This window comes from Pseudomonas sp. P108, from assembly GCF_032613195.1.
Lineage (GTDB): Bacteria > Pseudomonadota > Gammaproteobacteria > Pseudomonadales > Pseudomonadaceae > Aquipseudomonas.
Genome location: NZ_CP126691.1, coordinates 5,305,777 through 5,421,119 on the forward strand (window position 1 = coordinate 5,305,777; position 115,343 = coordinate 5,421,119).

Below are 115,343 nucleotides of genomic sequence, written 5' to 3' on the forward strand. Positions count from 1 at the left end.
CAGGTGAATCCATGAACCGCACGGGCAGCGCGCTAATTGTGTTGATGTTGGTAGTCATTGGCATCGGTGCGACCTACGTCTTACAGCGCATTAACGCACCGCAGATTGCCGCCGAACAGCGCTTGATCGAAAGCCGCAAACTGCTCGACCTGCTCCCGCTCGCGGCCTACGACAATCAACCGCTGGAACAGCCGTTGGCCTTGGCAGACATAACCCTGAACCACAGCACTTTGACCGGCGGTTATCGCGCGACCCGAGGCGGCCAGACCGCAGCGATCCTGCTGCGCAGCCAAACCCGGGGTTATGCGGGCGCCATCGAACTGTTGATCGCCATCGATGCCAACGGCAAATTGTTGGGCGTGAAAACTCTCCAACAGGCCGAAACGCCTGCACTCGGCGGGCACCTGGGAGACTGGCCGAACGCCTGGCTGCAGACGTTTATCGGCAAATCGAGCAATGAACCGAGCGATGCGGGCTGGGCGTTGAAAAAGGATCAAGGCCAATTCGATCAGATAGCCGGTGCGACCATCACCTCTCGCGCCGCGATCAGCACGATCCACGATGCCCTGCGTTACTTCGATGCTCATCGGGCGGCACTGCTGGGGAGCGGAACATGAACCGCTTAGCAACCCTCTCGACCGCATTGATGCTGACCCTGCTGCTTGGCACCAGTGACTCATTGGCAGGCGCACTGGGGACATTGTTGATGTTCGCCACAGTTGTGGGTCTGTATGGCCTGTGCATGCCGGCTTTGCGGTCGAGGCTCAGTGGTACAAGCGCATTACTGGCCAGCCTGTTGCTCGCCGCGACCTTCACCAGTTGTGCAGATCTTTTGGCGCAGCGCTGGTTTCTGCCCTGGCAGCAAGCATTCGGCCTGTATACCAGCCTGATCGCCTTGCAATGCGTGGTGCTGGAACACCATGGTTTCTGGCATCAATCATTGGCCGAACGCGTCAAACTCTGCGCGACGTTCGGTGGACTCATGCTGGTACTTGCAGGACTGCGTGAACTCATCGGTCACGGTAGTCTCGGCCGGGGGCTGTCCGAATCCTGGCCAGGTCTTGTTCTGTTTAACGAAGGGCTGCACCTGATCACCTTGATCCCCGGTGCTTTTATTTTGTTGGCGCTGCTGCTGGCGGCGCGCCAGGCGGTGATTCGCCCGAACTCAATTTCCAAGGAAATACATCGTCCATGAATGCTGCAAAACGTCTGGAGATTTTCCGTCGCCTGCACGAAGACAATCCGGAGCCAAAGACCGAACTGGCCTACTCCTCGCCGTTCGAGCTGTTGATCGCCGTGATTCTTTCGGCGCAGTCGACTGACGTAGGCGTCAACAAGGCCACGGCGAAGCTGTTCCCGGTTGCCAATACGCCGGCAGCGATCCACGCGTTGGGTATCGAAGGTCTATCCGAATACATCAAGACGATCGGTCTCTACAACAGCAAGGCCAAGAACGTTATCGAAACCTGCCGCTTGCTGGTCGAGCGCCATGGCAGCGAGGTTCCGCAAACCCGTGAAGAACTCGAAGCCTTGCCGGGGGTGGGCCGCAAGACCGCCAACGTCGTGCTCAACACGGCTTTCCGGCAGCTGACCATGGCCGTCGACACCCACATCTTCCGGGTCAGCAACCGCACCGGCATTGCCCCGGGCAAAAATGTGGTCGAGGTGGAAAAGAAGCTGATGAAGTTTGTGCCCAAGGAATTCCTGCTCGACTCTCATCACTGGCTGATCCTTCATGGTCGCTACGTGTGTCTGGCCCGCAAGCCACGCTGTGGCAGTTGCCGGATCGAAGACTTGTGCGAGTACAAGGACAAAACTTCGGACGATTGACCGGCTATTGGAATAATTGATAAGTCGATTGAAAAAATCTTTTTTACCCACCGCAGGAATATCGATATAAGGGGCGCCAAAGGCATTCTTAGCCGGGAGTTAGCTGATGAGTAGCGACAAAGAGCCACTGGATGTAGATGACGAAATCGCTGCAGAAACTGATGACGCCGAACCTGTGGTCGAGGTCGCCAAGACCAACCTGAGCAAGCGCCGCACCATCGATAACCTGCTCGAGGAGCGCCGACTGCAAAAGCAATTGGCCGAATACGATTTTGATGACTGATATTTGAAAGCCTCCTGAACCGGAGGCTTTTTACTTTCTGCAGCTAGCTGGATTCGATCGGCCCATGACCCTGTCAGCTACTACAGGCATTCAGACCAGACCATTGCGCTGCGCCAACTCGATCAGATCAACCAGGGAACGTGCATTGAGCTTCAACAACAAGCGGGTCTTGTAGGTGCTTACGGTTTTGTTGCTCAAAAACATGCCATCGGCGATTTCCTTGTTGGTCTTTCCCCGTGCCAACTGCTGCAACACCATCATTTCCCGACCGGACAGACGATCTACCATGTCGGCCTCACTGGCATTACCCAAACTGGTTCGCACCGTATGCAAAGCCTGATTGGGGAAATAACTGTAGCCCGACAATACCGCCTTGATCGCACTGAGCAATTCGGTCAGGTCCTGCTGTTTACAGACATAGCCGGCCGCCCCCGACTGCATGCAGCGCATTGAAAAATGCCCGGGAGCCTGTGAAGTCAATACCAGGACTTTAATAGGCATGGCCGTCGAAGTCAGTCGCGCAATAACTTCCAGACCATCAAGTTTCGGTATCCCAATATCCAGAATAACAATATCCGGCATTTGTTCTCGAGCCAGTTGTAACGCATCCACACCGTTATCAGTCTCTGCGATGACTTCGTAGCCATGACGTTCCATTAGCATACGCACCGCAAGACGAATGACAGGGTGATCATCCACGATCAGCACTTTATTCATGGGCAAGTCCAGTTTCGCTGTTCGAATTTTTAGAACACGCACAATAGCCCAGCCACTTGCTCTATGGCATGCCAGGATAATCATGCACTTGCATCGAAAGACATGCCCTACAGTCATTGCGGATTAATCCTACAAAAAATCGCTATCCATCTAAAAATCCGACGTCATCGCCTCCTTCGCACTCGGCAATATTGGCCTATTTACATTGTTACAGGTTACTTCCAGCAGGACTGAAATCGTGCCTCGCCACTGCGATCGATAACACCTGAGCCGCGCTGAACAGGCTCGAATCGGCGGACGCTAGCGACACTGATTCAACTTAGAAACATCAGGAAATATCAGCTCGAGAACAACACACCCTCTCGGCCAGAATATAAACACCTGAAACAAGATATTTATACCTGACCCATTGTTTTTGCTATAAAAATAAACATCTCGGAAAACAACTACCAAACAAAAACTCGACACCTACTAATACAGCAACTATGAGAAAGACCAGACAGAAGAGCCAAAGCATGTTGAAAATAAAAAGCAAAATCACCAACCCAATGACAGTCATTGCCATATTTGCCGCCATTTCGGAAACATCAGCCGCGATCTCGTTACCGTTTCTTGATAATAAGGACCGGGAAATATACGTGTGGTTTTTGATCAGCTTTCCGTTTTACTTGTTATTTCTTTTCTTTATTACACTAAACTTCAACTACCGTTCCCTCTACTCACCCTCCGACTTCGGCAAAGACAAAAACTTTCTAAAAGTAATCGATAACAATGATCGCGAGAACAAACGACACGCCTCGTCCCAGGAGCCTGCCATGCAAGGTGCATTTGGCCTATCAAGTTGTATCGTGCCGAGTGAGTCAAGCACTGTCGAACGGCAAGACGCGTGCAGAATCCACAACGCACCTGACCCACCGTCGGACATCAACACAAAGCCGAACCTGATTGTTCAGCACAACATTCAGTTACCTGCATGGGTCAGTAACCTGCACCTCATTGATGCGAGGGATGTCGATGAAGCGAGGGAGCTGGCGACGATTCTGGAAAAAATCCGAAACCTTGACAGGAAAACTGCCCGGGTAGTCGTCTTCCTTTCCAATCACGTATCGGATGTTTTACTGACGAAAAACGCAGTGCAGCAAAGCAAGCAGGTAAAAAAGGGCTCAGGCAAGACGCTCTTTATCGTCTATAACCTGTGTTCACAAGCAGTGACGCTGATGGCACGGACATGAACGATGAGTCTCGGCGACAAGCGCGAAGACCAGAAACATGGCTTGAACAGATCCAGACAAAGAATCATGCAAAAAGGGCGACCTTGTCTCGATGACAAGGCCGCCCTTTTCATTGCGCGTCAGTCTGTAACACTCAGAACAGCTTGCGGCCCTTGTTGGCAGCAATGCGCATGCGCAGCGCGTTGAGCTTGATGAAGCCCGCCGCGTCGGCCTGGTTGTAAGCACCGCCGTCTTCTTCGAAGGTCGCGATGTTGGAATCGAACAGCGAATCGTCGGACTTGCGGCCAGTGACGATCACGTTGCCTTTGTACAACTTCAGGCGCACAACACCGTTCACGTTGACCTGCGAAGCGTCGATCATCTGCTGCAGCATCAGACGCTCAGGGCTCCACCAGTAACCGGTGTAGATCAGGCTGGCGTATTTCGGCATCAGCTCGTCTTTGAGGTGAGCGACTTCGCGGTCCAGGGTGATCGACTCGATGGCGCGGTGAGCGCGCAGCATGATGGTGCCGCCCGGGGTTTCGTAGCAACCACGGGACTTCATGCCGACGTAACGGTTTTCAACGATGTCGAGACGGCCAATACCGTGAGCACCACCGATCTTGTTCAGCGTCGCCAGCACGGTGGCCGGAGTCATTTCGACGCCGTCCAGTGCAACGATGTCGCCATTGCGGTAGGTCAGTTCCAGGTATTGCGCTTTGTCAGGAGCGTTCTCCGGGGAGACGGTCCATTTCCACATGTCTTCTTCGTGCTCGGTCCAGGTGTCTTCCAGCACGCCGCCTTCATAGGAGATGTGCAGCAGGTTGGCGTCCATCGAGTACGGGGACTTCTTCTTGCCGTGACGCTCGATCGGGATCGCGTGCTTCTCGGCGTAGTCCATCAGCTTCTCGCGGGACAGCAGGTCCCACTCACGCCATGGTGCAATGACTTTTACGCCTGGCTTGAGTGCGTAGGCACCCAGTTCGAAACGCACCTGGTCGTTGCCCTTGCCGGTGGCGCCATGGGAAATGGCGTCAGCGCCGGTTTCGTTGGCGATTTCGATCAGACGTTTGGCGATCAGCGGACGTGCGATGGAAGTACCCAGCAGGTACTCACCTTCGTAAACGGTGTTGGCGCGGAACATCGGGAACACGAAATCACGCACGAACTCTTCGCGCAGATCGTCGATGTAGATTTCTTTGACGCCCATGGCCTGAGCCTTGGCGCGGGCCGGCTCGACCTCTTCGCCTTGACCGAGATCAGCGGTGAAGGTCACCACTTCACAGTTATAAGTATCCTGCAGCCACTTGAGGATCACCGAAGTGTCCAGGCCGCCGGAATACGCCAGAACGACCTTGTTTACGTCCGCCATGCCATCACTCCACGGGGTTCTACGGAAAGCCGAGGAGTCTACCGCTCAAACGCGATAATTTACAGAGGCGCGACAGCTTAAGACGACAAAGCGACAGATTCTGTCGAGAGCGCGACGATGACCGGCGGGTCAGGAAGTCGCTGCAGTGCTGGCTGGTGTGCTCGCTTGAGGCGCAGGCGCGGGGCTGACCGGCGCCACGCGCGCCAGTTTCACATTGACCCGACGGTTCTTCGCGCGATTGGCCGCATTGGTGTTCGGCACAATGGGATATTGCTCGCCGTGGAAACGCACGGTGATCTGCGATTCCTGAATACCATTGGCCTTGAAGAAGTCGACGACAGCCAGCGCGCGGCGGCGCGACAGTTCGCGGTTGGTCAGGCGATTGCCGCTGTTGTCGGAATGGCCGTCGAGTTCGATGTGATTGACCGTCGGATCGGCTTTCATGAATTCGAGCATTACTTGCAGCCTGGCCTTGGCGGCGGCGTCGAGGTCAACGCCCTCGCCGGGGAAGCCGATCTGCGACTGTTTGATCTGGTCAAAATTCTGCGGCAGCAATTTCGCTACACACGTCTGGTAATCGTTGAAGGCTTTGCTGAATTTGACCGGCAGCAAGCGAACTTCCGAGACGCGGCCGTCGCCCGAGGCACGGCGTACAACCGGGCTACGGCCGTCCAGCAGGCCACTGATCAGACCACCGGCCTGAGACTGCGAGCTGTTGAACAATACGTTGCCGCTGCCGAGCCTGACGCTGCCCAGGTTGATGTCGCCACGGCCCGGCTGCCAAGGCGCCGCCGCCGCGAGCAAGGTCGCTGAACCGCCGCCAAGCATGGCGTTGTAGGCATTCAGACGAAATATCGCCTGCTCACCGGCCTTGCGCACGAACTCACCCGAGCCGAAATCAGTGATCGGCTGGGTCAGACGACATTCGAACTTGTCGCCGGCGACCGTCCACTCAATGTTCTCCAGACGGGTCTGGTACGTGAGCGCCATCGCGGGAAGGCTGGCAAACACACTGAGCAAGGCTAAATAACGCTGGCGCACGGGAGGCTCCATTGGCTTCTGAAACACAAAGACCGATTCACACTATGTTTACGGCATACCTACGGGATATCGGAAGGTTCCGGCAAAACTTGATAGCGAGTGCCTGCAAGAGTCTTTTCCGGTAGCATTCGCCTCAGTTTGACCCGCCTGGAATCCCCTCATGTCCGACCGCCTGACCCTGCTGCGTCCCGACGACTGGCACATTCATCTTCGCGATGGTGCCGTGTTGACCAATACCGTTGCCGATGTTGCGCGCACCTTTGGCCGCGCCATCATCATGCCCAACCTGGTACCTCCGGTGCGCAACGCCGCTGAAGCCGACGGCTATCGCCAGCGGATTCTCGCTGCCCGCCCGGCCGGCAGTCGCTTCGAGCCGCTGATGGTGCTGTACCTCACCGACCGCACCCAGCCCGAAGAAATCCGTGAGGCCAAGGCCAGCGGTTTTGTGCACGCCGCCAAGCTGTACCCGGCTGGCGCGACCACCAACTCCGATTCCGGGGTAACCAGCATCGACAAGATTTTTCCGGCGCTGGAAGCCATGGCCGAAGTCGGCATGCCGCTGTTGATCCACGGTGAAGTTACCCGTGGCGACGTCGACGTGTTCGACCGCGAAAAGATCTTTATCGATGAGCACATGCGCCGCGTGGTCGAGCGTTTTCCGACGCTGAAAGTGGTGTTTGAACACATCACCACCGGCGACGCCGTGCAGTTCGTCAACGAGGCTTCGGCCAACGTTGGCGCGACCATCACCGCGCATCACCTGCTCTACAACCGCAACCACATGCTGGTCGGCGGGATTCGGCCGCACTTCTATTGCCTGCCGATCCTCAAGCGCAACACGCATCAGGAAGCCCTGCTCGACGCCGCCACCAGTGGCAGCGCGAAGTTCTTCCTCGGCACCGATTCGGCGCCACACGCCCAGCATGCGAAGGAAGCCGCTTGCGGTTGCGCCGGCTGCTACACCGCGTACGCCGCCATCGAGATGTACGCCGAAGCCTTCGAACAGCGTAACGCGCTGGACAAGCTCGAAGCTTTCGCCAGCCTCAACGGCCCGCGTTTCTACGGCCTGCCGGCGAACTCCGATCGCATCACCCTGGTTCGTGAAGAATGGACCGCCCCAACCAGCCTGCCGTTTGGCGAGCTGACCGTTATCCCGCTGCGCGCCGGTGAAAAACTGCGCTGGCGCCTGCTGGAGGAACACGCGTGAGTGAAGACCATTTCGACGACGAACTGGACGGTCAAAGTGGTGGTGGCGGTTCCCGTCACCCAATGGCAGCACGCTTTCGCGGCTACCTGCCGGTAGTCGTCGACGTAGAAACCGGTGGCTTCAACTCGGCCACCGATGCGTTGCTGGAGATTGCCGCGACCACCATCGCCATGGATGAAAAGGGTTTCGTTTACCCGGATCACACCTACTTCTTCCGCGTTGAGCCGTTCGAAGGCGCCAACATTGAAGCGGCAGCGCTGGAGTTCACCGGGATCAAGCTCGATCACCCGCTGCGCATGGCCGTCAGCGAAGAAACCGCACTGACCGACATCTTCCGTGGCATTCGCAAAGCGTTGAAGGCCAATGGCTGCAAACGCGCTATTCTCGTTGGTCACAACAGCAGCTTCGACCTTGGCTTCCTCAACGCGGCCGTTGCGCGTCTGGACATGAAGCGCAACCCGTTCCACCCATTCTCCAGCTTCGACACCGCGACGCTGGCCGGTCTGGCGTACGGTCAAACCGTACTGGCAAAAGCCTGCCAGGCCGCCGACATCGATTTCGACGGTCGCGAGGCGCACTCGGCGCGTTACGACACCGAGAAAACCGCTGAGCTGTTCTGCGGCATCGTCAACCGCTGGAAACAGATGGGCGGCTGGGAAGATTTCGACGATTGATTGATGATCGTCGGGTAAATCCCGCACATGAAAAAACCGGCCACAGGGGCCGGTTTTTTTGTACCTCGACGTTGCGCCTTACAGGGCAGCAGCGTTCTCGGTCAGGTAGGCAGCAACGCCTTCTGGCGAAGCGTTCATGCCTTTGTCGCCTTTTTTCCAGTTGGCAGGGCAGACTTCGCCGTGCTCTTCGTGGAATTGCAGAGCGTCGACCAGACGGATCAGCTCTTCCATGTTACGGCCCAGCGGCAGGTCGTTGATGATCTGCGAGCGGACAACGCCTTTGTCGTCGATCAGGAACGCGCCACGGAAAGCCACGCCGCCTTCGGATTCAACGTCGTAAGCCTTGGCGATGTCGTGCTTCATGTCGGCAGCCATGGTGTATTTCACCTGGCCGATACCGCCATTGTTCACTGGAGTGTTGCGCCATGCGTTGTGAGTGAAGTGCGAGTCGATCGACACAGCGATCACTTCAACGTTGCGTGCCTTGAAGTCAGCCATGCGGTTGTCCAGAGCGATCAGCTCGGAAGGGCAGACGAAGGTGAAGTCCAGTGGGTAGAAGAACACCAGGCCGTATTTGCCTTTGATGGCCGAGGACAGGGTGAAGCTGTCAACGATCTCGCCATTGCCGAGTACGGCCGGGACGGTGAAGTCAGGGGCTTGTTTGCCTACGAGTACGCTCATTGATATCTCCTGGTGTAAAAACTTGAAGTTCAGGGTTCGCGCCAGCCTGCCACCCTCAGGCGACAGCCCTGTGACACGAACCCCCTTCGCAAGGGCCGACCATCATACACTGCGAATTTGGCCTGTCCTTAACGGTTTTTTAAAGCAGGCGCAGAACGGCGCTGCATTTACGGGGCCAGGCAAATCGCCAGTAATCACCGTTCGTCAGTCACCGCGCTCAATCGGCTAAAGCCTTCCGAAAGCACTTTGACAATCATTCTCGTTAACATTAAGATCCATCGCAATTGAGTCACAACCAGCGACGGTTCTCACTTATGTATGTTTGTCTCTGCACTGGCGTCACCGACGGACAGATCCGCGAAGCGATCTATGAAGGTTGCTGCAGCTATAAAGAAGTCCGCCAGGCCACCGGCGTCGCCAGCCAATGCGGCAAATGTGCCTGCCTTGCCAAGGAAGTCGTACGCGAAACCCTGACCAAGCTGCAAACCGCTCAGGCCGCGATCCCCTATCCGGTAGAATTTACTGCTGCGTAATAACACCCCATTTCAAAGAACCGGACTTATGTCCGGTTTTTTTATGCCTGTAAATCAATTGCTTAGGCTCCAGACGCGGAACACAAACATTCTTATTCCGATTAATTTTCATATATTATTCAATAACTTAGGTTTGACACTTATAAGTACGAAGCTCAAACTCTGCCGTATATACAGCTATTACAGGGCAGGACTCCGATCATGAAAGGCGACATTACAGTCATCCAGCATCTCAACAAGATCCTTGCCAATGAGCTGGTCGCGATCAATCAGTACTTCCTGCATGCGCGCATGTATGAAGATTGGGGTCTGAACAAGCTCGGCAAGCACGAATACAAAGAATCCATCGACGAGATGAAGCACGCGGACAAGCTGATCAAGCGCATCCTGTTCCTCGAGGGCCTGCCGAACGTGCAGGATCTGGGCAAGCTGCACATCGGCGAGCACACCAAGGAAATGCTGGAGTGCGACCTGCGTATCGAGAAGACCGGCCACGCTGACCTGAAGACCGCGATCGCGCATTGCGAGACCGTCGGTGACTTCGGTAGCCGTGAACTGCTTGAAGACATTCTCGAATCCGAAGAAGAACATATCGACTGGCTCGAAACCCAACTGGGCCTGATCGATAAAGTCGGTCTTGAGAACTATCTGCAATCGCAGATGGGCGAAGAGTAGGAGCTGCCGAAGGCTGCGATCTTTTCAGATTGCACCGGCAACTTGCAGTAACTTTTCGAACGCACTAAAAAGCCCCGCCCTCTTTCGAGTGGCGGGGCTTTTTATTGGCTGGAGATCAAAAGATCGCAGCCTCGTTTCACTCGACAGCTCCTACACCAGCAGCTGTCGCATGAAACCTGGTCAATCAGGCTTCGGACTTGTTCGCCGCTGCCGCTTCAACAGCCGACTTGATGGTGCTTTGCAGCGAACCGTCTGCAGCCATCTCGGTCATGATGTCGCTACCGCCGACCAGCTCACCGCCGACCCACAGTTGCGGGAAAGTCGGCCAGTTGGCGTATTTAGGCAGGTTGGCGCGGATTTCCGGGTTCTGCAGGATGTCCACGTACGCAAACTTTTCGCCACACGCCATCACAGCCTGTGCAGCTTTCGCAGAGAAGCCGCACTGCGGGGCATTCGGCGAGCCTTTCATGTAAAGCAGAATGGTGTTGTTGGCAATCTGCTCTTTAATCGTTTCGATGATATCCATGGAGCACCTCGGCTGAACTTTCCGACTCATGGGTCGGCACGGTGACGCATTGTAACGGAATCCCGAGCGCCATGCTCGGTCTCCCCGACAGTCATGCTCAAGCCGCCGCCACCGTCACCGGCACGCCATTCAACGCCGCATTGCCGGACAACTCGTCGAGCTGACATTCATCAGTCAGGTCGTTCGCGCTCGAGCCCGGCTGACTACTGGCAATCGCCATCTGCACGCCTGGCCGTGCATGACCCCAGCCATGCGGCAGGCTGACCACACCTCTCATCATGTCGAGGCTGCCGAGCACTTCGACTTCGATTTGCCCGACCCGCGAACTGACGCGCACCCATTGACCATCGTTGAGCCCGCGGCTGGCAAGATCGTCCGGGTGCATCAGCAACTGATGGCGCGGCTTGCCTTTCACCAGACGGTGATAGTTGTGCATCCACGAATTGTTGCTGCGTACGTGGCGACGGCCAATCATCAACAGTTCATCTGCAGCGGGCGCCTGCAACGCGGCGAAGCGTACGAGGTCAGCGAGAATCTCTGGCGGCGCAGCCTGCACATGTTGGTTCGGTGTTTTCAGGCGCGAGGCCAGATTCGCTTTCAACGCGCCCAGATCAATACCATGGGGATGATCGAACAGCGTCGCCAACGAGAGTTTCTGCTCGGAGGCGTCACCGTACAGGCCCATGCGCAAGCCCATGTCGATCATCTTCGCCGGCGGCATGGTCGGCTTCAGCTCTTTACCGGTCTTCTCGGCAAAGGCCTTGGCCAGGCCAACAAAAATCTCCCAGTCATGCAGCGCGCCTTCAGGCTTGGCGAGAATTGCACGATTGAAGCGAGTCACGTTACGTACCGCGAACAGGTTAAACGTGGTGTCGTAGTGATCATTCTCCAGCGCCGAGGTCGACGGCAGGATCAAGTCGGCGTAACGCGTGGTTTCGTTGATGTAGAGGTCAATGCTGACCATGAACTCCAGGCCGTCCAGCGCTTGTTCCAGTTGCCGCCCGTTCGGCGTCGACAACACCGGATTGCCGGCCACAGTGATCAGCGCACGGATCTGCCCCTCGCCTTCGGTGAGCATTTCTTCGGCCAGCGCCGAGACCGGCAACTCTCCGCCGTATTCAGGACGACCCGAGACACGGCTTTGCCATTTGTTGAAATGCCCGCCCGAGGTCGATGCCACCAGGTCCACGGCGGGTTCGGTGCATAACGCGCCGCCTACCCGGTCGAGATTGCCGGTGACCAGATTGATCAACTGCACCACCCAGTGGCACAGCGTGCCAAAGGCCTGGGTTGAAACCCCCATGCGGCCGTAGCAAACCGCACTCGGCGCGGCAGCGAAGTCGCGGGCCAGTTGACGGATCTGTCCGGCAGGCACGGCGCACAACGGGCTCATCGCTTCAGCGGTGAACGACGCTACCGCCCCGCGCACTTCCTCCAGCCCATCGACCGGCAAATGACTGTCGCGGGTCAGGCCTTCACTGAACAGCGTATTAAGCACACCAAACAACAACGCGGCATCCCCTCCCGGACGCACGAACAGATGCTGATCAGCCATCGCCGCCGTCTCGCTTCGCCGTGGATCGACCACCACGACCTTACCACCGCGAGCTTGAATAGCTTTTAAACGTTTTTCGACATCCGGCACGGTCATGATGCTGCCGTTGGAGGCCAGCGGATTACCACCGAGGATCAACATGAAATCGGTGTGATCGATGTCCGGAATCGGCAGCAGCAAGCCGTGGCCGTACATCAGGTAACTGCTCAGGTGATGCGGCAACTGATCGACCGAGGTCGCCGAGAAGCGATTGCGCGTCTTCAGCAAACCGAGGAAGTAATTGCTGTGGGTCATCAGCCCGTAGTTGTGCACGCTCGGGTTGCCCTGATAGACCGCCACGGCGTTCTGGCCATGACGCTCCTGAATCGCCGCCAGCTTCTCGGCAACCAGCGCAAACGCTTCGTCCCACTCGATCGGCAGCCATTCGCTACCCATGCGACGCATCGGCTGGCGCAGGCGATCCGGATCGTTCTGGATATCTTGCAGCGCCACGGCTTTGGGGCAGATGTGTCCGCGACTGAAGGTGTCGAGCGCATCGCCCTTGATCGAGGTGATCGCGACATTGCCATCGGTTTCGGTGGTCTCGATGGTCAGACCGCAAATGGCCTCACACAGGTGGCAGGCACGGTGATGGAGAGTCTTGGTCATGGCCAGTCTCTGTCTTGTTCTGGGCGGGTAATGACACCCGCGGGAACAAAACTATGGCCCGAGTGATGAAGCAGCGCCAGCGACGTTCGTCTTGTGAATCGGCGCCTATCAGGTGCACCGATAGACCGCCACGCTCAACTCGATGGAAGCTGCGGAGGTGCTGCCAGCTGGATTTCCTGGATGGTTTCGATCTGCTCGTGGGCGACGTGAACGCCGGTGAGTTCGCCGATCAGCCGCCAGTGTTCGTCGAGCCCGGCGCTAATCGTTGCCATGCGATCGATCATGTGGCGGCCGGCGCTCTTCACGACTTCGTCTTCGCTGCGCAGCAGTTCGAACGACATTGAGGTCACCGACGCGGTGAGGTGGGTCAGAGAGCGAGCCGTGTGGCCCAGCAATTCCATTAACAGTTTTTCTTTCGATTCCATGCGGAGGCTTCCTGCGTCGCTCGAAACTTATTTATAACCCAGCACTTTGCTTTAGCAAATGTTTCAACCTGAGCATCCGACCAAATGATGGCATGGCGCCACGGTCGTAAACCGACCCAAGCGACACGATCCCCGCCACGCCGCATTGCCAAGCCCCGCGAGGCCAGTGTACAAAGGGACTCGCTGCTGTCCTGAACCCGGCTTCAAATGCGCGACTGCAACATTCAGTGCGCCCTTCGATTTCCGCAAAAACTGTAGCCTATTGGAAAAACGCGACATTTAGTGTCAATATCGCGCCTTCCCCTATTTCGTCGCCCCGTGCGGCTTACGCCGCAGGTCTCGCCCGTTGTTCCGTTAAACAAGGCTTTGAGCATCTGCGGTTTGTAGCAAAAAGGTAGTCAATGATGAGCGCAAGGCACTTTCTCTCCCTGATGGATTGCACGCCCGAAGAGCTGGTCAGCGTGATCCGTCGAGGCGTTGAGCTCAAGGACCTGCGTAACCGCGGCGTACTGTTCGAGCCTCTGAAAAACCGTGTACTGGGCATGATCTTCGAGAAGTCCTCGACCCGTACCCGTATCTCCTTCGAGGCCGGCATGATCCAGCTCGGCGGCCAGGCGATCTTCCTCTCGCCGCGTGACACCCAACTGGGTCGTGGCGAGCCGATCGGCGACTGCGCCATCGTCATGTCGAGCATGCTCGATGCGGTGATGATCCGTACCTTTGCCCACAGCACCTTGACCGAATTTGCGGCCAACTCGCGCGTGCCGGTGATCAACGGCCTGTCCGATGATCTGCACCCGTGTCAGCTGCTGGCCGACATGCAGACATTCCTTGAACACCGTGGCTCGATTCAGGGCAAAACCGTGGCCTGGATCGGCGACGGCAACAACATGTGCAACAGCTATATAGAAGCAGCGATGCAGTTCGACTTCCAGTTGCGCATCGCTTGCCCGCAAGGCTACGAGCCCAACCCTGAGTTCGTCGCCAAGGCCGGCGATCGCGTGACCATCGTTCGCGATCCGCAAGACGCCGTGCGTGGCGCGCATCTGGTGAGCACCGACGTCTGGACTTCGATGGGTCAGGAAGAGGAAACTGCCAAGCGCCTCAAGCTGTTCGCCCCGTTCCAGGTGAACCGTGCTTTGCTCGACCTCGCTGCCGAGGACGTGCTGTTCATGCATTGTTTGCCTGCGCACCGTGGCGAGGAAATCAGCCTCGACCTGCTTGATGACCCGCGCTCCGTCGCCTGGGATCAGGCAGAAAACCGTCTCCACGCACAGAAGGCCCTGCTCGAGTTCCTCGTTGAACCGGCATATCACCACGCATGAGCCATGAACTACTGCTGAACCTGCGCAACCTCGCTTGCGGCTACCAAGATCAACGTGTGGTGCAGAACCTTAATCTGCACCTTAATGCCGGTGACATCGGCTGCCTGCTCGGTTCGTCCGGCTGCGGCAAGACCACGACCCTGCGCGCCATCGCCGGTTTCGAACCGGTGCACGAAGGTGAAATCACCCTCGGTGGCGAAACCATCTCCAGCGCCGGCTTCACCCTGGCGCCGGAGAAACGCCGGATCGGCATGGTGTTCCAGGACTACGCGCTGTTTCCGCACCTGAGCGTTGCCGACAACATTGCCTTCGGCATTCGCAAGCATCCGAACAAGGAACGCGTGACCGAAGAACTGCTGGAACTGGTCAACCTGAAGAACCTCGGCAAGCGCTTCCCGCACGAATTGTCCGGCGGCCAGCAACAGCGTGTCGCCCTCGCCCGTGCCTTGGCGCCGGAGCCGCAATTACTGCTGCTCGACGAGCCGTTCTCCAACCTTGATGGCGAACTGCGCCGCAAGCTCAGCCATGAGGTGCGCGACATTCTCAAGGCCCGTGGCACCAGCGCAATTCTGGTGACCCACGACCAGGAAGAAGCCTTCGCCGTCAGCGATCACGTCGGTGTATTCAAGGGAGGTCGACTGGAGCAGTGGGACACGCCGTACAACCTGTATCACGAACCGGCAACGCCGTACGTGGCCAGCTTCATCGGTCAGGGTTACTTCATTCGCGGCCAGTTGGGCAGCCCGGAATCGGTGCAGACTGAACTGGGTGAGCTGCGCGGCAATCGGGCTTATACCTGGCCGATTGGCGGGGCGGTGGATGTGTTGCTGCGTCCGGATGACATTGTTTATGCGCCGGACAGTGGGTTGAAAGCGCGGATTGTCGGCAAGACCTTCCTTGGGGCGTCGACGCTGTATCGTCTGCAATTGCCGACAGGCGCGCAGCTGGAATCGATTTTCCCTAGTCATGCTGATCACCATGTCGGTGCGGAAGTGGGGATTCGGGTTGCGGCTGAACACCTCGTATTGTTCCAGGCATCTGGCAGCACCGCTGCGCAGATCCCGGCAGTGGAAAACGGCGTCCGCCGCTACAGCACTGCCCTCTGACCAACACCGGATCCCACTGTAGGAGTGAGCCTGCTCGCGATAGCGGTGCATCAGTCAAATCATCTGTGACGGATGTATCGCTATCGCGAGCAGGCTCACTCCTACAGGGTTTTGCGTTAACCCAGGATCAAGGTGCCGCTGGCAACCAGCGTCGCATTGCCGCCAATCTTCACTCGCTCGCCTTCCAGCCGACAAAACAACTCCCCGCCCCGCGCCGAGCGCTGGCAAGCGGTCAGGCTCGATTTGCCCAGACGCTTGGACCAATACGGGATCAGGCTGCAATGCGTCGACCCGGTCACCGGATCTTCATTGATGCCAATCGCCGGCGCAAAATAGCGCGAGACGAAGTCGTGCTGATTACCCCGCGCCGTGACGATAGCGCCCAGCCACGGCAGCTTGGCCAACGCCACCATGTCCGGCTTGCAATCGAGCACGGCCTGCTCCGATTCCAGTACCACAAACAGTTCGTTGGAGCCGAGCACATCAACCGCTTCGACACCCAGCGCCCGCTCAACGTCGACAGTCACACCAATCTCAGACGGCATGATCGACGGGAAATCCAGCCACAACCGATCACCTTCCCGCGTGACGCTCAGCGGGCCGGATTGACAGGTAAAGTCGATACGCCCGGCGCTTTCCTTGTCAATTTCGAACAGCACATAAGCGCTGGCCAGCGTGGCGTGGCCGCACAGTGGCACTTCAGTAGTCGGGGTGAACCAGCGGATATGCCAGGCCGATCCCTCACGCACCAGAAACGCAGTTTCCGCCAGATTGTGCTCGGCGGCGATCTTCTGCATCAGCTCGTCCGCGAGCCAGGCATCCAGCCGATAGACCATCGCCGGATTGCCACTGAACGGCCGATCACTGAACGCATCGACCTGATGAAACTCGAGCTGCATAACCTTCTCCCTAAGTCAGTCGGCAGAGCATGCAACCACGAGGCGATCAGCGCCAGTGACAGAACCGGCCAATTTTCTGCATACAGCGATAACGGTCACGTGCGGCCGATATCGGCAAATTTCGCCTGGGTATGTTCGGCGAGCACGGCGGGTGCCAGTTCCACCTCCAGGCCTCGCCGACCGGCACTGACATAAATAGTCGCAAAACCCTGAGCCGAGTCATCAATAAAGGTACGCAGGCGCTTCTTCTGCCCCAACGGGCTGATGCCACCCAACAGATAACCGGTGGAGCGTTGTGCGGCTGCCGGGTCAGCCATCTCGGCTTTTTTCACCCCCGCGGCATGCGCCAGACCTTTGAGGTCGAGGCTTCCGACGACCGGCACCACCGCCACCAGCAACTCGCCTTTTTCGCTGGCCGCCAACAAGGTTTTAAACACCTGCGCTGGCTCCAGCGCCAGTTTTTCCGCGGCCTCCAGCCCATAGGATGCGGCCTTGGGGTCATGTTCGTAACTGTGCACGCGATGTTCGGCACGAACTTTTTTCAACAAGTCCAACGCAGGGGTCATGGCAGCTCCAGGCTCGGCAGTGACAGAAAAATGCTGCGTCGGATTCTAGGTGATCAGCCTCTAAAAGGCTCTATCCCAAGCCACGATTCCCGTGGCTTGCAGACATTCTGCAAACACCATCGCGCGTGGATGACACAGGATCATTCACGCAACGAATAGTTTTATTGTGACCAATGGTTCACTTTCGACCTTTGACAGGTTTGTTTCTTGTCTATATTTTTTCGAATCTGAATAATGTAAGAATTGTCGTCATCGCAGCACCCAGCAGTAAACCGGGAACGGAATGGGGATTCCCACCCGGTGAAAATCGCGCCTTGCCCTATCGACGAGACGCCAGACAACAACAAAAACCGAGGTTTTCAATGACAACTGCTTTACAGCAACCATCGCTATCGAGCCAATGCATGGCCGAGTTTCTGGGTACTGCACTGCTGATCTTTTTCGGCACCGGTTGTGTCGCCGCGCTCAAAGTCGCGGGCGCCAGCTTTGGCCTGTGGGAAATCAGCATCATCTGGGGCGTCGGCGTGAGCATGGCGATCTACCTCACTGCCGGGGTTTCCGGCGCGCACCTGAACCCGGCCGTGAGCATCGCCCTGGCGATCTTCGCCGACTTCGAGAAGCGCAAACTGCCGTTCTATATTCTGTCGCAGATCGCTGGCGCCTTCTGCGGCGCGCTGTTGGTTTACACGCTGTACAGCAACCTGTTCTTCGATTACGAACAAACTCACCAAATGGTTCGCGGTTCGGCCGCCAGTCTTGAACTGGCGTCGGTATTCTCGACCTTCCCGAACCCGGTGCTGTCCACCGCCCAGGCATTCCTGGTCGAGATGATCATCACCGCGATCCTGATGGGCGTGATCATGTCGCTGACCGACGACAACAACGGTCTGCCGAAAGGCCCGCTGGCGCCACTGCTGATCGGTTTGCTGATCGCCGTCATTGGCAGCTCGATGGGCCCGCTGACCGGTTTTGCGATGAACCCGGCGCGCGATTTCGGTCCAAAGCTGATGACTTTCTTCACCGGCTGGGGTGAAATTTCCTTCACTGGCGGTCGCGATGTTCCGTACTTCCTGATTCCGATTTTTGCACCGATTGTCGGTGCCTGCCTCGGCGCTGCCGGGTATCGCGGGCTCATCGCCCGTCACCTGACCGGCGCCACACCTGCTACAAAGGATGCAGAACCGGCCATTGACGGCAAACCAAGAACTTCTTGAAACAGTCGGCGCCGGCTCCTGCCCTATAGAGCCTGCGCCACGGCCCACTCTCCCTTATTTCGTCCAAGGCAATCGACATGACCGACATTCAGAATAAGAACTACATCATTGCCCTCGATCAGGGTACGACCAGCTCCCGCGCGATCATTTTCGACCGCGATGCGAACGTGGTCTGCACCGCGCAGCGCGAATTCGCCCAGCATTACCCACAGGCCGGTTGGGTCGAACATGACCCGATGGAAATCTTCGCCACCCAGAGCGCGGTGATGGTTGAAGCGCTGGCCCAGGCCGGTCTGCATCACGACCAGGTCGCCGCCATCGGTATCACCAACCAGCGCGAAACCACCGTAGTCTGGGACAAGACCACCGGCCGCCCGGTGTACAACGCCATCGTCTGGCAGTGCCGCCGCAGCACCGAGATCTGCCAGCAGCTCAAGCGCGATGGCCACGAAGAGTACATCCGCGACAACACCGGCCTGGTTACCGACCCATACTTCTCCGGCACCAAACTGAAGTGGATCCTCGACAACGTCGAAGGCAGCCGCGAGCGCGCACGCAACGGCGAACTGCTGTTCGGCACCGTCGATAGCTGGCTGATCTGGAAATTCACTGGCGGCAAGGTCCACGTCACCGACTACACCAACGCCTCGCGCACCATGCTCTTCAACATTCACTCGCTGGAGTGGGATTCGAAGATGCTGGAGATCCTCGACATCCCGCGCGAAATGCTCCCGGAAGTGAAGGCTTCTTCGGAAATCTACGGTCGCACCAAGAGCGGCATCGCCATCGGCGGTATCGCCGGCGACCAGCAAGCGGCACTGTTCGGCCAGATGTGCGTGGAACCAGGTCAGGCGAAAAATACCTACGGCACTGGCTGCTTCCTGCTGATGAACACCGGCGACAAAGCGGTGAAATCCCAGCACGGCATGCTCACCACCATCGCTTGCGGCCCGCGTGGCGAAGTCGCTTATGCGCTGGAAGGTGCGGTGTTCAACGGCGGTTCCACCGTGCAATGGCTGCGTGATGAACTGAAAATCATCAACGACGCCCACGACACCGAATACTTCGCCAATAAAGTGAAGGACAGCAACGGCGTGTACCTGGTGCCGGCGTTTACCGGTCTGGGCGCTCCGTACTGGGACCCGTATGCCCGTGGCGCGCTGTTCGGCCTGACGCGCGGTGTTCGCGTCGATCACATCATCCGCGCCGCACTGGAATCGATCGCCTACCAGACCCGCGACGTGCTCGACGCCATGCAACAGGACTCCGGCGAACGCCTTAAAGCCCTGCGTGTGGATGGCGGTGCGGTGGCGAATAACTTCCTCATGCAGTTCCAGGCTGACATTCTCGGCACGCAGGTTGAACGCCCGCAAATGCGCGAAACCACGGCGCTCGGCGCGGCTTACCTGGCCGGTCTGGCGTGCGGTTTCTGGGGCAGTCTGGAAGAATTGCGCGGCAAAGCGGTGATCGAGCGCGAGTTCGAGCCGAGCCTGGACGAAGTCGAGAAAGAGAAGCTGTACAAGGGCTGGAAAAAAGCCGTCAGCCGCACCCGTGACTGGGCGCGTGAAGACGCTGAATAAGCCAACCTGCAGAGACTGATAGGCAACTAACTGGTAGGGAGCGGATTCCTGCGTCATCATGGGCAAATTTTGCACGGCAGCCCAAAGGAAGCCCCATGAATCTGCCTCCCCGTCAGCAGCAAATCCTCGAGCTGGTCCGCGAACGCGGCTATGTGAGCATCGAGGAAATGGCCACGCTGTTCGTTGTTACCCCGCAAACCATCCGCCGCGACATCAACCAGCTCGCGGAAGCCAATCTGCTGCGTCGCTACCATGGTGGTGCCGCCTATGATTCCAGTGTCGAAAACACCGCCTATGCGATGCGCGCCGACCAGATGCGCGATGAAAAACAACGCATCGGTGAAGCCATCGCCGCACAGATCCCCGATCACGCTTCGCTGTTCATCAATATCGGCACGACCACCGAGTCGATTGCCCGCGCCCTGCTCAATCACAATCACCTGAAAATCATCACCAACAACCTGCACGTCGCGTCGATGCTCAGTGCCAAGGATGATTTCGATGTGTTGCTGACTGGCGGCAATGTGCGTCGTGACGGCGGTGTTGTCGGTCAGGCGAGTGTGGACTTCATCAATCAGTTCAAGGTTGACTTTGCGCTGGTCGGGATTAGCGGTATTGATGAAGACGGCAGCCTGCTGGATTTTGATTATCAGGAAGTGCGGGTTTCCCAGGCGATCATCGCCAATGCGCGACAGGTGATTCTGGCAGCGGACTCGAGCAAGTTCGGGCGTAACGCGATGATTCGCCTGGGGCCGATCAGTTTGATTGATTGCCTGGTCACGGATCAGCAACCGGTGCCGGCGCTGGCGCAGTTGTTGAGCCAGCACAAGATTCGCCTGGAAGTCGTTTAAAAACCCTCAAGATCAAAAGATCGTCCGATCGCGGCCCGAGCCTTCGGCAGCTCCTACATGGGTTCACTTGACCTGTAGGAGCTGCCGAAGGCTGCGATCTTTTGCTTTTAATGTTCGAAAATTTTCTTTTAACCGCCCTTCGATGAGTTTTTTCAATCGAACGTGACTGGCTGCGCGCGTCTTTATGGGCTACCATTTTCGCAAATGAACATTCATGTTCGATTTCCAATATAGAAAATCAAAAGAACCCGAGGCCAGCCGATGTCCACCTCTACCTTGCGTACGCCCCCAATCTCCGAGATCTATGACATCGCCGTTATCGGCGGCGGGATCAATGGCGTGGGGATCGCAGCGGATGCCGCCGGTCGCGGGCTTTCGGTGTTCCTTTGCGAAAAGGACGATCTGGCCAGCCACACTTCGTCGGCCAGCAGCAAGCTGATCCACGGTGGTCTGCGCTACCTCGAACATTACGAATTCCGTCTGGTGCGTGAAGCGCTGGCCGAGCGCGAAGTGCTGCTGGCCAAGGCGCCGCACATCGTCAAACCGATGCGCTTCGTGCTGCCACACCGTCCGCACCTGCGCCCGGCGTGGATGATCCGGGCTGGCCTGTTCCTCTATGACAACCTCGGCAAGCGCGAAAAGCTGCCAGGTTCGAAAAGCCTCAAGTTTGGTGCCGACAGCGCACTGAAAAGCGAAATCAAGAAAGGCTTCGAATACTCCGACTGCTGGGTCGACGACGCCCGCCTCGTGGTACTCAACGCCATGGCCGCCCGCGAAAAAGGCGCCCACGTGCACACTCAGACCCGTTGCGTCAGCGCCCGTCGCGCCAAAGGCCTGTGGCACCTGAACCTGGAACGTGCCGACGGCAGCCTGTTTTCGATCACCGCCAAAGCACTGGTGAACGCCGCTGGCCCATGGGTTGCCAAGTTCATCCGTGACGACCTGAAGATGGAATCGCCGTACGGCATCCGTCTGATTCAGGGCAGCCACATCATCGTGCCGAAACTGTACGAAGGTGATCACGCGCACATTCTGCAAAACGAAGATCAGCGCATCGTGTTCACCATTCCGTACCTCAACCACTTCACCCTGATCGGCACCACCGACCGCGAGTACACCGGTGATCCGGCGAAAGTGGCCATCACCGACGGCGAAACCGATTACCTGTTGAAAGTGGTCAACGCCCACTTCAAGCAGCAGATCAGCCGTGACGACATCCAGCACAGTTACTCGGGCGTACGCCCACTGTGCAACGACGAATCCGACAACCCGTCGGCCGTCACCCGTGATTACACCCTGGCCTTGTCGGGCAACACTGAAGAAGCACCACTGTTGTCGGTGTTCGGCGGCAAGCTGACCACCTACCGCAAACTCGCTGAATCGGCGATGGCGCAGTTGCTGCCATTCTTCACCCAGATGCGCCCGAGCTGGACGGCCACCGCCACCCTGCCCGGCGGCGAAGACATGACCACCCCGCAAGCCTTGAGCGCGCTGATCCGCGACAAGTTCGACTTCGTGCCGACCGAGATCGCTCGTCGCTGGTCCACCACTTACGGCAGCCGCACGTGGCGCATGCTCGAAGGCGTGGAAAGCCTCGCCGACATGGGCGAACACATTGGTGGCGGGCTCTACACCCGTGAAGTCGATTACCTGTGCAGCGAAGAGTGGGCAACCACAGCGCATGACATTCTGTGGCGTCGTAGCAAGCTGGGGCTGTTCACTACCCCGGTAGAGCAAGAGAAGCTTGCGGCGTATTTGGGTAAGGTCGAACAGAACCGTAGCAAGATCGAAGCGGCGTGATTTGAACATTGCTTAAACGAAAGCCCCTGAATTGAGAGATTCAGGGGCTTTTTGTTTTGTGGGTTCTGTTGGACCTGATTGTGTCAGTCAGATCTCTCCCCCTCACCCCAGCCCTCTCCCCCAAGGGGGAGAGGGGAAAGGGAGCCCATCGAGGTGCTCTGTAAATCCTGAGTTCGACTCGGTATTCCAAGTCGGCGTAACTTGCCCAAACAACGCGATCGGTCCCCTCTCCCTCTGGGAGAGGGTTAGGGTGAGGGGCTTTTCGCCGTTCGGATTTCCGAACGCGACTTGACGGTCAATTCGGTAAACCGGATCAGATACGCCAAATACCACCATCACAAAACTTTAATACTCTTCTAAATCAACAAGTTACGCTACAGCAACTGGTCTGGCACGACTCATGCTCTACACTCTCTCGACGAATGCCTGTTGCGCCAACACTTCAGGAGCCGTCAGGCATTCGAAGCACAAAAGGGCCGACGAACTGGCTCCATAAAAAAAACAATTCGAGGAAAATTTGATGCGCATCGTTCCCCATATCCTGGGCGCAGCCATTGCGGCCGCTCTGATCAGCACGCCAGTTTTCGCCGCCGAACTCACCGGCACCCTGAAGAAAATCAACGATTCGGGCACCATCACGCTCGCTCACCGCGACAGCTCTATTCCGTTTTCCTACATTGCAGACGCTTCCGGCAAACCAGTGGGCTACTCCCACGACATTCAGGTGGCTATCGTTGAAGCCCTGAAAAAAGACCTGAACAAGCCCGATCTGCAGGTCAAGTACAACCTGGTCACCTCGCAAACCCGTATCCCGCTGATCCAGAACGGCACCGCGGATATCGAGTGCGGCTCGACCACCAACAACGCCGAACGCGCCCAGCAAGTCGACTTCACCGTCAACATCTTCGAAATCGGCACCCGTCTGCTGGTCAAGAAAGACAAGGATGGCAAGCCGTCCTACGCTGACTTTGCCGACCTGAAAGGCAAAAACGTCGTGACCACCGCCGGCACCACGTCCGAGCGCATCATCAAAGCGATGAACGCCGACAAGCAGATGGGCATGAACATCATCTCCGCCAAAGACCATGGCGAATCCTTCAACATGCTGGAAAGCGGCCGCGCCGTAGCCTTCATGATGGACGACGCCCTGCTGGCCGGCGAAGAAGCCAAGGCCAAGAAACCGACTGACTGGATCATCACCGGTACGCCACAGTCCTTCGAAGCCTACGCGTGCATGGTGCGCAAAGACGACCCGGCCTTCAAGAAGGCTGTCGATGCCGCCATCGTTGGCCTGTACAAGTCGGGCGAGATCAACAAGATCTACAGCAAGTGGTTCGAGAGCCCGATTCCTCCAAAAGGCCTGAACCTGAACTTCCCGATGAGCGACAAGGTAAAAGATCTGATCGCCAACCCGAGCGACAAGCCGGCGCCTGACGTAAAAATCTGATTCCTGACTAACCTTATCTCCTGAGGGAGCCACCCTCCCTCAGGCGTCTGTTACTACCTGCTGGCTATACAGTGGAACACTCGACCTGGCGGTTTTCGAGCCGATCGCGTGTGCCTGACGTTCAACGTCGGGTGGGAAAGGATCTTCCCCAAGCGGGTGCTTGTACATCGATCGATCTCGAGGGGAGACCCTAATGAATTACAACTGGGACTGGGGCGTGTTCTTCAAGTCCACCGGCGTTGGCAGCGAGACTTATCTCGACTGGTACATCTCCGGTTTGGGCTGGACCATTGCCATCGCCATCGTGGCGTGGATCATCGCCTTGCTGCTGGGCTCCATACTGGGGGTCATGCGCACGGTGCCGAACCGCATCGTATCGGGCATCGCCACCTGCTACGTCGAGCTGTTCCGTAACGTACCGCTGCTGGTTCAGCTGTTCATCTGGTACTTCCTGGTACCCGACCTGCTGCCGCAAAACCTGCAGGACTGGTACAAACAGGACCTCAACCCGACGACCTCGGCTTACCTGAGCGTTGTCGTGTGCCTGGGCCTGTTCACCGCTGCCCGCGTCTGCGAACAAGTGCGTACCGGCATCCAGGCGCTGCCACGCGGCCAGGAATCCGCCGCCCGCGCCATGGGCTTCAAACTGCCGCAGATCTACTGGAACGTGCTGCTGCCCCAGGCCTACCGGATCATCATTCCGCCGCTTACCTCGGAGTTCCTCAACGTCTTCAAGAACTCCTCCGTGGCGTCCCTGATCGGCCTGATGGAACTGCTGGCGCAAACCAAGCAGACCGCCGAATTCTCGGCCAACCTGTTTGAAGCCTTCACCCTGGCCACGCTGATCTACTTCACCCTGAACATGAGCCTGATGTTGCTGATGCGCATGGTCGAGAAGAAAGTCGCGGTGCCCGGCCTGATCTCCGTGGGGGGTAAATAATGGACTTCGATTTCAGCGGCATCATCCCCGCTATCCCGGGCCTGTGGAACGGCATGGTCATGACCTTGCAGTTGATGGTCATGGGCGTGGTCGGCGGCATCGTGCTGGGGACGATCCTCGCGCTGATGCGCCTGTCGTCGAGCAAACTGCTGTCGCGGGTGGCCGGCGCTTATGTGAACTACTTCCGTTCGATTCCGCTGCTGTTGGTGATCACCTGGTTCTACCTGGCGGTGCCGTTCGTGCTGCGCTGGATCACCGGCGAAGACACGCCGATTGGCGCGTTCACTTCCTGCGTCGTGGCCTTCATGATGTTCGAAGCCGCGTACTTCTGCGAAATCGTCCGGGCCGGTGTGCAGTCGATCCCCAAAGGCCAGATGGCCGCCGCGCAAGCGATGGGCATGACCTATGGCCAGACCATGCGCCTGATCATCCTGCCCCAGGCGTTCCGCAAGATGACCCCGTTGCTGCTGCAACAGTCGATCATCCTGTTCCAGGACACCTCGCTGGTTTACACCGTGGGCCTGGTGGACTTCCTTAACTCCGCCCGTTCCAGCGGCGACATCATCGGTCGTTCCAACGAGTTCCTGATCTTCGCCGGTGTCGTCTACTTCATCATCAGCTTTTCCGCCTCGCTGCTGGTCAAGCGTCTGCAAAAAAGGTTTGCCGTATGATCTCTATCAAGAACATCAACAAGTGGTATGGCGACTTCCAGGTGCTGACTGATTGCAGCACCGAGGTCAAAAAAGGCGAAGTGATCGTGGTCTGCGGCCCGTCGGGTTCCGGCAAATCGACCCTGATCAAGTGCGTCAACGCGCTGGAGCCGTTCCAGAAAGGCGACATCGTCGTCGACGGCACCTCGATTGCCGACTCGAAGACCAACCTGCCGAAACTGCGTTCGCGCGTGGGCATGGTGTTCCAGCATTTCGAACTGTTCCCGCACCTGACCATCACCGAGAACCTGACCATCGCGCAGATCAAGGTGTTGGGCCGTAGCAAGGAAGAGGCGACCAAGAAAGGTCTGCAACTGCTCGAGCGCGTCGGCCTGTCGGCGCACGCCCACAAGCACCCGGGGCAACTGTCCGGTGGCCAGCAACAGCGTGTGGCGATCGCCCGTGCGCTGGCGATGGACCCGATCGTCATGCTGTTCGACGAACCGACCTCGGCGCTCGACCCGGAGATGGTCAACGAAGTGCTCGACGTGATGGTGCAACTGGCCCACGAAGGCATGACCATGATGTGCGTGACCCACGAAATGGGTTTCGCCCGTAAAGTGGCGGATCGGGTGATTTTCATGGACGCCGGCAAGATCATCGAAGACTGCCCGAAAGAGGAATTCTTCGGTGACATCAGCGCCCGCTCCGAACGCGCGCAGCACTTCCTCGAGAAAATCCTGCAGCACTAAAACCGAGTACTTGCGCCATCACCCTAATCCCTGTGGGAGCGAGCTTGCTCGCGAAAGCGGACTGGCATTCAACATTGATGTTGACTGATCCGCCCTCTTCGCGAGCAAGCTCGCTCCCACAGGGACAGCGGTGAGCCTGCAAGTGTGGTGGTTGACCCAAGGCAACTGTGATGAAATGCGACCCCAATCTCTATCGCGCCGCGCCGCCATCACTTGCCGTGAAGCCCCGTCTGATTCGTCATTTGTTCCTGCCGCCACTGATCATCGCCCTGATGATCGGGTTGGGTTTTATCGGCTTCTGGACCAGTGAGCATTTCGGCATTCGCAGCCTCGGCGAGAACGGTCAGCGCCAGCTCGAACTGCACGCCCGCGCGGTCGAAAGCGAGATCAGCAAATACACCTACCTGCCCAGCCTGCTGGAACTCGAAACGAGTGTGTCGCAGCTGCTGGCCGACCCGAGCCCGCAATACCGGGAAACGGTCAACGCTTACCTCGAAGGCCTGAACCGACGCAGTCGCAGTCGGGCCATCTACGTCATGGACACTACCGGCCGCGTCATGGCCACCAGCAACTGGCGCGATGTCGACAGTTACCTCGGTGAAGACCTGTCCTTCCGCGCTTACTTCCAGAAAGCCGTACGTGGCGAACCCGGGCGTTTCTACGGGATCGGCAGCACCAACGGCGAACCCGGTTACTACCTCGCTCATGGCCTCGAAGAGCACGGCAAGATCATTGGCGTCGCCGTGGTCAAAGTGCGCCTGGAAGCCATGGAAGAACGCTGGCAGCGCGCGCGTCTGGAAGCGTTCGTCAGCGATGAAAACGGCATCATCATTCTGTCCAGCGATCCGGCCCGGCGCCTGAAAGCAGTGATTCCCCTGAGTGAAGCCACCAAGGAAAAACTCGCCCGCAGCCTGCAGTACTACTGGTTTCCGCTCAACGAGCTGCAACCTCTGGCTCGCGAAACCTTGTCCGAGGGCGTAGAAAAACTCACCTTCCCGGCCAACAGCGAAGTGCAGTCCGGCGAGGATGACATCAGCTATCTCGCGCAGACCCGGCCACTGACCGACACGCCGTGGAATTTCACCCTGCTCACGCCGTTGCAGGACCTGCGCCGCGAAGCGATCAACCAAGGCATTCTCGTCGCGGTCGCGTTTGCGCTGGTGGCCTTCCTGTTGATTGCCTGGAACGAACGACGCAAGGTCATTGCTACTCGCCTCGCTGCCCGTGAAGCCTTGCAGGAAGCCAATAATCAACTGGAGCGTCGGATTACCGAACGCACCACCGACTTGCGCGCCAGCAACGAACGTTTGAAGAGCCAGATCCGCGAACGTCGTCAGGCCGAAGAAACGTTGCGCCGCGCTCAGGATGAACTGGTGCAGGCCGGCAAACTCGCGGCCATCGGCCAGATGTCGACCAGTATCGCCCACGAATTGAACCAGCCGCTGGCCGCGATGCGCACGCTGTCGGGCAACACCGTACGCTTTCTCGAACGCGGTCAGCTGGATATTGCCAGCACTAACCTGAAGACCATCAACGAGCTGATCGACCGCATGGGCCGGATCACCGCCAGCCTGCGTTCATTCGCCCGACGCGGTGACAATCAAGGCCAGGCGAGCCTTGGCAAAGCCGTGGAAGCGGCGCTGCAATTGCTCGGTGCGCGCCTGGAAAGTTCGGCGCTGCACATCCACCGGCAGTTTATCGACGTGCAAGTGCAGATCGACCAGACCCGCCTCGAACAGATTCTGGTCAACCTGATCGGCAACGCCCTCGACGCCATGCAGGCACAGCCCCAGCCCGAACTGTGGCTGGAGGGTGAAGAGTTCAACGCCAAGTATCGCCTGCGCGTACGCGACAACGGTCACGGCATTGACGCCGAGGCGCGCAAGCATCTGTTCGAGCCGTTCTTCACCACCAAGCCCGGCGAACAAGGCCTGGGCCTTGGCTTGACGCTTTCCGCCAGCCTCGCGGCCGCCACCGGCGGGCATCTGGGTGTTGAACACCCGGCGAGCGGTGGCACCACCTTCGTCCTCAGTTTACCGTTGGTAAGCCCTACTCCTGCCGAGCCAATATGAACCACGACCTTAGTGTGCTGATCGTCGAAGACGACCCCCATGTGCTGCTCGGCTGCCAGCAGGCGCTGACCCTGGAAGACATTCCCTGCGTCGGTGTTGGCAGTGCCGAGGAAGCGCTGGAACGTGTTGGCGACAACTTTGCCGGTATCGTCATCAGCGATATCCGCCTGCCAGGCATCGACGGCCTGGAACTGTTGACCCGCCTCAAGCAACGCGATCGTAGCCTGCCGGTGGTGTTGATCACCGGCCATGGCGACATTTCCATGGCCGTCGGCGCGATGCAGAAAGGCGCCTACGACTTCATGGAAAAACCGTTCTCGCCGGAGCGTCTGGTCGATGTCGCGCGACGGGCGCTGGAGCAACGCAGCCTCGCCCGCGAAGTGTCGTCGCTGCGCCGGCAACTGGCCGAACGTGATTCCCTTGAAGGACGCATCATCGGCCGCTCGCCAGCGATGCAGAACCTGCGCGAATTGATCGCCAACGTCGCCGACACCTCGGCCAACGTCTTGATCGAAGGTGAAACCGGCACCGGTAAAGAACTGGTCGCGCGCTGCCTGCACGACTTCAGCCGCCGGCACAGCAAGCAGTTCGTCGCGTTGAACTGCGGCGGCCTGCCGGAGAACCTCTTCGAAAGCGAAATTTTCGGCCACGAGGCCAACGCCTTTACCGGCGCGGGCAAACGCCGGATCGGCAAGATCGAACACGCCGACGGCGGCACGCTGTTCCTCGATGAAGTGGAAAGCATGCCGCTGCCATTACAGATCAAACTGCTGCGCGTGTTGCAGGAACGCACCCTCGAACGCCTCGGCTCAAACCAGAGCGTGGCGGTGGATTGCCGGGTGATCGCGGCGACCAAATCCGACCTCGACGAATCGAGCAAGGCCGGCGAGTTCCGCAGCGACTTGTACTACCGCCTCAACGTGGTAACGCTGGAACTGCCGCCACTGCGCGAACGCCGCGAAGACATCCTGCAACTGTTCGAACACTTCACCCAGCAATCAGCACTGCGCTTCGACCGCGCACTGCCGGAGCTGGACAACCAGACCCTGTCGAACCTGATGAGCCACGACTGGCCAGGCAACGTGCGTGAACTGCGCAACGTCGCCGAACGTTTTGCCCTCGGTTTGCCGGCGTTCAAGAAGTCCGGCACCAGCGCTGGCGGCCAAGGCCTGGCGTTTGCCGAAGCGGTGGAAGCCTTCGAGCGCAACCTGCTCAGCGACGCCCTGCAACGCAGCGGCGGCAACCTGACCCAAGCCAGCCTTGAACTGGGCATGGCCAAGACCACGTTGTTCGACAAAGTGAAAAAGTACGGGTTGAGCCACTGATGGATCTGTTTTTCAAAGCCCTGTTGGGCGCCGCGGTAGTACTGATCATCGCGGCGCTGTCGAAAACCAGAAACTACTACATCGCCGGATTGGTGCCGCTGTTCCCGACGTTCGCGCTGATTGCGCATTACATCGTTGGCAAGGGGCGTTCGATTGAGGATTTGAAGACCACGATCGTGTTCGGGATGTGGTCGATCATTCCGTATTTTGTGTATCTGGCGACGCTGTATGTGATGGTCGATCGGCTGCGGCTGGAGGCTTCGCTGGCGGTGGCAGCGGTGGCGTGGTTGATGGCGGCCACTGTTTTGGTGACGGTTTGGGTGCGCTTGCACAGCTGACCCTCACCCCAGCCCTCCCGAAACGTCGGACCGCCCAGAGGGAGAGGGGGCCGACCGAGGTGTCTTGCGTCTGACATTGACCTGAAAGATCCAGTTGATTATGGATTCGGTACAGCACGTTCAGGTCGGCGTACAACTCCAGCATCCCCCAATCAGTCCCCTCTCCCTCTGGGCGGTCCGACGTTTCGGGAGGGTTAGGGTGAGGGGCTTTTGGCTCCTACCGATATCAGCTGACCGTCCCGCCCTTGGACTCCGCCATAATCTGCCGAATCGCCCCGACAAACGTCTCCACCGGTTGCCCACCCGTCACCGCATACTGCCCGTTGAACACCACGGTCGGCACCGAACTCACCCCGCGCTGCAGCCACAGCTGTTCTTCTTCACGCACCTCATCGGCAAACTCGTCCGACGCCAGAATCGCCTCGGCACGCTGGCGATCCAGCCCGACGCTTTCAGCGATCTGCACCAGTTGCCGATGATCCGATGGATTACCGCCCTCACTGAAATAAGCCTTGAACAGTGCCTCTTTCAAAGCCAACTGCACACCTTCGAGCCCGGCCCAGTGCAACAGGCGATGCGCATCGAAGGTGTTGTAGATGCGGCTGTTGCCATCAGTGCGAAAGGCAAACCCCAGCTCGGCGCCACGGGCGCGGATCGCTTCGCGGTTCTTCTGCGACTGCTCCGGGGTCGAGCCGTATTTCTCTTGAATGTGCTCGGCAATGTTCTGCCCATTGGCGACCATTTTCGGATTCAGTTCAAAAGGCTGAAACCGGATCTCGGCCTGCACTTCGTTGCGCAGGATTTCCAGTGCCTGTAACAGGCCATACAAACCGACGACGCACCACGGGCAGGAGACATCGCTGACAAAATCGATTTTCAAGGCAGAACTCATCACACACCTCGCGGGGGGAATCGTGCGGGAAAGTTTGCAAGATACACCCCGGCCGGATTTTGTGGTGCCCCCTTCGCGAGCAGGCTCGCTCCCACAGGGGAACGCATTCCAAATGTGGGAGCGAGCTTGCTCGCGAAGGGCCATCACCCACACCGCCAACTGTCGGTTACAGCAGATTCCCGCCCACCACCGGTTCAATCTGCGCCCAATGCGAGGTGTCTTCACGATGCGCCTGCAGATACGGCAACACCGCCGCCAGCAATGGCTCCTTGAACGCCTCCTGAAAACGATGGGCCAACCCCGGAATCAGCTTCAACTGGCTGCCACGAATGTGCGCTGCCAGATGCACGCCGTGCATCACCGGCAGCAACGGATCCGCCGTGCCATGCACCACCAGCGTCGGCACCCGCAACTGGTTGAGCAATGCCACCCGGCTCGGTTCGGCGAGGATCGCCATGATCTGCCGTTTCACGCCTTCCGGGTTGAACGCGCGGTCATACGACAGCGCGGCCTGTTGCAGCAAGGCCTGCCGGTCATCGGTGACCGCCGGGCTGCCCAGTGCTGCCAGCAGATCAGCCTGTTGTTCGAGCGCCACCTGACGGTTTGGCGCACCGCGTCGCGACAGTAACTGCACCAGCGCCGCACTCGGTGCCGGCAGACCTTCGGCGCCAGAAGTGGTCATGATCAACGTCAGGCTCTCGACCCGCTGTGGCGCCATTGCCGCCATGTGCTGGGCAATCATCCCGCCCATGCTCGCGCCCAGCACATGAAACTGCTCCACGTGCAACGCGGCCATCAGACCCAGCGCGTCGTCAGCCATATCCGTCAGGCTGTACGGCGCCGACACTGGCAGGCCGAGCTTGTAGCGCAAGACTTCAAAGGTCAGGTTGGCCTCAACCGGGGCCTGACGCCAGGTCGACAGGCCGACATCGCGGTTGTCATAGCGGATCACCCGAAAGCCCTGCTGACACAGCGCAACCACCACTTCGTCAGGCCAGTGGATCAACTGCCCACCCAGGCCCATGACCAGCAACAACGCCGGATCCGACGCGCGCCCAATGCTCTGGTAAGCAATGCTCACCTGCTGCAGATCGACGTGCTCGGTCGGCACATTGACGTCGCAACGCGCTGCCGCCCACGTCGACGATCCGAAAAAAATCGCGGCCAACAAAGCCGCGATCGATAAAAAACCCTTAGCCATGAAAAACACCGAAACGCAGAACCCCAGTAGAGCGCGAGTCTGATGAAGTTTGTACAAGCCCGCTGCCACAGTTCCATGACAGTTTGATGAAGAGTGCCGAGCGGTCGTGCAGGGTTGTTGCAAACAATATCTATATACCGCCAACGTCCAGCGCAATTTGCCTTGAATGACGCGCACCGGAGCGGATCCACCGCTCCCCTTGCGAGTCATGCCACCATGCCTGATCAGACCACCCGCGCTTTACCCTCCGCGCCGTCACCGACGCTGAAAACCTCCACTCGGTTAGCGAAAACCACCGATGACAGCCTGGCGCTGCGAGCATCCAGACGCTGGCAGAACAGCAGCGACGGCTTGCGTGAACTGTATGCAGCCAGTCCGGGGCTGCGCGATAGCCTCAATGTGCTTTTGCAGGAAAAGTTGCAACTCGACGGTGAGAAAACTGCGCTGCGCTTTGCCGCTATCGCCGATCACCCCGAGCGCCGTGTCAGCCTCACCGAGGCCTGTGCGTTTGTCCTGCAACAGCCGACGCTGGACGTCACGCTCGATCAGCGCAGCCAGGTCAGCGGTCTGGCTGCCGGTCACCCACTGTTCGCGTTGAAACCACTGCAAGTGCTCGAAAAGCTCAAAGCACTTGATCCGCAACAGTTCCACGCCACGCGCTGGGCAAATTTCTGGGAGGCGCGAGCACCGCATGCAGCGGTGTCACGGCGAGAACGCTCCCTGCAGTTCTATCGTGAACACCTGGAAGCCACAGCCGACATGGCGCTCGCCCGTCGCACCATCACCGCGCAACAGCTCAAACCCTTGCAGCAAATCCTCGACAGCCCGTGCGGGGCGCTGCTGTTGGACGGTCAACCCATTCATACACAACAGCTGGCGCTGTTGCTGAGCAATGGCAGCAAAGTCAAACTCGCGGGGGCTTGGGTGATCAGCGTGGATGATCCGGCATCTGCCAGCCCTTTGCTCTATTTGCCCAGCCGTTCCGTGCCCGTGCAGTTTTTCAAGACGCGCAACGAGATGGAAAACTGGCTGTCCCGCCAGGGCCTGGTGCCAACGGGACTGCCTGGCGAACATCTGCGCTTTGAATACACCACGCTCTTTGATCCGCTCGTCAGCGGTTCAAGCGATCTGTTCGCGAGTCGACAACAAGCGCAGATCAGCGCGTTGTGCAACACCAACAAAGGCAGGCCCGGGCTGTGGGAGCACGGCGCACAGTCGCTGATGCAGGTCGATCTGCTCGATCGCCAGCGCAGCACCGCGAGCATTGTCGCCTCTGCGCCGTCTGCCAGCCATCAACTGCCCACTTTCGAAACCGGTCAAAAGCCGTTGTTTGGAAGCCTGTCGGCCGGGATTGCGCTGGGTGTACGCCAGGCAGCAATCAAGCGCGAGCGAGAAGCGCTCGACACACTGCTGGAAAACGACCGCAACGGAGCACACAAGAAGGCCTGTCAGGACGCGCTCAACGCCATTGAAGCCGCGGAGCAAGCCTGCGACAAAGCGGTAGACACGTTGCTTTATCAGGCGCAAGTGTCCGAGCTGAGCAACACCCACAAAGACTTCACCGCCCTTCATCAGGCGCACAAAGACGCTTTGTACGCCGAAGCCAGACTGCAGTTGGCGCTGGGCCAGCTCGATACCGATCAGCACGCACTGCTCAAAGCCGTGCTGGACAACACCGGCGCCAACGAAACAAACGCTGACGTCAGCGTGGCCAGTCTGACGCTGTCCATGACCGAAACGGTTGGCGGAACCACTTCCGTGCAAACCGAAAAACTCAAGGGCCCCTTTGTCATCACGCGGTCAGGCGCATTGTCAGACCGCGACTCGCCAGACAGTCTGCTGCTCTACTGGCCAGGCAGCGGTGGCGGTTTGCAGGCGTTTGCCAACCGCCGGCGGCTGGAACGCGAGGCATTGATGATTCAGGACAACACGCCCGAACTGACCTTGCAACTGAACGAAATTGCCACGGCCCCGTTGCATGCCTGTCTGGATGAACTGCTTGACGATTACAAGTCAAAAGCCGCCCCGATCAGCGACAAAGCCGAGCAGGCCGACGCGCTGGAAATCCTGCGCAAAAACAGCCGCGCAGCTTTGCAGGTGCCGGTGCACGCCGCCAGAAGCCTGGCGTTTGCCCATGTGCTGGAACAGGATCGCAGTGCCACACTCGCCGAGCACCTGCCGGACTGGCTGATCAACCTCAACAGTGGCGAACGTAGCGCGCTGAAAAAAAACCTCGAGGCGTACATCGCTGCGATGCGCAAGAGCCACCAGCTCATGACCCTCGCGCTGGAGCCCCGTGACGACTTTACCCGCAAACACCTGCACGCGCGGCTGCGCAAGGATTTTTCCCTGGAAGGCGATTTTTCGGTGCAAGTCGAGCTGCCCGATTCGACCCGCACTGAACCCCATTATGAATCAGGCCCCGGCGGCCATCGAAAAACCACCGTCATCGTGCCCGGCGCGACGCGCAGCAAAATGCCGCTGGAAGATCTCGCCCAGCTCAACATCGACAATGTCCAATCGGTGCTCAATGACTCGCTGTCGCAACGGTTGATTTTCCTGCGGGCGGAGGTCAGCGCAACCCACAAAACCGATCGCATCCGCCTGCTCAACGGCATCAATCTGACCTATTTGCGCAAAGCGCTGCCGGAACTGGACTTGCCCAAAGCCTATGAGCAGAAAATCCGCGACGCCTTCATCGGCACTGCGACCGAGCCAGTGTTCGTCAAGGAGCATCGCCGGGAAAGCCTGATAGAACCCTGGCGTCTGATGCTCACGATCCAGGCTGAAAGCGCACGCCTGCGCAAGCACATCAGCAACGATGAGGCCGCGACGCTGAACACCGCCATCGCGGCCTGCACCCCGCAGGCGTGGCTCGCCGACGGCAAGCGCATCGCGCTGCTGCCGGTGTCCCTGAAAGTGGGCGGCAAGGACACGCCCCGTGAAGGTCCCGTCACGCTGTCGGGAGTGACGTTCATCGAAGAACAGATCAGCGGGGTGACCCTGCTGTATCTGCCCGAAAGCCCCGACGAGCAGTTTTTGCGCCGTTACGACAACCTCGAAGCCGCGCGCAAAGGCCTGTTCAGGTTATGCGCGAGCGACAAATGGGTGACCTGGCTGGCGGGCCGAACCCTGCAAGGTGACGTCAAGGCGCATGTGGGTCGGATCCATCAGGCCGTGGAAAAGAACTTCGATGCGCTCATTGAAGTCGGCGAGCGCTGGCCACAGACCACCTCCCTGGCCGCGCATCTGCTCGACGCGCACATGGGCCGTCTGATTGAGGCCCATCGCGGCAGCTCGCGCTCCAATGACGAGCTGTTCTTCGAGCGTCATGCCTTGAAGGGCCCGCGCGCCTTCAACTACATATTGATGGCGATCGGCATGGTGCCCTTCGTCGGCACTGCGCTGGCCCTTTATCAAGCCTGGACGGCCGCCAATCAGGCGACGGCAGCGTTCTTGCGCGGCGAGGTCGGCGATGGTCTGGCGGAGATCGAATCGATGCTGCTGTCGTTGATCGACGCACTACTCGATGTGCTTCCGGGTGAAGCCATCGCCTCGACGCTATCGCGCACCAGCCGCACGCTGACACGCACTCGCCAGCTTCATCAACTGGTTGGCAATGTGGCCACCCTGCATGGCAAAACCCAGCGTCAGGCCAGGCACGTGTTGGCACGCTTCGCCGATTACGAATATGAAAAGCCACTTTCCCTGTCGAGCGTGCAGCCCGCGACTCATGGTATCTACCGCAATATCTACCGGCATGCCGACGGCGATTTCATCGAACGCCAGGGACGTCTCTACCAGGTGGAACTCAACACGGATTCACGCAGTTGGCGTTTGTCCGGCAACTCGCGAAAAACCTACAAACAACCGATTGCCCTGGATGAAAGTGGACACTGGGACACCTGGTTTGGTGTCTACGGCACCACGCTTGAAGGCGGTGCGCTGGGCGGTGGCAACGTCGCCGGACACCTGGCCGATAGGCTCGACCCTTACTGGCCACCGGTCATTCGGCAACGCTTGCCGCGCTGGTGGGCCGACCGCGCATTTCGCCGCCAACTGCAATTGACCGATGAGGTCGAACACCTTGCCGATCTGTGCGACGCAAGGATCCCGACAAGCAAGAAAGCCATCGACGCCTACGAGGAGGCCAGCCTTGCAGAGCGCCCCGCATTGCGTGCGGCCTCCGAAGCCGCCTGCCTCGAAGATATCCGTCTGGAGAGCCGGCGTTATGCGGTTCTGGAAGAACTGAAACCACTTACGCATGGCAAAAAGCTTAAATCTGTCGGTGACACTCAAAGCGAGGTCGCGATGAAATTGACCGAAAGATACTGGCAGCGCGCCTCACATGTTTCCGACAGCATTATTCCTGTGACCGATGGCATTAACGTGCAGAGCAGGGTGCTGAACGCCTTGCCGAGCCACGCGTTGCCAAAACGCTTGAAGATGCTGGAGGAAGTCCGCTTGCTGCGGGTCGAATACCTGAAAAAACTCGATCAGCAGCAGGAACTCAAAACGCTCGCCAACCAATGGTATGCGCGGGTCAAACTAAAAGCGGACAAGGCCCATCTCGTCGAGTTTGTCGAAGAAATGAACGCCCTGTACAGCGATGCCAACCTGCTCTACGTGCGAGCAACCCAACGATTTGAAATCGTCAAAAACCACGCCCGCCACCGAGAGGTTTCCTGGTTTTATCTGCTGCAACGAGCCGCTGAACTTCGCGCCCATGTGTATCGCGCGCTGGAAACCCAGTATGACCTGCCGAAAATTATCACCACGCCAGCACAACGCAGTCAGATTCTGCAGAACTGCGCCGATCTGTACACCCGCTTTCGTCTGCAAATGAAAATCTGGACAGCCAGCTATCCACAGCACTTCCATATGGATGTGGTTGAACCGTTGCTCAACGATCTGGAGCAAATGACCAGCCGTGCCCTCGCCGAAGTGAAGACACCGAGCAAAGCGAAAAGCCCGGGCGAGGCGGTCCAGCGGGTCTTCACGACCACAGATGACAATCTGATTTACGGCGTTGAGAAATGGGATTCAGTCACTCAGAGACGCCGCTATGAGCGCACACGCCGAGAGGGCAGCGTCGAAATCTGGGAAGAAGGTCCCGACGGCAAAGCCCGACTGATCACCCCGGGCAACGCTGAAACACCGGCAACCACGCCAACGGCGCTTGCCGATCTGGTGACAGACGCACAACAACGTCTGGATGCTCAAGTGACTTACCGCGCAACGGTTGAGAGCAACGCCGACCGGGGCATGCTGCCGGTCGATCTGCAACACATGATGGACAGCCAGGCCGCAGAGCTCAACACCCGGGCCGATCGCATCGCGACTGTATCGGCCGAGCACCCGATCATCGGGCAACTACGCAGCAAGGCCGACGAGCTCATCGTCACCGGTCGGTCCGTGCGCACCCAACGCACGTTTACCAGTGCGAAACCTACCGATGGCATGCTGGATGACCTTATCGCTGAAAATGCCGTGGAGATCCGCAGAACCCGGCCGATCAAACAACTGAGCAAGCGTCGTGGTGAGGAGGACTACATGCAGGAATATGAAGTCTGGAACATAACCGCAGAACCGGCACGTCTGTTGTGGTACGCGCACTTCCATTACCGCAGCGCAGCACCGGCGTTCAGGCCATTCGAGAAAGCGCACTTGAAACTCCCGGCACACCGCTACCTGACCCATGCCGATGACGCCAACCTGCCGTATTCCGATATCGGGCCGAATTCAATTGTTCTGGTGCATTTCGAGGGGATCTGAATCCACGTCGCACAGCGACCCTTCAGGAGAAGCGCTAGAATCGCCGGGCGCGCAACCGAGCTGTCGAATGCCGCGTTATGATCGACAGCCCGGCAAACATGAGACAAACTCAACGTTTATGCGTTGATCACAAGTTTTCCTCATGGAGTCCCTCGGTGCTTGAAATCCGTCACCTGAAAACCCTGCATGCCCTGCGCGAAGCCGACAGTCTGGTGGACGCCGCCGACCGCTTGCACCTGACGCAATCGGCGCTGTCGCACCAGTTCAAGGAGCTTGAGGAACGCTTGGGCATGGCGTTGTTCGTGCGCAAGACCAAACCGGTGCGTTTCACCAGCGCCGGTTTGCGCCTGCTGCAACTGGCTGACGCAACTCTGCCGCTGCTGCGCGCTGCCGAACGCGATATCGCTCGTCTGGCCGGAGGTACCGCCGGGCGTCTGCACATGGCCATCGAATGCCACAGCTGCTTCCAGTGGCTGATGCCGACCATTGACCAGTTCCGCGATGCCTGGCCGGAGGTCGAACTCGACCTCGCCTCGGGTTTCTCGTTTGCGCCGCTGCCGGCGCTGGCCCGTGGCGATCTGGATTTGGTGGTGACGTCCGACCCGCTGGAAATCGCTGGCATCACCTATGTGCCGTTGTTCACCTACGAGGCCATGCTCGCCGTGGCCAACCAGCACGCACTGGCCAGCAAACCGTACATTGTCCCGGAAGACCTGCTGACGGAAACGCTCATCACCTACCCGGTGGAACGCGATCGCCTCGACATCTTCACGCGTTTTCTCGAACCTGCCGACATCGAACCGGCGCAGGTGCGCACCTCGGAACTGACGGTGATGATGATGCAACTGGTCGCCAGTGGCCGCGGCGTCTGCGGCATGCCGCACTGGGCACTGCACGAATACAGCTCGCGCGGTTATGTGAAGGGCAAACGGCTGGGGGAAAAGGGTTTGTTTGCAACGTTGTACGCAGCGATTCGCACCGACATGCTCGATGCACCGTACATGCGCGATTTCCTGCTGACGGCCAAGGACACATCGTTCTCGACGCTGGACGGTGTCAGCGCGGTGCGCTGAGTCACTTGTGGGAGCGAGCCTGCTCGCGAAAGCGATGTATCAGACACACAAATAGTGACTGTCAGATTGCTTTCGCGAGCAGGCTCGCGCCCACAGGGATCAGCGCAATATCATAGTTGACGCCACATGTGGATCTTGTCGAAGTAGTCTTCACCCACCCGCACCGCCAATGGTTCGAGGCCGAACTGGATGAAGCCGCAGCGCTGGTAGAGATTGAACGCGGCGTCATTGCCGGCGGTGACGGTGAGCTGGAGCAGTTTCAGCGCCGGATGGTTTTGCGCTTCGGCGATGGCCGCCTGCACCAGTTCATGGCCCAGGCCATGCTGGCGAAAATCCGCCGACACGTACATGCCGAACAACGTGGCCTTGTGACGAGCCTTTTCGCGCGGTTCAAAGGCCAGGCCGACGATGCCGGCCAGCGTGCCGCCTTCAAATGCGCCAAGCACTACATCGAGTTTGCTGGTCAGACGCCCTTCCCACCAGCTCAAGGGCATCACCGCGCGTTCGCGCACGCTTGAGGTGAAGGCCTGCGGATGACGGTCATAGGCTTCGAGCATCAGTTCGCGGTAAGCCAGGGCATGACTGGCGTCCAGCCGTTCGATCCACATGTTCACGCCGACCTGCGTTGCTCAAACATCAGGCGCACGGCCAGACCTGCCAAAACGAAGCCCATGAAATAACGCTGCAGCGCCAGCCATGTCGGGTTGCGCACAAACCACGAAGCGATGCCCGCCGCGAACAGTGCGATCAGCAAATTGACAGAGAAACTCACGCTGATCTGGGTCAGGCCGAGAATGATGCTTTGGGTGAACACCGAGCCGTGTTCAGGGGTGATGAATTGCGGAAAGACCGAGAGGTAGAACACGGCGATTTTCGGGTTCAGCGCACTGGTGAGAAAGCCCATGGCAATCAGTTTTCGCGACGAATCCGGGGGCAACTGCTGCGCTTCGAACGGCGACCGCGCACCCGGCTTCAGCGCTTGCCAGGCCAGCCACAACAAATACAACGCACCGGCCCACTTCAGCACTTCATAGGCCATCGGCACCGCCAGAAACACCGCCGTCAAACCCGCAGACGCCGCGAACATATGCACAAAGAAGCCACTCACCACACCAAGCAACGACGTGACCCCGGCCTTGCGTCCCTGACAGATCGAACGCGAGATCAGGTAAATCATGTTCGGCCCCGGCGTCAGTACCATCAACAACGCGGCGGCGGCGAAGATCAGCAGGTCTTGAAGCGGGATCATGGCAATGTCCTTTGCGTGAATGATCAGGCGAGCGCCGTCAGTGAGTGGCGATAAAACGGCAGGATCAGGTCGCGTGTCAATGGCGCCAGAACGACAGCAGGATCAGTGGCCGGATCGACCCAGATCACTTCTTCGATTTCCGCCGCCGGAGTGACGTCGGCATTGATGGTCAGTTGAAAGATCTCGGCCTGAACGACACACCCCGGCTCGTTGGCCGCAGGCGCCGAGAACTGGCCGAGAAAAGACGCCTGCGCCGGATCGATCCGAAGGCCCAGCTCTTCTTCCAGCTCCCGGGCCAGCGCGTGCACCGGCAACTCCTGCGCCTCGATCTTGCCACCCGGTTGCATGAACGCGGTGGTCCCGCGCTTGCGCACCAGCAGAGTCTGCCCTTGAGGATTGAGCAACAGCGCGGCGGCGATACGAATGAGGTTTGCAGAGACAACGGATGCAGAGGTCATGGGTCAGCCACCGGCCTGGAAAAACCGCAAGGATCCCATGCCCGGCCCAATGACGTCACCTCGCCGATCATTCGCCCAGCGCCGTGAGCGTGGCTTCAACCTCCTCCGGCACCTTGACGAAAATCGTGTACTTGCCGCCCTCCATGGCTTCGAACGCAATCAGCTTTTCCACCAACAGCGCGCTGAGTACCTTGCCGGCGTTGAGCAGCAGCATGCCGTTATCGGCATTGAGGTTGCGCGCCAGAATCATCCCCGCCGCCAGATCCCGAGTGGAGAGCACCTTGACCGACGGATCGGCCAGCGTCACGTCGCTGAGAAATGCCGCACACACCTGAATGAAATCTTCGACCAGATCAGGATCGTACAAACGCCCGGCGTACTGGCGCAGGTACAGCAGCGCTTCATCGCTGTTCATCTGCCGCTCGAGGATCAGACCGCGCTGCAACTCGACGAAATCCACCGCCAGTTTCAGCAAGCGTGAACCGAACGGAATGCCCTCGCCCTTGAGCCGGTCGGGAAACCCGCTGCCATCCCAGCGCTCCTGATGATGCAGGATCAGACGCGCCGCATCTTTCATCGGGTCGAGCGTCATGAGCAACGATTCGCTCTGCTTCGGGTAACTGCGATACCGCTCGCGTTCGGTATGGCGCAGCAGATCCGAGGGCGTGATCATCATCGCGTCGGTCCAGCTCAGCTTGCCGATGTTGTACAGCGCCGCAGCCATGGTCAGATCACGGCTGGTGGCCTCGTCCAGGCCGTGCTGTCTGCAGTAGCTGCGCACCAGTTCGATGATCTGCCGGTTGGTCTGCTTGGCAGGTGGCAAGCGCAGATTGGCCAGCAGCGAAAACACTTCGGTGCCGGTGACATAGCTGTGCTTGAGCTCTTCGTACGCCAGATCGAGCATGTCGGCGGTCTGCTGCAGTTCGGCGGTGCGCGCCGCGACATGCTTTTCCAGGGTGCTGTTGAGCAGTTTGAGCTGGTCGTTCTGCACCCGGGTCAAGCGCTCCAGACGCTGGCGCTCGTGCTCGGAATGCTGGTGCTCGAGGGACTGGCGCAGAATCAGCAGCAGCTCTTCGTCGTTCCACGGCTTGCTGATGTAACGGTGAATCTGCCCGTCATTGATCGCTTTGATGATCGCCGCCGGGTCGGCATATCCCGTGAGCATGATCCGCGCAGTCGCCGGAAAACGCTCACGGACATGCGCCAACAACGACGCACCGTCCATGCCCGGCATGCGCGCATCACTCACCACCAGGTTCACCGGCTGCTGCGCGAGGATCTCCAGCGCCTGGGCGCCGCTGGTCGCCAACAGAAGATCGTAGGGTTGGCCGCGTAACAGGCGACGCAGGCTGTTGAGGATCGACTCCTCGTCATCGACCAGCAGCACTGTGGGTCGATGCGCCGACATCGGCGCGGATAGCTCTTCCATGGCATGGCCTCAAGCAAACAGGGAAATAACGACGCACCGACCCAACGCTTCGCCGGTCCGCGCCTGAGTCCAAGGCTAGATGATTTTGGCCGGCATTCACGCCGATCTTTGTCCGGGGCCGAAAGCGCAGTACCGGGGAGCCGACTATGCTGAACACAGCGCAAGACTCCATCGGCTGATACAAACAGGCAAATGGCGAGGGAAAAGGATGCCCCGGATCACCACAGCATGCCTCCCCACGGGTGGCGCGGCATGACAACGCCAACCGTGCACATCAATCGCCGCGTGCTGATCGTTGACGACAGCCCGGCGATCCATGGCGATTTCGCCAAGATTCTCAGCCCGGTCATCCCCGGCGACGATGGTTTGGGCGAAACCGAGAATCTGTTATTCGGCACCCCGTCTGCAAAACAATCCCAACATTTCGAGCTGGACTCGGCGTTTCAGGGCCGCGAAGCGCTGGACAAACTCGAAGCCGCGCTGGCGCAAAACCGCCCCTACGCCATGGCTTTCATCGACATGCGCATGCCGCCGGGCTGGGATGGTCTGGAAACCATCGAACGGCTGTGGCAGGTCGACCCCAAGCTGCAAGTTGCGCTGTGCACGGCCTATTCCGATTATTCCTGGGAGGATATCGACCAGCGTCTGGCACTGAACGACCGGTTGCTGATCCTGAAAAAGCCCTTCGACGCCATCGAGATCCGCCAGATGGCCAGCGCCCTCACAGTCAAATGGCAGATGACCGAAGACGCCGAACTGAAGATGAGCCTGCTGGAGCAAGCGGTGCAGGAACGCACCCGTGAGCTGTCGGACGCCAACGTGATCGTGCAGAACAGCCCGACCATTCTTTATCGTCTGCGCGGCGAACCCTCGTTTGCGCTGATGTACATCTCCCACAACATCACCCGTTACGGCCACGTCGCCGCCGACCTGGTGGGTTCGCCCGACTGGGCCCAGGCACTGATTCATCCGGACGATCAGGCGAACGTCGATGCGGCCATGGCCCGGGTGCTGGATCGGCATGCGTCGGGCGCGTCCATCGAATTCCGCATGCGCACCGGCCAGGGCACCTGGCGCTGGGTGGAAAACCGCTACATTCCGGTGCGCGATCAGGACGGCCGACTTCTGGAAGTCGAAGGCATCATCCTCGACATCACCGAACGCCGCCTGGCCGAGGAAAAACTGGCCTTGCTGGCGCGCTCCGACGGCCTGACGGGCCTGGCCAATCGCGCCACACTGATCGAACGCCTGCATCAGGCGTTTGCCGCCGCGCGACGGGGTGCCATGCCGTTTGCGGTGTTCTATCTGGACCTCGACCATTTCAAGCGGATCAATGACACCTTGGGCCACCCGGTGGGCGACCTGCTGCTGCAGGAAGTCGCCCGGCGCATCAAGTCCGGCGTAAGGGAAAGTGACGTGGTGGCGCGCCTGGGCGGCGACGAGTTCGCGATCCTGCAACTGGACGTCAGCGACCCGACCCAATCGGCCGCGATGGCTGCCAACATCCGCGACACGCTGCTGGCGCCCTACCTGCTGGCCGGCAATGCGCTGCATATTTCAGTGAGCATCGGCATCAGCAGTTACAGCGACCTCAGCCTCGATGCCGACACGCTGCTCGGGCAGGCCGACATGGCGCTGTACCGCGCCAAGGAAATGGGCCGCAACCAGTACCACTTCCACTCCGAGGAAATCTCTCGGGAAGTGGCCGAACGCATGACCCTCGTCAGCGAACTGATGACGGCCCTCGAGGGCAATGAACTGATGCTGCAGTATGCGCCGGAGGTCGATCTGCACAGCGGCAGGATTCTCGGCATGGAGGCACAGGTCCTCTGGCAGCATCCTCGTCACGGCCTGCTGCCGGCTGCCGACTTCGTGCCGATCGCGGAGAAAACCGGCGCGATCATTCCGCTCGGGCGCTGGGTGCTGGATCACGCTTGCCACCAGATGCACCTGTGGCGTAACGAAGGGGTCGCACCGCCAGTGATGGCGATCAAACTTTCGCTGGCCCAACTCAAGAGTGGCCCCGAGCTGATCTACAACGTGCTGCGCACCACCGCCCGCTGGGAACTGGCGCCCTGGGATCTGCGCTTCGATGTCACCGAGGCCACGCTGGCCCAGACCAAGTGGACGCACAACGATGCGCTGCCGCGCCTGCGTGAACTGGGTGTGAGCATCGCCATCGATGATTTCGGCACTGAATATTCCTCGTTCGACTACCTGAAAACCTACCGGGTCAATCACCTCAAACTGGCGCAGAGTTTCGTCGACAGTGCCGCCCACGATGTCGCCGGCGCCAATGCCCTGCGCGCGATTGTCAACTTCGCCCGCGACCTGGGCATCGGCATCATCGCTGAAGGCCAGCCGTCTTCGGATCAGCCGTGCACACCACCCGCCGCGCCCCCGCTGCCGAGCGCCCGGGGCATGTATTTCAGTGCAGCGGTCAGCGCCGAACAGGCCGGGCATTTGCTCAAGGACAGTTGCCGTCTGACGCCAAAGGAGGACGAGGCATGAAAACGCCTTTTCCCCAGACCAACCGCCGCATCCTGATCATTGACGACACGCCGGCAATCCATGAGGACTTTCGCAAGATCCTCGCCCCGCAGGTGGCGGACGCCGTCGATTTGCAGCAACTGGAACAGACACTGTTCGGCAGCCAGCAGACGCCGCACCTGAGCTTCCAGCTCGACTCCGCCTATCAGGGCCAGGAAGCCTTGGCACTGGTCAACCGCGCACTGGCCAGTGGCAATCCCTACGCCCTCGCCTTTATCGACATGCGCATGCCGCCCGGCTGGGATGGCCTGGAAACCATCGAGCAACTGTGGCGGGTCGACCCGAACCTGCAAATCGCCTTGTGCACGGCGTACAGCGACTACAGCTGGGAAGCGATGGCCGAACGGCTGGAATTCGGCGACCAACTGCTGATCCTGAAAAAGCCGTTCGACAGTCTGGAAATCCGTCAGATGGCCAACGCCCTGACGTGGAAATGGCAACTGGCACAGGACGCGGCGCTGAAGATGCTCAGCCTTGAGCGAACCATCGAAGCGCGGGTGCACGAACTGCTCAAGGTCTCGCACCTGCTGCAATACGACAGCCTCACGGAACTGCCCAACAGCACCCTGCTCGGTGATCGCCTGAGTCAGGCCATGGCGGTGTGCCGCCGGCATGACAAACAACTGGTGGTGATGTTTCTCGGCCTCGATCGCTTCAAGCGCATCAACAATGCGCTGGGCCATCCGGCGGGTGACGAGATGCTCAAACGGGTCGCCCGGCAACTGTTGTCCTGCGTACGCGATTCGGACTCGGTGTTTCGCTACGGCTCCGATGAGTTCGTGGTGATCCTCGGCGACATCAACCACCCTCAGCAAACCCACGGCATCGCGGAAAAACTCCTCGCCGCCATTCGCCTGCCGCAGACGATTGTCGGCCACGATGTCAGCGTCACCGCCAGCGTCGGCATCAGCGTCTACCCCGATGACGGCCTCGAAGCCACCGAGCTGATCAAGAAGGCCGAGACCGCGATGCGCAACGTCAAGGAACAGGGCCCCGATAACATCGGCTTCTTCATCGAAGCCATGAACCAGCACGCCCGCGAACAGCACAGCATCGAGTCGGGCATTCGCCGCGCCCTGCAAGAGCATGAATTCGTCCTGCACTATCAGCCGAAAATCGACCTGCGCAGTACCAAAGTGGTGGGTGCCGAAGCACTGGTGCGCTGGCAAAAACCGGGGCATGGCTGGGTCTATCCGGCAGATTTCATCCCGGTGGCCGAGGACAGCGGTCTGATCGTGCCGCTGAGCAAATGGGTGCTGGCTGAGGCCTGTCGGCAGACCCGCGCTTGGCAACTGGCCGGACTGCCGCCGATCCGTATGTCGGTCAACACTTCACCCATCGATTTTCGCCAGCGTGACTTCGTCGCCGGCATCGAGCGCGTACTGCAACAGACAGGTCTGGCGCCCGAGTGGCTGGAACTGGAAATCACCGAAGGCGTGCTGATGCAAAACGTCGAGGCGACGATGACTGCGCTCAATCGCCTGAAGACGCTGGGCACGCGTCTGGCCATCGATGACTTTGGCACCGGCTATTCCAGCCTGAGCTACCTGCGGCGGTTTCCCATCGATGTGCTGAAGATCGATCAATCGTTCATTCGCAACCTGTGCAACGACCGCAGCGATGCGGCGCTGGTGAGCGCGATCATCAACCTGGGCAAGAGCCTGGGCCTGAACGTCATCGCCGAGGGCATCGAAACCGCCGAACAACTGGCGTTTCTCAAGGCCCATCACTGCGAAGAAGGTCAGGGTTACTTTTTCAGCAAAGCCCTGCCGGCAGATACGTTTGCGCGTTTGCTCGCCGGCACGCAACCCGCGCCATGGACGATAGGATGATCACTGTGAAACAGGCCTTGAGTCAGGGAGACAATTGCCGATGAGCCTTTTCCACCACGCCATGGCGCTGCTGCTGTGCGGACTCTGCGCCGGGGCCAGTGCCGAGCCGCTGAACGAGCCGCTCAAACCGTTGCCCGCAATACCGCAGCAGGATGCCCGGCGCGTGGAACTCGGTCGACGGTTATTCCACGAGCCACGGTTATCGATCAACAACACGCTGTCCTGCGCCAGCTGCCACCAACTCGACAAGAACGGTGCCGACAGCCGCGCCTTGTCACTGGGCTTCGACGGCAAACCGGTGGCCGTCAACACCCCGACCGTGTTCAACGCGGCCCTCAACTTCCGCCAGTTCTGGGATGGTCGCGCCGAAACGCTCGAGGAACAAAGCAACGTCGTCATCACCAGCCCCCATGAAATGGGCAGCGACTGGAGCACGGTGATCGAGCGCATCGGCAACGACCCCGACTATCGTCGCGATTTCGCCGCCACCTACCCGGACGGCGTGACCCAGGCCAATGTCCAGCAGGCGCTGGCCAGTTTCGAACGCACCTTGCTGACGCCCAACTCACGCTTCGATCAATACCTGCTCGGCAACACCGACATCCTCACCTTGGAGGAAAAGTACGGTTACCAGCGCTTCAAGGAGTACGGCTGCATTGCCTGCCATCAGGGGGTGAACATCGGCGGCAACATGTTCCAGAAATTCGGAGTGTTCGGCGATTACATTGCCGATCGCGGCAGCCCGACCGTGGCCGATCAGGGCCGCTTCAACGTCACCGCCGACGAAGCGGACCGGGCCGTGTTCAAGGTGCCGAGCCTGCGCAATGTCGCGATCACCGCGCCGTACTTTCACGACGGTTCGGCCCCCACCCTCGAACGCGCCGTGGATGTGATGTTCCAGTACCAGTTGGGGCGCATGCCGAGCGCTGAGGACAAACGGCTGATCATGCTGTTTCTCACAACCCTGACCGGCCAAGGGGAGAGCAAGCCATGATCAACATCTCGCGGCGACGCAGTCTGTTGTTGCTGACCCTGGTCGCCCTGGCGCTGGCCTCGATCCTGCTGTTCCTGTACATCAAATCCAGCTCTGCCCAGACCATGACGTACACCGAATCGAGGGATCTGATCCGGCAGATCAAACAGCAGAACTCGCTGTGGGAAAACGAGCTCCTCAAGGCGCGAGTGGCGCTCAGCCACAACTACGATCCGTTGGTGTCACCGATGAACGAAATGAACCGGCTCTGGGCGCGCTTCGATGCGATCGAGTCCGGACATGGGCGCAACGACTCGGCGCAATGGAACGACGCTCACGAAAGTTTCCGACAGGCGATGCAGGAAAAAATCCGTCTGGTCGAACAGTTCAAATCGCACAACGCGCTGTTGCGTAATTCCCTGGCCTTTTTGCCCACCGCTGAAGACGACATCCAACAGCAACTGGCCAGCCTGTCGGACTTCGATAAATTGCAGCTGCAGAACATCACTACCGACACCTACGACCTGCTGCTCAGTGCCCTCGAATTCGCCCAGGTCACCTCTGACAACCTGGCCGCCGACATCGAGGTCGGCCTGAACAAGCTGAAGGTCAACGCGCAACGCCTGCCGCTCGCGTTTCAGACCCCGATCAGAATCATGAGCAGCCATATCTCGCTGATTGCGCGCGAGCAGCCACTGGTCAACCAGTTGCTCGAAAACATCGAAAACATCCCCGTGGCCGGAAGCCTCGACAACATCACCACTATGCTCGATCACGATCAGCAGCGCGCCGATCAGGTCGACCGGCAGTACCACTTCTACCTGCTGTTGTTTTCGGTGCTGCTGATGTTGTCGCTGGTGTGGCTGGCCATCCGTTTGATCGGCAGTTTCGCCGAGATCAACCGGGTCAATAACGCCCTGCAAACGGCCAACGACGCGCTGGAACAAAGAGTCGAAGAACGCACCCGGGAACTGAGCGACGCCCAGAGCGAACTGCTCAACGCGGCACGTCAGGCCGGCATGGCGGAAATCGCCACCAATGTGCTGCACAACGTTGGCAACGTGCTCAACAGCGTGAACATCTCCAGCGACCTGATCACGCGCAAGCTGCGCAACAGCAAGGGCCAGGGCCTGGGCAAGGCCATGCAACTGATCAACGAACACCCGGATGACCTCGGCGCGTTCCTCAGCGAAGACGCCAAAGGCAAATTGCTCCCCGGCTACCTCAACCAACTGGTGGTCGCGATTGCCCAGGAACAACAGGAAATGCTCGACGAATTGAATCAGATGAACAAAAGCGTCGATCACATCAAGGACATCGTCGCCACCCAGCAATCCTATGCCGGCGCCAACAGCATGACCGAGCCATTGTTCATCAACGAGCTACTGGAAGACGCGTTGCGCATGAACGCCGGGGCACTGACCCGGCACCACGTCACAGTGGTCAGGGAATACGCCGACGTGCCGCAGGTGATGGGCGACAAACACCGCTTGTTGCTGATTCTGATCAACCTGATCAGCAACGCCAAATACGCCATGTCCGACCTCAGCAACCGCCCCCGGACCATGACCCTGGCGGTCAGGATTGTCGATGACAGCTTCCTCGAAATCAGCGTCAAGGACGATGGCGAAGGCATCGCTGCGGAAAACATGACGCGGATCTTTGCCCACGGTTTCACCACCCGCAAGGAAGGCCACGGCTTCGGTCTGCACAGCTGCGCCCTGGCGGCCATCGAAATGAACGGCCACCTCACTGCGCACAGTGACGGCCCGGGCCAGGGTGCGTTGTTCACTTTGCAGATCCCCCTGATCAGCGTCACGGAGAACGCATGAGCGAGCTGTCGAACCGCCGCATTCTGCTGATCGACGACATGCCGTCGATCCATGAAGACTTTCGCAAGATTCTCGCGCCGCCGGCGGCGCAGTCGGTGGAACTGGACCAGATGGAAGCGGCACTGTTTGGCGCTCAGGTGCGCGCCGAACGTCCGCCGTTCGAGCTGGACTCGGCCTACGGCGGCGAGGAAGGTTTGGGCAAACTGATACAGGCCCAGGCAGAACAACGCCCCTACGCGCTGGCCTTTGTCGACATGCGCATGCCCGACGGTTGGGACGGCGCGAAAACCATTGAACATCTGTGGCAACAGGACCCGCAGTTGCAAGTGGTGGTCTGCACCGCCTACTCGGATTATTCCTGGGATGAACTGCTGGAGCGCTTGCAGGCGCATGACCGCTTGCTGATTCTGAAGAAGCCGTTCGACAACATCGAAGTGCAGCAGATGGCCAACACCCTGCTGACCAAATGGCAGATGACCGAACGCGCATCATTGCAGATGCATCACCTGGAACATCTGGTCGATCAACGCACGGCCCAATTCAAGCAGGCCAGTGAAGAACTGCAGCGGGAAATCGATGAGCGCAAGCAACTGGAAAGTCAGCTGGTGCAGTCGGAAAAACTTGCGTCACTGGGGCAAATGGCAGCGGGTGTGGCCCATGAAATCAATAACCCGATCGGCTTTATCTCCTCCAACCTCGGCACGCTGGACGGCTACTTCAAACAATTGCTCAGCGTACTTGATGCCTGGCAGACGCTTGGGCCAACGCCAGACAGCGAGTCAGTGGCGCGGCTTGAGCAATTGCGCAAAAACGCCGATCTGGATTTTCTCCTCGAAGACATCCCGGTGCTGATCCGCGAATCCAAGGAAGGCATTGGCCGCGTCGGGCAGATCGTCAAGGACCTGAAGGACTTCTCTCGGGTCGATAGCCATCAGCAATGGCAGTGGGCCAATCTGCAGCAAGGCATCGAGTCGACCCTGAACATCGTCGCCAGCGAACTCAAGTACAAGGCCGACCTGATCAAGGAGTATCAGCCGCTGCCGGACATCGAGTGCCTGCCATCACAAATCAATCAGGTGATCATGAACCTGGTGGTCAATGCGGCGCAGGCCATGGGCCCGGAACGCGGCACCATCACCTTGCGCACCGGGCAGCAACAAGACACGGCCTGGGTGGAAGTCGCGGACACCGGCGCGGGGATTGCGCCGGAGATCCTGCAGAAGATCTTCGATCCGTTTTTCACCACCAAACCGGTCGGCCAGGGCACCGGGCTTGGACTGTCCCTGTCCTACGGCATCGTCAAAAAGCACGGTGGCGATATTTCGGTACGCAGCGAACCGGGCGTGGGCACGACCTTTCGCGTCGAATTGCCGATGCGCCAGAACCGGCCCGCTGCCTGAGCCTCAAGTGGCTTCCTGAAAATCCATCTCCGGCGGCTGGCGACGGAAGCCACCGGTGAGCACGGCAAGATAAACCACGCCGATCGCCAGCCAGCTCAAGCCCAGATACACCGCCAAGTGATCAAGGCTGACCATCAGCCATAAATCCGCCACCAGACCAATGAACGGAAAGATCAAAAACAGCACCATCTCACGCAGTCCCTTTTTCTCGCCGCCGATCCAGTAATGAAAGATCACCGACAGATTGACCAGACTGAACGCCAGAAACGCGCCGAAGTTGATGAACGAGGTCGAGGTGGTCACATCAAGTTTCAGCGCCAGCAACGCCACCACGGCGCAGAGCAGGATGCTGTTGACCGGCGTACCGAAGCGCGCGTGCAAGGTGCCGAAGAATGATTTCGGCAATACACCGTCACGGCCCATGGCAAACAACAGGCGCGAACCACTGGCCTGCGCCGACAGCCCTGACGCGAACTGGCCAACAATCAGACCGATCAGGAAGATCGACACAAAAAGATCGCCGCCGATGTTGCGGGCGATTTCATAGGCGGCCGAATCGACACTGTCGAACTGGAATGACGGGTGTGCGATCTGCACGAAGTACGACACACCAACGAAGATCAGCCCGCCGATCAGTGTGATCAACATGATCGCTCGCGGAATGGTGCGGCGTGGGTCGCGGGTTTCTTCGGTCAGGGTGCTGACCGCGTCGAAGCCGAGGAACGAATAGCAGGCAATCGCCGCGCCGCTCATGATCAGCGGCATTTGCATATCGCCATTGAAGAACGGTTTGATCGACCACAATGGCGTGCTCGCATCGCCACCGATGTAGTGCACGCAGAGCGCGACGAAAGCGATCAATACGAGGAACTGCACCAGCATCAGCAAGGCGTTGATGCCGTTGGCCAGTTTCAGGCCGATGATGTTGATTGCGCTGGTGATGCCGATGAACGCCAACACCCAGATCCATTGCGGGATCGACGGGAATGCCGAGGCCAGATACGCCGCGCCGATCAGCCAGATCGCCATCGGCAGAAACAGATAATCGAGCAACACTGCCCAACCGGCGATGAAGCCGAGTTTAGGGCTGATTGCCTTGCGCACGTAGCTGTAAGCGGAACCTGCAACCGGGAACGCGGCAGCCATGCGACCGTAGCTCATGGCGGTAAAGAACATCGCCACCAGCGCCGCCAGATACGCGGCAGGGACCATGCCGGCGGTGGACTGGGCGAGGATGCCGAAGGTGCCGAGGACAATGATCGGCGTCATGTAGGCGATGCCGAACAGCACCACCGACCCTAATGAAAGGGTGCGTTGCAAACGAGCCATGGGCGACTTACTCCGAATTTTATTGGATTTATGGCAGAGCCGGGTTCGGCGAATGTTTTCGGGTGTGGCTGATCGTTCCCACGCTCTGCGTGGGAATGCCTCAATGGACGCTCTGCGTCCGCTCTTGGGACGCGGAGCGTCCCGGGCTGCATTCCCACGCAGAGCGTGGGAACGATCGGGTAAAACCTGAGTTCGACTCGGTATTTCAGGTCGGCGTACCTCGAACAATCAACTCGGTCAGTCCCCTCTCCCTCTGGGAGAGGGTTAGGGTGAGGGCAGCGGTCAACAGCGTGGAATCAACAATTCACGAACACCATCGCTGCGCTCCACCACCTCCCCCGACAACTTCAAGCGCTGATCATCCAGATAGCGGTAATCCCTGCGCGCAATCTCCAACCGTGCGAAATCCAGCTCAACGCGGAACGTCCCTTCTTCCCGCCCGGCCTCGAACAGCAGCGAGCCCAGCGGATCGACCAGTGCGCTGCCACCGGCAAACATCAAGCCGTCATCCCCCGCCGCCACGCGATTGACCATCAGCGCAAACGCCTGATTCTCCTGGGCACGGGCCATGATCGCGGTGCGGTGAGTCGGCGCGTACGGGTCCATGTTGCCGTTGGTCACGATGAGCAATTCAGCGCCGAGTTGCGCCAGGGCACGGGCCGACTCTGGAAATTCGATGTCGTAGCAAATCAGCAAGCCAACGCGCACGCCGTTCCATTCGCAGGTGGCGTAGCGGTCACCGGCTTCAAACACGCCACGATCCGACGCCCACAAATGGGTCTTGCGGTATTTCAAGGCGATGCCTGCAGAGGTGATCAACAGCGTGGTGTTGTAGAAGCGCCCGTGGTCGTTCTCGGCCATGCCGATCACCACGGCAATGTTGCGTTCGCGCGCAGCGGCGAGCACTGCACTGACAGTCGGGCCGTCCAGCGGCTCGGCCGTTTGCGCCACGGTTTCAGCGCTTGGAAAACCCATCAAGTGAGTTTCCGGGAACACGATCAGCTGCGTGTCCGGCGCACACGCGGCAATCGCTGCAAGCGCGCGTTCGAGGTTGTACGCCGTGGCATTGTCACGGCCCGCCAGTTGCGCGAGTTCGACTTTCATGGGAGTTCCTTGTGATGAGCGTCGGGTGCTGAAAGATTGCCCGGTGGCTGTCTGTGGGCCAGTATGCGCAGCAAGCAGCCGGCCAGGGAATTACGCGGCCGGGGTAACCCGATAGGGGTAGATCGATGGCACTTTCGTTTGACGACATCACCTGGCACCGCGCCGTCGGGCAATTGATCGACGCGCTGGACAAGCCGAATTTCTGGGCACAACTGGTGCGTTTGCTCGACCAGTACGTGCCGTTCGATAGCTGGGTAGCGCTGCTGTTCAGCGCCGATCAACACCCGCAGGTCTTCGCCGAATGCCCCGGCGAAGACGGCAACCCCGACCAATTGTTTCAGGATTATCTGCGCGGCCTGTATCTGCTCGACCCGTTCTACATCGCCTGCCGCGAGCAGTCGCGCACCGGTTTGTATCGCCTGTCCGAGGTGGCGCCGGAGCACTTCGAACTGACCGAGTATTACCAGCGATACTTTCGTCTGAATGTCGTGGCCGACGAAATCCAGTTCAATTGTCAGCTCGAAGGTGATCGCACACTGTGTCTCTCGCTGGGCAGTGAAAAACGTTTCACTGGCGAACATATCGCCTTGCTGTCATTGATCCAGCCTTGGGTGCTGGGCCTGCTGCGCCAACGATTACCCTATGAGATCAACGAAACCGTGGCCCTCGCCGCCGCACCCGCTCAAGCAGACTGGCGCGTGCAACTGGAAGCCTCGGTGCAACAACTCAAGGGTGCGCAACTGACGGCGCGGGAACTGGATGTCGGGCGTTTGATGCTCAGCGGTTGCTCCAGTAAAGAAATCGCCCGTAAGCTGGAAATCTCCGTAGAAACCGTGAAAGTCCATAAGAAACACATGTACAGCAAGCTGGGGATCAAATCCCAGTCCGAGCTGTTTTCGATATTTCTTCAGGCGCAAAACGCCTGATCGTTTGGTGAAGTTGCTTTTTGTGGGAGCGAGCCTGCTCGCGATGGCGTCGGGTCAGTCAAATCATTTGTAGCTGATACACCGCTATCGCGAGCAGGCTCACTCCTACAGGGGAATGTGTTTATTCCTGAATCCTCGCTGATTATTCCGAGTCCGAACCAAGGAAACCGTATGAGCCTGTCACTCCTGAGCCGCTACGCCTTCTTTGCCGTCTGCGTGATTTTCACCCTCGCCAGCCTGCCTTTTCTCGAACACGACTGGCTGTGGCCGATCACTGCCGTCACCGGCGTGCTGAGCCTGATCGGTCTGTTCGACCTGCTGCAGAGCCCGCACGCCGTGCGCCGCAATTACCCGATCCTCGGCAACATCCGCTATCTGGTTGAAGGCATCCGCCCGGAGATCCGCCAGTATTTGCTGGAGTCCGACAGCGATGCCCTGCCCTTCTCCCGCGCGCAGCGTTCGCTGGTCTATTCGCGAGCGAAAAACGAAACCGCCGACAAGCCGTTCGGCACGCTGATCGATGTCTATCAATCCGGTTTCGAATTCATCGGCCACTCGATGCGCCCGGCACCGCTGAGCGACCCGAGCAGTTTCCGCGTCACCGTCGGCGGCCCGCAGTGCTCGCAGCCGTACTCGGCCTCGGTGTTCAACATCTCGGCGATGAGCTTCGGTTCGCTCAGCGCCAACGCCATCCGCGCGTTGAACCAGGGCGCGAAACTCGGCAACTTCGCCCACGACACCGGTGAAGGCAGCATCAGTCCGTATCACCGCGAACACGGCGGCGACCTGACCTGGGAGCTGGGCAGCGGCTACTTCGGTTGCCGCACCAGCGATGGCCGTTTCGACCCGGAACGCTTCGCCACCCAGGCGCAGAATCCGCAAGTGCGGATGATCGAAATCAAGATGAGCCAGGGCGCCAAACCCGGCCACGGCGGCATACTGCCCAAGCACAAAGTCACCAGGGAAATCGCCGATACCCGTGGGATCATGATGGGTGAAGACTGCGTGTCGCCGTCGCGTCACAGCGCGTTTTCCACACCGCTGGAAATGATGCATTTCATTCAGCAATTGCGCGAACTGTCCGGCGGCAAACCGGTGGGCTTCAAGTTCTGCCTCGGCCATCCGTGGGAGTTCATGGGCATCGCCAAAGCCATGCTGGAAACCGGCATCCTGCCGGACTTCATCGTTGTCGACGGCAAGGAAGGTGGCACCGGCGCGGCACCGGTCGAGTTCACCGATCACATCGGTGTGCCGATGCGCGAAGGCTTGCTCTTCGTCCACAACACCCTGGTCGGCCTCAACCTGCGTGACAAAATCAAACTCGGCGCCAGCGGCAAGATTGTCAGCGCCTTCGACATCGCCAGCGTGCTGGCCATCGGCGCCGACTGGGCCAACTCCGCACGCGGCTTCATGTTCGCCATCGGCTGCATCCAGTCGCAAAGCTGCCACACCAACAAATGCCCGACCGGCGTGGCCACTCAGGACGCTTTGCGCCAACGTGCGCTGGTGGTGCCGGACAAGGCGCAGCGCGTGTTCAACTTCCACCGCAATACCTTGAAGGCTCTGGCGGAAATGCTTGCCGCTGCCGGGCTGGAACATCCATCACAACTGTCGGCCAAGCATCTGGTGCGGCGCATGTCGGCGACCGAGATCAAACTGTTCTCGCAGTTGCATGTGTTCCTGAAACCGGGGGAGTTGCTCACCGGGGAAGTGAATGGCGAGTTCTATTCGCGGATGTGGCAGATGGCGCGGGCGGACAGTTTTGAGCCGCAGGAAGTGGCCGTGGCTTAAGTGTGCAATAGGTGCTGGCCTGCGCTGAAGCCGGCACCGAATCGGCAGTAAACAGATACGCAGAAATGTTTCCCCCGTGAATCGTCAACACGGGAGTCCGATCCTTTGCGAACTGTGGCCTGTCAGCATGCAAATCAGCATCTGTGATCCACCAGACTCTTTGGCTGCGGCAATCCAAAACCGTTATCCCATCAATATAAATACTCGCTAAGGGATCTTTGATCAGGCTCAAAAGACCTCGACCGGTCAGCTTCAGGTAATCGTCAATCGATGAGCGCACCTCAAACCGGGGATCAATACCAGTGGTGTCGTAATAAGTGAATGTCGGGTACCAGAACGGGTTAGCAATGATCACCTCATCACCTGGAAGGGCATTCTGATTGAGCCGCTTCACCAACTGACCAAACTCGGTATCTCTGCGGTAATTCGTTCCACTCAAGCCATCTGTCTGCCGGTAAACCGCAGTCAGACCATTTAATTGCACAACAACAAAAAGCAATAAACCAACAGTCGCCAACAACGCTCGACGTCTCCAGATGCCGTCAAGTGCCAACGCTGCAATCATCGCAATGGCGGGCGCCGAAAAAACCAGATATCTAGGAACGAACAGCGGAAGGAATAAGGCAAACACATAGAGCGTTGTCAGCGGAACAAAAAAATAACCAATCGGCAAAAAACGAAAAGGTCGCTTTAGGGAGTAGTCCGCGATGACTGTTGTGGCGCAGAACAGTAAAAGCGCCAGAGGCAGGAGATGCCACGCCGATGCTTGAGAAGCCCCATTTCCCATCAGCGTGAACTGCCAGACTAGCGACAACGCCTCCTGCAGCGTCACCGGTTTGATCCAACCCAAGCCCGTCGTATTCGCAAGTTGAGCAATCAGATGAGGTACCCAAGGCAAATACAGGACCACGACAGTCAGGTTAGCAAGTAGCCATTGCCCTAGGGTAATCGCCATCCCGGGACGGTTATTCCGGCTCAGCCACCAAAACAACCAATGCACCAGTACACACAAACCTGCGAAGTAGTGAGTGTAAAAAGCAGCGCTCATCAGGAGCACGTAGATCACCGCAAAACGGCCTTGCTCCGCAACCCTCGCCCAACAAACCAACGCAACAGTTGCAGCCATCAACCAGCACCCGAGCAAGCTGTACATCCTTACTTCCTGGCTATAGCGCACCGAAATCGGGAGTAACGCCAATAGCAGCGCAGCAATCCATGTCGCCCTGCGCGTTGCAATCAGGCTCATCAACTTGATACACAGTAAAAGAGTGCCGAGATCCGCGAGTGCACTCAACGCCCGGGCAGACAACGCCGAATCTCCCCACACCGACACCCAGTAGTGCAACAGCATGTAGTAAAGCGGTGGGTGCACATCCCGTGCCGTCAGCGCCCAGATGCGCTCCGGTGTTTCGCGTGCAAGCAGCAGACTATAGGCTTCATCGTTCCAGATGGCGGGTACTGAAATAGCGTAAAACCGTACGAGTAGTGCGAGGATCAAAACGATAGCGAGCGCGAATCGATCAACGAGCACTGGCGTAAAGGCTCGTCTGACAAATGCAACGGCCGCAAAAGTCTTCATAGCCGTTGTCTGCGAAACAATACAAACCTGAAAAAGCTGTACCCCAGCAACAGATTCAGCAGTGTAAACACCGCCACCGTCAGCAATCCCGGCAGATCACGCGTATCGGCGATCGAACCGATGGCAAAACTGAGCGCGCCCATCACCACGATAAACAGCAGATAACCAAGCACCGACGTTCGGCTGTCAAAGGTGTACAGCATGTTCACGTAAAACGAGAACATGGCCGCTACGCAGAAAGCCGCGAAATTGCTGGCGGCTTGGGTCAGTTCGGCAGCCGTGCACAGGACGAAAAAGATCTGCCAATGGATCAATCCATCGGCGATTCCGATAACCGTCAATGCCGAGAATCCCTTCATGCCGGTGCCCCGCTCTTGCCACGTTTGGCGAAGCTTCAACCTAGGCCAAGGCAGGTACCAGGTCTACTGTCAGAAATTACAGGTGCGCGGCTACTTCCGACGAGTGGTCTTCAAACTGCTGCTGAGCTAGCGCAGGAGGCTCAGCTTTGGAGACGATCCGCGGCATGGGCAATAAAAAACCCCGATCTCTCGACCGGGGCTTCGTTTTTTCAGCAGCTACGACTTAAGAGGCCGAACGCGCAGCACCCTGCGTTTCACCGGTCGGTTGCAACTTGAACACATAGAACAACACGGTCAGCAGCACCAGGAACGCCGGCCCCACATACAGCGCCACGCGGGTGTCCGGGAAGTACGCCATCAGGCCGACCACCAGCACCAGAAACGCCAGGGCAAAATACGAGCTGACCGGGTACAGCCACATTTTGTATTTCAGTGCCGCACGTTCGCTGGCGCTCAGGCCTTTGCGGAATTTCAGCTGGGCCAGCAGGATCATCACCCAGGTCCAGATCGCGCCGAAGGTGGCAATCGAAGTCACCCAGACGAAGACTTTCTCCGGCACCAGATAGTTGAGCATTACGCCCAAGAGCAACACCGCAATCGACAGCAACAGCGCTCGACGCGGTACACCATTATTCGATGTTTTGGCAAAACCGGCCGGGGCCTGGCCGTTCTGCGCCAGGCTGTAAAGCATGCGCCCGGTGCTGAAGATGCCGCCGTTGCACGACGACAGCGCGGCGGTGATCACCACGAAGTTGATGATGCCGGCGGCGGTCTTGATGCCCAGACGCTCAAAGGTCATCACGAACGGACTGCCCTGAGTGCCAATCTCGTTCCACGGGTAGATCGACAGAATCACGAACAGTGCGCCGACGTAGAACAACAGGATCCGCCAGAACACCGAGCCGATCGCATCAGGAATGGTCTTTTGCGGATTCTTCGCTTCACCGGCGGTCAGGCCGATCATCTCGACACCGAGGTAGGCGAACATGACCATTTGCAGGGACATCAGCACACCGGTCACGCCATTGGGCATGAAACCGCCATGGGCCCACAGGTTGGAAATCCCCAGGGCCACGCCGTCATTGCCGAAACCGAACGCGATGATGCCGATGCCGCCGATGACCATGGCGATGATGGTGACGATCTTGATCAGCGCGAACCAGAATTCGAACTCACCGAAGGCTTTTACCGCGATCAGGTTGATCGAGCCCATGCTGATCAACGCCGCGAGGGCCCAGATCCAGCGCGGCACATCGGGAAACCAGATGCCCATGTACACGGCCACTGCGGTGATTTCCGCGACGCAAGTCACCAGCCACAGGAACCAGTAGTTCCAGCCAGTGAGAAAGCCTGCCAGCGGGCCGAGGTAGTCTTGTGCGTAACGGCTGAACGAACCGGCCACCGGGTTGTGCACGGCCATCTCGCCGAGGGCGCGCATGATCACCAGGATCGCCAGACCACCCAGAATGTACGAAAGCATGATCGCCGGGCCGGCCATTTCAATGGCCTTGGCCGAACCTAGAAACAGACCGACGCCGATGCAGGCACCGAGCGCCATCAGGCGAATATGCCGTTCACCGAGTTCGCGTTTGAGCGGACCGCCCTGAGCGGTACCGCCGTGAGGCAGGTGATTGCCAGTTGGCATAGGGGGACAACCTCGTCTTGTTATTGGATATGACCACCGAGTATCGAAGCGTCGGCCGATAAGCCTTAGCTGCTGTGAAACCGCGCCGGCCTCGTGGGCCGACACGTCTTGCAGGATGACCTGAAAGATCAGCGGGGCGTGCAGTATAAAAACCTTGCTGCAGGTCTTTTCACTCTATAAATCACAAGATTCAGCGGGAGTTGTCGCGAATTTGCCAACAGACCGAGGTGATCAACTGGCAAATGTAGGAAAACTCGCCACCAAAAAAGGCGGCGAGTATTGCACAAGGATGGTGCAGCGTCACATCAGCCTGCCGTCGCACCGACTATCGTCATCACTGGCCTGTTCACTACTTTCATCACTTTGTAGTCAGAGTACACCTCCACGACCGTCTCCGGCGGCGTTCGCCATCCAGGCACTGCTGAGGAGTGTTTACCGATTCTGGGCCCCCCCTGGACGGACTGAAAATGCAGTTTCCAGGCACTCGTCTGGCGGTCGTACTTCATAAATGCAAATCCGGTAAGTAACGAATCTGCGCTACCGTTTGCGTCCACGCGAAATCCATAATCCTGAAATTCCATGGACGTGCTAAGACCCCAACCATGCTCGCCCGCAGGAAGGCCATTGTACTGAGCGAATTCTTTTGCTCCTTCAACGTGCCTGACCCGTAGCAGATTAGTATCCAACTGGTCGACCACCAACGAACAGCCAGTGAAATCAGGTGTGAATAGATAATCCGGTTGACCCCATTCGGGATGAACCGGTATATCCACGTAGCCTCCCTGGGGCATCCAATAACCACTGACGGCATTCGCGCCCACAGGAAGTTTGTTGATTTCAAGGTCATGTATTTTCAATGCATTGAATTCCTTCCCGACCGAGTTCGCAGGCTGGATCCGCTCCATTACAAAAAAGAAATTTGCACCGCCGTCTGTTCTGGCTAACTGTGCTTTGATCGAGGCGCTATATTCAGAGGCGTTCGTCGTCAAGCTCCCCACGACCGACAATCGACTGAATTCAGTTGCTGACAGCGCCTGATGAATGCTGGTGCGTTGGATCGAATAATGCGTAGTCGACTTTTGTCCCCAATCAAAAGGCAGGTGCGCCGTTTGACGATTATTGATGGTTTCAATGACAGGCTCCCACAAACCGTTGGGCAGTCGCCCACGCGTAAACACCAAGTCGAGTCCCAGTGCATTGCGGGATGTGTGCACGAGCCGGGCTGCAAAACTCGCGCTCTCATCAACAATCGCGCCTGCCGGGATTTCCGTCGCACCTGCTGAAAGGTCGCCGCCGCGCAGAGACACCGGCTGCCATTGATCTGGCGCCACTTGCCAGAGCCGGCTGCCATGCGCCCGATTGGTTACGCGATCGACAAGGATGATATCCGTCAGATCTGCGCTCAGGGAGAAATCATTTTTGATCTGGTAAAAAGCCTCTTGGCCTGTCCCATCAATGTTACGAATGTAAAAGCTCTGCCCGTCGGTGCTTCGAAAAATACCTCTGGCATTGGCTTCAAGACCGGCAATGACCGAGGATTTGACAGTGAAACGTCCCATCTCGGCGTTGCCGAACCCGCCAGATCCGGAGGGCCGAAAGTTGCCCGGTGCGCCATACAGCCGTTGGGTCCGGGTGTTATATGGATGCCAGCTACTGCCTTTCAATACACCCACGCTCTCAATACTTTGCTCACCCACTTTAAAGGTGCCCAGCGCTGCCGGCCCGTGCTGTTTGCTGACGCCAATCAGCAAGTCGTACCCAAACACAGCATCTCGAAACTTGTCGAACTGCTGCAAGCCTTTGACCCCCACATATTTGATCCCCGCCCCCAGAAGCTTCCCACCTGCCACCAGTACACTCAGCGGGTTGAGTTCGCCAATGACAAGCACGCCAATGATTTTCGCGGCCTTGAGCGCTTGACGAAGTGCCGAGGTTGTCGTGGCCGCCACTTTTGTCAACTTTGCCGCGACACTCACGCCAGCGGTGACGAAACCCAATACGTCGAGGAACAGATCAATTGCACCATCTGCGTATTTGCCGTCGATAAAATTGCTGACGGCCGATTTGAAGGGGATCAGGTTGAGTAGAAACTGCACGCGCGAATTCAGCACCGCGAGTTCTTTGTCCCACGTGGTCTGGCCTTCAGCCGCTTTGCGAATATCTTCATTGTCGAAATCAAGATGTTCGACAAAAGCATCGGCAATGATGTGAGATCTGTTGCTGGAATAATTGCTGGGGACGGGAAAAATCCCGGACGAGGAAAATATCTGCTTCAGATGCTCGGCATGTTTATTATTGGCAGGCTGGAAAAGTCTCACACCATACGACACGCTCGGGATATGCACGTCGACCCGATCTTCAGAAATGGCAGGATCCGACGCTCGCCTGGTGATTGATGCCGCACCCAGATCGATACAATACACCGAGACTTTTTTATCAATGCCTCGCTCGACTCTCAACGTCAGAGTCTGGTTGGAGTTGGTAATTTTCCTGTTCCAGAAATCCGTAGCCAACTTGATGGTCTTGTCCTGATAGAAATCGATCTTGCCATACTCGAGGTTCTCTCGGTCTTCGAGCGGCAACTCGGATATCAGACGACGTACGCTCATCTGAGTACCCTTTTTGAGGTTATTCAGCGTCGTCTCAAACTCATGATCGAACGTCTCTGGCACACGCAAGTCCATCGTGTTGATGGTGTGAAGATGTTGCACCAGAAACGGGTCGCGGGTATCCCATTTGAACCCCCCACGCATCATTGCCGCGTCCAGCAGTGTATGCAGTTTGCCTTTCGCTACCGGGGTGCCCGATGCTGCCGCCCAATTCGCGTCGCTATCAAGGACGCGCTCTTCAATCGGAAAGCCTTTGCCGAACTTCTTCTCCAGTGCGACCCGGGCTATTTTCTCGCGATTGGGAAACTCACTGCTTAGCAGCATTGGCGTGTTGAGTCGGTCGGCCAACTCGCTATTGAACGTTTCTTTCAACTCGCGAAGTTGTGCTTCGGTATAACTTTCAACCTCTTTCCTGTTCATCAGACCATGGACGACGCTCCAATCTGCCAAGGTGATTGTCTGGGCGTACTGCGCAACCGCCGGATCGCGCAACGCCGCACTTTCGGCGTAGACCATGACCTGGGCAAACGTCATGTTTGCGACCTTTCCCGGCGACTGGGCTTCGATGGTCGCTGCGGCAACTGCCAGGTTGAACCATGCAGGGCCGCCGTACTTGACGCCGGCAGGAGTATTTTTGATCAGGAACACGGGAGCGTTTTTCGCCAGCAAAATGTAGGCGCCCAAACCGGACATTTCGGGGTTGCTGCTGAGCTCTTTGATCAGATGTTCGCGCAGTTTGTCGAACACTGCTGTAACCGGTTTTCCCCAATGTTGCTTACTGTCCAGATCGAAACCCGCGACGCTATTGCGTTTATGGATTTCAATCGACTGCGGATCAAGATGCAGTTGAACAGCGGCCAGTGCGTAGTCGTTGACGCTGACATCCGAGGCGTAACCTTTCAAGCGGGTTTGCACCGCCAGCCCCAGTGCCTGGCCGCGAGCTCCGGCAATCAGGGTTTCCACTGCCTTGGCTGGATCGCGCAATGTTTCGGGGCTGAGCGGTTGCTCTATGTTGAGAAGTTCCAGCAGTCCTTGACCCGGCCGTGGCAAGTCATCAAGACCCTCGATATAAACCCGGACAGCTTCCAGTACTTGCTTCTTTTGGTCGACACTTAAAGGAATCTGCCAGGATAAAGCGCCGGCAAAATCACCCAGTGCGGAAGGCAAAACCTTTTCGGCTTCAAGTCTTACGGACTCAATATTACTTGTCTCACTATCAGACGCCGAAACAACATTCGACACAGAGTCGTTGGACTCAGACATACACTACTCCTCGTGAATTAAAACAAGGAAAAAGTAAACATGCAAAATTCTCAAAACAACAGTCGACAAGCATTACCAATTAAGTGTTTTACCAACTGTATATAAAGTTTAACCAGCATCTCTTCAAACAACCCGCACTGATTCACAGGCCAAACTATCAACCTCAAGCGCGCGAAAGCGCAAACAGCCAGAAAACCCAAGACCATAAAACTTTATCCACTTATGTTTTTTGTAAACTTTCATACTCACCATTGAATATAAGAACACTCATGTTTTTAACCACCAGCAACCCGTCCAGATTATTGGAGCGGCAACCTCTGCAACGTCGCCACTCATCGAGGGATGGAGCCTCGTCAGCGCCTCGATGCTCAGCGCCCGCACAATTCCCTCGCCACTCGCCAACCACCGTCTAAGCTTCAGACAAGTCCGATCAATCTGCGTGAATGGATCAATCGACTATGGGCGCTTTGTGGCAAACCGATTCGAGTAAAGCCGTGGTTCCGACTGAACGAGTGGATGAAGCGCCTGTCCCTGAAAAAACCCGCCGCAATCGGCATGGGTGGAAGGCTTTCTGGTTGTTGCTGGTGATTATCGCGATCGTGGTGGGGCTGGCCGCGTCCAAGGAAATGCGCACCTCGCGCTTTCAGTCACGCGAGCTCAGCCGGTACGCGGCGTCACTGACCTACCATCTGGAACCCGGTCCCAGCGAAGCGATTCGCTATCCGGGCAACGGACCATTCGATCTGCGTCTGGGCTACAGCTCCCTTGATGAATTCCTGCCGCGCTTGCTCAAACGCAATTACGTCGTGACCGAGCAGACGCGTTTTTCGCCGGCCCTGCTCAGCTACACCGACAAAGGCCTGTTCGTACCGTATTCGGAGAAGATCCAGGCCGGGCTGTCGATCACCGATTGCCGCGCCGCGCCGCTGTACAAGTACAACTATCCGCAACAACTGTACGCCGACTTCGCCGCTATTCCGCCCGTGGTAGTCAGCAGCCTGTTGTTCATCGAAAACCGTTTCCTGCTCGACCCGAAACAACCGTTGGCCAACCCGGCGGTAGACTGGCCGCGCTTCGGCATGGCGGCGTGGTCGCAAGTGGCGAAATTGCTGCGCTTGCCCGGCCAGTCGGCGGGCGGCAGCACGCTGGCGACGCAGCTGGAAAAGTACCGCCACTCTCCGGATGGCCTGACGGTGTCCGGTGCGGAAAAACTGCGGCAGATGATGTCCGCCAGCGTGCGCGCCTATCAGCCCGGCCCGCAGACCTTGGGGGCACGGCAGAACATCGTGCGTGACTACCTCAACAGCGTGCCGCTCTCGGCGGTGCCGGGGCATGGCGAAGTGCATGGCATGGCGGAAGGGCTGCGGGTCTGGTACGGCAGCGACTTCAAGCAGGCCAACGAACAGTTGAACAGCCCGGCGACCGATCCGAAAACCATGGCCGCCAAAGGTCTGGCCCTGCGCGAGATGTTGTCGCTGATGATCGCCCAGCGCCGCCCTTCGTATTATCTGACCAAGGGCCGCGAGGAACTCGCTGATCTCACCGACAGCCATTTGCGTCTGCTCAAACAGAACGCGGTGATCGATGGCGCATTGGCCGATGCCGCCCTTGCCAGCAAGGTCAGCTACCGCGACTGGCAGACCCAGCCGACCATGCAGCCCATCGAAACCAACAAGGGCATCAGCGCCGCCCGCAGTCGTCTGGCGAGCATGCTCAACCGGCCGCTGTACGACCTCGACCGCCTCGATCTGTCAGCCACGAGTACCCTTCAGGGCGAGCTGCAAACCCAGGCCACCGCGTACCTGAAAAAACTTGCCGACCCGGCCTATGCCGCTGAAATCGGCCTGCTCGGCGAACGCTTGCTGACGCCGACCAGTACCACGCAAGTGCGCTACAGCTTCACCCTGTTTGAACTGACCCCGGACGGCTCACGGGTGCGAGTGCAGACTGACAGCACCGACCAGCCCTTCGACATCAACGAAGGCAGCAAACTCGAACTCGGCTCAACGGCGAAAATGCGTGTGCTCACCACCTACCTGCAAATCATCGCCGAACTGCACGACAAGTACGGGGCGATGAGCGTGCCGGAGTTGAAGAAAGTCGAAGTCCCCGATCAGGATCGCCTGAGCCAGTGGGTCATCGATTACCTGATTCAAAACAAGGATCACGACCTGTCGAAGCTGCTCGGCGCCGCACTCGATCGCAAATACTCGGCGAGCCCCGGCGAGGCATTCTTCACCGGCGGCGGCTTGCACACGTTCCACAACTTTCGCAAGGAAGACAACGGCCGCCTACCGACCCTGCGCGATGCCCTGCGCGAGTCGATCAACCTGCCGTTCATTCGCCTGATGCGCGATCTGGTGCGTTACACCACCTATTCCGGCCCCAACAACAGTGCCGAATTGCTCAAGGATGATCGCGACCCGCGTCGCCAGGAATACCTGGCCAGTTTCGCCGACCGCGAAGGCACCTCGTTCCAGCTCAAGTTCTGGAAAAAATACAAAAACAAAGACACCCAGGCGCGCCTCGACACCTTCCTCGACAGCATGCGTCCGACGCCGATCCGCATGGCTGCCGTGCATCGCTATTTGTTGCCCGATGCCAGTCAGGAAGACTTCAACACCTTCGTGCGCTCACACCTCAAAGGCGCCAAGCTCAGCGAAAAACTCACCGACGATCGCCTGATCCGCCTCTACGATTCCTACGGCCCCGGCAGTTACGATTTGCCCGATCAAGGCTTTATCGCCAAGGTGCACCCGCTGGACCTGTGGATGATCGGCTACCTGCTCCACCACCCTGACGCGACCTTCGGCGAGATCGTCAAGGCCAGCCATTTCGAACGTCAGGAAGTCTACAGCTGGCTGTTCAAAAGCAAGCACAAGGGCGCCCGCGACAGCCGTATTCGCACCATGCTCGAGATCGAGGCGTTCCTCGATATTCACCAGCGCTGGCAGAAAGTCGGTTATCCGTTCGATCACCTGGTGCCGTCGCTGGCCACCGCCATTGGCAGCTCCGGCGATCGCCCCGCCGCACTCGCCGAATTGATCGGCACCATCCTCAATGACGGCGTGCGCATGCCGACATTGCGCATCGACAGCCTGCACTTTGCCGCCGACACGCCGTACGAAACGCAACTGGTCAACGACCCGCATGTCGGCAAGCGAGTGATGCCGGTGGAAGTGGCCAGAGCAATGCGCGAGGCGCTGTCGCAAGTGGTCGATGCCGGTACGGCAAAACGTGTTTCCGGCAGTTTCAAACTGGCCGATGGCAGCCCGCTGGCCATGGGTGGCAAAACCGGGACCGGCGACAACCGCATCGAGGCCATTGGCTCGGGCGGACGCATCCTCAGTTCGAAGTCGATCAACCGCACGGCGACCTTCGTGTTCTACATCGGCGACCACCATTTCGGCACCCTCACCGCGTTCGTTCCGGGGCGTTCGGCGGAGAACTTCAAGTTCACCTCGGCCCTGCCTACACAGGTGCTCAAGGGCATGGCGCCGATTCTCACGCCGTATCTGCAACCGGGCAGCGACTCGCAATGCAAGCCGACGCAAACCGCCAGCGTGGCAATGCTCGAGGCACAGCGTCCTACAGCGAGGTAACAAATCGTGTCGGGACATTCGGAATCAGGGTGACGTTTTTTCTCGGCGGTGGGTGGTACTTATGTATTTTTCAGATTCGAATTTTCGTCGGGTTAGCCGCCCGCCAAGTCGTTTGCCTCCCGATCTTTGAACTTTTGTTTTGCCCTGCCGTGGGTAGGCTGATCACTCCTCAACAATCAAGGATGATTGGCCATGTCTCTCGCTCCCCTGCCTGCCGAACTCGCGGACAAAGGACGGCACTACGAATTCATCAAAGCCGCCGTCGACGACAGTTTCAAGAACGCCACCCTCGGTCGTGCCAACGCCCTGGCAGCCGCGCCACTGACGAACCCTGCCTGGTACAGCACTGCGCCCGCCGCCTACCGGAAGAAACTCGCCGCCGCCAACCTCAAGGCCTGGGGTTCGCAGAACCAGGTGGATCATCTGCTGGCGAAAACCGACCTGTATGCCTTCGCCGAACCATTGCTCAAGGCAAGAATCAAGGAGCGTCACGGCATTGAGCCGGATGTCAAAAAAACGTGGCTACGCCTGTACCTTCCCACGAACAGTGACTCCGACGGTGCCAAGACCCGCACCGTCTCGGTACTGGACGCCGCCCTGCATAATTTCGCCCGCAATGAAACGCTTGGCCATGGCTCGGACTACATCAGCGAACCCGATGAGCGCGGTTTGTTCAATGTCGTGCCGATCAAAAGCGTCATGCCCATCAACCAGTTTCAAACGCTGTGCCGGGAGCTGGACATCGGCGCGCAGTACAAAAAGCATCTAGAGAGCTACCTGCTGCCCGGCGAACCGCTGGCCGAAAGCGTTCTGCAACACAAAGTGACTCAAAGCCAGAAAGACGCTCTCGCCGTCGCGGCGCAACTGGCGCTGATCAAGGATGACGTCCCGTACGACGCCTACAAAATGGTGTTGGGTCTGGCCGAAAACAAACCGCAACTGTTACTCAATGGCCGCTCAATGCAGTGCGCGGACCTGTCGCTGCTCGGTACGCGACTGACCGGGATCCTGCTGCTGACCCATGCGCAGCCGGACAACCGCGGCATTAATCGCCTGATTGTCTACATCCCCCACGACCCCGATCATCCGCTCAAGGAATACGACTCGCTGAAAGCGTTCCGGGAAGAGTTAGCGCGCCAGTTGCGCGAAGACCGTTTCAGCGACACGACCCGACAGACCTATCGTCAGTTTTTCAGCCAGTTCGTCGATCAACAGCAGCGCGGACACTTCTTCGCTGAACTCGAACAACGCCTGTTCATCACGCGCTACCACCACCGACAGGATCCGACCGATCAGCGACCGGCATGGCGCAAGGATCCCGTGAGCAACCCCAACCTGCGATTCAGTCGGGTGAAACTGCAAGGCGATTACTGGCGCCACGCCTATCAGCAAAAACTCAACAAGATCCTCAACGACGCCCCGGAAATCGCCGTTTCCACTGCCGACGCCGACAGTAAGGCGCGCGACGCCTGGTGGGACAACTTCAAGAAAATCCTCTCGGACATCTTCAATGTCGCCCTGTTGATTGCCACGCCATTCGTTCCGGGGCTGGGCGAATTGATGCTGGCTTACACCGTCTACCAACTGACCACCGAAGTCATCGAAGGCATTGTCGATCTGGCCGAAGGTCTGTGGCAGCAAGCCGCCGATCATGTCATCGGCGTGGTGACCAGCGTTATTCAGCTGGCGGCTTTTGGTGCGGGCGCGGAAATCGCCAGTGCCTTCCAAATCAAACTGTCACCGCTGGTCGAGGGCATGAAACCGGTGCGCTTGCCCGATGGCAAACCGACGCTGTGGCACCCCGACCTCGGCCCTTATGAACACAAGAGCCTGCAACTCAATGCCGCCTCGAAACCCGACTCTCATGGCCTGCACAACCACGGCCGCGAACGCATTCTGCCGCTCGAGGGCAAGCTCTACAGTGTGGAAAAAGCCTCGACGCGTGCCGACATAAAAACCTACCGGGTCAACCATCCCGAGCGAGCCAATGCGTACAAACCGATCATTGAACACAACGAGCACGGCGCCTGGCGACATGAGGCGGAAAACCCGGCGGACTGGGAGGAGCAAGCCCTGATGCCGCGCCTGGGCCACCGCGCCGAGCGCTTCTCGCCGACGCAGCTGGAGCAGATCCGCATCAGCAGCGGCACCGGGCACGAACAGCTGCGCCGCATGCACAGCGCCAGCAGCGCACCACCACCGTTGCTGGCCGACGGTCTCAAGCGTTTTTCGGCTTACGATGACGCGAGGATTGCCAGTGCCAATATTCGCGCCGGCCGGCCGATCGCAGCCGAGTCGGACTGGTTCGAACCGATCGTCACCAGCCTGCCCGGCTGGCCGCGCCAACGGGCGATGAACGTGCTGTACGAGCATCTCGATGGCTATTCGCGCCGGTACGGCAATCCGACGGCCAGCCCGGCCGACACCCTGACGATCACCCAGTCCGAACTCAATGCCGGGCACTTGCCGGAGCGGCTGGTGAGGTTTCTGAATGACGCGCAAATGCGCGCTTTGCTGGGGCGCGAGGTGCCCTCGGCGGAGCGTGTGCAAGCGCTACGCAATGTGCTTGCCGATGCCGTCGACAAACGCCAGACGGAGGTGTCCATGCGCCTCTATCAAGCGAGCGAACGATCCAGCAAGCCTGAGGCAGGCGTCCTGCGCAAAACGTTTCCTGAACTGCCGTTGCCACTGAGTGAAAAACTTCTGGCCGAGGCCAGTGCTGCCGAGTTGCAACGCACGGTGAACGAAAAACGCCTGCCACTGCGCCTCAAGACTGAAGCACGAGAACTGGATTTTGAAGCCAGGGCCAGCCGTGCCTACGACGGTTTCTATCGCGACGATCAACTGTCTGCCGACACCGAACGGCTCGCGTTGGGGACCTTGCGCATTCACACTGACACCTTTGCCAACCTGCGCATCGAGGTACGCGACGGCACGCACGACGGGCCGTTGCGTTGCAGCGTCGGAGCGGAAGACGCCAGTACCCTCAGAAGCCTGATCAGAGATGAACACGGCCGCTACGAAGTGTTCGACGCCAACCACCGGTCGCTGCACGGCGCCGATGATTTCTATGAATCGATGCTGCATGCGGTACCGGCTGAAACGCTGTCAAGCGTGGGCTACCGGCAAGGTCAGGGCCAAGCGTTGAAATTGTGGCTGATGGAGCAGTCGGCCGCTCCCGCTGAACGCCGCAGCGTGCTGGCAGACCCGCCGATTCGCCCGGTGATCACCATCGAAACCGAAACGCTGGTACGTGGCTTGCCCCGGCCTCTCCGTGCATCGACCCGGGAGGAAAAAATCAGCGACCTGTATCCGTCAATGAACCCGAGGGAAGTGGCCTCGTTCCTTAAGGTGTTGCAGCGCCGGGGCGACCCGGATGAAGCCATCGCACGCCTGCACCAGGAGCTCAAGGAGCTGCGCAGCGAACTGGATAACTGGCGCAACAGTTTTCCTCCCGAGGTGGATCCAGAGACAGGCTACGCCGGCGTGTCATCGGACTATCTGCACAATGGCGGCGAAATGATCGAGCAACAGCTGATCGAATGCTTCCAGCGCCAAAGCACGTTTTTCGACGAGCGCAGCGTCCATCCAGAGGAAGGCTACACACTGGATTTGTCCGCCGAGCTCCAAGGCAAAAAACTCGAACCCTGGTGGAATGCGCTGCGCAAGCGCCCGAAAATGAAACAGTACTTCGATCGCATCACGGCCCTCAGCCTCGACCGGGCGCAACTTTCTGCAGATCCCAGTGCGCTGCTGAGCAGTTTCCCCAACCTTCGCCAATTGAGCGCCCGCAAGTGTGAGTTGCAGGAACTGCCTTCGATCCTCGGATTGATGCGCCCGCTGAGGGTTCTGGATCTGGCCGATAATCGAATCAGACTGAGTGCTGACTCCACGCAACAGCTCGCAGGCCTGACAGAGCTGCGAACGCTGAATCTGAACGGCAACCCTTTGACCCTGCCACCTGACGTCGGGCGTATGGAATATCTGACCGAGCTGAATCTGGCCAATACCGGCATCGAGAGCTGGCCCGAAGGCCTGTTCACGGTCAATGACCTGGACAAACAGCGGCCACGCAGTTTCATGTTGGACATGCGCGCAGCGCCCATCAAGACCTTACCCAAAGTCACTCCGGGTTCCAGTCAGGCGCACATTCTCGGTCGCGCGCGTTTCGATACCGGGCGGCTGTCCAACGAGGATCGCGTGCGCTATGGCACCTACCGCAAATCCGTAGGCATGGCGTTTGTGCAGGACTACTCAGCGGCGGCCGATGACGAGATCAGCCACTGGAAACTGTTTCCTCAGGAACAATCCCCTTTCAGCCCTTCAGCAGCGTTCAGCAAATACCGCGAAGAATCCTGGCATGACCTCATGGCCGAACCCGATTCCGGCGGTTTTTTCGCCATGATCCGCAAACTGCGAGAAAGCGCCGATTACCGCTTCGACCAGGGTCGCCGACGCTTGACTCAGCGTGTCTGGGAAATGGTCGATGCCGCAGCGCTGGACGCAAAACTGCGCGGGAAGCTGTTCAAGCAGATCGTGTCGCCGAAAGATTGCGGCGATTTCGGTGCGCAGTTGTTCAACTCGCTGGGCATGAAGGTGCTGGTGTCCAAGGCCTACGCAGAATCCACCTCAGCCGCCATGCTTGAGGACAAACTCGTGCGCCTGGCCCACAGCGCGGCGCGCTTGAATCGGGTGACCGACGAAGCGGTGTTCGAATACAAGACACAAGCAAGGCTGAACGAAGAGGACCCGCGCAATCTTGCGCCGGATGAAGTCGAAGTGCACATGGCCTACGAAACGGGGCTGGCTGAACGTCTGCAACTACCCTGGCAGACCGAAGGCATGCTGTACCGGCCTCGTTCGGGCGTGACCGACGAAAAGATCAACAACGCCTACGACAGGATCATTGCCGGTGAACGCGGCGATGGTCTGGTCAACGGCATGCTCGATCTGTATTACGGCAAGTTCTGGGAAAAGTATTTGCGCACGACTTATCCGGAGGAGATCGCACGCAATGATCTTGCGTTTCGTCCCAAGGAGGACTTGCTCGCAGAACTGAAAGAGGCAAAGGCTGAATGGGCCTTCCCGAACGAGCAAACCAATCTGCACACACTCACCGCCCGGATCGAGGACCTGGCCAGACAGCTGGGTATTCCTGACGCCCCGGAGCTGTTCGACGATGCGCCGTTGAGCGATAAACTTTATAAAGAGCTGTATGACGGTATCAGCTCGCAACGCAAGGAGTTGTTGCGGCGCTGGACCCGTGAAGCAATGGCCAGAGCCGGCCTCTGACGGCGCCGCTTGTCAACTCGGCCAGCGCCGCCGAAGGCTGGCCGGGATTGCCTAACCGGTTTCCGAATCCCAGATCACCGTGATATTGCCTTTATAGGGCCGGCCTTTGGCGTTGTTGATCAGCCAATCGGTCCAGTCTTTGCTTATTTCGAAGTGCAGTGTTCCGGGCCTGCGATCAACATAAAAACCCGGTTTAAACACCGGACTGCTGTCACGACGCAACGGGAAACGCCTAACCGCCTGACCAGCGCTGTCAGTCAAGCCGTTGGGCAAGCTGACGCTGACGTCGACGCCACCCGCGTAACCGGTCTCGCGATCCAGAATGGCACAGCCTGTCCCCGTGCCCAGTTCATGTTCGCACTCAAGCTTCATGGTGAACTGCGACGACGCGGAGATATGGAAAAGCTGATCGCGGTAAAGCCGCACCGGTTTGCGCCCGCTCTCCAGCCAGCTGCGCCAGCCGCCCTGAGGCTCCAGCACGATGTGGTTACCCCCGGGCGGAATATCCACTTTCAGGGTGTGCTGAACGTCCAGCACGAAGTCCAGAGTAAGGTTGCTGTCGTCGGCCTGCATCAATGACCCCATGTCGAAATCGCCGCCGGGCCCGAGGGTGTAAGTCAATGAGCCGACATAGCGACCGGAGGCCATGCCCAGTGGATTGGGCGTGAGCAGTTCGTAGGCGAAGTCCAGCGTATCGAAAGACATCGATGGAATGTGGTACGCCGGGATCTTCGCGCACATGGCATCAAACGGGGTTTTCCAGAAGAAGCGGAAGGTTTCCGGACCATGTTCGGCAACGCCGCTGTAGGTGCAAGGACGGGCAACACCATTCACCCAACTGTCCGTGGTCCACAGCCTGCCATGCGCTTCAAGCGGGGTGCTGCCGCCTGCCAGGCGCATTGCCGGATGGCTCAGCACATAATTGGAGCCGAGCCCGGTGATGCGCACCGCGAGCGTTTCCGTGGCTTGCGTCTGCGTATGGGTCACGGTCAGCTGGCTCCAGCGGACGGGGGCCTTGACTCCGACCGAGTCGCCGATGCCGACGTAGCGAGTCGAAGTGAAACGCGCCGGTACGCGAATACTGAACATGCGGAAGTTGGCGCACTCGGTCGGATGTGTCTGGCAATAACCGCTGTTTGGCGTCTGGTTAACGAACGCGTTGTTGTTCGGTTTGGACGAATCGGGCTGAAACAACGCCCGGATCTCCTGATTCAGTGCCAGCGCCTCGGGGACGTTCATTATCAGCAGGCACAGCAGCAAGGTGATTTTCTTCATGATTCAACTCGCCTGACGGTCACGGTTCTGACTCCCCGGCTGGCGCGGCGGCACTGAACATCAGCAACACATTGCCGCTGTAATCACCCGAACGATAGCCGCCCTGCGGCTCGATCGGCTCGATTTTCAACGCCACGCGCTTGCCGCCGGCAGCCTCCTCCTTCGAGACCACTTGCTGAGGAACAATGTGTGAACTGAGCACGACGTCATTGAACGTGACCCGCAGCATGATCACCTCATTCGGCCGGCCATTTTCCAGATAGGGCTCAAAGAGCAGGCGTGCATCGATGGCGCTGCTGTCATGGCGCACGTCAAAGTTTTTCTCCAGGCTGCCGAGGGTTGCCTTGGGGTAATCCCAGAACAGCTGTTGCGGCCGGTGAATCCAGTCCGGCTCGGCGGGAATGACATAAAAGGGCCGGCTGGGAATGGTCAGGGACACCTCGAAGGTGTGCTCTTCCCGGGCCGCCCACGCCAGCGCGCCGGTCAGCCCGGTGGCGACCATCAGCGCGGCGACGGTGCATTGCTTGATCATGTTGATTACCCGATGCGTCAATGGAAACAGACCCTAGCGACTCGCGATCTTCACGTTTTTTTTGTCGCTGCCTTCGATCAGGAAGAAGCGGTATTCGCGGCCCTTTTCCTTATCGAAAGCGAACGTCTTGCCCGCCAGCACATGGTGCTTGGTGGTCGCACCGCAGTCGGATTCCTTGCTCAGCGAGCAGCTTTTGAACTCGTCGACGACGATCACCGTATTGCCGTTGTTGCGCAGTTCGTAGCGGCTGGCGCTGTCATTGATCAGCGTGTCGAAACGCGCGTCTTTTGGCCGCACGAAAAAGATCGTGCCAAACCCGGTCATCACGTTGACCCCGGCCGACAGGGAGTTTTTATAGTCCTCGCGCTCCTCGTTGCTGACCACGAATTCGTCTTCCTTCTCCGGCACCACCGGCACGAAGCGCACGCGAAAATAGCGCTCGCGATCACGCTCGCCCATGTACAGCAGACGCGTGCCCTGCATGCCCTGCGCCGGCACGATCAGCCGCGCGGGACTGGCCATCAGGCCATTGCGCGAGGCACCGTCGGCCGCGTTTTGCACAGCAATTTCCTGCGAAGTACCGTCGGCGCCGTAGACGATTTCCAGCACGTTGACCTTGACGAACGCGGTGGCATCGCCGCTATTGAAGACACGTTTGAGGTAGGTACTTTTATCGGCGTCGAGATAGTCGTACACGGTGCCGACATTGATCTGCGGACCGGCCTGGGCGGTCAGACAAAACACGCTGAGCACGCCCAGCAGAAAACCACGGTTCATCGTTTTCAACTCCCTGAAATTTGAGTAAGGCCTCGCTCGGACGGTCATACGTCCGAGTCCCAGATAATGGTGATGTTGCCGCGCAGCCGGTCGGTCTTGCCGGGCCGCAGAAGAAAATCGATAGCGAAGGGGGTCATTTCGAACAGCAGCGAACCTGGCTTGCGGTCGACATAGATACCGGGCTGGTAGGGTCCCGCCCAATGGTTGAAACTCAGAGGCGACCGGGTGACATTGCCACCGCCTGGGCCGCTGATGCCTGGCGGTAACGTCAGGAAGACTTCGACCTCAGTGGAATCGCCCTTCGGGCTCCCCAACTTGCATGCCGTTCCGCCAGTGGAATTGCACAACATCAATACCTTGAAGCGCGATGACGCCGAGATATAGAACGGTTGATCGCGAAAAATCCGCGTTGGTTTGCGACCACTGTCCATCCAGCGCGCCCACCCGCCTTCAGGTTCCAGAGAGACGTTGTTGCCACCGGGCGGCAGGTCGATCTTGAGGGTGTGCTGTACGTCGAGGACGAAGTCGAGGGTCAGGTTGCCGTCGTCCGGTTGAAACGCAGCTCCCATATCGAAATCGCCACCGGGGCCCATGATGTAAGAGAGCGATCCGGTATAGAGACCGCTGGTCATACCCAGCGGATTAGGCGTTTTCAGCTCATAGGCGAAATCGATCTTGTCGTAGTACATCGATGGGATGGTGAACGCAGCAGTCTTGGTGCAAGACGCCTGAACGGGGGTATGCCAGAAAAAACGATACGTGGAAGGGGAATAGCCTGCCAGGCCACTACCGAGGCAAGGCGCCGGTGCATAAAGCCAACCGGAGCCGGACGTCCAGAGAATGTCATGGCCTGTGGGAGCGGGCACACCCGTCAACTTTTCCACCGAATCGCTCAAGACAAATCTGGAGCCGATGCCGGTGATGCGTACCTCGACGACCTCGGTTTCCTGAGTATCCTGGTTGGTGACCGTCAACCGCCGCCAGTCCGCAGGAACTCGCAGCGAGACATCATCACCGCGCGCGAGCTCGCGAGTTGAACTGTAACGAATGGGCAACTCGATGCTGAACATGTTGTTGGCCGCACATTGCGGGGGAAAGTTCACGCAATACCCGCTATTGGGCGTCTGGTTAACGAACAGGTTCTTGGACGGCTGCGCAGGGTCGGGCTGAAATAACGCGCGGATCTCCTGATTCACCGCCTGCGCCGGGAACACACTCAGCGCCATCGCCAGCCCGCACCCCGTTGTAATGATCTTCATGGCTCAACCCGCCTTCTGTTCAGTGGACGTGACATCGGCCAGGGTGTCCGGCGTACAGCGCAGGTCACCGATCATCAGCACGTTGTTTTCACTGCGATGGTCGGCCTCGTTGAGGCGGAACTGGCACAGCAACTGATTGCCCTGACGGACTTCCAGAGTCGGCGAGCCGGCGTTCATTTCCATCGAAAAGAACCCGTCGACCTCGGTCACGCCACGGCTGGCGTGGTTGATCACGTGATGCCCCTTGAGCGGCTGCCCCTGCGCATCGACCAGGCGGCCGAGTACGGTCAGGGTTTTCATCACGCGGACCTTGCGATACTCCACGCCGCCCTTGTTCAGGTGATAACGCGTGCGCGCCGGCTCGATCGTCGCCGCTGGCACGTTGTTGCCCTCGAAATCGAAACTCACCGAGCTGTTCTGGTAGGCGGTGATCGGTATGAAATTGCGCCCCGGCTTCAATGCCGCGCCGCCGCCGCTGTAATCATCGGCACGCAGCGCGATGTCCTCGATGTCCGACTCGACGTCGACAATCATCCCGGCGCCACGCACTTCGCTCTGGCTGGTCATGAGCATCTGCTGCCCCCCCACCACCAGCGTGCTGTCGACGTTGAGGCCGCCGGTGAAATTGCCGTTGTACGAGGAGCGCTGAACGAAGGCGTCGCCGTTGACCGCATCGGTGCGGAAATTGGCCAGGCTGGACATGCCCACGCCATAGGTGTCGGTGAGCGCAGTGACCGAAACGCTTTGCAGCACGTGATCCTTGAGATCCTTGCGCCAGCCGAGGGAGGCGTTGTTATCGCGCGCGCCGTCCCGGGCAGTGCGCGAGCCGATACTGCCGGTAATCTGCTCGCCGGGTGCACCGAGTGCCATGTTGATGCTCAGATCGACGCCGCGATTGCGCGCATCGCCACTGCTGTAACTGCCCGGCCGATCGAACAGCGACAAGCGCCAACTGGCATCGCTGCCCAGCACCACCGTGCGCTGCGTCCAGCCCAGATCCACGCCCATGCCTTCGACATTGCCCTCGCTGTGCGAGACCCGTGCGTTGACCGAACTCTTGCTGCTGATGCGATGGTTAAGCGCCAGCGACGAATTGCTGGCCTGGCCGATAAACACATTGCGCGGCCGCACGCGGGTACCGTCGGGTAACGTGTCGTAGGTATTGGTGGTGTCGAGCCAACTGCGGTTGTGGCTGACGACGATACTGCCGGCGCCATAGTTGTAGAGGCTTTGCAGATCGAGACCGGTGCCGTAATCCTCGGTCTTGTAGACGTTGGCGTAGAGGCTGACGTGATTGGCCAGGGTCCAGTCGATGGACGTGCCGTATTGCAGTTTTTCACGGATCTGCCGCGCCGACAGGCCAAGGATCACCCGTGGGTGCAGCAGATAGTTGACCGCCGCGCCCGCCGTCGGCTTGCCGCTGGCCTGGGTATCCCAGTTGCTCAGCAGTTTCTGTTCTTCGCCGGCGAATACGTTGTAGCGCCAGCGCTCGTCGAGGTTGCGCCAGTTGTTGGGCTTGTACACCAGCTCCTGGGTTGTCGACGTGATCTGGCCGTCTTCGATCAGACGCACTTCCACTTCATAGATACCGCCGGGCAGCGGCCGGGTGTCGAGGGTCTGCAACCCGGCCGGCACCGATTGCGTGTTGATCAGCAGGCCGTCGCGCCAGATCTCCACCGAACCCTGACGGTTGGCAGTGACATAGATCGGATAAACGCTGGGCATCGGGCTATTGATGGCCAGGCTGTCGGAGCTGCCATACATCACACCGACAGCGGTGTCGGGGCTGCTGCCGAACGTACGTGGCTGGCGCGTCAACCCTTCGGAATTGGGGGTGAAATAACCCAGACGGAAAAAACTGCCTTGCAGTTCGCGCTGGGTATGAAGCTCATGGACGGCGTGGTAGAGCTTGTCGTCCGGACCGCCGAGACGGGCCATTTGCAGATTGAGTGTCTGGCTCCAGTTGCCCAGGCTTGAGCTGGCCTCAAGACCGAAACGTCCACCGAGGTCCTGATCCTGACCGCCATTGATATTGAGCTGATTGCGCACCATCAGGCCGCTGCTGCCGCCATCGGGCTGCTCGTAATAGCGCTTGGCAGCTACATCGCGTTCAGCGTTTTCGGTGACGAGCGACACCAGCGAATTTTCCAGGTTGTAGTGCACCGCCAGAAACTGGTCCGGGCAGGAACCGCTGCACGCGCCCAAGGGCACGCCGGGTTTCAGATAGCTCGCCCATTTTTCCCGCTCGGCGGGGCCGAAACGGTTTTCGCTGGTATCGGTGAATTCCAGCAGGGTGATGCGATCATCACGGGACAACACCACCATGGCCTCACCCAGTGGTTGCTGATCGACTTCAACCCGTACCGCCAGCGGCACATCAAAGAAATGCTCCTCGAAATCCGCCGGCAAACCCTTGGCCTGCGCCAGCAGACTGCGGGGTGTGGTACCGGTGGAGTTGGAAGCCACAGCTGCGCTGGCACAAAACAACAGCGCAAGCGCAGCCGCGATGGGTGTCATCGGGAACATGAACGCGTACTCGGATAACAAACAATGGAAGTCCGTCGAGGCAAACAAAGCGTCAGCCCCGACGGTCAAGCGTCAACATTGAAGTTGGGCTTAGTGCCTGATCGATCGATCAAGTGACGGCTGTTATGGCGTCACGGCGTCGAAGATCATCGCCACGGCTCCGGTGTAATCACCTGGCTGGAAGTTGCTGCCCACGGCGCTGATGTTCAGCGGCGCACGGTAGTTGACGTCGGACTCGGCTTCACCCACGACCATTTGCGGAGTCAGGGTCAGTTCCTTGTTGTTGAACAGCACGCGCAGGTCGATAGAAGTACTGCCCGAGACCAGTTTTGGCAGGCTCTCCAGGCTGGCGTGTACCGAGCCATTATTGTTGCGCACATCGAAGAAGCCATTGACGTCGCGCATTTTGCCGGTGGTCGGCTGATAGCTCATGTCCTGGTCCTTGTTGACCAGATCCGGATCGGTCGGCACGACATAGAAACCGTTGGTCGGCACATGCGCGACAAGGCTGATCGAGTGCGACGCTTCACCGGCGGCGAATGCGCCAGTGGAACCCAGTGCCAGAAGAGCCAGTGGAGCGGCGATTGCGAATTTCTTGAACATCGTTATGTACCTGTTTTCTTGATAGGGGGATGAGCATTGAAAGTTCAAGACAAACACTGGCCGAATCGCTGCCCGGCTTGTTTCAGGTCAACTTGAACTTTCAATGCCGGAGCATCATCGGCTGTTAACTCTGGGAAGTAAGCAGGCAACTTCCGACAACCTCGTAGTTAAACAACCCCATGACCCGCAAGAAAAAAGAACAAAAAAACAATATTCGAAACAGTGACTGTAAGTTCCACCCTACAGACAGTTTAAGTTAAAAAACCATACAGCAACTTCGCCCTGCCAGCACGGCTCGCCTAGTGCAATTTAGAACATATGCTCTACAAAGAATAGAGTGATGACTTTAACTTTCAGGTTATTGCGCGCGCCGTTCGCCGGCAAAATCATCGCTTGCCTGGATGGCAGGTTGCCGCTCGTCAGCCCGGATCACGGCTCGGGGAAAAAAATCTTGCACCCGCCTTAAGATATATCTTAAGTTGTATCTAAACACGACGAGAGAAGACTGAAATGAGAGACCATCATTCCCCCCACCGCGAACACGGCGACGGCCGTGACGGCTTTGAGAAGCGCCCCGGACGTGAGCGCGGCGGCCGTGGCCCACGGGTATTCGCCCCCGGTGACCTGAAATTGCTGCTGCTCGCGCTGGTCGCCGAGCAGCCATGCCACGGCTACGACCTGATCCGCCAGATCGAAGGCATGTTCGACGGCGCGTATAGCCCAAGCCCCGGCGTGATCTACCCGACCCTGACCTTTCTCGAAGAGAGCGAACTGATCACCGGCGACGCCGAGGGCGGCAAAAAACGCTACAGCGTCACCGAGGCCGGTCGTTTGTCTTTGAGCGAACAAGCCGTTGCCCTCGACGGCGTGCGCATGCGCATCGATGTGAGCAAACGCTCCCTGCGCGGCCATGATCGGCCGCCGGAAATCCACGAGGCGGTGCACAACCTGCGCCATGCTTTGCAAATGCACCACGGCCGCTGGAGCGCGGCAGAAATCCTGCGTGTGCGTGACCTGCTCAACGACACCGCCAAAGCCATCGTCGACGGCCCTGCCGTTCAACCTGTTTCGGAGAAAAGCGAATGACTGCAGTCGATACCCAAACCATTCACCGCGTGATGCACGAAATCAAACGCCGCAAGCTTGAGGTGTTGCGCGTGGTCGACCTGACGCCACGCATGCGCCGCATCACCCTTGGCGGGCCGGAACTGGCCGGGTTTATCAGTCTGGGCACTGACGATCACGTCAAGCTGTTGTTCCCGCAGAACGCCGAGCAGGTGGCCGCACTCGAAACGATGGTGCTTGGCGCCGGCAAGGACGATGGGCCGAAGCCCGAAATGCGCGACTACACCCCGCGTCGTTACGACCTCGATGCGCTGGAACTGGACATCGATTTTGTTCTGCACGGTGACGGCCCTGCGTCGACCTGGGCCGAGCAAGCCAAACCGGGGCAATTCCTGCACATCGGCGGCCCGCGCGGTTCGATGATCGTGCCGGACATTTTCGACAGCTACTTGCTGATCGGCGATGAAACCGCCCTGCCCGCCATCGCCCGCCGCCTCGAAGGCCTGGCGGCCAATCGCAAGGCGCTGGTGGTGATCGAAGTGGAGAACGGCGCCGAGCAGCAAGTGCTGGAGAGTCCGGCGCAGGTCAATGTGATCTGGGTGTTGCGCGAAGGCAGCAAGGACAACCTGCTGGCGACGGTGAAGCAATTGCAGGTGCCCAAGGGCAATCTGTATGCGTGGGTCGCGACCGAAACGAAAGTCTCACGGCAGATTCGCCGGGTACTGATCGATGAGCATGGGCTCGATGAGCAACTGATCAAAGCGGTCGGCTACTGGCGCGCCGAAGGCACTCCTGAAGAAGAGTGATATCCCTTGTAGGAGTGAGCCTGCTCGCGATAGCGGAGTGTCAGTCAATAAATTTGTAACTGTTCCACCGCCATCGCGAGCAGGCTCACTCCTACAAGTGCTTTAACTTCGTGCAAATCTCCAGCGGTCGAGACCAATGACCACCAAGCCAATCCCCACAAACCCCAGCAATATCCCCCCGGCATTGGCCAGCACCTGTGGATAACCCAACACCGCCACGTCAATAAACGGATATGCATACGCGCCGAGCAAATGCCCGCGCAGCAAGGCGTAGATGAAATACACCAGCGGATAAATCAGCCACACCGGCAGATGCCACCAGCGCAAAGTGCCCTTGGGTACGCACGCCCACCAATAGCCCAGAAACAGCAGCGGCATCACGTCGTGCAGCAGTTCATCGGCGACAAATTGCCAACCTTCGGGATGCCACAAATGCCGCAGCAAAATGCTGTAGGCCAGTCCGACCACAGCAATGCTCACGGCAATCCCACTGCTGACCCACGGCTGCAAAAACCAGCGGCGCGCAGCGGATTCGCGCGCAGTCACGACACAGGTCAGCACCGTCGCCACCAGCGTATTGGTCAGAATCGTGAAGTAACTGAAAAAACTCACCAACCCGCCCAACAGGCTGGCGCCGACACTCAAGCGTGCGAAGAAAATCAGGTACAACTGAATGCCCAACCCCGCCCAGCCCAGTACGGCTGCGCAGGTGATCAGGCGACGACGCCAACAACCGGCGTCCATGTCAGAGCGGTCGCTTGGTGCGCATCAACTTAACGTACAGACGCTCGACCTTTTCCCGCGCCCACGGGGTTTTGCGCAGAAACGTGAGGCTCGACTTGATGCTCGGGTCGCTCTTGAAGCAGCGAATATCGATGCGCTCGGCCAGCCCCGACCATTCGTAATGGCTCACCAGCGCATTGAGGATCTGTTCGAGGGTCACGCCGTGCAGCGGATCGGGGGTTTGTTCGTTCATGCCAGGCCTTTGGGCGAAGTGAAAATGCAGAAGCCGCGCACCTTAGCCGAGGGGGTGATCGGGTGGAAGGCCTACCTTCAAATGTAGGCCAACCTGAAAAGATCGCAGGCATCCAACCGGCCGACAATGCGCCCGTTTGCCGCACTGTTACCGAATCCGAAACGCTGCATGTTCACAAAAGGCCTTTGTCTTTTTGTAACAGATCATTATCCTGCCGCCCTTCAGCTGAATCGCTTCACTGCCTGCGACTTATTGAAGCACTCAGCTCGCACCCCGAAAACACCAAAAAAAGACTTATCCATGCCCGATTTTTCCTTCTCCCGAGACAGCGCTATCTCAATCCTGCGCACCCTTGGCGGCTGCACCGCTCTTGGCCTCGCCACTTGCGCTCAAGCGGCGCCCGCGTTCGACAGTGAATCACCGTACATGCTCGGTGACTGGAACGGCACGCGCACCGAACTCTCGGAAAAAGGCTACGACTTCAAACTCGATTACACCGGTGAAATGGGCAGCAACCTGCACGGTGGCTACGACCATGACCGCACCGCGCGTTACAGCGATCAGTTCGGCCTCGGCACCCACCTCGACCTGCAAAAGATCCTCGGCTGGGACGACGCCGAGTTTCAACTGACCATCACCAAACGCAGCGGCAACAACATCAGCAACGACCGCATCAACGATCCGCGCGTTGGCGGTTTCACCTCGGCCCAGGAAGTCTGGGGCCGTGGCCAGACCACACGCCTGACGCAGATGTGGTACCAGCAGAAATTCTTCGATCAGAAACTCGACATCAAGGTCGGCCGTTTCGGCGAAGGCGAAGACTTCAACAGCTTCCCGTGCGACTTCCAGAACCTCGCGTTCTGCGGTTCGCAGGTCGGCAACTGGGTCGGCGGCATCTGGTACAACTGGCCGGTCAGCCAATGGGCGCTGCGCGTCAAATATCACCTGACCCCGGAGCTGTACGCACAGGTCGGCGCCTACGAGCAGAACCCGTCGAACCTCGATCGCGGCAACGGCTTCAAACTCAGCGGCAGCGGCACCCAGGGCGCGATCCTGCCGATCGAACTGGTGTGGACGCCGAAGCTCAACGGCCTGCCGGGCGAATACCGCGCGGGTTACTACTACAGCAACGCCAAGGCCAGCGACGTCTATAAAGACAGCCACGGCCAACCGGCGGCTCTCAGCGGCGAAGCCTACCGCAGCGCGTCGAGCAAACACGGCGTGTGGCTGGGTATTCAGCAGCAAATCACCAGCGTCGCCAGCGATAACAGTCGCGGCTTGAGCGTGTTCGCCAACGGCACGATGCACGACAAGAAAACCAACGCGATCGACAACTACGTGCAGGCCGGCATCACCTACAAAGGCCCGTTCGACGCGCGCGCCAAGGATGACATCGGTTTCGCCCTCGCCCGCGTGCACGTCAACCCGGCCTTCCGCAAAAACGCCGAAGCGAGCAACCGTGCCAATGCGGTCTACGACTATGACGATCCGTCCTTCCTGCCGCCGCAAGACACCGAATACAGCGCCGAGCTGTATTACGGCGTGCATATAACGAACTGGCTGACCGTACGCCCGAACCTGCAATACATCCGCCACCCCGGTGGCGTGAACAACGTAGACGACGCCCTGATCGGCGGGATCAAGATCCAGTCCTCGTTCTAGAAAACCGCTGAGATCCAATGTGGGAGCGAGCCTGCTCGCGAAAGCAATTTCAACTTCACCAACGAAGTCGTCTGACACACCGCTTTCGCGAGCAGGCTCGCTCCCACAGGAAATTTCGTTAGCTAGACAAGTTTTTATCTGAACCATGCCTGTGCCAAATCGTCATCTAAAGTGACTACAGCGCGGGACTACATAAAACGTCACGGAGAATCACACTATGAGCACCGAAAGTGCTTCGAGTCGGGGCCGTTTGCTACCGAGCCTGCTCGGCATTCTGCTTCTACTGATGGGCCTGGCCATGTTGGCCGGTGGGGTCAAGCTGAGCATGCTCGGCGGCTCGCTGTACTACCTGCTGGCCGGTATCGGCATCGCGCTGTCCGGCATTCTGATGCTGATGCGCCGTCGCGCGGCGCTGGGCCTGTACGCCATCGTTCTGTTCGCCAGCACCGTCTGGGCGCTGTGGGAAGTCGGTCTGGACTGGTGGCAACTGGTGCCACGTCTGGCCCTGTGGTTCGTCCTCGGCTTCGTGATGTTGCTGCCGTGGTTCCGTCGTCCGCTGCTGCTTGACGGCCCGGCGCCGATGGGCACTGGCGGTCTGACCGTCGCCGTGGTGCTGGCCGGCGTTACCGCTCTGGCCAGCCTGTTCACCCACCCGGGCGAAACCTTCGGCGAACTGGGCCGCGACACTGCGGACACCACCAGCACCGCGCCAGCCATGCCCGATGGCGACTGGCAGGCTTATGGCCGCACCGAGTTCGGTGACCGTTACTCGCCGCTGAAGCAGATCACCCCGGCCAACGTCGGCAAGCTGCAAGAAGCCTGGCGCATCCAGACCGGCGACCTGCCGACCGCCGATGACCCGGTCGAGCTGACCAACGAAAACACCCCGCTGAAAGCCAACGGCATGATCTACGCCTGCACCGCGCACAGCAAAGTGCTCGCGCTGGATCCGGACACCGGTAAAGAACTGTGGCGCTTCGACCCACAGATCAAGAGCCCGGTCGGCTTCAAAGGCTTCGCGCACATGACCTGCCGTGGCGTGTCGTACTACGACGAAGCCGCGTACGCGAAAACTGAAAACGCAGCTTCGGCGGTGATTTCCGAAGCCGGCAAAGCCGTTGCTCAGGCCTGCCCGCGTCGTCTGTACCTGCCAACTGCTGATGCCCGTCTGATCGCCCTGAACGCCGACACCGGCAAGATCTGCGAAGGCTTCGGCAACAAAGGCGTGGTTGATCTGACCCAAGGCATCGGCCCGTTCACCGCTGGCGGCTACTACTCCACCTCGCCAGCGGCGATTACCCGTGATCTGGTGATCATGGGCGGTCACGTGACCGACAACGAATCGACCAACGAGCCATCGGGCGTGATCCGCGCCTTCGACGTGCGCGACGGTCACCTCGTATGGAACTGGGACAGCGACAAGCCAGACGCCACCGAGCCATTGGCACCGGGCGAAACCTACAGCCGCAACTCGGCCAACATGTGGTCGCTGGCCAGCGTCGACGAAAAACTCGGCATGGTCTACCTGCCACTGGGCAACCAGACCCCAGACCAGTGGGGCGCTGACCGCACCCCGGGCGCCGAGAAATTCAGCGCCGGCGTCGTAGCCCTCGACCTGGCCACCGGTAAAGTGCGCTGGAACTACCAGTTCACCCACCACGACCTGTGGGACATGGACGTTGGCAGCCAGCCAACCCTGCTCGACATGAAAACCGCCGACGGCGTGAAACCGGCGCTGATCGCCCCGACCAAACAGGGCAGCCTGTACGTCCTCGACCGTCGTGACGGCACACCGATCATCCCGATCAAGGAAATCCCGGTACCGCAAGGCGCCGTGAAAGGCGACCACACTGCACCGACCCAGGCCCGTTCGGACCTCAACCTGCTGGCCCCGGAACTCACCGAAAAAGCCATGTGGGGCGCGAGCCCGTTCGACCAGATGCTGTGCCGCATCCAGTTCAAGGAACTGCGTTATGAAGGCCAGTACACCCCGCCGTCGGAACAGGGCAGCCTGATCTACCCGGGTAACGTCGGCGTGTTCAACTGGGGCGGCGTCTCGGTCGATCCGGTTCGCCAAATGCTGTTCACCAGCCCGAACTACATGGCCTTCGTGTCGAAAATGGTGCCACGCGAGCAAGTCGCCGCCGGCAGCAAACGCGAAAGCGAAACCGCTGGCGTGCAACCAAACACCGGCGCGCCATACGCGGTGATCATGCACCCGTTCATGTCGCCATTCGGCGTACCGTGCCAGGCCCCGGCCTGGGGCTACGTCGCCGGTATCGACCTGACCACCAGCAAAGTCGTGTGGAAACGCAAGAACGGCACCAGCCGCGACAGCTCGCCAATCCCGATCGGCTTCACCTTGGGCGTCCCAAGCATGGGCGGCTCGATGGTGACTGCTGGCGGCGTCGGCTTCCTCAGCGGCACCCTCGACCAGTACCTGCGTGCGTACGACGTGAACAGCGGTAAAGAGTTGTGGAAATCGCGTCTGCCAGCAGGTGGCCAAGCGACTCCGATGACCTACACCGGCAAGGACGGCAAGCAATACGTGCTGCTGGTTGTCGGCGGTCACGGTTCGCTGGGCACCAAAATGGGTGACTACGTGATTGCGTACAAACTGCCGGAATAAGTTTTAGCGGCGGTAAATGAAAAGGCGATGTCTCGTGAGGGACATCGCCTTTTTTTTAACCAATCCACTGCCTGCATACGCTCTACCTGAGCAGATGTAACGGAGGTATTGATAATGATCTGGCCTCTTGCGATTGGCGCTCTAACTTGAGATCGATTTCCCGCTGGGCGGCTATCAGTGTCGGGAAAAAACCACCCAGCAAGCCCCAGGGATAAACAAGCTGATAACGCGTGGTATGCGGCAGGTTTTCGAGGTGTTCGCGAATACCCCATCCTTTGTACTTTATGTCTTCACCGGTCATGAGTTCATCTCCTTGAATTCACAGATTGCGCCAACGGCCAAAACGAAGAGCGCCCTTGAAGCATGGGCGTTCCAGGAAAATTGTCTACTGTCAGAAATCACAGGTTTTGCAACGTTTTCGAAGTAACTCCCAGCATGATCAGGAATAAGTGGGCAATACCGTGACGAGGAACGCCCCCTTGTCCGTTCCTACACGAAGAATTGTTCCTCCTACAGGTGTGGGTGATCGTGAGGAGATTTCCGACAAGTCGCGTCGGTTGTGCCTCGGAAATCGGCTGGATAGGCTCGGGGGGTCGCTGCAAATTAAGCGAACGGGCGTCGCGGCCCGAGCAGTTCATTCGATTCGATGCTTAATCGCCGGCCCAAACCGGAGCGCTCAGGTGCTTGTTGTCTGGTTTGATGGTGGCTGTGCGCGAGATACCTTCGGGTATGCCGAGATTGCCGAATGGCTCGGTCCGCGAACCCGCGTACAGCTGCCACCCTCCGTCGCGTCGCGGTGATTGAGAGTGATAGCCCCACTTATCATTCGGAGTTTCACTATGAAAAAGCCAAATGATGCGCCGTGCGCGTGCGGGTTCTGTCCCTGGGTTGTCCCACCCGCCCCGCGCACGACCTCCTCGCCAAAGAGCGGGAGAGGCATTGATGTCATTCGTTACGCAGATCAAAGCGCCCGAGAATGTCGAAGCTGCCGAATACCGGATCCTTGACAACTGCATGGAAAGACATCTTGAAGTGCTGAGCCTGCGCATCAAAATCGATAGTGAACGTACCGTCCTTGGCTACAGCCTTTTCAATGTCATGGCCTGATCGGCCTATATATGACATCTGTTCAACGGTTGATTGCTGGTTTGATGGACCGTGTTTCACATGAAAGTACAGAGTTCTGAAGACCGTGGTATCCGGGCCCTCCTCTAACCCGGAGCAGTGATAATACTCGCCATCGAAAAAGACACTGACCCGGTTAGGGACAAAGTCAGGGCGTCCCTGAATCTTGGCCGTAAATGTGCCGGTAGTACTGGAATTTACAACCTTCTCGATTGCCATATTCAGTTCCATTAAATTTCGAAGTTGAAGGACAATCATGTCGGGGAATCGACCAATACATAACTGTCAGACTTGACAGGTCTTCAGATCAAATAGAGTTAATGGCGCGAAACGTTATAGCCGAGCTGCCGAAGACTGCTCCTGCAGAAGATGTGAGTCCACCTGAGAGAAATGGGTTGGCAGTCAGGGTGCCATTGTTGGCAAGCCCGCAATGACCAAGTCAGCCAATAGGCCGAGTGTCAGCCCGCCTCGCTTTTTGGTCTGGCACCAAGATGGGTGACTACGTGATTGCGTACAAACTGCCGGAATAAGCCTTTCAAAGGCGATGTCTCGTGAGGGACATCGCCTTTTTTGTGCACGCCAGTTTTTGAATACACCGCAGATCACCTGTGGGAGCTAGCCTGCTAGCGATTGCGGTCTGGCATTCAACATCTCTGTTTACTGACAGGGCCCCATCGCTAGCAGGCTAGCTCCCACAGGTTGAAAAGTGTTGGTCTGTGGGAAATGTGCTTGTCCTACAGACGCTGGTGATTGCGCGGAGTTTTCCGACAAGTCGCGTCGGTTGTGCCTCGGAAATAGGCTGGATAGGCTCGGGGGGTCGCTGCAAATTCAGCGATGGGGCGTCGCGGCCCGACTTCTGGGGCATAATTGCCGCCGCTTAACAGCAGCACCCCGAGTGCTTGTTTTATGGTGGCTGTACGCGGGATACCTTCGGGTATGCCGAATGCTCAGGTCGGTCCGCGAACCCGCGTACAGCTGCCACCCTCTTTTTGCGTCGCGGCAATCAGAGGAAAGGCCCAATTCCTGAGGAGTAACAGATGAAAAAGCCGACACCCAATCCACCCGAAACCGAAGACACCACCCCCTACGAATTCCCCGGCTCGAAGAAATTCCACGAAGCCGCCGAACGCGCCCTCGACCACTACCTCAAACCCAACGCGTTAACCCTGCGCTTCCACAAACCCAGCACCATGTTCCAGGTGGCCCCCGAGCAGGACAGCGAAAGCCTGCTGGTCCACGCCTGCGAATCCCTGGCCCAAGCCAGCCTGATGACCAGCGACATCGCCGCCTACATTGACCTGCCGCAAAGGCGCACGATTCTGGCGATACAGCAAATCATCATGCTCGCCGAACTGGCGGTGAACCGCGTGCTGGATAACCACGAAATATCCCAACCTCCGCCACACAGCTAAAAGCCCCTCACCCTAGCCCTCTCCCGGAGGGAGAGGGGACTGACCGAGTTCTCAGGGAGGGATACGCCGACGTGCAATAACGCGTTGAACTCATGCTTTGAAAAGCACACAAATCGGCCCCCTCTCCCTCCGGGAGAGGGCTGGGGTGAGGGCAAACCCACCACAAACCCAAAGCCGAATACCCGTGCTTTTCACCACTCAATAGGCCGAGTGTCAGCTCGCCTGCTCTTGATCTTGATCTTGATCTTGATCCAAGGGCGACGTCGGAAGGCTGAGTGGAGGGATTGATCCGGGCGTGGGAGCGCAGCGACCGTTTGGCGCAGCCAAACACAGCGAGAGGAGGTGCAGCGAAGCAAACCGTAGACGCTGCGCCCGGATCGATCCCGCAGCGAAGGAACCCCGAGCCCCAGCGAGCGGGCCGCACGTAGGAGCAAGCGTTTTTTTGCTTACTTTTTTGAGGCGTTTGTCAAAAAAGTGAGTCGCCGTAAGGGCGAAACCGCCAGCCGCAGCACCCGAAGCAACGGATATACCCCCAAAACCCCAAGAACCTGGTCGGCCCAAAGGCCGCCAAGTCAAAAGCGTGAACCCTGTCAAAACCCTGAACACACAAGCAGAAACATCCCCTCCCATTGAAACCACCCAAAGCCTGCCCCATCTAAGACCCATACCCCATTGCGCAGGTGCCCCATGAGCGACCAGCAAGAATTCCCGGAAAACCCCGACGACTACACCGAAGCCGAAAACATCGAACACACCTCCTCCGGCAAAGGCCTCGCCCTGCCCGGCCAGAACCTGCCGGACAAGGTCTACATCATCCCGATCCACAATCGCCCGTTCTTCCCGGCCCAAGTCCTGCCGGTCATCGTCAATGAAGAACCCTGGGCCGAAACCCTCGAACTGGTCAGCAAATCCGAACACCATTCCCTGGCCCTGTTCTTCATGGACACGCCCCAGGAAGACCCGCGCCACTTCGACACCGGCGCGCTGCCGCAATACGGCACGCTGGTCAAAGTCCACCACGCCAGCCGCGAGAACGGCAAACTGCAATTCGTCGCCCAAGGCCTGAGCCGCGTGCGCATCAAGACGTGGCTGAAACACCACCGCCCACCGTATCTGGTCGAAGTCGAATACCCGCACCAGCCCACCGAGCCGACCGACGAGGTCAAGGCCTACGGCATGGCGCTGATCAACGCGATCAAGGAACTGCTACCGCTCAACCCGCTGTACAGCGAAGAGCTGAAAAACTACCTCAACCGCTTCAGCCCCAACGATCCATCGCCGCTGACCGACTTCGCCGCCGCCCTGACCTCGGCCACTGGCCCCGAACTGCAAGGCGTGCTCGACTGTGTGCCGATGCTCAAGCGCATGGAAAAAGTCCTGCCGATGCTGCGCAAGGAAGTCGAAGTCGCGCGCCTGCAAAAAGAAATTTCCGCCGAAGTTAACCGCAAGATCGGCGAGCATCAGCGCGAGTTCTTCCTCAAGGAACAACTCAAGGTCATCCAGCAGGAACTCGGCCTGACCAAGGACGACCGCAGCGCCGACCTTGAACAGTTCGAACAGCGCCTGGAAGGCAAAGTCCTGCCGGCGCAGGTGCAGAAACGCCTCGAAGAGGAAATGAACAAACTGTCGATCCTCGAGACCGGCTCGCCAGAGTACGCGGTCACCCGCAACTACCTCGACTGGGCGACCTCGGTGCCGTGGGGCGTCTACGGCGACGACAAACTCGACCTCAAGCACGCACGCAAAGTACTCGACAAACACCACGCCGGCCTCGACGACATCAAGGATCGCATCCTCGAATTCCTCGCTGTCGGTGCCTATAAAGGCGAAATCAGCGGCTCCATCGTGCTGCTGGTCGGTCCGCCGGGCGTAGGTAAAACCAGCGTCGGCAAATCCATCGCCGAATCCCTCGGCCGGCCGTTCTACCGCTTCAGCCTCGGCGGTATGCGCGACGAAGCCGAGATCAAGGGCCATCGCCGCACCTACATCGGCGCACAGCCGGGCAAACTGGTGCAGGCGTTGAAAGACGTTGAAGTGATGAACCCGGTGATCATGCTCGACGAGATCGACAAGATGGGCCAGAGCTACCAGGGCGACCCGGCCTCGGCGCTGCTGGAAACCCTCGACCCGGAACAGAACGTCGAATTCCTCGATCACTACCTCGACCTGCGCATGGACCTGTCGAAAGTCCTCTTCGTGTGCACCGCCAACACCCTCGATTCGATCCCCGGCCCGTTGCTGGACCGGATGGAAGTGATTCGCCTGTCGGGCTACATCACCGAAGAAAAAGTCGCCATCGCCAAGCGTCACCTGTGGCCGAAACTGCTGGAAAAGGCCGGCGTGTCCAAGGGCAGCCTGAGCATCAGCGACAGCGCGCTCAAAGCCTTGATCGACGGTTATGCCCGTGAAGCCGGTGTGCGGCAGTTGGAAAAGCAAATGGGCAAACTGGTGCGCAAAGCGGTGATGAAGCTCATTGATGACCCGAAAGCGGTGATCAAGCTCGGGCCGAAAGACCTCGAAGCGTCACTGGGTCACCCGGTATTCCGCAACGAGCAAGTGCTGTCCGGCACCGGCGTGATTACCGGTCTGGCGTGGACCAGCATGGGCGGCGCGACATTGCCGATCGAAGCGACGCGGATTCACACGCTCAATCGTGGCTTCAAACTCACCGGGCAACTGGGCGATGTGATGAAGGAATCAGCGGAGATCGCCTACAGCTACGTCAGCTCGCACCTGAAACAGTTCGGCGGTGACGCGAAGTTCTTCGACGAAGCCTTCGTCCATCTGCACGTGCCAGAAGGCGCGACACCGAAAGACGGCCCGAGCGCCGGCGTGACCATGGCCAGCGCCCTGCTCTCGCTTGCACGTAATCAACCGCCGAAAAAAGGTGTGGCGATGACCGGCGAACTGACGCTGACCGGGCATGTGCTGCCGATTGGCGGGGTGCGTGAGAAGGTGATTGCGGCACGGCGGCAGAAGATTTTCGAGCTGATTTTGCCGGAGCCGAATCGGGGTAATTTTGAGGAACTGCCGGATTATCTGAAGGAAGGGATTACGGTGCACTTCGCGAAGAAGTTTTCCGATGTGGCGAAGATCCTGTTCTGACAGCCCCCCTCACCCCAGCCCTCTCCCGGAGGGAGAGGGAGCCGACCGAGTTGTCTTGCGCTATACATCGACCTGAAACACCAAGTCGATTATGGATTCAATGATCTATTTCAGGTCGGTGGACTTCTGGAATATCCCCCGGTCAGTCCCCTCTCCCTCTGGGAGAGGGCTAGGGTGAGGGCTTGGCGTTGTCACACTTTGTCTCATCTTCAGTTATGCTCGCCGTTCGTCGCCAACGTCGGAGCCGCTGACCTTATGTCCCCCACTCGCCTGTTTCTCCCCCTCGCCCTCTCGTTGCTGGCCGCCTGCGCCACGCAACCGAAACACAACGTGACCGTGGAAAAACAAAGCGAATGCCCGGTGCGGCTCACCAACGGACAAAACCTCATCATCATGCTGCCAAGCAACCCGACCACGGGTTATCGCTGGGCCATTCAGGATTCCGCCGGCGGCGTGCTCCGCGCCCTCAGCCCAGAGGTCTACAGCAATCCGGAAGATGCCGGCGTGGTCGGCGCAGCGGGTTTGTCGACCTGGCGCTTCCAGGCCTTCGCCCCCGGCACCGGGCGTCTGCGCCTGACTTCGCAACAACCGTGGGCACCAGAAGTGTTGCCAGTGGAAACCTTTGACTGCGCCATTTCGGTGAATTGATCGTGGGCTGGCTGATTCTGGCGCTGATGGGCGCGGTGACGTTTCTCTACGGCGTCAGCACCCATGCGGCGTTGCTGTGCTTGCTGGTGAAACCGCTGCCGGTGCTGGCGCTGCTAGGCTGGCTGCACGATGCGCCACCCAGCGACTATCGGCGCTGGATCAGTCTCGGTCTGATTTTCTCGTTGCTGGGTGATGTGTTGCTGGCCTGGCCGGGGGACCTGTTTGTATTTGGCCTCGGTGCGTTTCTGGTCGCGCATCTGGCTTATCTGAAGGCTTATCTGAGTGACTGCAAGCGTCTGGCGATTTTGCCGCTGGTACTTGCCCTCGGAGTGGGCGCGGTACTGCTGGGTTTTCTGATTTCCAGCGGTCTTGGGCCATTGCTGGTGCCGGTGATTGTTTATGGCACGGCGATCAGCGCGATGCTCTGGCGCGCGCTGGCCCGTTTGGGCACCGATGTGCCGAAACGCTCGGCGTTGCTGGCGGCGGGCGGTGCGCTGGCGTTTGTGTTCTCGGACAGCGTGATCGGTATCGACCGTTTCGTCGCCCCTTTCCACGCGGCACCTTACGTCATCATCCTCAGCTACTGGCTGGGCCAGTGGGGCATCGCGGCCTCGGCGTTCTCCCAGACTAAACGGATCTGATCGTTCCCACGCTCCGCGTGGGAATGCATCCTGTGACGCTCTGCGTCATTTGCGCAGGGACGCGGAGCGTCCGGGGCGGCATTCCCACGCGGAGCGTGGGAACGATCACCGGCAAAAAAACGCTTTATCAGACAACCCAAGCATCCCCGCGCCCTTTTGGCTAAAATGCCGGCCTTTCCATTTACACCGCCGGAACCGCCGTGAGCAAAGAACCCGATCGTATTTTCGCCAAGCCTTTGGCCCAGGTGCCTGACTTCGCCTTCAATGAAGACGTGGTGCGGGTGTTCCCGGACATGATCAAGCGCTCGGTGCCGGGTTACCCGACCATCGTCGAAAACCTCGGCGTGCTCGCGGCGCAGTTCGCCCAGCCGAACAGTGTGCTCTACGACCTCGGTTCATCGCTGGGCGCGGTCACTCAAGCGCTGCGCCGTCACGTGCGCACCGACGGTTGCCGGGTGATCGCTGTGGATAACTCGGCGGCGATGGTTGAGCGCTGCCGCGAATACCTCAACGGTCAGGACTCGATGTTCCAGGAGTTGCTGCCGGTGGAAGTGATCGAAGGCGACATTCTCGCCCTCGATTTCCAACCGGCTTCGGTGGTGGCGCTGAACTTCACCCTGCAATTCATCGCTCCCGATCAGCGCACCGCGTTGCTCTCACGCATCCGCCAATCGCTGCTACCGGGCGGCGCGCTGATTCTCTCGGAGAAGCTGCGCTTCAACGATGCCGAAGAACATGCGCTGCTCACCGATCTGCACGTCGCCTTCAAACGCGCCAACGGCTACAGCGAACTGGAAATCGCCCAGAAGCGCAGCGCCATCGAAAACGTCATGAAGCCCGACAGCCTCGAAGAACACCGCGAACGCCTGTTGGCCGCCGGGTTCTCGAAAGTCGTGCCGTGGTTCCAGTGTCTTAACTTTGCCTCGTTGATTGCCTTGCCATGATTGATCTGTCCCCCCTCGCCCGCCGTCTGGCCGGCACGCCACTGGCCGAATGGGCCAACACCCTGCAAGCGCAACTCGACAAGAAAATGGAGAAAGGTCACGGCGATCTGGAGCGCTGGCAAAGTGCGCTGGATGCCTTGCCGAAAATTCAGCCGAGCGAAGTTGATCTGCTTAACGGCCTGAAACTCGACACCGATTGCGACGACGCAACCCGCGCGCAGATGCGTACTGCACTGATGGGTCTGTCGCCATGGCGCAAAGGGCCGTTCGATCTGTTTGGCGTGCACGTCGACACTGAATGGCGCTCGGACTGGAAATGGTCACGCGTCGCCCAGCATCTGGATCTGAAGGGCAAACGCATCCTCGATGTCGGTTGCGGCAATGGTTACTACATGTGGCGCATGCTCGGTGCCGGCGCGAACAGTGTGATCGGTGTTGACCCGAACTGGTTGTTCTTCTGCCAGTTCCAGGCAGTGCAGCGTTACCTGTCCGAGCCGAACGCCTGGCACCTGCCGTTCCCGTTCGAAGACTTGCCACCGAACCTCGAAGGTTTCGACACGGTGTTTTCGATGGGCGTGTTCTATCACCGCCGTTCGCCGATCGAGCATTTGCTGGCGCTGAAGGATTGCCTGGTCAAGGGCGGCGAACTGGTGCTGGAAACGCTGGTGGTTGAAGGCGACAAGCATCAGGTGCTGGTGCCGGAAGACCGTTATGCGCAGATGCGTAACGTGTGGTTCCTGCCGTCGGTGCCGGCGCTGGAATTGTGGTTACGTCGTGCGGGGTTCACCGATATTCGTTGCGTGGATGTGAGCACCACGACGGTCGAAGAACAGCGCGGGACTGAGTGGATGAAGTATCAGTCGCTGAGCGACTTTCTTGATCCCGAGGATCACAGCAAAACCATCGAAGGCCTGCCGGCGCCGATGCGGGCGGTGATTGTCGCTCGTAAATAATCCAATCGCCCAAACACCGCGGTGAGCCCACCCCTCACCCCAGCCCTCTCCCCAAGGAGAGGGAGCTGATCGTTGAGCTTTTCAAAACTTGAGTTCGACTCGGTATCGCAAGTCGGTGTATTTCTGCAGAACAATCCGGTCAGTCCCCTCTCCCTCTGGGAGAGGGTTAGGGTGAGGGGCTTTTTGCTCTTCGGGCGCGGAAGAACTCGGTCAGCACTGCGCCACATTCTTCGGCCAACACCCCGCCTTCATACAACACCCGGTGATTCAAAAATCCCTGGGTAAAAAACTGCCCCTGACTCTGCACAATCCCCGCCTTCGGCTCCAGCGCCCCATACACCACCCGCGCCACCCGCGAATGCACGATCAAACCGGCGCACATGCTGCACGGTTCCAGCGTCACATACAGGGTGCTTCCCGGCAGCCGATAGTTATCCACCGCTTGCGCGGCCGCGCGGATAGCGACCATTTCCGCGTGGGCACTCGGGTCACTGGCACTGATCGGGCAGTTGAAGCCGCGCCCGATGATTTCGCCATCCTGCACCAGCACTGCGCCGACCGGCACTTCACCCAGCGCTGCGCCTTGTGCGGCGAGGGCCAGGGCTTCGCGCATGAAGTCGCGATCACGGCTGCGGTCGATGATCGCGGCAGGGCGAATCTGGCGCATCACTTCACCTCGATGGCGGCCATCAGGCCGGTTTCCATGTGGTCGATCACGTGGCAATGGAACATCCACACCCCTGGATTATCGGCCACCAGCGCCACTTGCGCGCGCTCATTCTTGCCCAGCAGATAAGTGTCGGTGAAGTACGGAATGATCTTGTGCCGGTTCGACGCGATCACTTTGAAACTCATGCCGTGCAGGTGGATCGGGTGCTGGTACTGAGTCATGTTCTTCAGTTCGAAAATATAGCTCTGACCCAGTTTCAGGCTGGCGATCGGTCGATCGGCGCAGGTCTTGTCGGTGATGTCCCAAGCCTTGCCGTTGATTTGCCACAGGCTCGGCGGCCGCCCGTTGTCGACATCGACCGACACCGAACCGACCCATTCGAAATTGAAGTTGAGTTTCTCGGCGTTGGCCAGGTCCGGCTCAGCTACCGGGTTGGCGGGCAGCGCTTTCGGCCAGTCAGTCGGCGCATCGTTATTGGCCACCGAACGCAGCGTGCCCAGACGTACCGGCCCGTTGCGCAGCGACAGCTCTTCACCCGCCGCCGGCGCCTTGATCGCCAGACAAATACGCATGCCCGGACCGAGCCAGTATTCCTTGCCCAATGGCCGCGGTTCGACCGGGTTGCCGTCCAGCGCATAAATCTTCGCTTCGACGCCGGGAATGTTGATGCGGTAAGTCAGCGTGTTGTCGAGGTTGAGCAAACGCACCCGCGTGATCTGCCCGGCCGGTAGATCGATGACCGGCAAGGGCACGCCGTTGATGGTCGACAAGCGCCCCGCCGTACCGCCACGCGCTGCTTCGCGGGGGATGCTGAACTCGACGAAATTGCCTTCGTCATCGATATGCCAGTTCTTCAGGCTCAGGGTCTTTTCGTACTTGAATCCGGTCGGCTCGCGCTCTTCGATGATCAGCGGCCCGACCAGCCCGCGACCGAGTTCTTCGCTGCTGCTGACGTGTGGGTGATACCAGTAGCTGCCGGCATCCGGTACGCGGAACTTGTAATCGAAGTACTCGCCCGGCAACACCGGCAGTTGCGACACGTACGGCACGCCGTCCATTTCCAGCGGCAGACGAATGCCGTGCCAGTGAATGGTCGTCGCCACCGGCAGATGGTTGATGAAGCGTACCCGCAGCCATTCACCCTGACGCACGCGCAACTCGGTGCCCGGCGCCGACGGGCCGAATGCCCAAGCCTCGGTCTTGTGCCCCGGCACCAGCTCCACGTCCAGTGGCGCGGCGATCAGCTCGTAATCGTGCCCAGCCTCAGCGTCAGCCATTTTCCCGAGCCAATAACGCGACGCGCCCCCCGCTCCGACACCAACGACAACAAGACCGGCCAGGCCACCGAGGATTTGGCGACGGGTAAAGGACATGAACTCAACTACCTCACGTATCAGCGACAGACCCCTGAAGGCCCGTAAAAGGCGAATACGATACACCTGCGGTTGAGAAACAGTAAGGGCGACCTGAGGCCGCACGCCACTGATCGGCTTACGGTCGCAGCCCGGTAATCAAATGCACCACACCACCCTCCAAGGGCATGACGCCCGCAATACCGGCGGCGCTCAACGCCTGTTGATCCATGCTCGACACATCACGCAAAACAACCCGCACCCGCGTCAGCGCCAGTGGTTGCTGCGATTGAAGATTATCCACTCCGCCCAGCGCCGCAACGATAGCGGCGCTCAACTCGCCAGTCGGCTCGGCCGGTGCTTTCGGTGTGTCCGCGACCAGATCCGGGGTCAGGGCTTTCCAGAATGCCTTCTGCAATTGATCGAACATGTTCAGTTCTCCAGAACCCGTAAAGTATCGACGGTTGCCTCGTGAAACAGCTGCAACGCCTCGCGCACCTGCCCGGCGCTTTCCAGACCGAGCACCTGTTGCGCGATGATCTGACAATCCGCTAGCGCAAGCTCGCGCACCGTTGCCTTGACCGACGCAATCATCGGCACGCTCACCGACAGCTCGTCCACGCCCAGCCCCAGCAACAACGGCACCGCCAGACGTTCAGAGGCCATCGCCCCGCACACACCGACCCACTTGTCATGGGCGTGCGCAGCCTTCACGGTCATGGCGATCAAGCGCAAGACCGATGGATGAAAACTGTCCGCCTGACTGGCCAGGCGCGGGTGATCGCGATCCATGGCCAAGGTGTACTGCGTCAGGTCATTGGTGCCGATCGAGAAGAAATCCACCAGCGGCGCAAACAGATCCGCCATCAGTGCTGCGGCCGGCACTTCGATCATGATCCCCAGCTTCGGCCGTTCTGTCAGCCCCAGCGCCAGCACCTCCTCATCCAGCATCTGCCGCGCCTGACGCAGCTCCGACAGCTGCGTGACCATCGGCAACATGATGTGCAAACGTGTCAGATCACAGCAGCCGAGCATGGCCCGGAACTGCTCGCGCAATAACTGCGGGCGCTCCAGACACAAGCGAATGCCGCGTACCCCCAGGAACGGGTTGGTTTCGTTGTCCATGGGCACATAGGCCAGCGGTTTGTCGCCGCCGACATCGAGGGTGCGCACCACCAGATTGTGTGCAGATCCGACGCAGCGAGCGATCGCACTGTAAGTAGCGACCTGTTCGTCATGGCTCGGCGCATGGTTGCGCCCTATATAGAGGAACTCCGATCGCAGCAAGCCGACGCCCGCGCCACCCGAAGCCATCGCCTGCTCGGTTTCGGAAAATGAAGCGACATTAGCCGATACCTCGACGTGATGCCCGTCACGGGTCCTGGCGGCGAGCGTTGCATTGGCCAGCTCATGCTCATGGCGTTGACGCTGCTGCGTGTGGCGAGCCTGCCATTGATGGATCGTCGCGGGGTCAGGACGCACCTGCAGTTCACCTTTGTCAGCATCGAGCAAAACCTGAGTGCCATTGCTCAGTGCGAGCATTTGCACCGGCACCCCGCAGATCGACGGCAGGCCACAGGCGCGGGCGAGAATCGCCACGTGGCTGGTCGCCCCGCCACCGACCGTGGCAAAACCCAACACTTTGCTGGTATCGATTCGGGCAGTTTGCGATGGAGTCAGTTGATCGGCGATCAGAATGCTCCCTTGCGGCAGCTCCAGCGCCTGCTCGCCAACACCCAACAGCAGCTTGAGCACGCGACGCCCGACATCGGTCAGATCCGCCGCCCGCTCGGCCAGTAACGCACTGCCCAGTTGCCGAAACATCGCCGCCGTCTCGTCCGTGGCCGAACGCCAGGCGAATGCCGCACTTTTGCCCGCACTGATCAGCGCTTGGGCCTGATCGAGCAGACCCGGGTCTTCGAGCAGCTCCTGATGCGCCTTGAAGATCTCGGCTTCGGCCTCGCCAGCGGCGGTATCACGCAAATGCTGCAAGGCCAGATCCGCTTCGATCAGCGCATTGGCAAAGGCCTCGCGCTCGACGTCTGCTCCGCCGCCGAACTCGCTGACGTCGAAGACCGGCTCGCTGATCTGCACCACTTGGCCCAACGCCGAACCGGGTGATGCGCAGACCCCACGCAGAAGCGTCAGCGTCTCGACTTCAACCACCTCGACAGGTGCCACTGCTGCTACCGTTTCGCCACAGCCCTCGGCCAGCAAGCGGGTCAGTGTATTGATTGCAGCGTCTGCATCTGTACCGACAGCACTGACCTGCACACTGTCACCAAACGCGGTCTGCAACGCCATGATCGCCACCAGGGATTTGGCGTTGGCCTGGGATTGTTGCTTGTGCAGGCAGATGCTTGCGCCAAACCCCTTTGCTGTTTGCGCGAACACCGCAGCCGGACGCGCGTGCAGGCCATTGGGGTTGGGCAGTCTCAACGTTTGCGAAAACAGCACCTGGCCCTCTTCCGCGACAGCCACCTCGCTGATTGCCTGCACTGCGGCGAGCTCAAGCAACGGCTGGCCGCTTTCGACCCGTCCGCTCGGCGCGCTCAGCCAGGTAAACGGCTCACCACTGACCACCAACATCAGGGTCAACAGGCTGCGCGCATGGCGGGCAATGTAATCGGCATCGAACTCGATCAGCGCCTGTCCGGCTGCAACCCGCTGCCCCTCTTCGACCAGAGAGGTGAAGCCTTGCCCGGCGAGGTTCACCGTATCGAGGCCAATATGCATCAACACTTGAACGCCATGGTCATCGGTGATGCTGACTGCATGGCCGCTGGCCTGCACGTTGCTGATGATCCCGGCCAGCGGTGCGCACAGGGTCGACGAGGTCGGGTCAATGCACAGACCGTCGCCGATCACGCGCCCGGAAAACACCGGATCGGGCACCTCGTCCAGCGCCATCAGGACACCGGACAAGGGAGCCAGCAGTTGCAATTGTTGGGGTGTGGCCATGACGTCACCTGCATTTTTATGCGTTGAAGTGCCGATGGAGCGCAATGCTCCATCAGCATCGCTTATTTCCACCAGTATTCGACCTGCAATCCGACATTCGCACCGTGGCGGGCATTACCGAAGGCGCCGGTGTCGGACAACGCCGAACCTTTCGCCAGTTGGTTGGCCGCACGCTTGGCGGCCTCGTTCCAGGTGGCGTACGTGTAATACAGACGCACCTCGGGACGCGCCCAGAACTCTGGCCCCTTGGGCGACCAGGTCGGGGCAAACGTGAATTTGCTCAGCTTGCGCGTGCCGCCCGGGGCTTCGACTTGATCGTGGCCCAGTTCAGTGACCAGTTTGAAGTGCTCACTGAGCGCGTACGCAGGCCTTACCCCCAACGAGATCCAGTTCTGATCGGCTCCGTCCGGGCGAATGTCTTTCTGATACACCGCTTCGACCTGACCGCCGAAACGCGGTGTCACCTGCCAGTCAAAAAACTCGACGACCCGGTAACTTTTGTTGTTGTCGTCCAGTCTGACGTTGCCGGTATAACCCAACCCGGTGCCCGGCCCCTCACCGTATTGCAGCGCCAGTTTGTTCTTGCCGCCGAAAAAATCCGTTTGCACATGCTGCGTGGTGATCGCCCAGCCCCGGTGGGCATCGCGGCTGTCGGGTTTGTCGATGTAGCTCAAACCGAACTCCAGCTCACCGCCCGGGTTGGTCTTGAAACCGGCGACGTTGAAGTCATGCCGATTGATGTAGTCCTTCTGGTACAGGTTGTCCTTGCGCGAGAAGGCGTAGCTGTATTTCAGGTCGCCGATCAGCACGTCTTCGACCCCGCCTCCCGTGGCGCTCTGGTTCCAGTAATAGAAGTCGGAAATGTGAATGTCATTTCGCTTGTAGTAACGGCGCCCCGCCCACAACGAACCGCCATTGAGCGCAGGCACCGCCGACCACTGTGCGTAGGCCTGCGGCAAGCGTATCGAACCATTGTCTTCTTTGAAGGTGGGGCTGCGGTCGTAGCGGTTATACAACGAGGCCATGCCATCGACGCTGAGCACCGAACCGTCGTCGAAGGTGTACAAATCCTGGCGCAGTTCCAGTTCACCGTACTGCTCGCATTCGTTACCCAAGCGATATTTGGTCTGCGCACCGGGTAACTGGAAGCACGATTGACCGCTGCTGTTGACCGACGTACCGACGCCGCTACGCAAGTAACCGCCAAACTCCAGCGCTTGTGAAGTCGGCGGTAAGGCCAGGCAAAAACCTGCGACTGCAAGGCTGCGATTTATTGTTGTTTTCATAAGCCACCCCATTGTTTTTATTGTCTGGTTGCATGAATTCGGCGCGCAAAAATCCCCCGCGCAGTGCACTGCGTGTTTTTTTTGAAAGCTGGTTTTTTAGTTAAATGTCAGGGATCGATCAGGTGCACGACGAATGACTCGTAAGGTCGCAGCATCACTTGTCGCTTGCGCAACGCGCCGTCCGGATAATTGCTGATCAACTGTCGCTGTCTCATCGATTCACTGATGACCGTCGCCGGTAATTCCACTTCACAGGGTGTCCCGTAGAAGTTGTTCACCACCAACAGGCGCTCGGCATCACCTTCACGCACATACGCCCAGACTTGCGGATGTTCCGGCAGCAATTGTCGGTACAGCCCTTCAGTGATCAACGGTTCGTGGCGACGCAGCGCGATCAGACGGCGGTAGTGATGCAGCACCGATTCCGGGTCATCAAGCTGGTGGGCAACGTTGATCTGCGCGGCATTGGCCGGTACCCCGATCCACGGCTCGACGCTACTGAAACCGGCATTCGGGCCGGCGTCCCAGTGCATCGGTGTACGACCGTTATCGCGGGATTTCTGCATGATCGCCGCCATGTTCTCGGCATCGCTGCTGCCGGCTTCGCGCTTGAGGCGAAAGATGTTCAGCGTCTCGACATCGCGATACTGCTCGATCGATTCGAATCCCGGATTGGTCATGCCCAGTTCTTCACCCTGATACACGAACGGCGTGCCCTGCAGAAAGTGCAGTGCAATGCCGAGCATCTTCGCCGACAGTTCACGGTACTCACCGTCATGGCCGAAGCGCGAAACCACTCGCGGTTGATCGTGGTTACACCAGAACAGCGCGTTCCAGCCACCACCGGCCTGCATGCCGGTCTGCCAGTCGGACAGGATTTTCTTCAGTTGAAGGAAATCGAAGTCGGCGCGCACCCACTTCTGCAGGTTCGGATAATCAACTTTCAGATGATGAAAGTTGAAAGTCATCGACAATTCTTTCGACTGAGGATTCGAATAACGTACGCAGTGTTCGAGGCTGGTCGACGACATCTCGCCGACGTTGATCAGGTCGTGGCCTTCGAAGACTTCGCGGTGCATCTGCTGCAGGTACGCGTGGACATTCGGCCCGTCGGTATAAAAACGTCGGCCATCGCTGTGGTCTTCGGGGAAGTCTTCGGGCTTGGAGATCAGATTGATCACGTCCAGACGAAAACCGCCAACGCCCTTGTCCCGCCAGAACTGCATCATCCTGAACACTTCGGCGCGCACCTTGGGATTATCCCAATTCAGGTCGGCCTGAGTGTGGTCGAACAGGTGCAGGTAGTACTGACCGGTCTGGGCTTCATATTCCCAGGCGGAACCGCCGAACTTGGACTCCCAGTTGTTCGGCTGATCACGCCAGATGTAGAAGTCACGGTAAGGGTTGTCGAGACTGCTGCGTGCCTGCTGGAACCAGACATGTTCGATCGAGGTGTGATTGACCACGATGTCGAGCATCAGCTTGATCCCGCGCTTGCCCGCTTCAGCGATCAACAATTCACAATCGGCCATGCTGCCGTAGCTCGGGTCGATGGCGTAGTAATCGCTGATGTCATAGCCGTTATCACGCTGTGGCGAACGCAGGAATGGCGTGATCCACAAACAATCGACGCCCAGCCAGTGCAGGTAGTCGAGCTTGGCGACGATACCGCGCAGATCCCCTGTCGGGTTGCCGGCGTGGCTATGAAAACTCTTCGGATAGACCTGGTAGATCACCGAACGCTGCCAGTCTTGCATGGCGGAACTCCTTCAATAATGTCAGGCAACCCGATAACCGGGCCGGACAATCTTCATGCTCAATGCACAGGTCAGAACAAACGGCACGAGCATGGCAATCAGCATCCCGATGACGAACATCGGGATGTACTGCGGAATGATCGAGATGAAGCCCGGCAGGCCACCGACACCGATGGCCGAGGCCTGAACCTTGTTCAGCGAGAGGAATACGCAGCCGAGCGCCGAACCGGTCAATGCGGCATAGAACGGAAACTTGTAGCGCAGATTGACGCCGAACATCGCCGGTTCGGTGATACCGAAATAAGCGGAAATCGCCGAGGTCGATGCCATGCTCTTGTCCCGCGCATTACGCGTCATCCAGAACACCGCCAGCGCTGCACTGCCCTGGGCGAGGTTGGACATGACGATCATCGGCCAGATGAAAGTACCGCCCTGGGTCGAGATCAATTGCAGATCGACCGCGAGGAACATGTGATGCATGCCGGTGATCACCAGCGGCGCATACAGCAGTCCAAAAATCGCGCCGCCCACCATCGGCGCCAGGTCAAACAGCATGACCAGCCCTTCGGTAATGAAGATGCCGATGTGGCGGGTCACCGGGCCGATGACCGCCAGCGCCAGCACCCCCGTGACGACGATGGTGGTGATCGGCACCACGAGCAATTGAATGGCGTTCGGCACGCGGGCGCGCAACCATTTTTCGATGACGCTCATCACGTAGGCCGCCAACAGAATCGGCAGGATCTGCCCCTGATAACCGACCTTTTCCACCTGAAACAAGCCGAGAATGTCGAAGTACGGCAGTTGCTGCCCGTCCAGCCCGGCCACGGCCTTGCCGTAGTTCCAGGCGTTGAGCAGATCCGGGTGCACCAGCATCAGGCCGAGCACGATGCCGAGGATCTCGCTGCCGCCAAAACGTTTGGCCGCTGACCAGCCCACCAGCGCCGGCAAAAACACGAACGAGGTATTGGCCATCAGATTGATCAGGCTCCAGAGCCCGTCGAGTTTCGGGTAGGCATCGAGCAGGGTCTGCCCTTCGATGAACATGCCTTTGGCGCCGAGCAGATTGTTGATGCCCATCAACAGGCCGGCAATGATCAGCGCCGGCAGGATCGGCATGAACACGTCGGAGAACACCCGCACCAGACGCTGCATGGCGTTGATCTTTTCGGCGCTTTTCTGTTTGACGTCAGCGATGGTCGACGCAGCGAGGCCAGTCTGCCGACGCAGTTCGGCGTAGACCTTTTCCACTTCGCCCGGACCGATTACCACCTGATACAAACCACCGGTGAAGAACGAGCCTTTGACCAGATCGATCTGATTGAGCGTCGCAGTGTCGACCAGGCTCGGGTCCTTCAGGGCCAGTCGCAACCGCGTGACGCAATGGGCGGCCTGTTCGAGGTTGTCGCTGCCACCGAGGCTGTGCAGCAATTGCCTGGCAATGTTCGGATAGTCGTGGCTCATGCTTGTTCTTCCGCTGTGGATTGTTGTTATTGGCAGCACGCCGAAGCGAAAAATACTCGTCTGTACGAGTTAATGCAACAACTCGTACAGACGAGTTTGTTTATGTATGTTCCCACCAGACCAACGACGAATTTTCCTACTGGCCCCTAAGGTGTTTCCATCGTCCACATGGACAAAGCCCTACCCTGGCCTTAAGGTTCGAAGCTTTGAGCACCGTCGGCACCGAGCCTCCCCATGAGTAAATACAACCAGATCTATAGCGATCTGCTGGCCAGCATCACGACTGAGCGCTTGGAGCGCGGCGCCCGCCTGCCTTCCGAAACCGAACTGATGGACAGCTATCAGGCCAGCCGCGGCACGGTGCGCAAGGCGATCGAGCTGCTTCAGGAACGCGGTTTTGCGCAGAAGATCCATGGCAAAGGCACCTTCGTGCTTTCGACCAACCCGATCGAATTTCAGCTCGGCGGCATCGTCAGTTTTCAAGAGACCTATCCGCGCCTCGGCAACGATGTCAGCACCGAGGTAGTCGAACTGAGCCAGATCCCGCTTGAAGGCGCGCTGCTCGAGCACATCCATGCCGAGCCCGGCAGCCTGATCACGCGGATCAAACGCGTGCGGCGGATCGATGGCAAACGGGTCATCCTCGATATCAACCACTTTGTCAGCGATGTGATTCCCGGCCTGTCCCTCGACATCGCCGAGCAGTCGATCTATGCGCATATCGAACAGACCTTGCAGTTACAGATTGCCTACGCCCAGCGCACCATTGAAGCGGTGCCGCGCAGCAAGGACGATCAACTGCACCTGGACCTCGACGGCCAGAGCCATGTGATCGTGGTCAGCAACCAGACCTTCCTCCAGGACGGTCGTCAGTTCGAGTACACCGAATCGCGGCACACCCTGGACAAGTTTTACTTCTCCGACGTGGCACGACGCTGACCCCCGCACGTTTCGAACGACAATGTGCGGTACATATGTAGTGCACTCCCCTTGAGCGAACAGGCCATGCTCGGCCTTCATTTTCTCAAGGATGGAGAAAGCATGAACGCAGCCCAGCAACCTCCTCTGCCGAGCCCGGCAGACAAAGCAGCTCTCAAGCGGATCGCCTTTACTGTCGTGCAAAACTGCCCCGGCCTGCAGGATGCAGCACGCGAAGCCGCGCGTGATCTGCTCGAAGCAAAAGGCTTGTCGAGCCTTGATCCGGATCAGGTGTATTTCCATCGTTTCAAGACAGCCCAGAGCAGCACTCGCTCGTTTACCGGGTGGGAGCACATCCGCGAAAAACCCTACGAATCGACAACGCTGACACAACTGGTGATTCATCGTTTTCGCGCCACCGACCAAGACAACGCCGATCTTCTCGATCTGTACGGCGGCTTCTATACAGAGGGTCCGCAGGGCGAAAACTTCGACGAAAAAAACCAAGTTCGCCTGCATGGCAATGAGGTCTTGAAATCGTTTTGGAGCCTCGACTTCAGTGGTCATTACAGCGCCACTCTGACGGACTTCTGGAACAGCCACGCCGATGATTTCCGCATCTTGGCCAAGTGCAATTTCCTCAGCCGCGCGGTGCAGGCGCTCGACCTTGGGCAACTCACCGGCAGTGACTTTCAATGGTTGGTGGACTCGGTAGTGGGGCCTGTCAGCTGGCCGGTAACCCTGAGCATGCTGCAAGCGAGTCACATGGCGAGCGGGGATGTATACGCCTTCGACATTGACGGGCATGTCGCCACGCAACTCCTGCGCATTGTCGATCCCGGTGGCCGGCAGATTATTTACCTGCCCGGTGAAACCAAGGCGTTCGTGGTCAAGGAGACGGCCGCAGACCTGCACTGGTGGGTGCTTGACCAAATGAACGACGCGAACCGCCGCGCGGCCTTCATGGAGCATTTTGCACTCGCCGACCGTCAGCACATGACCGAGAACGTGACCGACCTGATGAATCGGCTGGTCGGCACCTGGGGCCGGGCCGACCATCACCTGATCAACCGCACAAACCTGCTGTTGACTGATGATGCGTTCAGTTGGCTACGCGATTCGACCCGTCAGGCGATGTTCGCAGAAGCTCAGCTGTCTCTGACATCGAATGGCGATCTGCGCAAAAAACTGTGGATCGGCTACCTGAGTGCCGGCCTCAAAGCGTTTGGGCCGATGGCCACTGTCGGCTGGCCGCTGGCGCTGCCGGTGATTGGTGCCACCCTCGCGAACATGGGCCTGAATATCGATCAGGCGCAAAACGCTAAAACCAGGGCCGAGCGCAAGGCCGGCGTACTGGGTGCGGTGCTCAATGGCATCAATCTGCTGTTCAACCTTCCATTGCTCATCGGCACCGGGCCGATGCTGGAGGTGGGCGCTGAGGTCGATGCGGCTGAGGCCGCTGAAATGGCCGAGTACAGCGAATTCCTGAGCCCCTCCGTCGAAGCTGAAAACCCGACACAGATCATGGTGCCGGACGATGTCGACATTGCCGTGCCGAATCTTGATGAAACGGTGCTGGTTCCAGCACAAAAGGCTGCACCTCCACCGGTGCCCGAACGTTATCAGTGCAACGAATTGCTCGATGGCACCGCACTCGGCGAAGAGTCCGGTAAATACCAGGGTATTTACCGACTCGATACTGATCCGCCCTACGCCATTCTGATGAACGACAATCCGTACTACGTGCGTTATTTCGCTGACTCGAATGGCGCTGGCGACTGGGCAATCGTTGATCCGCAAAGGCCCAACCAGCTTGTCCACTCCTTGCCGATTCGCCTCAATGGTGCCGGTGAATGGGAGCGGATGCCGGCGCTGGGACTCAAGGGTGGCGGACAATGCATGGGCAAGCAATGCACTCCCGATATCCAACTCGACACCTTCGAACCCGCAGCGCCCGAGACGCCCGAGACGCCCGCGCAACCGCTGGCAGATCCGCAACCGTCGACATCGCGCCCGCCACGCGCTGTGCGCAGCGCCTACGATATCGATCCGACTGTGCGCCGCTCGATAAAGGGCTGGGCGCTGAACCTGGATGAAACCCATGCCCAAATGCAGAGCGACGGTGCTGGCGGTCTTGGCATCGAAGACCCGTTCGAGCTGTATGCAGTCGGCAAACGCCAGCTGTTGCAGCGCTCAGCCAGAAGCTTTTTCAAGAACCTACCGTGGATTACCCAGCCTGCACGTCCGTCGATCCCCGAGATCAACCGCCTGATGCCACTGGCCGACCTCATCGACGGAATTTTCGAAAACGCTTCAGGACTGGTGGTGGGAGCAACTCTCGACCGCATCGCCAGTATGCGTTTTCTGATTGAAAACATGCCGGCGCTGGCCCGGCATGCGAAAACGCTCTACATGCGTGGCCTGCTCAGTGACTTCGCTCAAGTGGAATTGAACCGCTACTTCACGAGCGGCGATATGTCTGCGGATTTGCACACCTACTTGAGCAGTCTCGGCACTGACCCGGGCGGGCGTTTCAACCCGATTGAACTGGTCAAGGTCGCCAGAAGCCACGGTGTTCGGCTTCAGGCCATCGACTGCGCGGCGAGCTACAAAATGAAAACACCGCTGCCCTCCGTCGACGAGCAGATGATGGGCACCTACCTGACCAACGACATCATGACGGGGGATGCTTACCTCAACAGCCCGGAAAAATGGATCGTAGTAACGGATGCTCACAACACCAACACCTTCAGAGGGCTGGCGGGCGTCAGTGAATTGAAGAGAGGGATCGGCCTGCGTATTGATGAAGTCGCAGCCGATGAGGAACTGGGTGTGGATGTCGATCCGGGAATTGAAATACCACGCGGCAGCTCTCCTGGCAGTGGCGCCAGACAAGGCAATCTGGATCTGCTTCGCGCCGACTTGCGCTTGAAAGTCCAGGCACCCGAGGTGAACTGGAGCGAGGTGACGCTGGAAAATCTGCTGCATAGGCGCGGCATGTATCTGTTCAAGAAAACTGGCGACGCCTACACCCTGATCCATCGCAGCAAGCAAGGCATGCTCCAGCGCACCGCAATCACTCGCTTGAGCGACGGCAAGTTCTCCATCCACCGACCCGCCTGGCAGCGCGTGAATGACGTCGAGTTTACAAGCCTGGAAGAGATGTCCCAGCGTCTGATCGAGACTGGGCTGATCCTGCAAAGCCGAATCCCTGATTGACCCTGACCGATAGTACCCATTGTTCTGGTGAAGCCGCTTGTTACCGTTGAGATATGCAGCGACCTGACAAAAAAGCGCAACGTTACGTAGAATGCCGCCGTGGCTATGGAACACCTTCCTTCTAAACCTCCTATGACCTAGGGGTTTCGCTCTCCACACCGCGCCTGCTTCTTGCAGGCGTTTTTACATCTGCTGTAGACACGATGCTGCAGCTCGTCCGTGACGGCGACCAAAGGAGAAAATCAAGCATGAATCAGGAGCTGTTCCTGCGTCGCCGTACCAAGGTTCACGTACCGACGGGCAATGGGGGGGCCACGCGTGCTCAAGTCGCGTCGGCTGTCCGGGAAATCGCCGCATTCAGATGCGCACTATCAGAGCCTCTGATCAAGCAGATCGGCACGTTGTCAGCGACAGAACTCACTTACTGGCTGCGCGACGTTGTCGGAGTGCTTCGACGGCAGACTGGCGCTCATGTGCACCACCGACCGTTTTATCCTGACTTTCCAGAGCAGGTTCTGACGGCCTCGGAGGCGGAGTTGTACCTTAACGCCGTCTTGCACTACCTCACGCTTTCGCGCATACCACCGACTGAAAGCTCTCGACCTGCAATGCTCGAAGGTAACTTCATCTCCCGCGTAATTGAGCCGGGATGCGTTCAAGAGTTCGAGTCACTGCTCGAGCCACTGGTGTCATCGCGCACTTCGCTCTCCGAAGAGGAAACGGCCGATGTTGCCTGGTTTATCCGAAACTACAAAAGCGATGTGTTCCGACTGCTGCCCGAGACCATCCCGTTCCGGGAGATCCGTGCACAGGTTGGCGGCACACTGATCCTGCATGTCGCTGGCGACAAACGGGTAGACACATTCCTGGAGCGGAATGTCGAAACAGCGACTGATGTACTACGACTGGCAGTCGCCCTGAGCGGAGGAGACGTGTCGCTGGCGACCGCTTCGACACGTTTCAAACCGATGAAGCGCTCGATGCGCCGTCTGTTTTTGCACCTGCTCGATAAAATACCCAACGCTGCCGAAGACGTAATGCGTCATACGGAGCGCTGGAAACGTCTGGCTGAAGTACTGCATCCGGGCGACTACGCCGATAAATATCCACACGCTCTGGCCGCCATCACGGCAGCGCGTCGAAACGAACCGCCCGCCACGTTTAATTCACGCGTGGAAATATTATTGGCCCGGCGTGACATCGCCACGCTTATGCCAATACTGCAAAGCCGTCCGGGCGAGTTCGCACGACGGCTTGACGTGGCCCTGCGCCGATCGAAAGAAGCAGACGCGGTACTCGACGCATTCGAGGCTGTCGCGGCACAAGTGTCCTCGCCTGTCCTGCTGCAGTTGCTGGCCCAGTTACATGCACCGCGCCCTCTGCCCCTGCGGGCCTTCATACCGAAAGGTTCGTTCGCCAAAGTCTATGGAATCAAGGATCAGCGAGAGCCTCTCGCACCTGAAGCGTTGGCGCGTGCATCCCGTATCTGCGAAAACGCGCTCGTGCAGCGTTTCGCGTCACTGCCGCCGCTAGGGCGCTGCTTCATCGATCCGGCATTACGCGAATACAGGGTGCCCCTAGCGCAGCGCGCCTCTTCGAAGTCGCTACGTACGCTGGTGCGAGGCAGTCGGTTGCCCATGCCTGACACACGTTTCATTCGCCTATTCCTGTGGTGGAAGAACGGTCGTGCACGCACTGACATCGACTTGTCCGCCGCATTCTTCGATGCAAACTTTATGTTCCGAGAAACGGTTGCGTACTACAACCTGAAAGGTTACGGCGGCTACCACAGCGGCGACATCGTCGATGCGCCCGACGGAGCTTCGGAGTTCATCGACCTCGACCTTGATGTTCTGGTCGAAAAGGGAATCCGCTACGTCGTCACGTCTATCAACTCATTCACCGAGCAGCCTTACTGCGATCTTCCAGAATGCTTCGCTGGCTGGATGGCCCGCGCCGACACGGCGTCGGGTGAAATATTCGAGCTGCGGTCCGTGTTCGACCGCGTCGATATTGCATCCGACACAGCTATTTGCCTGCCATTCGTAATGGACTTGCAGGAACGGCGCATGATTTGGGCCGACTTGGGGCTGACCTCATCTCCACGATGGAATAATGTCGGGAACAACCTCAGCGGGATATCGCTGATGTTGCGGGCTTTGGTACATACACCACGGCCGGATCTGGAAACTCTGTTCGACTTACATGTTCGAGCGCGAGGGGAGCGAGTGGCTTCGCTGCAGCAGGCACAAGCAGTGTTTGCGCCTGATCAAGGGATTACACCGTTCGATACGGATTTAATTCGATCACAGTTTCTCTGATACCTGGGCCAGCTCGCCTGTGAATCTGGCGCTGCACTCTGGTCAGGCTTGAAATTAGTTGCTCTAGCCAGACAACCCAACAAAAAAGGCGCCTAAGCGCCTTTTTTGTTCACTACGAAACAACTAGCGGGATCACTCCCACTCAATCGTCGCCGGCGGCTTGCTAGACACGTCGTAAGTGACGCGGGAAATGCCTTCGATTTCATTGATGATGCGGCCGGAGACGGTTTCCAGCAATTCGTAAGGCAGGTGTGCCCAACGTGCGGTCATGAAGTCGATGGTTTCTACGGCACGCAGGGCGACAACCCAGGCGTAACGACGGCCATCGCCAACAACGCCAACCGACTTCACTGGCTGGAACACGACGAATGCCTGGCTGACCTTGTGGTACCAGTCGGCTTTGCGCAGTTCTTCGATGAAGATGTGGTCAGCACGACGCAGCAGGTCGGCGTATTCCTTTTTCACTTCACCGAGGATGCGCACGCCCAGGCCTGGGCCCGGGAACGGGTGACGGTAGACCATGTCGTACGGCAGGCCCAGTTCCAGGCCCAGACGACGGACTTCGTCCTTGAACAGTTCGCGCAGTGGCTCGACCAGTTTCAGGTTCATCTCTTCCGGCAGGCCGCCCACGTTGTGGTGCGACTTGATCACGTGAGCCTTGCCGCTTTTCGCGCCAGCCGACTCGATCACGTCCGGGTAGATGGTGCCCTGAGCGAGGTACTTGATGTTGTCCAGTTTGTTCGACTGGGCATCGAAGACGTCGATGAAGGTGCGACCGATGATCTTGCGCTTCTTCTCCGGATCGGCTTCGCCGGCCAGGTTGTTCAGGAACTGCTCTTCAGCGTTGGCGCGGATCACTTTGACGCCCATGTTCTCGGCGAACATGGCCATCACTTGCTCGCCTTCGTGCAGACGCAGCAGGCCATTGTCGACGAAGACGCAGGTCAGTTGGTCGCCGATGGCTTTGTGCAGCAGCGCAGCAACTACCGAAGAGTCAACGCCGCCGGACAGACCCAGCAGCACGTTGTCGGTGCCGACCTGTGCGCGGATGTTGGCGATGGCGTCTTCAGCGATCTTCGACGGGGTCCACAGGGCTTCACAGCCGCAGATGTCGAGGACGAAGCGCGACAGGATGCGACCGCCCTGCTTGGTGTGGGTTACTTCCGGGTGGAACTGCACGCCGTAGTAGCCACGGTCGTCGTTGAACATACCGGCGATCGGGCAGCTCGGGGTGCTGGCCAGAATGTGGAAGTCTTCCGGCATCCTGGTGACCTTGTCACCGTGGCTCATCCATACGTCGAGGCCGAACAGGCCGTCAGCGTCGATGTGGTCTTCGATGCCGTCGAGCAGGCGGCTCTTGCCGACCACGTCAACGCGGGCGTAACCGAACTCACGCAGTTCGGAACCTTCAACCTTGCCGCCCAGTTGCTCGGCCATGGTCTGCATGCCGTAGCAGATACCGAAGACCGGTACGCCAAGGTCGAACACTGCCTGCGGGCAACGCGGGCTGTCGGCGACGTGCACGGACTCGGGGCCGCCGGCGAGGATGACGCCTTTAGGAGCGAATTCGCGGATCGCATCTTCGTCCATATCGAACGGGTGCAGTTCGCAGTACACACCGATTTCGCGCACGCGGCGGGCAATCAGTTGGGTGTATTGCGAGCCGAAGTCGAGGATCAGGATGCGGTGAGCGTGAATATCGAGGGCCATGATTCAGTCTCGTCTAAGTCGTTCAGAAACAGTCGTGATTCAGAAACAACTCGGGGCTGAATCAAACAGCCCCGGTTGCTTACTTTATTGCTTGAAGGCTCAACCTACGCGGTAGTTTGGCGCTTCTTTGGTGATCTGCACGTCATGAACGTGGGATTCGGCCATACCAGCGCCGGTGATCCGCACGAACTCAGGCTTGGTGCGCATTTCTTCGATGTTGGCGCTACCGGTGTAGCCCATCGAAGAACGCAGACCGCCCATCAACTGGTGAATGATCGCGCTCAGGGTGCCTTTGTAAGGAACACGGCCTTCGATGCCTTCCGGAACGAGTTTCTCGGCGCCTGCCGAGGAGTCCTGGAAGTAGCGGTCGGAAGAGCCTTGTGCCTGGGACATGGCGCCCAGCGAACCCATGCCGCGATACGCCTTGTACGAACGGCCCTGGAACAGTTCGATTTCGCCCGGCGCTTCTTCAGTACCGGCGAACATCGAGCCCATCATCACGCAGGAAGCACCGGCAACGATGGCCTTGGACAGGTCACCGGAGAAACGGATGCCGCCGTCGGCGATCAACGGAACGCCAGTGCCTTCGAGGGAAGCGGCAACGTTGGCGATGGCACTGATTTGCGGGACGCCGACACCGGCGACGATACGGGTGGTGCAGATCGAGCCAGGGCCGATACCGACCTTGACTGCGTCAGCGCCTGCTTCGGCCAGAGCCTTGGCAGCAGCGCCGGTGGCGATGTTGCCGCCGATCACCTGCACTTCAGGGAAATTCTCTTTGACCCAGCGAACACGGTCGATCACGCCTTTGGAGTGACCGTGCGCGGTATCGACTACCACGACGTCAACGCCAGCATTGACCAGAGCGGCAACGCGGTCACCGGTGTCTTTACCGGTGCCGACAGCGGCGCCAACGCGCAAACGACCTTGATCGTCCTTGCTGGCCAGCGGGTAGGCTTTGGCTTTTTCGATATCGTTGACGGTCATCATGCCTTTGAGGGCGAATTTGTCGTCGACGATCAGCACGCGCTCGATGCGGTGCTTGTGCAGCAGTTCGCGTGCTTCGTCCTTGCTCGCGCCTTCCTTGATCGTGACCAAACGCTCTTTGGGCGTCATCACTTCACGGACGGTGGCTTCCAGACGGCTTTCGAAACGCACGTCACGGGAAGTGACGATGCCGACCAGGTCGCCATCGTGCAGCACCGGAACGCCGGAAATGTTGTGCATGCGGGTCAATTCGAACAGGTCACGCACCGTGGCATCAGCCTCGATGGTGATCGGATCCTTGACGACGCCGGCTTCGAACTTCTTGACCTTACGCACTTCGGCAGCTTGCTGCTCGATGGTCATGTTCTTGTGGATAATGCCGATGCCACCTTCCTGAGCCATGGCGATTGCCAGACGGGCTTCAGTAACGGTGTCCATGGCGGCAGAAACCAGAGGAATGTTCAGCTCGATGCCACGGGTAAGGCGGGTCTTGAGACTGACTTCGTTAGGAAGTACCTCGGAATAACCGGGCACTAGGAGAATGTCGTCGAATGTCAGAGCTTCTTGGCTGATACGCAGCATCGCGGGGGCTCCCGAGCGGGAAAATGGAAGCGCGCCATTATAGTCAGACACCCCCTGCTGTTCAATGTAAAACTCAGCTTAATATCAATGTTGCTGATGTACGGGAATCCCCGCCGTTACAGCTCCACCTTGACCCAAGAGACAGGTTGATCGAGCCAATCAGCAAACTCATCGATAAAGCTCTGCTTGAAGCCCGCCTCCAGCCAGTTGTTGAAGATGAAACCGAGGTTGGAAAACGCACATTCCTGCAAAAACAGAAAACCGTTGATGTCATCTTCATGCCCGCATTCCGGGCAAGTGAAGTTATCGGTGCGGCCCGGGAACCAGTCTTCGAGGCTTTCGAACAGGGCTTCGCCGACTTCACGACGGCACTCGGCGCAACCGGCCTCTTCGAGAAAGCCCTTCGCCGGGGTGTAGATGCAACGCTTGGTGACGATCTCCAGGCCGTTGATCGGCTCACCGAATGGCAACGCTTGCGGGTGCAGGACCACGGCCCTCGCGCCGTCGGCGATCGCGTAAGCCATGCGATTGCCGGTGCGGCCACAGGTGCTCAGCTCTTCTTTGATGATGTTCTTGCGCACCAGCCAGCGCAGAATCGCCCGGGCCCGGGGTTCGTGGACCGGCAGGGTGGAGATTTTCGGGACGATGATGCTTTGCGAATTCATGGAAAGTCCTGCGGTGTGGCTTCTGACGCCTTCGCGAGCAGGCTCGCTCCCACATTGGTATGCGCTACCTGTGGGAGCGAGCTTGCTCGCGAAGAGGCCCTTAAAGC

At 58.9% G+C, this 115,343-nt stretch carries 88 protein-coding genes (1 of these 88 running past the window's edge); 47 read left to right on the forward strand and 41 right to left on the reverse strand.

Going from position 1 to position 115,343, the window contains the following annotated elements; all coding sequences use genetic code 11:
- The 5 genes from QOM10_RS23305 to QOM10_RS23325 all read left to right on the forward strand — a co-directional run.
- On the forward strand, positions 1-15 hold the end of the coding sequence (locus tag QOM10_RS23305; protein ID WP_150750406.1) for an RnfABCDGE type electron transport complex subunit D. 969 nt of this gene lie to the left of the window's left edge; the window shows 15 of its 984 coding nt (coding positions 970-984); its start codon lies off the left edge, out of view; the stop codon is at positions 13-15.
- Complete coding sequence (locus tag QOM10_RS23310; RefSeq protein ID WP_160041650.1) at positions 12-617, forward strand: RnfABCDGE type electron transport complex subunit G; 606 nt, start codon at positions 12-14, stop codon at positions 615-617. Before QOM10_RS23305 ends, QOM10_RS23310 begins: the two co-directional genes overlap by 4 nt.
- Positions 614-1,195: an Rnf-Nqr domain containing protein gene (locus QOM10_RS23315; RefSeq protein ID WP_316917022.1), complete on the forward strand. Its 582-nt coding sequence runs from the start codon at positions 614-616 to the stop codon at positions 1,193-1,195. The genes QOM10_RS23310 and QOM10_RS23315 overlap by 4 nt, the downstream gene beginning before the upstream one ends.
- Positions 1,192-1,830, forward strand: a complete 639-nt coding sequence (nth, locus tag QOM10_RS23320) for an endonuclease III (protein ID WP_034153506.1) — start codon at positions 1,192-1,194, stop codon at positions 1,828-1,830. Before QOM10_RS23315 ends, nth begins: the two co-directional genes overlap by 4 nt.
- Before the next feature lie 106 nt (positions 1,831-1,936).
- Positions 1,937-2,113 (forward strand): PA3496 family putative envelope integrity protein, encoded by a 177-nt coding sequence (locus tag QOM10_RS23325; protein WP_316917023.1) that lies wholly within the window; start codon positions 1,937-1,939, stop codon positions 2,111-2,113.
- A gap of 90 nt (positions 2,114-2,203) precedes the next feature.
- Here QOM10_RS23325 and QOM10_RS23330 read toward each other — a convergent pair whose 3' ends face one another.
- Positions 2,204-2,830, reverse strand: a complete 627-nt coding sequence (locus tag QOM10_RS23330) for a response regulator transcription factor (RefSeq protein ID WP_007916656.1) — start codon at positions 2,828-2,830, stop codon at positions 2,204-2,206.
- 515 nt (positions 2,831-3,345) lie between these two features.
- Between QOM10_RS23330 and QOM10_RS23335 the strand changes: the two genes are divergently transcribed.
- The gene (locus QOM10_RS23335; RefSeq protein ID WP_150750409.1) at positions 3,346-4,062 is read left to right on the forward strand and encodes a hypothetical protein; all 717 of its coding nucleotides are present in this window, start codon (positions 3,346-3,348) and stop codon (positions 4,060-4,062) included.
- Between the two features lie 133 nt (positions 4,063-4,195).
- Here QOM10_RS23335 and QOM10_RS23340 read toward each other — a convergent pair whose 3' ends face one another.
- A complete protein-coding gene (locus tag QOM10_RS23340) occupies positions 4,196-5,413 on the reverse strand; it encodes an argininosuccinate synthase (RefSeq protein WP_007916658.1) in 1,218 nt (405 codons plus the stop codon).
- Positions 5,414-5,542: 129 nt separating this feature from the next.
- A complete protein-coding gene (locus QOM10_RS23345) occupies positions 5,543-6,454 on the reverse strand; it encodes a flagellar protein MotY (protein ID WP_127929598.1) in 912 nt (303 codons plus the stop codon).
- A gap of 160 nt (positions 6,455-6,614) precedes the next feature.
- On the opposite strand from QOM10_RS23345, the gene pyrC reads away from it, so the two are divergent.
- Both pyrC and rnt read left to right on the forward strand, forming a co-directional pair.
- Complete coding sequence (pyrC, locus tag QOM10_RS23350; protein ID WP_316917024.1) at positions 6,615-7,661, forward strand: dihydroorotase; 1,047 nt, start codon at positions 6,615-6,617, stop codon at positions 7,659-7,661.
- A complete protein-coding gene (rnt, locus tag QOM10_RS23355) occupies positions 7,658-8,335 on the forward strand; it encodes a ribonuclease T (RefSeq protein ID WP_007916667.1) in 678 nt (225 codons plus the stop codon). Before pyrC ends, rnt begins: the two co-directional genes overlap by 4 nt.
- Positions 8,336-8,413: 78 nt before the next feature.
- Here rnt and QOM10_RS23360 read toward each other — a convergent pair whose 3' ends face one another.
- A complete protein-coding gene (locus tag QOM10_RS23360) occupies positions 8,414-9,016 on the reverse strand; it encodes a peroxiredoxin (RefSeq protein WP_003227723.1) in 603 nt (200 codons plus the stop codon).
- A 314-nt stretch (positions 9,017-9,330) separates the two neighbouring features.
- Between QOM10_RS23360 and QOM10_RS23365 the strand changes: the two genes are divergently transcribed.
- Both QOM10_RS23365 and bfr read left to right on the forward strand, forming a co-directional pair.
- Entirely contained in the window at positions 9,331-9,549 is a 219-nt protein-coding gene (locus QOM10_RS23365; RefSeq protein ID WP_003227725.1) for a bacterioferritin-associated ferredoxin, read from the forward strand.
- A 201-nt stretch (positions 9,550-9,750) separates the two neighbouring features.
- A complete protein-coding gene (gene bfr, locus QOM10_RS23370) occupies positions 9,751-10,224 on the forward strand; it encodes a bacterioferritin (RefSeq protein WP_007916671.1) in 474 nt (157 codons plus the stop codon).
- Between the two features lie 184 nt (positions 10,225-10,408).
- On the opposite strand, the gene grxD is transcribed toward bfr, so the two are convergent.
- From grxD to QOM10_RS23385, 3 genes are all read right to left on the reverse strand, one after another.
- On the reverse strand, positions 10,409-10,750 hold the full coding sequence (gene grxD / locus QOM10_RS23375) for a Grx4 family monothiol glutaredoxin (protein WP_008079424.1): 342 nt from the start codon (positions 10,748-10,750) through the stop codon (positions 10,409-10,411).
- 97 nt (positions 10,751-10,847) lie between these two features.
- Positions 10,848-12,953 carry a molybdopterin oxidoreductase family protein gene (locus tag QOM10_RS23380; protein WP_316917025.1) on the reverse strand — a complete coding sequence of 702 codons (2,106 nt, stop codon included), beginning with the start codon at positions 12,951-12,953 and terminating at the stop codon, positions 10,848-10,850.
- Between the two features lie 134 nt (positions 12,954-13,087).
- Positions 13,088-13,378, reverse strand: a complete 291-nt coding sequence (locus tag QOM10_RS23385; RefSeq protein ID WP_007916677.1) for a hypothetical protein — start codon at positions 13,376-13,378, stop codon at positions 13,088-13,090.
- Positions 13,379-13,782: 404 nt separating this feature from the next.
- On the opposite strand from QOM10_RS23385, the gene argF reads away from it, so the two are divergent.
- Positions 13,783-14,703 carry an ornithine carbamoyltransferase gene (gene argF, locus QOM10_RS23390; RefSeq protein WP_127929600.1) on the forward strand — a complete coding sequence of 307 codons (921 nt, stop codon included), beginning with the start codon at positions 13,783-13,785 and terminating at the stop codon, positions 14,701-14,703.
- Positions 14,700-15,809 carry an ABC transporter ATP-binding protein gene (locus QOM10_RS23395; RefSeq protein ID WP_316917026.1) on the forward strand — a complete coding sequence of 370 codons (1,110 nt, stop codon included), beginning with the start codon at positions 14,700-14,702 and terminating at the stop codon, positions 15,807-15,809. Before argF ends, QOM10_RS23395 begins: the two co-directional genes overlap by 4 nt.
- Positions 15,810-15,925: 116 nt before the next feature.
- On the opposite strand, the gene QOM10_RS23400 is transcribed toward QOM10_RS23395, so the two are convergent.
- Positions 15,926-16,708 (reverse strand): PhzF family phenazine biosynthesis protein, encoded by a 783-nt coding sequence (locus QOM10_RS23400; protein ID WP_127929602.1) that lies wholly within the window; start codon positions 16,706-16,708, stop codon positions 15,926-15,928.
- A gap of 95 nt (positions 16,709-16,803) precedes the next feature.
- Complete coding sequence (ybaK, locus tag QOM10_RS23405; protein WP_127929603.1) at positions 16,804-17,274, reverse strand: Cys-tRNA(Pro) deacylase; 471 nt, start codon at positions 17,272-17,274, stop codon at positions 16,804-16,806.
- A gap of 362 nt (positions 17,275-17,636) precedes the next feature.
- Here ybaK and QOM10_RS23410 point away from each other — a divergent pair, with 362 nt between their 5' ends.
- The 11 genes from QOM10_RS23410 (at position 17,637) to QOM10_RS23460 (ending at position 30,243) form a co-directional block, all read left to right on the forward strand.
- On the forward strand, positions 17,637-18,488 hold the full coding sequence (locus QOM10_RS23410) for an MIP/aquaporin family protein (RefSeq protein ID WP_316917027.1): 852 nt from the start codon (positions 17,637-17,639) through the stop codon (positions 18,486-18,488).
- A 77-nt stretch (positions 18,489-18,565) separates the two neighbouring features.
- Complete coding sequence (gene glpK, locus QOM10_RS23415) at positions 18,566-20,068, forward strand: glycerol kinase GlpK (protein WP_007916698.1); 1,503 nt, start codon at positions 18,566-18,568, stop codon at positions 20,066-20,068.
- Between the two features lie 95 nt (positions 20,069-20,163).
- The gene (locus QOM10_RS23420; RefSeq protein ID WP_007916700.1) at positions 20,164-20,919 is read left to right on the forward strand and encodes a DeoR/GlpR family transcriptional regulator; all 756 of its coding nucleotides are present in this window, start codon (positions 20,164-20,166) and stop codon (positions 20,917-20,919) included.
- A gap of 261 nt (positions 20,920-21,180) precedes the next feature.
- Positions 21,181-22,719, forward strand: coding sequence for a glycerol-3-phosphate dehydrogenase (glpD, locus tag QOM10_RS23425; RefSeq protein WP_150750411.1), 1,539 nt, complete (start codon positions 21,181-21,183; stop codon positions 22,717-22,719).
- A gap of 520 nt (positions 22,720-23,239) precedes the next feature.
- Positions 23,240-24,166 carry a glutamate/aspartate ABC transporter substrate-binding protein gene (locus tag QOM10_RS23430; protein ID WP_095048295.1) on the forward strand — a complete coding sequence of 309 codons (927 nt, stop codon included), beginning with the start codon at positions 23,240-23,242 and terminating at the stop codon, positions 24,164-24,166.
- A 193-nt stretch (positions 24,167-24,359) separates the two neighbouring features.
- Positions 24,360-25,106 carry an amino acid ABC transporter permease gene (locus tag QOM10_RS23435; RefSeq protein WP_095048296.1) on the forward strand — a complete coding sequence of 249 codons (747 nt, stop codon included), beginning with the start codon at positions 24,360-24,362 and terminating at the stop codon, positions 25,104-25,106.
- Positions 25,106-25,777 (forward strand): amino acid ABC transporter permease, encoded by a 672-nt coding sequence (locus QOM10_RS23440; RefSeq protein WP_003227756.1) that lies wholly within the window; start codon positions 25,106-25,108, stop codon positions 25,775-25,777. Before QOM10_RS23435 ends, QOM10_RS23440 begins: the two co-directional genes overlap by 1 nt.
- A complete protein-coding gene (locus QOM10_RS23445; protein ID WP_007963947.1) occupies positions 25,774-26,508 on the forward strand; it encodes an amino acid ABC transporter ATP-binding protein in 735 nt (244 codons plus the stop codon). Before QOM10_RS23440 ends, QOM10_RS23445 begins: the two co-directional genes overlap by 4 nt.
- A 170-nt stretch (positions 26,509-26,678) precedes the next feature.
- Positions 26,679-28,580, forward strand: coding sequence for an ATP-binding protein (locus tag QOM10_RS23450; RefSeq protein ID WP_127929605.1), 1,902 nt, complete (start codon positions 26,679-26,681; stop codon positions 28,578-28,580).
- On the forward strand, positions 28,577-29,905 hold the full coding sequence (locus tag QOM10_RS23455) for a sigma-54-dependent transcriptional regulator (protein ID WP_127929606.1): 1,329 nt from the start codon (positions 28,577-28,579) through the stop codon (positions 29,903-29,905). The genes QOM10_RS23450 and QOM10_RS23455 overlap by 4 nt, the downstream gene beginning before the upstream one ends.
- The gene (locus QOM10_RS23460) at positions 29,905-30,243 is read left to right on the forward strand and encodes a GlpM family protein (RefSeq protein WP_095112348.1); all 339 of its coding nucleotides are present in this window, start codon (positions 29,905-29,907) and stop codon (positions 30,241-30,243) included. Before QOM10_RS23455 ends, QOM10_RS23460 begins: the two co-directional genes overlap by 1 nt.
- 226 nt (positions 30,244-30,469) lie before the next feature.
- On the opposite strand, the gene QOM10_RS23465 is transcribed toward QOM10_RS23460, so the two are convergent.
- Both QOM10_RS23465 and QOM10_RS23470 read right to left on the reverse strand, forming a co-directional pair.
- Positions 30,470-31,135 carry a DsbA family oxidoreductase gene (locus QOM10_RS23465; RefSeq protein ID WP_316917028.1) on the reverse strand — a complete coding sequence of 222 codons (666 nt, stop codon included), beginning with the start codon at positions 31,133-31,135 and terminating at the stop codon, positions 30,470-30,472.
- A 166-nt stretch (positions 31,136-31,301) separates the two neighbouring features.
- A complete protein-coding gene (locus QOM10_RS23470; RefSeq protein WP_127929608.1) occupies positions 31,302-32,336 on the reverse strand; it encodes an alpha/beta fold hydrolase in 1,035 nt (344 codons plus the stop codon).
- Positions 32,337-32,552: 216 nt separating this feature from the next.
- Between QOM10_RS23470 and QOM10_RS23475 the strand changes: the two genes are divergently transcribed.
- Positions 32,553-38,111, forward strand: a complete 5,559-nt coding sequence (locus QOM10_RS23475; protein WP_316917029.1) for a dermonecrotic toxin domain-containing protein — start codon at positions 32,553-32,555, stop codon at positions 38,109-38,111.
- 155 nt (positions 38,112-38,266) lie between these two features.
- Entirely contained in the window at positions 38,267-39,184 is a 918-nt protein-coding gene (gene metR / locus QOM10_RS23480; protein WP_127929610.1) for a transcriptional regulator MetR, read from the forward strand.
- A gap of 110 nt (positions 39,185-39,294) precedes the next feature.
- Here metR and QOM10_RS23485 read toward each other — a convergent pair whose 3' ends face one another.
- The 4 genes from QOM10_RS23485 to QOM10_RS23500 all read right to left on the reverse strand — a co-directional run bounded on the left by QOM10_RS23485 (position 39,295) and on the right by QOM10_RS23500 (position 42,320).
- Positions 39,295-39,792, reverse strand: a complete 498-nt coding sequence (locus tag QOM10_RS23485) for a GNAT family N-acetyltransferase (protein ID WP_110718881.1) — start codon at positions 39,790-39,792, stop codon at positions 39,295-39,297.
- A gap of 2 nt (positions 39,793-39,794) precedes the next feature.
- Positions 39,795-40,433: a LysE family translocator gene (locus QOM10_RS23490; RefSeq protein ID WP_127929611.1), complete on the reverse strand. Its 639-nt coding sequence runs from the start codon at positions 40,431-40,433 to the stop codon at positions 39,795-39,797.
- A 23-nt stretch (positions 40,434-40,456) separates the two neighbouring features.
- Positions 40,457-40,891 carry an NUDIX hydrolase gene (locus QOM10_RS23495; protein WP_127929612.1) on the reverse strand — a complete coding sequence of 145 codons (435 nt, stop codon included), beginning with the start codon at positions 40,889-40,891 and terminating at the stop codon, positions 40,457-40,459.
- 67 nt (positions 40,892-40,958) lie between these two features.
- Positions 40,959-42,320 (reverse strand): HD domain-containing phosphohydrolase, encoded by a 1,362-nt coding sequence (locus QOM10_RS23500; protein ID WP_150774257.1) that lies wholly within the window; start codon positions 42,318-42,320, stop codon positions 40,959-40,961.
- Positions 42,321-42,572: 252 nt separating this feature from the next.
- Between QOM10_RS23500 and QOM10_RS23505 the strand changes: the two genes are divergently transcribed.
- The 5 genes from QOM10_RS23505 to QOM10_RS23525 are packed head-to-tail and all read left to right on the forward strand — an operon-like array spanning position 42,573 to position 50,907.
- Entirely contained in the window at positions 42,573-44,831 is a 2,259-nt protein-coding gene (locus QOM10_RS23505) for an EAL domain-containing protein (protein ID WP_316917030.1), read from the forward strand.
- Positions 44,828-46,702, forward strand: a complete 1,875-nt coding sequence (locus QOM10_RS23510; RefSeq protein ID WP_127929615.1) for a putative bifunctional diguanylate cyclase/phosphodiesterase — start codon at positions 44,828-44,830, stop codon at positions 46,700-46,702. Before QOM10_RS23505 ends, QOM10_RS23510 begins: the two co-directional genes overlap by 4 nt.
- A gap of 40 nt (positions 46,703-46,742) precedes the next feature.
- A complete protein-coding gene (locus QOM10_RS23515; RefSeq protein WP_127929616.1) occupies positions 46,743-47,696 on the forward strand; it encodes a cytochrome-c peroxidase in 954 nt (317 codons plus the stop codon).
- Positions 47,693-49,507, forward strand: coding sequence for a DAHL domain-containing protein (locus tag QOM10_RS23520; protein ID WP_316917031.1), 1,815 nt, complete (start codon positions 47,693-47,695; stop codon positions 49,505-49,507). Before QOM10_RS23515 ends, QOM10_RS23520 begins: the two co-directional genes overlap by 4 nt.
- Positions 49,504-50,907, forward strand: a complete 1,404-nt coding sequence (locus QOM10_RS23525; protein ID WP_316917032.1) for an ATP-binding protein — start codon at positions 49,504-49,506, stop codon at positions 50,905-50,907. The genes QOM10_RS23520 and QOM10_RS23525 overlap by 4 nt, the downstream gene beginning before the upstream one ends.
- Before the next feature lie 3 nt (positions 50,908-50,910).
- On the opposite strand, the gene QOM10_RS23530 is transcribed toward QOM10_RS23525, so the two are convergent.
- Both QOM10_RS23530 and QOM10_RS23535 read right to left on the reverse strand, forming a co-directional pair.
- On the reverse strand, positions 50,911-52,236 hold the full coding sequence (locus tag QOM10_RS23530) for an APC family permease (protein WP_316917033.1): 1,326 nt from the start codon (positions 52,234-52,236) through the stop codon (positions 50,911-50,913).
- A 282-nt stretch (positions 52,237-52,518) separates the two neighbouring features.
- Positions 52,519-53,340, reverse strand: coding sequence for a carbon-nitrogen hydrolase family protein (locus QOM10_RS23535; RefSeq protein ID WP_127929620.1), 822 nt, complete (start codon positions 53,338-53,340; stop codon positions 52,519-52,521).
- A 125-nt stretch (positions 53,341-53,465) separates the two neighbouring features.
- Here QOM10_RS23535 and QOM10_RS23540 point away from each other — a divergent pair, with 125 nt between their 5' ends.
- The gene (locus tag QOM10_RS23540) at positions 53,466-54,266 is read left to right on the forward strand and encodes a helix-turn-helix transcriptional regulator (protein WP_127929621.1); all 801 of its coding nucleotides are present in this window, start codon (positions 53,466-53,468) and stop codon (positions 54,264-54,266) included.
- A gap of 171 nt (positions 54,267-54,437) precedes the next feature.
- Positions 54,438-56,057: an FMN-binding glutamate synthase family protein gene (locus tag QOM10_RS23545; RefSeq protein WP_316917034.1), complete on the forward strand. Its 1,620-nt coding sequence runs from the start codon at positions 54,438-54,440 to the stop codon at positions 56,055-56,057.
- On the opposite strand, the gene QOM10_RS23550 is transcribed toward QOM10_RS23545, so the two are convergent.
- From QOM10_RS23550 to QOM10_RS23565, 4 genes are all read right to left on the reverse strand, one after another.
- Positions 55,966-57,636: a glycosyltransferase family 39 protein gene (locus QOM10_RS23550; RefSeq protein WP_127929623.1), complete on the reverse strand. Its 1,671-nt coding sequence runs from the start codon at positions 57,634-57,636 to the stop codon at positions 55,966-55,968. The two genes, QOM10_RS23545 and QOM10_RS23550, sit on opposite strands and share 92 nt — an antisense overlap.
- The gene (locus QOM10_RS23555; protein ID WP_127929624.1) at positions 57,633-57,995 is read right to left on the reverse strand and encodes a GtrA family protein; all 363 of its coding nucleotides are present in this window, start codon (positions 57,993-57,995) and stop codon (positions 57,633-57,635) included. The genes QOM10_RS23550 and QOM10_RS23555 overlap by 4 nt, the downstream gene beginning before the upstream one ends.
- 223 nt (positions 57,996-58,218) lie before the next feature.
- On the reverse strand, positions 58,219-59,640 hold the full coding sequence (locus tag QOM10_RS23560) for an amino acid permease (RefSeq protein WP_127929625.1): 1,422 nt from the start codon (positions 59,638-59,640) through the stop codon (positions 58,219-58,221).
- A 305-nt stretch (positions 59,641-59,945) separates the two neighbouring features.
- Positions 59,946-63,512 carry a hypothetical protein gene (locus QOM10_RS23565; RefSeq protein WP_316917035.1) on the reverse strand — a complete coding sequence of 1,189 codons (3,567 nt, stop codon included), beginning with the start codon at positions 63,510-63,512 and terminating at the stop codon, positions 59,946-59,948.
- A 458-nt stretch (positions 63,513-63,970) separates the two neighbouring features.
- Here QOM10_RS23565 and QOM10_RS23570 point away from each other — a divergent pair, with 458 nt between their 5' ends.
- Together QOM10_RS23570 and QOM10_RS23575 are read left to right on the forward strand one after the other, a co-directional pair.
- Positions 63,971-67,114, forward strand: a complete 3,144-nt coding sequence (locus QOM10_RS23570; RefSeq protein WP_127929627.1) for a transglycosylase domain-containing protein — start codon at positions 63,971-63,973, stop codon at positions 67,112-67,114.
- A gap of 192 nt (positions 67,115-67,306) precedes the next feature.
- A complete protein-coding gene (locus QOM10_RS23575) occupies positions 67,307-72,406 on the forward strand; it encodes a dermonecrotic toxin domain-containing protein (RefSeq protein WP_316917036.1) in 5,100 nt (1,699 codons plus the stop codon).
- 51 nt (positions 72,407-72,457) lie between these two features.
- Here QOM10_RS23575 and QOM10_RS23580 read toward each other — a convergent pair whose 3' ends face one another.
- The 6 genes from QOM10_RS23580 to QOM10_RS23605 all read right to left on the reverse strand — a co-directional run bounded on the left by QOM10_RS23580 (position 72,458) and on the right by QOM10_RS23605 (position 79,378).
- Positions 72,458-73,681 (reverse strand): hypothetical protein, encoded by a 1,224-nt coding sequence (locus QOM10_RS23580; protein WP_316917037.1) that lies wholly within the window; start codon positions 73,679-73,681, stop codon positions 72,458-72,460.
- A 19-nt stretch (positions 73,682-73,700) separates the two neighbouring features.
- Complete coding sequence (locus QOM10_RS23585) at positions 73,701-74,213, reverse strand: CS1 type fimbrial major subunit (protein WP_177413880.1); 513 nt, start codon at positions 74,211-74,213, stop codon at positions 73,701-73,703.
- Positions 74,214-74,246: 33 nt separating this feature from the next.
- Positions 74,247-74,990: a molecular chaperone gene (locus QOM10_RS23590; protein WP_127929631.1), complete on the reverse strand. Its 744-nt coding sequence runs from the start codon at positions 74,988-74,990 to the stop codon at positions 74,247-74,249.
- Between the two features lie 44 nt (positions 74,991-75,034).
- Positions 75,035-76,249: a hypothetical protein gene (locus QOM10_RS23595; RefSeq protein ID WP_127929632.1), complete on the reverse strand. Its 1,215-nt coding sequence runs from the start codon at positions 76,247-76,249 to the stop codon at positions 75,035-75,037.
- 3 nt (positions 76,250-76,252) lie between these two features.
- On the reverse strand, positions 76,253-78,775 hold the full coding sequence (locus QOM10_RS23600; RefSeq protein WP_316917038.1) for a CS1-pili formation C-terminal domain-containing protein: 2,523 nt from the start codon (positions 78,773-78,775) through the stop codon (positions 76,253-76,255).
- Between the two features lie 123 nt (positions 78,776-78,898).
- Positions 78,899-79,378, reverse strand: coding sequence for a CS1 type fimbrial major subunit (locus tag QOM10_RS23605; protein WP_127929634.1), 480 nt, complete (start codon positions 79,376-79,378; stop codon positions 78,899-78,901).
- Between the two features lie 510 nt (positions 79,379-79,888).
- On the opposite strand from QOM10_RS23605, the gene QOM10_RS23610 reads away from it, so the two are divergent.
- Together QOM10_RS23610 and QOM10_RS23615 are read left to right on the forward strand one after the other, a co-directional pair.
- The gene (locus QOM10_RS23610; RefSeq protein WP_127929635.1) at positions 79,889-80,464 is read left to right on the forward strand and encodes a PadR family transcriptional regulator; all 576 of its coding nucleotides are present in this window, start codon (positions 79,889-79,891) and stop codon (positions 80,462-80,464) included.
- Positions 80,461-81,249 carry a siderophore-interacting protein gene (locus QOM10_RS23615; protein WP_127929636.1) on the forward strand — a complete coding sequence of 263 codons (789 nt, stop codon included), beginning with the start codon at positions 80,461-80,463 and terminating at the stop codon, positions 81,247-81,249. Before QOM10_RS23610 ends, QOM10_RS23615 begins: the two co-directional genes overlap by 4 nt.
- A 102-nt stretch (positions 81,250-81,351) precedes the next feature.
- Here the strand turns inward: QOM10_RS23615 and QOM10_RS23620 are convergent, their stop codons facing one another.
- Complete coding sequence (locus tag QOM10_RS23620) at positions 81,352-81,993, reverse strand: Pr6Pr family membrane protein (RefSeq protein ID WP_316917039.1); 642 nt, start codon at positions 81,991-81,993, stop codon at positions 81,352-81,354.
- A gap of 1 nt (position 81,994) precedes the next feature.
- Complete coding sequence (locus tag QOM10_RS23625) at positions 81,995-82,225, reverse strand: VF530 family DNA-binding protein (protein WP_007916799.1); 231 nt, start codon at positions 82,223-82,225, stop codon at positions 81,995-81,997.
- 300 nt (positions 82,226-82,525) lie between these two features.
- On the opposite strand from QOM10_RS23625, the gene QOM10_RS23630 reads away from it, so the two are divergent.
- Together QOM10_RS23630 and QOM10_RS23635 are read left to right on the forward strand one after the other, a co-directional pair.
- The gene (locus QOM10_RS23630) at positions 82,526-83,887 is read left to right on the forward strand and encodes a carbohydrate porin (RefSeq protein ID WP_316917040.1); all 1,362 of its coding nucleotides are present in this window, start codon (positions 82,526-82,528) and stop codon (positions 83,885-83,887) included.
- Between the two features lie 217 nt (positions 83,888-84,104).
- A complete protein-coding gene (locus QOM10_RS23635) occupies positions 84,105-86,516 on the forward strand; it encodes a glucose/quinate/shikimate family membrane-bound PQQ-dependent dehydrogenase (protein ID WP_316917041.1) in 2,412 nt (803 codons plus the stop codon).
- A gap of 82 nt (positions 86,517-86,598) precedes the next feature.
- Here the strand turns inward: QOM10_RS23635 and QOM10_RS23640 are convergent, their stop codons facing one another.
- Positions 86,599-86,817 (reverse strand): hypothetical protein, encoded by a 219-nt coding sequence (locus tag QOM10_RS23640; RefSeq protein WP_316917042.1) that lies wholly within the window; start codon positions 86,815-86,817, stop codon positions 86,599-86,601.
- Between the two features lie 644 nt (positions 86,818-87,461).
- Positions 87,462-87,860, reverse strand: coding sequence for a hypothetical protein (locus QOM10_RS23645; protein WP_160041690.1), 399 nt, complete (start codon positions 87,858-87,860; stop codon positions 87,462-87,464).
- 818 nt (positions 87,861-88,678) lie between these two features.
- On the opposite strand from QOM10_RS23645, the gene QOM10_RS23650 reads away from it, so the two are divergent.
- From QOM10_RS23650 to cmoB, 6 genes are all read left to right on the forward strand, one after another.
- A complete protein-coding gene (locus QOM10_RS23650; protein ID WP_160041692.1) occupies positions 88,679-89,053 on the forward strand; it encodes a DUF6124 family protein in 375 nt (124 codons plus the stop codon).
- Between the two features lie 687 nt (positions 89,054-89,740).
- Positions 89,741-92,158: an endopeptidase La gene (gene lon / locus QOM10_RS23655; protein WP_316917043.1), complete on the forward strand. Its 2,418-nt coding sequence runs from the start codon at positions 89,741-89,743 to the stop codon at positions 92,156-92,158.
- A gap of 255 nt (positions 92,159-92,413) precedes the next feature.
- Positions 92,414-92,806: a protease inhibitor I42 family protein gene (locus tag QOM10_RS23660; RefSeq protein WP_007916811.1), complete on the forward strand. Its 393-nt coding sequence runs from the start codon at positions 92,414-92,416 to the stop codon at positions 92,804-92,806.
- A 2-nt stretch (positions 92,807-92,808) separates the two neighbouring features.
- Positions 92,809-93,447, forward strand: coding sequence for a lysoplasmalogenase (locus QOM10_RS23665; protein WP_174245083.1), 639 nt, complete (start codon positions 92,809-92,811; stop codon positions 93,445-93,447).
- Positions 93,448-93,647: 200 nt separating this feature from the next.
- The gene (gene cmoA / locus QOM10_RS23670; protein WP_007916813.1) at positions 93,648-94,391 is read left to right on the forward strand and encodes a carboxy-S-adenosyl-L-methionine synthase CmoA; all 744 of its coding nucleotides are present in this window, start codon (positions 93,648-93,650) and stop codon (positions 94,389-94,391) included.
- Positions 94,388-95,344: a tRNA 5-methoxyuridine(34)/uridine 5-oxyacetic acid(34) synthase CmoB gene (cmoB, locus tag QOM10_RS23675; RefSeq protein ID WP_316917044.1), complete on the forward strand. Its 957-nt coding sequence runs from the start codon at positions 94,388-94,390 to the stop codon at positions 95,342-95,344. Before cmoA ends, cmoB begins: the two co-directional genes overlap by 4 nt.
- Positions 95,345-95,510: 166 nt before the next feature.
- Here cmoB and tadA read toward each other — a convergent pair whose 3' ends face one another.
- The 7 genes from tadA to treP form a co-directional block, all read right to left on the reverse strand.
- Positions 95,511-96,011 (reverse strand): tRNA adenosine(34) deaminase TadA, encoded by a 501-nt coding sequence (gene tadA, locus QOM10_RS23680; protein ID WP_053123497.1) that lies wholly within the window; start codon positions 96,009-96,011, stop codon positions 95,511-95,513.
- A complete protein-coding gene (locus tag QOM10_RS23685; RefSeq protein ID WP_150750441.1) occupies positions 96,011-97,387 on the reverse strand; it encodes a multicopper oxidase family protein in 1,377 nt (458 codons plus the stop codon). Before QOM10_RS23685 ends, tadA begins: the two co-directional genes overlap by 1 nt.
- Positions 97,388-97,505: 118 nt before the next feature.
- Entirely contained in the window at positions 97,506-97,796 is a 291-nt protein-coding gene (locus tag QOM10_RS23690) for a PTS transporter subunit EIIB (RefSeq protein ID WP_150775817.1), read from the reverse strand.
- 2 nt (positions 97,797-97,798) lie between these two features.
- Positions 97,799-100,327: a phosphoenolpyruvate--protein phosphotransferase gene (gene ptsP, locus QOM10_RS23695; protein ID WP_316917045.1), complete on the reverse strand. Its 2,529-nt coding sequence runs from the start codon at positions 100,325-100,327 to the stop codon at positions 97,799-97,801.
- Between the two features lie 62 nt (positions 100,328-100,389).
- A complete protein-coding gene (locus QOM10_RS23700) occupies positions 100,390-101,613 on the reverse strand; it encodes a carbohydrate porin (RefSeq protein WP_316917046.1) in 1,224 nt (407 codons plus the stop codon).
- Between the two features lie 107 nt (positions 101,614-101,720).
- Positions 101,721-103,370 carry an alpha,alpha-phosphotrehalase gene (gene treC, locus QOM10_RS23705; protein ID WP_316917047.1) on the reverse strand — a complete coding sequence of 550 codons (1,650 nt, stop codon included), beginning with the start codon at positions 103,368-103,370 and terminating at the stop codon, positions 101,721-101,723.
- Between the two features lie 21 nt (positions 103,371-103,391).
- Positions 103,392-104,834 carry a PTS system trehalose-specific EIIBC component gene (gene treP / locus QOM10_RS23710; protein WP_127929651.1) on the reverse strand — a complete coding sequence of 481 codons (1,443 nt, stop codon included), beginning with the start codon at positions 104,832-104,834 and terminating at the stop codon, positions 103,392-103,394.
- A 234-nt stretch (positions 104,835-105,068) separates the two neighbouring features.
- Here treP and treR point away from each other — a divergent pair, with 234 nt between their 5' ends.
- The 3 genes from treR (at position 105,069) to QOM10_RS23725 (ending at position 111,292) form a co-directional block, all read left to right on the forward strand.
- Positions 105,069-105,773 carry a trehalose operon repressor gene (gene treR, locus QOM10_RS23715; RefSeq protein ID WP_122844573.1) on the forward strand — a complete coding sequence of 235 codons (705 nt, stop codon included), beginning with the start codon at positions 105,069-105,071 and terminating at the stop codon, positions 105,771-105,773.
- Between the two features lie 102 nt (positions 105,774-105,875).
- Positions 105,876-108,971 (forward strand): membrane-targeted effector domain-containing toxin, encoded by a 3,096-nt coding sequence (locus QOM10_RS23720; protein ID WP_316917048.1) that lies wholly within the window; start codon positions 105,876-105,878, stop codon positions 108,969-108,971.
- 248 nt (positions 108,972-109,219) lie between these two features.
- On the forward strand, positions 109,220-111,292 hold the full coding sequence (locus tag QOM10_RS23725; RefSeq protein ID WP_316917049.1) for a TerD family protein: 2,073 nt from the start codon (positions 109,220-109,222) through the stop codon (positions 111,290-111,292).
- 132 nt (positions 111,293-111,424) lie between these two features.
- On the opposite strand, the gene guaA is transcribed toward QOM10_RS23725, so the two are convergent.
- From guaA to QOM10_RS23740, 3 genes are all read right to left on the reverse strand, one after another.
- The gene (gene guaA, locus QOM10_RS23730) at positions 111,425-113,002 is read right to left on the reverse strand and encodes a glutamine-hydrolyzing GMP synthase (RefSeq protein ID WP_150775812.1); all 1,578 of its coding nucleotides are present in this window, start codon (positions 113,000-113,002) and stop codon (positions 111,425-111,427) included.
- A gap of 99 nt (positions 113,003-113,101) precedes the next feature.
- Positions 113,102-114,571: an IMP dehydrogenase gene (guaB, locus tag QOM10_RS23735; RefSeq protein ID WP_316917050.1), complete on the reverse strand. Its 1,470-nt coding sequence runs from the start codon at positions 114,569-114,571 to the stop codon at positions 113,102-113,104.
- Between the two features lie 116 nt (positions 114,572-114,687).
- On the reverse strand, positions 114,688-115,236 hold the full coding sequence (locus tag QOM10_RS23740) for a sugar ABC transporter ATPase (protein WP_127929654.1): 549 nt from the start codon (positions 115,234-115,236) through the stop codon (positions 114,688-114,690).
- Positions 115,237-115,343: the final 107 nt, after the last annotated feature.

Excerpts from the sequence above, each read along its gene's own strand:
- QOM10_RS23310 (WP_160041650.1), top strand. The coding sequence starts at position 12 with ATGAACCGCACGGGCAGCGCGCTAATTGTGTTGATGTTGGTAGTCATT.
- QOM10_RS23315 (WP_316917022.1), top strand. The coding sequence starts at position 614 with ATGAACCGCTTAGCAACCCTCTCGACCGCATTGATGCTGACCCTGCTG.
- nth (WP_034153506.1), top strand. The coding sequence starts at position 1,192 with ATGAATGCTGCAAAACGTCTGGAGATTTTCCGTCGCCTGCACGAAGAC.
- QOM10_RS23325 (WP_316917023.1), top strand. The coding sequence starts at position 1,937 with ATGAGTAGCGACAAAGAGCCACTGGATGTAGATGACGAAATCGCTGCA.
- QOM10_RS23330 (WP_007916656.1), bottom strand. The coding sequence starts at position 2,830 with ATGAATAAAGTGCTGATCGTGGATGATCACCCTGTCATTCGTCTTGCG.
- QOM10_RS23335 (WP_150750409.1), top strand. The coding sequence starts at position 3,346 with ATGTTGAAAATAAAAAGCAAAATCACCAACCCAATGACAGTCATTGCC.
- QOM10_RS23340 (WP_007916658.1), bottom strand. The coding sequence starts at position 5,413 with ATGGCGGACGTAAACAAGGTCGTTCTGGCGTATTCCGGCGGCCTGGAC.
- pyrC (WP_316917024.1), top strand. The coding sequence starts at position 6,615 with ATGTCCGACCGCCTGACCCTGCTGCGTCCCGACGACTGGCACATTCAT.
- QOM10_RS23360 (WP_003227723.1), bottom strand. The coding sequence starts at position 9,016 with ATGAGCGTACTCGTAGGCAAACAAGCCCCTGACTTCACCGTCCCGGCC.
- QOM10_RS23365 (WP_003227725.1), top strand. The coding sequence starts at position 9,331 with ATGTATGTTTGTCTCTGCACTGGCGTCACCGACGGACAGATCCGCGAA.
- bfr (WP_007916671.1), top strand. The coding sequence starts at position 9,751 with ATGAAAGGCGACATTACAGTCATCCAGCATCTCAACAAGATCCTTGCC.
- grxD (WP_008079424.1), bottom strand. The coding sequence starts at position 10,750 with ATGGATATCATCGAAACGATTAAAGAGCAGATTGCCAACAACACCATT.
- QOM10_RS23380 (WP_316917025.1), bottom strand. The coding sequence starts at position 12,953 with ATGACCAAGACTCTCCATCACCGTGCCTGCCACCTGTGTGAGGCCATT.
- QOM10_RS23385 (WP_007916677.1), bottom strand. The coding sequence starts at position 13,378 with ATGGAATCGAAAGAAAAACTGTTAATGGAATTGCTGGGCCACACGGCT.
- argF (WP_127929600.1), top strand. The coding sequence starts at position 13,783 with ATGAGCGCAAGGCACTTTCTCTCCCTGATGGATTGCACGCCCGAAGAG.
- QOM10_RS23395 (WP_316917026.1), top strand. The coding sequence starts at position 14,700 with ATGAGCCATGAACTACTGCTGAACCTGCGCAACCTCGCTTGCGGCTAC.
- QOM10_RS23400 (WP_127929602.1), bottom strand. The coding sequence starts at position 16,708 with ATGCAGCTCGAGTTTCATCAGGTCGATGCGTTCAGTGATCGGCCGTTC.
- ybaK (WP_127929603.1), bottom strand. The coding sequence starts at position 17,274 with ATGACCCCTGCGTTGGACTTGTTGAAAAAAGTTCGTGCCGAACATCGC.
- QOM10_RS23410 (WP_316917027.1), top strand. The coding sequence starts at position 17,637 with ATGACAACTGCTTTACAGCAACCATCGCTATCGAGCCAATGCATGGCC.
- glpK (WP_007916698.1), top strand. The coding sequence starts at position 18,566 with ATGACCGACATTCAGAATAAGAACTACATCATTGCCCTCGATCAGGGT.
- QOM10_RS23420 (WP_007916700.1), top strand. The coding sequence starts at position 20,164 with ATGAATCTGCCTCCCCGTCAGCAGCAAATCCTCGAGCTGGTCCGCGAA.
- glpD (WP_150750411.1), top strand. The coding sequence starts at position 21,181 with ATGTCCACCTCTACCTTGCGTACGCCCCCAATCTCCGAGATCTATGAC.
- QOM10_RS23430 (WP_095048295.1), top strand. The coding sequence starts at position 23,240 with ATGCGCATCGTTCCCCATATCCTGGGCGCAGCCATTGCGGCCGCTCTG.
- QOM10_RS23435 (WP_095048296.1), top strand. The coding sequence starts at position 24,360 with ATGAATTACAACTGGGACTGGGGCGTGTTCTTCAAGTCCACCGGCGTT.
- QOM10_RS23440 (WP_003227756.1), top strand. The coding sequence starts at position 25,106 with ATGGACTTCGATTTCAGCGGCATCATCCCCGCTATCCCGGGCCTGTGG.
- QOM10_RS23445 (WP_007963947.1), top strand. The coding sequence starts at position 25,774 with ATGATCTCTATCAAGAACATCAACAAGTGGTATGGCGACTTCCAGGTG.
- QOM10_RS23450 (WP_127929605.1), top strand. The coding sequence starts at position 26,679 with ATGAAATGCGACCCCAATCTCTATCGCGCCGCGCCGCCATCACTTGCC.
- QOM10_RS23455 (WP_127929606.1), top strand. The coding sequence starts at position 28,577 with ATGAACCACGACCTTAGTGTGCTGATCGTCGAAGACGACCCCCATGTG.
- QOM10_RS23460 (WP_095112348.1), top strand. The coding sequence starts at position 29,905 with ATGGATCTGTTTTTCAAAGCCCTGTTGGGCGCCGCGGTAGTACTGATC.
- QOM10_RS23465 (WP_316917028.1), bottom strand. The coding sequence starts at position 31,135 with ATGAGTTCTGCCTTGAAAATCGATTTTGTCAGCGATGTCTCCTGCCCG.
- QOM10_RS23470 (WP_127929608.1), bottom strand. The coding sequence starts at position 32,336 with ATGGCTAAGGGTTTTTTATCGATCGCGGCTTTGTTGGCCGCGATTTTT.
- QOM10_RS23475 (WP_316917029.1), top strand. The coding sequence starts at position 32,553 with ATGCCTGATCAGACCACCCGCGCTTTACCCTCCGCGCCGTCACCGACG.
- QOM10_RS23485 (WP_110718881.1), bottom strand. The coding sequence starts at position 39,792 with ATGTGGATCGAACGGCTGGACGCCAGTCATGCCCTGGCTTACCGCGAA.
- QOM10_RS23490 (WP_127929611.1), bottom strand. The coding sequence starts at position 40,433 with ATGATCCCGCTTCAAGACCTGCTGATCTTCGCCGCCGCCGCGTTGTTG.
- QOM10_RS23495 (WP_127929612.1), bottom strand. The coding sequence starts at position 40,891 with ATGACCTCTGCATCCGTTGTCTCTGCAAACCTCATTCGTATCGCCGCC.
- QOM10_RS23500 (WP_150774257.1), bottom strand. The coding sequence starts at position 42,320 with ATGGAAGAGCTATCCGCGCCGATGTCGGCGCATCGACCCACAGTGCTG.
- QOM10_RS23505 (WP_316917030.1), top strand. The coding sequence starts at position 42,573 with ATGACAACGCCAACCGTGCACATCAATCGCCGCGTGCTGATCGTTGAC.
- QOM10_RS23510 (WP_127929615.1), top strand. The coding sequence starts at position 44,828 with ATGAAAACGCCTTTTCCCCAGACCAACCGCCGCATCCTGATCATTGAC.
- QOM10_RS23515 (WP_127929616.1), top strand. The coding sequence starts at position 46,743 with ATGAGCCTTTTCCACCACGCCATGGCGCTGCTGCTGTGCGGACTCTGC.
- QOM10_RS23520 (WP_316917031.1), top strand. The coding sequence starts at position 47,693 with ATGATCAACATCTCGCGGCGACGCAGTCTGTTGTTGCTGACCCTGGTC.
- QOM10_RS23525 (WP_316917032.1), top strand. The coding sequence starts at position 49,504 with ATGAGCGAGCTGTCGAACCGCCGCATTCTGCTGATCGACGACATGCCG.
- QOM10_RS23530 (WP_316917033.1), bottom strand. The coding sequence starts at position 52,236 with ATGGCTCGTTTGCAACGCACCCTTTCATTAGGGTCGGTGGTGCTGTTC.
- QOM10_RS23535 (WP_127929620.1), bottom strand. The coding sequence starts at position 53,340 with ATGAAAGTCGAACTCGCGCAACTGGCGGGCCGTGACAATGCCACGGCG.
- QOM10_RS23540 (WP_127929621.1), top strand. The coding sequence starts at position 53,466 with ATGGCACTTTCGTTTGACGACATCACCTGGCACCGCGCCGTCGGGCAA.
- QOM10_RS23545 (WP_316917034.1), top strand. The coding sequence starts at position 54,438 with ATGAGCCTGTCACTCCTGAGCCGCTACGCCTTCTTTGCCGTCTGCGTG.
- QOM10_RS23550 (WP_127929623.1), bottom strand. The coding sequence starts at position 57,636 with ATGAAGACTTTTGCGGCCGTTGCATTTGTCAGACGAGCCTTTACGCCA.
- QOM10_RS23555 (WP_127929624.1), bottom strand. The coding sequence starts at position 57,995 with ATGAAGGGATTCTCGGCATTGACGGTTATCGGAATCGCCGATGGATTG.
- QOM10_RS23560 (WP_127929625.1), bottom strand. The coding sequence starts at position 59,640 with ATGCCAACTGGCAATCACCTGCCTCACGGCGGTACCGCTCAGGGCGGT.
- QOM10_RS23565 (WP_316917035.1), bottom strand. The coding sequence starts at position 63,512 with ATGTCTGAGTCCAACGACTCTGTGTCGAATGTTGTTTCGGCGTCTGAT.
- QOM10_RS23570 (WP_127929627.1), top strand. The coding sequence starts at position 63,971 with ATGGGCGCTTTGTGGCAAACCGATTCGAGTAAAGCCGTGGTTCCGACT.
- QOM10_RS23575 (WP_316917036.1), top strand. The coding sequence starts at position 67,307 with ATGTCTCTCGCTCCCCTGCCTGCCGAACTCGCGGACAAAGGACGGCAC.
- QOM10_RS23580 (WP_316917037.1), bottom strand. The coding sequence starts at position 73,681 with ATGAAGAAAATCACCTTGCTGCTGTGCCTGCTGATAATGAACGTCCCC.
- QOM10_RS23585 (WP_177413880.1), bottom strand. The coding sequence starts at position 74,213 with ATGATCAAGCAATGCACCGTCGCCGCGCTGATGGTCGCCACCGGGCTG.
- QOM10_RS23590 (WP_127929631.1), bottom strand. The coding sequence starts at position 74,990 with ATGAACCGTGGTTTTCTGCTGGGCGTGCTCAGCGTGTTTTGTCTGACC.
- QOM10_RS23595 (WP_127929632.1), bottom strand. The coding sequence starts at position 76,249 with ATGAAGATCATTACAACGGGGTGCGGGCTGGCGATGGCGCTGAGTGTG.
- QOM10_RS23600 (WP_316917038.1), bottom strand. The coding sequence starts at position 78,775 with ATGTTCCCGATGACACCCATCGCGGCTGCGCTTGCGCTGTTGTTTTGT.
- QOM10_RS23605 (WP_127929634.1), bottom strand. The coding sequence starts at position 79,378 with ATGTTCAAGAAATTCGCAATCGCCGCTCCACTGGCTCTTCTGGCACTG.
- QOM10_RS23610 (WP_127929635.1), top strand. The coding sequence starts at position 79,889 with ATGAGAGACCATCATTCCCCCCACCGCGAACACGGCGACGGCCGTGAC.
- QOM10_RS23615 (WP_127929636.1), top strand. The coding sequence starts at position 80,461 with ATGACTGCAGTCGATACCCAAACCATTCACCGCGTGATGCACGAAATC.
- QOM10_RS23620 (WP_316917039.1), bottom strand. The coding sequence starts at position 81,993 with ATGGACGCCGGTTGTTGGCGTCGTCGCCTGATCACCTGCGCAGCCGTA.
- QOM10_RS23625 (WP_007916799.1), bottom strand. The coding sequence starts at position 82,225 with ATGAACGAACAAACCCCCGATCCGCTGCACGGCGTGACCCTCGAACAG.
- QOM10_RS23630 (WP_316917040.1), top strand. The coding sequence starts at position 82,526 with ATGCCCGATTTTTCCTTCTCCCGAGACAGCGCTATCTCAATCCTGCGC.
- QOM10_RS23635 (WP_316917041.1), top strand. The coding sequence starts at position 84,105 with ATGAGCACCGAAAGTGCTTCGAGTCGGGGCCGTTTGCTACCGAGCCTG.
- QOM10_RS23640 (WP_316917042.1), bottom strand. The coding sequence starts at position 86,817 with ATGACCGGTGAAGACATAAAGTACAAAGGATGGGGTATTCGCGAACAC.
- QOM10_RS23645 (WP_160041690.1), bottom strand. The coding sequence starts at position 87,860 with ATGGCAATCGAGAAGGTTGTAAATTCCAGTACTACCGGCACATTTACG.
- QOM10_RS23650 (WP_160041692.1), top strand. The coding sequence starts at position 88,679 with ATGAAAAAGCCGACACCCAATCCACCCGAAACCGAAGACACCACCCCC.
- lon (WP_316917043.1), top strand. The coding sequence starts at position 89,741 with ATGAGCGACCAGCAAGAATTCCCGGAAAACCCCGACGACTACACCGAA.
- QOM10_RS23660 (WP_007916811.1), top strand. The coding sequence starts at position 92,414 with ATGTCCCCCACTCGCCTGTTTCTCCCCCTCGCCCTCTCGTTGCTGGCC.
- cmoB (WP_316917044.1), top strand. The coding sequence starts at position 94,388 with ATGATTGATCTGTCCCCCCTCGCCCGCCGTCTGGCCGGCACGCCACTG.
- tadA (WP_053123497.1), bottom strand. The coding sequence starts at position 96,011 with ATGCGCCAGATTCGCCCTGCCGCGATCATCGACCGCAGCCGTGATCGC.
- QOM10_RS23685 (WP_150750441.1), bottom strand. The coding sequence starts at position 97,387 with ATGTCCTTTACCCGTCGCCAAATCCTCGGTGGCCTGGCCGGTCTTGTT.
- QOM10_RS23690 (WP_150775817.1), bottom strand. The coding sequence starts at position 97,796 with ATGTTCGATCAATTGCAGAAGGCATTCTGGAAAGCCCTGACCCCGGAT.
- ptsP (WP_316917045.1), bottom strand. The coding sequence starts at position 100,327 with ATGGCCACACCCCAACAATTGCAACTGCTGGCTCCCTTGTCCGGTGTC.
- QOM10_RS23700 (WP_316917046.1), bottom strand. The coding sequence starts at position 101,613 with ATGAAAACAACAATAAATCGCAGCCTTGCAGTCGCAGGTTTTTGCCTG.
- treC (WP_316917047.1), bottom strand. The coding sequence starts at position 103,370 with ATGCAAGACTGGCAGCGTTCGGTGATCTACCAGGTCTATCCGAAGAGT.
- treP (WP_127929651.1), bottom strand. The coding sequence starts at position 104,834 with ATGAGCCACGACTATCCGAACATTGCCAGGCAATTGCTGCACAGCCTC.
- treR (WP_122844573.1), top strand. The coding sequence starts at position 105,069 with ATGAGTAAATACAACCAGATCTATAGCGATCTGCTGGCCAGCATCACG.
- QOM10_RS23720 (WP_316917048.1), top strand. The coding sequence starts at position 105,876 with ATGAACGCAGCCCAGCAACCTCCTCTGCCGAGCCCGGCAGACAAAGCA.
- QOM10_RS23725 (WP_316917049.1), top strand. The coding sequence starts at position 109,220 with ATGAATCAGGAGCTGTTCCTGCGTCGCCGTACCAAGGTTCACGTACCG.
- guaA (WP_150775812.1), bottom strand. The coding sequence starts at position 113,002 with ATGGCCCTCGATATTCACGCTCACCGCATCCTGATCCTCGACTTCGGC.
- guaB (WP_316917050.1), bottom strand. The coding sequence starts at position 114,571 with ATGCTGCGTATCAGCCAAGAAGCTCTGACATTCGACGACATTCTCCTA.
- QOM10_RS23740 (WP_127929654.1), bottom strand. The coding sequence starts at position 115,236 with ATGAATTCGCAAAGCATCATCGTCCCGAAAATCTCCACCCTGCCGGTC.